The 115343-nt window shown below is 39.3% G+C and carries 103 protein-coding genes, 1 tRNA gene, 1 pseudogene and 3 other annotated features (1 of these 108 running past the window's edge); of the genes and pseudogenes, 86 read left to right on the forward strand and 19 right to left on the reverse strand.

Going from position 1 to position 115343, the window contains the following annotated elements:
* Positions 1–343 precede the first annotated feature (343 nt).
* The 4 genes from FFM62_RS02860 to FFM62_RS02875 all read left to right on the forward strand — a co-directional run bounded on the left by FFM62_RS02860 (position 344) and on the right by FFM62_RS02875 (position 4818).
* Complete coding sequence (locus FFM62_RS02860; RefSeq protein WP_115470159.1) at positions 344–1078, forward strand: metal ABC transporter ATP-binding protein; 735 nt, start codon at positions 344–346, stop codon at positions 1076–1078.
* 1 nt (position 1079) lies between these two features.
* A complete protein-coding gene (locus FFM62_RS02865) occupies positions 1080–1940 on the forward strand; it encodes a metal ABC transporter permease (RefSeq protein ID WP_115470160.1) in 861 nt (286 codons plus the stop codon).
* A complete protein-coding gene (locus tag FFM62_RS02870; protein WP_115470161.1) occupies positions 1924–2868 on the forward strand; it encodes a metal ABC transporter solute-binding protein, Zn/Mn family in 945 nt (314 codons plus the stop codon). The genes FFM62_RS02865 and FFM62_RS02870 overlap by 17 nt, the downstream gene beginning before the upstream one ends.
* 270 nt (positions 2869–3138) lie before the next feature.
* Positions 3139–4818: an NAD(P)/FAD-dependent oxidoreductase gene (locus tag FFM62_RS02875; protein WP_115470162.1), complete on the forward strand. Its 1680-nt coding sequence runs from the start codon at positions 3139–3141 to the stop codon at positions 4816–4818.
* Between the two features lie 222 nt (positions 4819–5040).
* Here FFM62_RS02875 and FFM62_RS02880 read toward each other — a convergent pair whose 3' ends face one another.
* The gene (locus FFM62_RS02880) at positions 5041–5640 is read right to left on the reverse strand and encodes a TrmH family RNA methyltransferase (RefSeq protein ID WP_115470163.1); all 600 of its coding nucleotides are present in this window, start codon (positions 5638–5640) and stop codon (positions 5041–5043) included.
* A 387-nt stretch (positions 5641–6027) separates the two neighbouring features.
* On the opposite strand from FFM62_RS02880, the gene FFM62_RS02885 reads away from it, so the two are divergent.
* The 17 genes and pseudogenes from FFM62_RS02885 (at position 6028) to fic (ending at position 25244) form a co-directional block, all read left to right on the forward strand.
* The gene (locus FFM62_RS02885) at positions 6028–6870 is read left to right on the forward strand and encodes an energy-coupling factor ABC transporter ATP-binding protein (RefSeq protein WP_115470164.1); all 843 of its coding nucleotides are present in this window, start codon (positions 6028–6030) and stop codon (positions 6868–6870) included.
* Entirely contained in the window at positions 6846–7712 is an 867-nt protein-coding gene (locus FFM62_RS02890; protein ID WP_115470328.1) for an energy-coupling factor transporter ATPase, read from the forward strand. The genes FFM62_RS02885 and FFM62_RS02890 overlap by 25 nt, the downstream gene beginning before the upstream one ends.
* The gene (locus FFM62_RS02895) at positions 7705–8508 is read left to right on the forward strand and encodes an energy-coupling factor transporter transmembrane component T family protein (protein WP_115470165.1); all 804 of its coding nucleotides are present in this window, start codon (positions 7705–7707) and stop codon (positions 8506–8508) included. The genes FFM62_RS02890 and FFM62_RS02895 overlap by 8 nt, the downstream gene beginning before the upstream one ends.
* A 14-nt stretch (positions 8509–8522) precedes the next feature.
* Entirely contained in the window at positions 8523–9272 is a 750-nt protein-coding gene (gene truA, locus FFM62_RS02900; RefSeq protein ID WP_075270261.1) for a tRNA pseudouridine(38-40) synthase TruA, read from the forward strand.
* A gap of 157 nt (positions 9273–9429) precedes the next feature.
* Positions 9430–9873: a 50S ribosomal protein L13 gene (gene rplM, locus FFM62_RS02905; protein WP_075270260.1), complete on the forward strand. Its 444-nt coding sequence runs from the start codon at positions 9430–9432 to the stop codon at positions 9871–9873.
* Positions 9874–9899: 26 nt separating this feature from the next.
* Positions 9900–10292 carry a 30S ribosomal protein S9 gene (gene rpsI, locus FFM62_RS02910; RefSeq protein WP_115470166.1) on the forward strand — a complete coding sequence of 131 codons (393 nt, stop codon included), beginning with the start codon at positions 9900–9902 and terminating at the stop codon, positions 10290–10292.
* Positions 10293–10459: 167 nt separating this feature from the next.
* On the forward strand, positions 10460–12400 hold the full coding sequence (locus tag FFM62_RS02915) for a DNA/RNA helicase domain-containing protein (RefSeq protein ID WP_115470167.1): 1941 nt from the start codon (positions 10460–10462) through the stop codon (positions 12398–12400).
* Between the two features lie 92 nt (positions 12401–12492).
* Positions 12493–13494 carry an HNH endonuclease gene (locus FFM62_RS02920; protein ID WP_115470168.1) on the forward strand — a complete coding sequence of 334 codons (1002 nt, stop codon included), beginning with the start codon at positions 12493–12495 and terminating at the stop codon, positions 13492–13494.
* 193 nt (positions 13495–13687) lie between these two features.
* Positions 13688–16036: a hypothetical protein gene (locus tag FFM62_RS02925; protein WP_115470169.1), complete on the forward strand. Its 2349-nt coding sequence runs from the start codon at positions 13688–13690 to the stop codon at positions 16034–16036.
* 40 nt (positions 16037–16076) lie between these two features.
* Positions 16077–16940 carry a helix-turn-helix domain-containing protein gene (locus tag FFM62_RS02930; RefSeq protein ID WP_115470170.1) on the forward strand — a complete coding sequence of 288 codons (864 nt, stop codon included), beginning with the start codon at positions 16077–16079 and terminating at the stop codon, positions 16938–16940.
* Between the two features lie 16 nt (positions 16941–16956).
* Positions 16957–18279 (forward strand): glycoside-pentoside-hexuronide (GPH):cation symporter, encoded by a 1323-nt coding sequence (locus FFM62_RS02935; RefSeq protein WP_115470171.1) that lies wholly within the window; start codon positions 16957–16959, stop codon positions 18277–18279.
* 190 nt (positions 18280–18469) lie between these two features.
* Positions 18470–19225 carry a hypothetical protein gene (locus FFM62_RS02940; RefSeq protein ID WP_115470172.1) on the forward strand — a complete coding sequence of 252 codons (756 nt, stop codon included), beginning with the start codon at positions 18470–18472 and terminating at the stop codon, positions 19223–19225.
* Positions 19226–19321: 96 nt separating this feature from the next.
* Positions 19322–19553: a binding site (T-box leader), on the forward strand.
* A gap of 71 nt (positions 19554–19624) precedes the next feature.
* Positions 19625–20776, forward strand: a complete 1152-nt coding sequence (locus tag FFM62_RS02945; RefSeq protein WP_115470173.1) for an ArgE/DapE family deacylase — start codon at positions 19625–19627, stop codon at positions 20774–20776.
* A gap of 176 nt (positions 20777–20952) precedes the next feature.
* Positions 20953–22236, forward strand: coding sequence for an MFS transporter (locus FFM62_RS02950; RefSeq protein WP_115470174.1), 1284 nt, complete (start codon positions 20953–20955; stop codon positions 22234–22236).
* A gap of 207 nt (positions 22237–22443) precedes the next feature.
* Positions 22444–23668: pseudogene (locus FFM62_RS02955) on the forward strand (NupC/NupG family nucleoside CNT transporter).
* 40 nt (positions 23669–23708) lie between these two features.
* Entirely contained in the window at positions 23709–24623 is a 915-nt protein-coding gene (gene rihC, locus FFM62_RS02960) for a ribonucleoside hydrolase RihC (protein WP_115470175.1), read from the forward strand.
* A 12-nt stretch (positions 24624–24635) separates the two neighbouring features.
* Positions 24636–25244: a protein adenylyltransferase Fic gene (gene fic, locus FFM62_RS02965; protein ID WP_115470176.1), complete on the forward strand. Its 609-nt coding sequence runs from the start codon at positions 24636–24638 to the stop codon at positions 25242–25244.
* A gap of 80 nt (positions 25245–25324) precedes the next feature.
* On the opposite strand, the gene FFM62_RS02970 is transcribed toward fic, so the two are convergent.
* Complete coding sequence (locus tag FFM62_RS02970) at positions 25325–26278, reverse strand: sugar-binding transcriptional regulator (protein WP_115470177.1); 954 nt, start codon at positions 26276–26278, stop codon at positions 25325–25327.
* Positions 26279–26600: 322 nt separating this feature from the next.
* On the opposite strand from FFM62_RS02970, the gene ppsA reads away from it, so the two are divergent.
* A complete protein-coding gene (ppsA, locus tag FFM62_RS02975) occupies positions 26601–29042 on the forward strand; it encodes a phosphoenolpyruvate synthase (protein WP_115470178.1) in 2442 nt (813 codons plus the stop codon).
* A gap of 191 nt (positions 29043–29233) precedes the next feature.
* Here ppsA and FFM62_RS02980 read toward each other — a convergent pair whose 3' ends face one another.
* On the reverse strand, positions 29234–29776 hold the full coding sequence (locus tag FFM62_RS02980; RefSeq protein ID WP_075270243.1) for a nucleoside 2-deoxyribosyltransferase: 543 nt from the start codon (positions 29774–29776) through the stop codon (positions 29234–29236).
* 315 nt (positions 29777–30091) lie between these two features.
* On the opposite strand from FFM62_RS02980, the gene FFM62_RS02985 reads away from it, so the two are divergent.
* From FFM62_RS02985 to FFM62_RS03015, 7 genes are all read left to right on the forward strand, one after another.
* Positions 30092–30964, forward strand: a complete 873-nt coding sequence (locus FFM62_RS02985; protein ID WP_115470179.1) for a phosphate ABC transporter substrate-binding protein PstS family protein — start codon at positions 30092–30094, stop codon at positions 30962–30964.
* Positions 30965–31092: 128 nt separating this feature from the next.
* The gene (locus FFM62_RS02990; RefSeq protein WP_075270241.1) at positions 31093–31521 is read left to right on the forward strand and encodes an OsmC family protein; all 429 of its coding nucleotides are present in this window, start codon (positions 31093–31095) and stop codon (positions 31519–31521) included.
* A 255-nt stretch (positions 31522–31776) separates the two neighbouring features.
* Entirely contained in the window at positions 31777–32235 is a 459-nt protein-coding gene (locus tag FFM62_RS02995; RefSeq protein WP_115470180.1) for a hypothetical protein, read from the forward strand.
* Between the two features lie 70 nt (positions 32236–32305).
* A complete protein-coding gene (locus FFM62_RS03000) occupies positions 32306–33034 on the forward strand; it encodes a competence protein ComK (protein ID WP_115470181.1) in 729 nt (242 codons plus the stop codon).
* A 20-nt stretch (positions 33035–33054) separates the two neighbouring features.
* Entirely contained in the window at positions 33055–33558 is a 504-nt protein-coding gene (locus FFM62_RS03005) for a methylated-DNA--[protein]-cysteine S-methyltransferase (RefSeq protein ID WP_115470182.1), read from the forward strand.
* A gap of 521 nt (positions 33559–34079) precedes the next feature.
* Entirely contained in the window at positions 34080–34970 is an 891-nt protein-coding gene (locus tag FFM62_RS03010) for an aldo/keto reductase (protein WP_115470183.1), read from the forward strand.
* A 230-nt stretch (positions 34971–35200) separates the two neighbouring features.
* The gene (locus FFM62_RS03015; RefSeq protein ID WP_261789491.1) at positions 35201–35500 is read left to right on the forward strand and encodes a DMT family transporter; all 300 of its coding nucleotides are present in this window, start codon (positions 35201–35203) and stop codon (positions 35498–35500) included.
* 119 nt (positions 35501–35619) lie between these two features.
* On the opposite strand, the gene FFM62_RS03020 is transcribed toward FFM62_RS03015, so the two are convergent.
* Both FFM62_RS03020 and FFM62_RS03025 read right to left on the reverse strand, forming a co-directional pair.
* The gene (locus FFM62_RS03020) at positions 35620–36330 is read right to left on the reverse strand and encodes a GntR family transcriptional regulator (RefSeq protein ID WP_115470184.1); all 711 of its coding nucleotides are present in this window, start codon (positions 36328–36330) and stop codon (positions 35620–35622) included.
* 248 nt (positions 36331–36578) lie between these two features.
* Complete coding sequence (locus FFM62_RS03025; RefSeq protein WP_115470185.1) at positions 36579–37070, reverse strand: PASTA domain-containing protein; 492 nt, start codon at positions 37068–37070, stop codon at positions 36579–36581.
* A 232-nt stretch (positions 37071–37302) separates the two neighbouring features.
* On the opposite strand from FFM62_RS03025, the gene FFM62_RS03030 reads away from it, so the two are divergent.
* The 5 genes from FFM62_RS03030 to xylB all read left to right on the forward strand — a co-directional run bounded on the left by FFM62_RS03030 (position 37303) and on the right by xylB (position 44574).
* Complete coding sequence (locus tag FFM62_RS03030; RefSeq protein ID WP_115470186.1) at positions 37303–38490, forward strand: iron-containing alcohol dehydrogenase; 1188 nt, start codon at positions 37303–37305, stop codon at positions 38488–38490.
* Between the two features lie 251 nt (positions 38491–38741).
* Entirely contained in the window at positions 38742–40121 is a 1380-nt protein-coding gene (locus FFM62_RS03035) for a sugar porter family MFS transporter (RefSeq protein ID WP_115470187.1), read from the forward strand.
* 110 nt (positions 40122–40231) lie between these two features.
* Complete coding sequence (locus FFM62_RS03040; protein WP_115470188.1) at positions 40232–41410, forward strand: ROK family protein; 1179 nt, start codon at positions 40232–40234, stop codon at positions 41408–41410.
* A gap of 200 nt (positions 41411–41610) precedes the next feature.
* Positions 41611–42993, forward strand: coding sequence for a xylose isomerase (xylA, locus tag FFM62_RS03045; RefSeq protein ID WP_115470189.1), 1383 nt, complete (start codon positions 41611–41613; stop codon positions 42991–42993).
* An 84-nt stretch (positions 42994–43077) separates the two neighbouring features.
* Positions 43078–44574 carry a xylulokinase gene (xylB, locus tag FFM62_RS03050; RefSeq protein ID WP_115470190.1) on the forward strand — a complete coding sequence of 499 codons (1497 nt, stop codon included), beginning with the start codon at positions 43078–43080 and terminating at the stop codon, positions 44572–44574.
* Positions 44575–44623: 49 nt separating this feature from the next.
* On the opposite strand, the gene trpA is transcribed toward xylB, so the two are convergent.
* The 5 genes from trpA to trpD are packed head-to-tail and all read right to left on the reverse strand — an operon-like array spanning position 44624 to position 49021.
* Positions 44624–45418 carry a tryptophan synthase subunit alpha gene (gene trpA / locus FFM62_RS03055; RefSeq protein WP_115470191.1) on the reverse strand — a complete coding sequence of 265 codons (795 nt, stop codon included), beginning with the start codon at positions 45416–45418 and terminating at the stop codon, positions 44624–44626.
* Complete coding sequence (gene trpB / locus FFM62_RS03060; RefSeq protein ID WP_115470192.1) at positions 45411–46634, reverse strand: tryptophan synthase subunit beta; 1224 nt, start codon at positions 46632–46634, stop codon at positions 45411–45413. The genes trpA and trpB overlap by 8 nt, the downstream gene beginning before the upstream one ends.
* The gene (locus FFM62_RS03065) at positions 46615–47217 is read right to left on the reverse strand and encodes a phosphoribosylanthranilate isomerase (protein ID WP_115470193.1); all 603 of its coding nucleotides are present in this window, start codon (positions 47215–47217) and stop codon (positions 46615–46617) included. Before FFM62_RS03065 ends, trpB begins: the two co-directional genes overlap by 20 nt.
* Positions 47214–47999 (reverse strand): indole-3-glycerol phosphate synthase TrpC, encoded by a 786-nt coding sequence (gene trpC / locus FFM62_RS03070; protein WP_115470194.1) that lies wholly within the window; start codon positions 47997–47999, stop codon positions 47214–47216. Before trpC ends, FFM62_RS03065 begins: the two co-directional genes overlap by 4 nt.
* On the reverse strand, positions 47996–49021 hold the full coding sequence (trpD, locus tag FFM62_RS03075; protein ID WP_115470195.1) for an anthranilate phosphoribosyltransferase: 1026 nt from the start codon (positions 49019–49021) through the stop codon (positions 47996–47998). The genes trpC and trpD overlap by 4 nt, the downstream gene beginning before the upstream one ends.
* 147 nt (positions 49022–49168) lie before the next feature.
* Positions 49169–49444 (reverse strand) — a binding site (T-box leader).
* A gap of 276 nt (positions 49445–49720) precedes the next feature.
* Between trpD and FFM62_RS03080 the strand changes: the two genes are divergently transcribed.
* The 3 genes from FFM62_RS03080 to FFM62_RS03090 are packed head-to-tail and all read left to right on the forward strand — an operon-like array spanning position 49721 to position 51804.
* Positions 49721–50134: a PTS sugar transporter subunit IIA gene (locus tag FFM62_RS03080; RefSeq protein WP_240005908.1), complete on the forward strand. Its 414-nt coding sequence runs from the start codon at positions 49721–49723 to the stop codon at positions 50132–50134.
* Between the two features lie 12 nt (positions 50135–50146).
* Positions 50147–51484, forward strand: coding sequence for a PTS galactitol transporter subunit IIC (locus tag FFM62_RS03085; RefSeq protein ID WP_115470197.1), 1338 nt, complete (start codon positions 50147–50149; stop codon positions 51482–51484).
* 32 nt (positions 51485–51516) lie between these two features.
* Entirely contained in the window at positions 51517–51804 is a 288-nt protein-coding gene (locus FFM62_RS03090; protein ID WP_115470198.1) for a PTS sugar transporter subunit IIB, read from the forward strand.
* Positions 51805–51856: 52 nt separating this feature from the next.
* Here the strand turns inward: FFM62_RS03090 and FFM62_RS03095 are convergent, their stop codons facing one another.
* Positions 51857–52354 (reverse strand): cupin domain-containing protein, encoded by a 498-nt coding sequence (locus tag FFM62_RS03095; protein WP_115470199.1) that lies wholly within the window; start codon positions 52352–52354, stop codon positions 51857–51859.
* A 229-nt stretch (positions 52355–52583) separates the two neighbouring features.
* Here FFM62_RS03095 and FFM62_RS03100 point away from each other — a divergent pair, with 229 nt between their 5' ends.
* A complete protein-coding gene (locus FFM62_RS03100) occupies positions 52584–54275 on the forward strand; it encodes an alpha-glucosidase (protein WP_115470200.1) in 1692 nt (563 codons plus the stop codon).
* Between the two features lie 4 nt (positions 54276–54279).
* A complete protein-coding gene (locus FFM62_RS03105) occupies positions 54280–54867 on the forward strand; it encodes a uracil-DNA glycosylase family protein (RefSeq protein ID WP_115470201.1) in 588 nt (195 codons plus the stop codon).
* A gap of 475 nt (positions 54868–55342) precedes the next feature.
* Here FFM62_RS03105 and FFM62_RS03110 read toward each other — a convergent pair whose 3' ends face one another.
* On the reverse strand, positions 55343–56182 hold the full coding sequence (locus FFM62_RS03110; RefSeq protein ID WP_115470202.1) for an aldo/keto reductase: 840 nt from the start codon (positions 56180–56182) through the stop codon (positions 55343–55345).
* Positions 56183–56309: 127 nt separating this feature from the next.
* On the opposite strand from FFM62_RS03110, the gene FFM62_RS03115 reads away from it, so the two are divergent.
* Together FFM62_RS03115 and FFM62_RS03120 are read left to right on the forward strand one after the other, a co-directional pair.
* A complete protein-coding gene (locus FFM62_RS03115) occupies positions 56310–56552 on the forward strand; it encodes a hypothetical protein (protein WP_115470203.1) in 243 nt (80 codons plus the stop codon).
* A 23-nt stretch (positions 56553–56575) separates the two neighbouring features.
* Entirely contained in the window at positions 56576–57754 is a 1179-nt protein-coding gene (locus FFM62_RS03120) for an ATP-binding protein (protein WP_115470204.1), read from the forward strand.
* A 56-nt stretch (positions 57755–57810) separates the two neighbouring features.
* Here FFM62_RS03120 and FFM62_RS03125 read toward each other — a convergent pair whose 3' ends face one another.
* The gene (locus tag FFM62_RS03125; protein ID WP_115470205.1) at positions 57811–58101 is read right to left on the reverse strand and encodes a hypothetical protein; all 291 of its coding nucleotides are present in this window, start codon (positions 58099–58101) and stop codon (positions 57811–57813) included.
* 208 nt (positions 58102–58309) lie between these two features.
* Here FFM62_RS03125 and uvrA point away from each other — a divergent pair, with 208 nt between their 5' ends.
* The 9 genes from uvrA to FFM62_RS03165 all read left to right on the forward strand — a co-directional run bounded on the left by uvrA (position 58310) and on the right by FFM62_RS03165 (position 69244).
* On the forward strand, positions 58310–61189 hold the full coding sequence (gene uvrA, locus FFM62_RS03130; RefSeq protein WP_115470206.1) for an excinuclease ABC subunit UvrA: 2880 nt from the start codon (positions 58310–58312) through the stop codon (positions 61187–61189).
* A gap of 55 nt (positions 61190–61244) precedes the next feature.
* Positions 61245–61364: a putative metal homeostasis protein gene (locus FFM62_RS10095; RefSeq protein ID WP_165845845.1), complete on the forward strand. Its 120-nt coding sequence runs from the start codon at positions 61245–61247 to the stop codon at positions 61362–61364.
* 168 nt (positions 61365–61532) lie between these two features.
* Positions 61533–62426, forward strand: coding sequence for an RNase adapter RapZ (gene rapZ / locus FFM62_RS03135; RefSeq protein WP_115470207.1), 894 nt, complete (start codon positions 61533–61535; stop codon positions 62424–62426).
* Positions 62423–63418, forward strand: a complete 996-nt coding sequence (locus tag FFM62_RS03140; protein ID WP_115470208.1) for a gluconeogenesis factor YvcK family protein — start codon at positions 62423–62425, stop codon at positions 63416–63418. The genes rapZ and FFM62_RS03140 overlap by 4 nt, the downstream gene beginning before the upstream one ends.
* A gap of 30 nt (positions 63419–63448) precedes the next feature.
* Positions 63449–64420, forward strand: coding sequence for a DNA-binding protein WhiA (gene whiA, locus FFM62_RS03145; RefSeq protein ID WP_115470209.1), 972 nt, complete (start codon positions 63449–63451; stop codon positions 64418–64420).
* Positions 64421–64501: 81 nt separating this feature from the next.
* Positions 64502–65095, forward strand: a complete 594-nt coding sequence (locus FFM62_RS03150; RefSeq protein WP_075270208.1) for an ATP-dependent Clp protease proteolytic subunit — start codon at positions 64502–64504, stop codon at positions 65093–65095.
* Positions 65096–65349: 254 nt separating this feature from the next.
* Entirely contained in the window at positions 65350–66594 is a 1245-nt protein-coding gene (locus tag FFM62_RS03155) for an MFS transporter (protein WP_115470210.1), read from the forward strand.
* Between the two features lie 412 nt (positions 66595–67006).
* Complete coding sequence (locus FFM62_RS03160) at positions 67007–68002, forward strand: D-2-hydroxyacid dehydrogenase (protein WP_115470211.1); 996 nt, start codon at positions 67007–67009, stop codon at positions 68000–68002.
* A 93-nt stretch (positions 68003–68095) separates the two neighbouring features.
* Positions 68096–69244: a PTS sugar transporter subunit IIC gene (locus FFM62_RS03165; protein WP_115470212.1), complete on the forward strand. Its 1149-nt coding sequence runs from the start codon at positions 68096–68098 to the stop codon at positions 69242–69244.
* A 305-nt stretch (positions 69245–69549) separates the two neighbouring features.
* On the opposite strand, the gene rpmF is transcribed toward FFM62_RS03165, so the two are convergent.
* Complete coding sequence (gene rpmF, locus FFM62_RS03170; RefSeq protein WP_002827844.1) at positions 69550–69723, reverse strand: 50S ribosomal protein L32; 174 nt, start codon at positions 69721–69723, stop codon at positions 69550–69552.
* Between the two features lie 397 nt (positions 69724–70120).
* Here rpmF and FFM62_RS03175 point away from each other — a divergent pair, with 397 nt between their 5' ends.
* The 16 genes from FFM62_RS03175 to prfB all read left to right on the forward strand — a co-directional run bounded on the left by FFM62_RS03175 (position 70121) and on the right by prfB (position 88756).
* Positions 70121–70558, forward strand: coding sequence for a universal stress protein (locus FFM62_RS03175; RefSeq protein WP_075270204.1), 438 nt, complete (start codon positions 70121–70123; stop codon positions 70556–70558).
* A 129-nt stretch (positions 70559–70687) separates the two neighbouring features.
* Positions 70688–71116 carry a MarR family winged helix-turn-helix transcriptional regulator gene (locus tag FFM62_RS03180; protein WP_115470213.1) on the forward strand — a complete coding sequence of 143 codons (429 nt, stop codon included), beginning with the start codon at positions 70688–70690 and terminating at the stop codon, positions 71114–71116.
* A gap of 133 nt (positions 71117–71249) precedes the next feature.
* Positions 71250–71321, forward strand: a tRNA-Gln gene (locus FFM62_RS03185).
* 252 nt (positions 71322–71573) lie between these two features.
* A complete protein-coding gene (gene alsS, locus FFM62_RS03190; RefSeq protein ID WP_115470214.1) occupies positions 71574–73262 on the forward strand; it encodes an acetolactate synthase AlsS in 1689 nt (562 codons plus the stop codon).
* Positions 73263–73399: 137 nt separating this feature from the next.
* On the forward strand, positions 73400–74116 hold the full coding sequence (gene budA / locus FFM62_RS03195) for an acetolactate decarboxylase (protein WP_115470215.1): 717 nt from the start codon (positions 73400–73402) through the stop codon (positions 74114–74116).
* 111 nt (positions 74117–74227) lie between these two features.
* Positions 74228–75235, forward strand: a complete 1008-nt coding sequence (locus FFM62_RS03200) for a zinc-binding alcohol dehydrogenase family protein (protein WP_115470216.1) — start codon at positions 74228–74230, stop codon at positions 75233–75235.
* A gap of 212 nt (positions 75236–75447) precedes the next feature.
* Positions 75448–77526, forward strand: a complete 2079-nt coding sequence (locus FFM62_RS03205) for an ATP-dependent Clp protease ATP-binding subunit (RefSeq protein ID WP_115470217.1) — start codon at positions 75448–75450, stop codon at positions 77524–77526.
* A 285-nt stretch (positions 77527–77811) separates the two neighbouring features.
* Positions 77812–79215, forward strand: a complete 1404-nt coding sequence (locus tag FFM62_RS03210; RefSeq protein ID WP_165845846.1) for a LysM peptidoglycan-binding domain-containing protein — start codon at positions 77812–77814, stop codon at positions 79213–79215.
* Between the two features lie 65 nt (positions 79216–79280).
* The gene (locus FFM62_RS03215) at positions 79281–79823 is read left to right on the forward strand and encodes a C40 family peptidase (RefSeq protein WP_115470219.1); all 543 of its coding nucleotides are present in this window, start codon (positions 79281–79283) and stop codon (positions 79821–79823) included.
* A 54-nt stretch (positions 79824–79877) separates the two neighbouring features.
* Positions 79878–80156 carry a GNAT family N-acetyltransferase gene (locus FFM62_RS03220; RefSeq protein ID WP_115470220.1) on the forward strand — a complete coding sequence of 93 codons (279 nt, stop codon included), beginning with the start codon at positions 79878–79880 and terminating at the stop codon, positions 80154–80156.
* A gap of 98 nt (positions 80157–80254) precedes the next feature.
* Entirely contained in the window at positions 80255–80797 is a 543-nt protein-coding gene (locus FFM62_RS03225; protein WP_115470221.1) for a dCTP deaminase/dUTPase family protein, read from the forward strand.
* A 12-nt stretch (positions 80798–80809) separates the two neighbouring features.
* Entirely contained in the window at positions 80810–82183 is a 1374-nt protein-coding gene (gene radA, locus FFM62_RS03230; protein ID WP_115470222.1) for a DNA repair protein RadA, read from the forward strand.
* An 18-nt stretch (positions 82184–82201) separates the two neighbouring features.
* The gene (locus FFM62_RS03235; protein WP_115470223.1) at positions 82202–83308 is read left to right on the forward strand and encodes a PIN/TRAM domain-containing protein; all 1107 of its coding nucleotides are present in this window, start codon (positions 82202–82204) and stop codon (positions 83306–83308) included.
* Between the two features lie 122 nt (positions 83309–83430).
* Positions 83431–84927, forward strand: coding sequence for a glutamate--tRNA ligase (gltX, locus tag FFM62_RS03240; RefSeq protein ID WP_115470224.1), 1497 nt, complete (start codon positions 83431–83433; stop codon positions 84925–84927).
* 165 nt (positions 84928–85092) lie between these two features.
* Positions 85093–87459, forward strand: coding sequence for a preprotein translocase subunit SecA (secA, locus tag FFM62_RS03245; protein ID WP_115470225.1), 2367 nt, complete (start codon positions 85093–85095; stop codon positions 87457–87459).
* A gap of 181 nt (positions 87460–87640) precedes the next feature.
* A complete protein-coding gene (gene prfB, locus FFM62_RS03250) occupies positions 87641–88756 on the forward strand; it encodes a peptide chain release factor 2 (protein ID WP_115470226.1) in 1116 nt (371 codons plus the stop codon).
* A gap of 88 nt (positions 88757–88844) precedes the next feature.
* On the opposite strand, the gene femX is transcribed toward prfB, so the two are convergent.
* Positions 88845–89861, reverse strand: coding sequence for a UDP-N-acetylmuramoylpentapeptide-lysine N(6)-alanyltransferase (femX, locus tag FFM62_RS03255; RefSeq protein WP_115470227.1), 1017 nt, complete (start codon positions 89859–89861; stop codon positions 88845–88847).
* 93 nt (positions 89862–89954) lie between these two features.
* Here femX and FFM62_RS03260 point away from each other — a divergent pair, with 93 nt between their 5' ends.
* Together FFM62_RS03260 and FFM62_RS03265 are read left to right on the forward strand one after the other, a co-directional pair.
* Positions 89955–90725, forward strand: coding sequence for a TrmH family RNA methyltransferase (locus FFM62_RS03260; RefSeq protein WP_115470228.1), 771 nt, complete (start codon positions 89955–89957; stop codon positions 90723–90725).
* Between the two features lie 42 nt (positions 90726–90767).
* A complete protein-coding gene (locus tag FFM62_RS03265; RefSeq protein WP_075270189.1) occupies positions 90768–91247 on the forward strand; it encodes an HD domain-containing protein in 480 nt (159 codons plus the stop codon).
* 147 nt (positions 91248–91394) lie between these two features.
* On the opposite strand, the gene FFM62_RS03270 is transcribed toward FFM62_RS03265, so the two are convergent.
* Positions 91395–92576, reverse strand: a complete 1182-nt coding sequence (locus tag FFM62_RS03270) for an MFS transporter (RefSeq protein WP_307722224.1) — start codon at positions 92574–92576, stop codon at positions 91395–91397.
* Positions 92577–92766: 190 nt separating this feature from the next.
* Between FFM62_RS03270 and FFM62_RS03275 the strand changes: the two genes are divergently transcribed.
* The 5 genes from FFM62_RS03275 (at position 92767) to recQ (ending at position 100108) form a co-directional block, all read left to right on the forward strand.
* Complete coding sequence (locus FFM62_RS03275) at positions 92767–93126, forward strand: winged helix-turn-helix transcriptional regulator (RefSeq protein WP_075270187.1); 360 nt, start codon at positions 92767–92769, stop codon at positions 93124–93126.
* A 36-nt stretch (positions 93127–93162) separates the two neighbouring features.
* Positions 93163–93371, forward strand: a binding site (T-box leader).
* Between the two features lie 62 nt (positions 93372–93433).
* A complete protein-coding gene (gene pheS / locus FFM62_RS03280; protein WP_115470230.1) occupies positions 93434–94474 on the forward strand; it encodes a phenylalanine--tRNA ligase subunit alpha in 1041 nt (346 codons plus the stop codon).
* 6 nt (positions 94475–94480) lie between these two features.
* Positions 94481–96904 carry a phenylalanine--tRNA ligase subunit beta gene (gene pheT / locus FFM62_RS03285; RefSeq protein WP_115470231.1) on the forward strand — a complete coding sequence of 808 codons (2424 nt, stop codon included), beginning with the start codon at positions 94481–94483 and terminating at the stop codon, positions 96902–96904.
* Positions 96905–97005: 101 nt separating this feature from the next.
* The gene (gene mltG / locus FFM62_RS03290; protein ID WP_115470232.1) at positions 97006–98157 is read left to right on the forward strand and encodes an endolytic transglycosylase MltG; all 1152 of its coding nucleotides are present in this window, start codon (positions 97006–97008) and stop codon (positions 98155–98157) included.
* 121 nt (positions 98158–98278) lie between these two features.
* Entirely contained in the window at positions 98279–100108 is a 1830-nt protein-coding gene (recQ, locus tag FFM62_RS03295; RefSeq protein ID WP_115470233.1) for a DNA helicase RecQ, read from the forward strand.
* A gap of 62 nt (positions 100109–100170) precedes the next feature.
* On the opposite strand, the gene greA is transcribed toward recQ, so the two are convergent.
* Positions 100171–100656 carry a transcription elongation factor GreA gene (gene greA, locus FFM62_RS03300; RefSeq protein WP_115470234.1) on the reverse strand — a complete coding sequence of 162 codons (486 nt, stop codon included), beginning with the start codon at positions 100654–100656 and terminating at the stop codon, positions 100171–100173.
* A 109-nt stretch (positions 100657–100765) separates the two neighbouring features.
* Positions 100766–103408 (reverse strand): YfhO family protein, encoded by a 2643-nt coding sequence (locus tag FFM62_RS03305; protein WP_115470235.1) that lies wholly within the window; start codon positions 103406–103408, stop codon positions 100766–100768.
* 180 nt (positions 103409–103588) lie between these two features.
* On the opposite strand from FFM62_RS03305, the gene FFM62_RS03310 reads away from it, so the two are divergent.
* The 7 genes from FFM62_RS03310 to FFM62_RS03340 all read left to right on the forward strand — a co-directional run bounded on the left by FFM62_RS03310 (position 103589) and on the right by FFM62_RS03340 (position 109953).
* Positions 103589–105643: a peptidoglycan D,D-transpeptidase FtsI family protein gene (locus FFM62_RS03310; protein ID WP_115470236.1), complete on the forward strand. Its 2055-nt coding sequence runs from the start codon at positions 103589–103591 to the stop codon at positions 105641–105643.
* 77 nt (positions 105644–105720) lie between these two features.
* Entirely contained in the window at positions 105721–106278 is a 558-nt protein-coding gene (locus FFM62_RS03315) for a 5-formyltetrahydrofolate cyclo-ligase (protein ID WP_115470237.1), read from the forward strand.
* Positions 106275–106952 (forward strand): rhomboid family intramembrane serine protease, encoded by a 678-nt coding sequence (locus FFM62_RS03320; RefSeq protein WP_115470238.1) that lies wholly within the window; start codon positions 106275–106277, stop codon positions 106950–106952. Before FFM62_RS03315 ends, FFM62_RS03320 begins: the two co-directional genes overlap by 4 nt.
* Positions 106953–106969: 17 nt before the next feature.
* Positions 106970–107188 (forward strand): YqgQ family protein, encoded by a 219-nt coding sequence (locus FFM62_RS03325; protein ID WP_075270177.1) that lies wholly within the window; start codon positions 106970–106972, stop codon positions 107186–107188.
* Between the two features lie 109 nt (positions 107189–107297).
* The gene (locus tag FFM62_RS03330; protein WP_115470239.1) at positions 107298–108272 is read left to right on the forward strand and encodes an ROK family glucokinase; all 975 of its coding nucleotides are present in this window, start codon (positions 107298–107300) and stop codon (positions 108270–108272) included.
* Between the two features lie 265 nt (positions 108273–108537).
* Positions 108538–109389 (forward strand): CHAP domain-containing protein, encoded by an 852-nt coding sequence (locus tag FFM62_RS03335; protein ID WP_240005909.1) that lies wholly within the window; start codon positions 108538–108540, stop codon positions 109387–109389.
* A gap of 174 nt (positions 109390–109563) precedes the next feature.
* Positions 109564–109953 (forward strand): rhodanese-like domain-containing protein, encoded by a 390-nt coding sequence (locus FFM62_RS03340; RefSeq protein ID WP_115470241.1) that lies wholly within the window; start codon positions 109564–109566, stop codon positions 109951–109953.
* 85 nt (positions 109954–110038) lie between these two features.
* Here FFM62_RS03340 and FFM62_RS03345 read toward each other — a convergent pair whose 3' ends face one another.
* Positions 110039–110221, reverse strand: a complete 183-nt coding sequence (locus FFM62_RS03345) for a DUF3042 family protein (protein ID WP_115470242.1) — start codon at positions 110219–110221, stop codon at positions 110039–110041.
* A 73-nt stretch (positions 110222–110294) separates the two neighbouring features.
* Between FFM62_RS03345 and FFM62_RS03350 the strand changes: the two genes are divergently transcribed.
* From FFM62_RS03350 to FFM62_RS03375, 6 genes are all read left to right on the forward strand, one after another.
* Positions 110295–110924, forward strand: a complete 630-nt coding sequence (locus FFM62_RS03350) for a glycerophosphodiester phosphodiesterase (protein WP_115470243.1) — start codon at positions 110295–110297, stop codon at positions 110922–110924.
* A gap of 8 nt (positions 110925–110932) precedes the next feature.
* Positions 110933–111856, forward strand: coding sequence for a tRNA (adenosine(37)-N6)-dimethylallyltransferase MiaA (miaA, locus tag FFM62_RS03355; RefSeq protein ID WP_115470244.1), 924 nt, complete (start codon positions 110933–110935; stop codon positions 111854–111856).
* A gap of 65 nt (positions 111857–111921) precedes the next feature.
* On the forward strand, positions 111922–112266 hold the full coding sequence (locus tag FFM62_RS03360; RefSeq protein ID WP_075270170.1) for a MerR family transcriptional regulator: 345 nt from the start codon (positions 111922–111924) through the stop codon (positions 112264–112266).
* A 33-nt stretch (positions 112267–112299) separates the two neighbouring features.
* On the forward strand, positions 112300–113646 hold the full coding sequence (glnA, locus tag FFM62_RS03365) for a type I glutamate--ammonia ligase (RefSeq protein WP_075270169.1): 1347 nt from the start codon (positions 112300–112302) through the stop codon (positions 113644–113646).
* 147 nt (positions 113647–113793) lie between these two features.
* On the forward strand, positions 113794–114672 hold the full coding sequence (locus FFM62_RS03370) for a hypothetical protein (RefSeq protein ID WP_115470245.1): 879 nt from the start codon (positions 113794–113796) through the stop codon (positions 114670–114672).
* A gap of 1 nt (position 114673) precedes the next feature.
* Positions 114674–115343, forward strand: partial view of a hypothetical protein gene (locus tag FFM62_RS03375; RefSeq protein ID WP_115470246.1) — the 5' portion only. Its footprint extends 353 nt past the window's final position; 670 of the gene's 1023 nt are visible here — the first part of the coding sequence; its start codon is at positions 114674–114676; the stop codon falls past the right edge of the window.

Genomic DNA, 115343 nt, shown 5'->3' on the forward strand with positions numbered 1-115343 from the left:
TGTAGGTACATCGTGACTGCTTCAATTTGTACTTCTTTTGAAAACATAGTAAAACCCCGTAAGTTTTGGAAATTACTCCAACTTACGGGGTTCAGTTCAGGACGACAAAGGTTCCAACCGTTTTTTGTCTCGTTCGACGTAAACGCGTTACACACCAGCTTCAAAACGACTTTTGTCGCGCTCTTTTTTAAACCTTTACACAATTGAGATGTCATTACAGTTATTTTTCATTTAAGAAAATATATTGATTAGTTTTATGAAATTTATTATGATGAATAAGTTGTTTTAAGAAAAGATATTTTTTGAAATAACAAAAACATTTTATGATACAGGAGATATATTTATGTTGCAAATCAACGACTTAACTGTCGCTTACAGCAATGTACCAGTTTTCACGGACTTGTCTGTCAACTTTTCCCCGGGAAAGATTACAGGGATCATCGGACCCAATGGTGCTGGTAAGGCAACGTTAATCAAGGGAACACTTGGATTGGTGCGCCGATCGGGTAATGCGACTTTAAATGGAACAGCCATTAATCGTGTTCGTCAAAAGATTGCGTATGTCGAACAACGTGCGGCCCTTGATTTAACATTTCCCATCAGTGTTTTTGAGGTGGTTTTAACGGGTACGTATGGCAAGTTAGGATTATTCAAAAGCCCTGGTCGAAAAGAAAAGGAACTTGCAACTGATGCTTTAAAGCAAGTGAACTTATCTGAGTTTAAGAATCGTCAAATTGGCGAACTATCTGGTGGACAATTGCAACGTGTCTTTGTCGCACGCGCAATCGTTCAACAAGCGGATGTAGTGATTTTGGATGAGCCATTTGTGGGAATTGACATGAAATCTGAAGAAGAAATCATGAATGTTCTACGTGGCTGGCGTGATGCAGGGAAGACAATTATTGTTGTGCACCACGACTTAAATAAAGTCGCTGCCTATTTTGATGAGTTACTAATCATGAACCATGGCGTCATCGATCATGGTCCTGTTGCAACGGTATATACGCAGGAAAACATGGCGCGCGCCTTTTCAGCTGACTTAAGTGCCGTGCTGTTCAATAAGGGAGCAGGTGCTTAATATGACAAGTATTGTAGAATTTTTGCACGCTTTAGGACATTATAATTTCTTACAAAGTGCACTGATGGCCGCCATTATGGTGGGGATTATGTCAGGAATTATTGGTAGTTTTATTATTTTACGTGGGATGTCACTAATGGGTGACGCCATTTCACATTCTGTTTTACCCGGAGTTGCTGTCGCCTATATGTTGGGTGTTAATCTAATGATTGGTGCAACGACCTTTGGGGTTATTGCTGCGTTATTGATTGGTTTTGTCGCTTCTAACAGTAAGTTGAAAAATGATACGGCAATTGGTATTGTCTTTTCAGCATTTTTTGCATTAGGATTTATTTTAATTTCAATGGCCGAATCATCAACGAATTTGCATCATATCTTGTTTGGAAATGTTTTAGCTGTTTCTGATTCTGACCTGCTTTCAACATTCATCGTGTTGACTATTGTAATCGTTTTTGTTTTTGCACTCTTTAAAGAACTTCAAATCACTTCCTTTGATGAAGTATTTGCTAAGTCATACGGTTTAAACACAAGTATCATTCATTATGGTTTGATGATTATTTTGACGTTGGTAACAGTATCAGCTTTGCAAACTGTTGGTATCATTCTGATTGTTGCCATGTTGATTACGCCAGCAGCCACAGCATTCTTATGGACGAACCGCTTGGTATACATGTTGTTTGTGTCATCAGGTGTTGGTGCAATTGCCTCAATCGTTGGTTTATATCTCTCATACACGATGAATTGGGCATCTGGTCCAGCAATCGTATTGGTTGCAGCTATTATATTCTTGGTTTCATTTGTTATTGCCCCAAAGCAAGGCATCCTTGCTAAATTAGGAGTTAAAAATGTTAAAAAAGCTTAGTATTGTTATTATTGCATTGTTGGTCGTTGGTGGTGGTATCTTCTGGTTTGTTAATGGTCGTGGTGAGCAAAAAGCAACAGGAAGCCAGAAGCTACGTGTTGTGACAACAAACTCTATTTTGGAAGATATGGTTGAACAAGTTGGTGGTAAAGATGTTCGTGTATACAGTATTGTTAAACGTGGAACGGATCCGCACGAATACGATCCCACCACAAATGATATTGCGGCAGCAACCGAAGCTGATGTCCTTTTCCATAATGGATTGAACTTGGAAACTGGTGGTAGCGGTTGGTTTAATAAGTTGACGAAGACGGCTAATAAGCGTGATGGAAAAGAAGTTTTTGCCGCTTCAAAGCATGTTAAAGCAATGTATCTGACAGAGTCTGGTAAAGAAAACGAAACTGATCCTCATGCCTGGCTTGATTTGAGCAATGGTGTGAAATACGTCAAGATGATTAGTAGTGTCCTGCAAGATAAGGATCCTAAGCATGCGAAAGCTTACCAAAAGCGCACTGATGCCTATGTAGAGAAATTAGAAAAAATGCATAAGGAAGCGCAAAGTAAGTTTGCTGATATTCCAGAAAAGCAACGCTTGCTGGTGACATCAGAAGGAGCCTTTAAGTACTTCTCAAAAGCATATGATATCAAGCCAGCCTTTATCTGGGAAATTAATACTGAAGCGCAAGGTACACCAGAACAGATGAAACAAGTATTGGCTAAGATTGATCAATCAGAAGTGAAGTCATTATTTGTTGAAAGTTCTGTTTCACCTAAGTCAATGAAACAAGTATCGAAGGAAACAAAGCTACCGATTTATGCAAAAATCTATACGGATTCACTGGCTAAAAAAGGGACGACAGGCGATACTTACTATGACATGGTTAAGTGGAATATCGACAAAATTCATGATGGTATGTTAGCAAAATAAATATATAATCCTGTAACACATTATTTAGGTTTTTAATATAATTAATGTGTTTTTTGCTGAAATAAATAAGTGTACGATATTTGTGACTTATTTGTGATTGTTTTCCTTAAAAGTTGGTATAATGAAATTGTGAGGAACTTAGTTATTTAGTTCAATGTAGTTAACAAACTAGGTAACTAGGTTTACAAAGATAATATTCAAGGATACAATGTATCTTTGGACTTATAATTTTATTAGTTTTGTAGGATTTTTTTATTGAGGAGATTTAATATGGCTAGCAAAAACATCGTTGTAGTAGGGGCAGGCTTTTCCGGCGTATTCACTGCACGTAAATTAGCAAAAAAGCTAAAAAACACTGACTATCAAATCGTGTTGATTGATCGTCACTCATTTATGACTTACATGACGGAGCTACATGAAGTTGCAACGAAGCGTGTTGAACCAAAGCACGTGCAATTTGATTTGGGAACGCTATTTAAGCACCAATCAAATGTGAAAATCGTTACAGCTAATGTCGAGGATATCGATAAAGAAGCTAAAGTAATCAAGACTTCAGAAGGTGAATTCACGTTCGAAAAGTTGGTTCTTGCAACTGGTGGAACAACCAACACGTTCGGTACACCAGGTGTTGAGGAATATGGTTACACGTTATGGTCATTTGAGGAAGCTGTTAAATTACGGGCACACATCGAAGAAGTTATCCGCGAAGGTGCAATGGAATCAGATCCAGCACTTCGTCAAGCTAAATTGACGATTGCCGTTGTTGGATCAGGATTTACAGGTGTTGAATTAGCTGGTGAATTGATCGAACAACGTCGCGAATTGGCTCGTGCCAACAACTTGGATGAATCAGAAATCCATCTAGAAGTTATCGAAGCTGTGCCAACGATTTTGAACATGTTGTCAGATCGTAAGCTAGCTGATAAGGGTGAGCAATACATGATCAACCACGGCATCAAGCTACGTAAGTCAGCTGGTGTGGTTGAAGTTAAGGAACATGCTGCCCTATTGAAAGATGGTACAGAAGTACCAACTGAAACTTTGGTTTGGACAGCCGGTGTTAAGGCTAAGCCACAAGGTGCTAAGTGGGGATTGCAACAAGGACCTGGTGGCCGTTTCTTAGCCGATGAGTACTCACGTGCCCAAGGTGAAAAAGATATTTATGTTGCTGGTGATGTGGCTGCTTATCAAGAACCTGCACTTGCAGATCCTGATAACCCACGTGCTGGTTGGACACCACAAACTGTTGAAGGTGGAGAATCAGCTGCCAACACGGTTGTACCTAATATTGTTTATGATGTCACTGGTCAAACTGGTGAACGTCACGAATTCAAGGGACACTACCAAGGTTATGCTGTGTCAATTGGTTCACACTACACAGTTGGTGTTGTGCAACAAATTGGTAACATGAAGTTAGGTAAGAACGGTTGGTCAATCACTGGCTTTACTGCAAATATGTTTAAGCACATTATTAACTTCTACTTCTTTATGCAAATTACTAGTGGTTACCACATGTTCCAATACACATTGGATGAATTCTTCCGGACACCAAATGGTCGTAACCCATTCTTCGGTTGGACATCACGTGTTGGTAATGTTTTGTGGTCAGTTCCTTTGCGTATCGTTATGGGAATCACTTGGATTTCACTAGGGGCAACCCTTGGTGGTGGTGCTGGTATGATTGCAACGATTGTTGGTTGGTTACTTGTCTTTGGACTACTAACATCAATTGCTGCCTTCGTCGGATTCATCTTTGGTTTGGTAATGGTCTTTGCCGGTACTGGTGTGACCGTGGCTGCCTTGTTGATTCCATTTGCTTCATTGGCATTAATGAACGGTGCCGGACGTACAATCGGGTTGGACTACTGGGTAACCCCATTCCTAGAGCGCTCACTAGGGGCATCATGGTATGGTAAGGCTAGCTCACATTACAATGATTTACGTAAATAATTAATACATGTTAAACATAAAAAGGTTGGGAAATTTATTTTTCCCAACCTTTTTTGTGTTTAAAATATAAATATCCTTCAAAGCGACTTATGTCACACTCTATAAATGCGTTCCAAAAATCTGAAGCCTTAATGTAACGCCATTCCCGTCCTGCGCTTTGCTACGGCCAAAAATGACGCAAATCACGTTACACACCAGCTTCAAAGCAATTTTTGTCACGCTCTAATTTGGTTGATGTTGTGATGCGTAGAAGGCAGCGATGACACCGTGGGCAACGCCAACGTTAATTGAACGGACACTACCGTATTGTGGAATATAAACCATGGCATCGGCAGCGGCGATTAAATCATCAGCCAAGCCGAGTTTTTCTTCGCCAAATAGGAAAGCTGATTTGGCTGGGAATTGCATATCATATAATGACTTTGGGTCATAACCAGGGGTGTTATCTACAGCATAGATCGTGTAACCCGCTTCATGTAGTTGAGCAAAAATCGTTGGATAATCAGTAATACGATGATGCTCAATGTGTTCATAGTTTTGTGTACCTAATGAACCACGACGGTCCCATTTTTTGATGCCTTCAGTTGCATCAGGAATTGCAGGGTTTTCGGGATTCAAAAAAATTAATTTGCGCATCCCAAAGGCATTACTATTACGAACGGCCGATGCCTTGTTAAAGTCATGGCTGAGGTTTTGCATAATGGAAATCATTTCGCCACGATGCATATCTAATGATGCGCGAATTTCATCATCCGTTTTACCTTTATAGAAGTCGGTGACGTTTCGATAATCAGCCGAACGCGTTAAATCAATATCTGACATAGTAGTCTCCTTATTAGAAGTTGAAACAAAAGAAAATGGTCCAACCTTTTCTGTGCTAAAAATATATTAATTATAAGTCTGTAATTTTAATAGCATAAACGCGTTCCAAAAGTCTGAAGCCTCAATGTAACATCATTTACACCATTCCTGTCCTGCGCTTCGCTACGGCCAAAAATAGCGCAAATAACGTTACACACTGGCTTCAAAACAACTTTTGTCTCGCTCTCATTAAACGATAAAATAATAGTTTAATTCTATCCGGGGGCGTGCGACGTGTCAAACAAGCTAGTGACTGATAAAATATGATGAAATTGAACAATTCAAAGCATATTGACTATTAATTTGGTATGATTAAAGGTATTGAGAAAATAAGAAGGAGGCGCGGACATGACGCCAATTATATCGTTGTCGCATGTGACTTACGCATATCCAAATAGTGACGCCCCTGCCTTGCGTGATTTATCATTAACAATCAACAAAGGTGAATGGGTCGCAATTATCGGACATAACGGATCCGGTAAATCAACTTTTGCAAAATTATTAAACTATCTATTAGCACCTGATGAGGGTGAAATCACAGTCAATGATGTCATTGCCACTGAAGAAAATATGTGGACAATTCGTGACATGGTTGGGATGGTTTTTCAAAACCCTGATAATCAGTTTGTCGGCGCCACCGTCGCTGATGATGTGGCTTTTGGTATGGAAAATCGTGGTGTCCCACGCGATGAGATGATTTCGCGTGTGGACGCAGCGCTAGAAGAAGTACAAATGATGCCGTTTGCTGATCGTGAGCCAGCGCGTCTATCAGGTGGCCAAAAGCAACGCGTGGCTATCGCATCTGTATTGGCCTTGCAACCTAAGATTTTGATTCTAGACGAAGCAACGGCTATGCTAGATCCAACTGGTCGTCGTGAAATGATTGCCTTAGTGCATGAATTGAAAGCTCGTATGGGGAATGACTTAACTGTTATTTCGATTACCCATGATATTGATGAAGCTGCCAGTGCTGATCGTGTCATGGTGATCAACGATGGTGAACTGGTTGAAACCGGATTACCAGCGGAAATCTTTGCGAATGCGGATCAATTACGTCGCTTTGGGTTAGCAGTGCCATTTGCTGAGCAATTGAAGGAACAATTACGACTACGGGGCATTGACGTCCCTAATGAATATTTGACAACGGAAGGGCTGGTGACATGGTTATGGCAATCAATTTCGACCAAGTAGGGTTTACGTATCAGCCCAATACGCCGTTTGCTACACCAGGTTTACATGATGTGTCATTTGAAATTCCTGAGGGTAAATTCACCGCTGTGATTGGGCATACAGGTTCTGGTAAATCAACGATGGTCCAACATCTTGATGGTTTGGTTTTGCCAACGACTGGTAAAGTGACGATGGGTGATCAAGTGGTGACCGCTGAAACGAAGTTAAAAGAACTTAACGAGATGCGTGCGCACATTGGCCTGGTTTTTCAGTTCCCTGAGGCGCAACTCTTTGAACAAACCGTTCTAAAAGATGTCATGTTTGGTCCTAAAAACTTCGGCGCTTCAGAAGAGGATGCGCAAGCGGCGGCTGAAGCGGCTTTGAAAAAGGTAGCTATTTCACCTGATTTGTATGAGCGTTCACCATTCGAACTGTCTGGTGGCCAGATGCGACGTGTCGCCATTGCGGGTGTCATTGCCATGGAACCAGATTTGTTGATTTTGGATGAACCAACAGCTGGTCTTGACCCACAAGGTCAGCGTGAATTAATGACCTTGTTCACTGATTTGCAGAAAGAACGACACATCACGGTGGTGTTGATTACGCACCAAATGGAATACGTCGCCCAATATGCAGATCATGTCGTGGTGTTTGAACACGGGACAGTGGTTAAGTCAGGTTCACCAACGACTATTTTTGCAGATGAGGAATGGTTGCATGAGAAGCAACTAGACGTGCCAGCAGCTAAACAATTTGCAGACGCTTTAGCTGAAAAGGGGATTCAATTACATAATGTGTTAGATATTGATCAATTGGCTGATCAATTAGCTGCCCGTTTAAATGGGGAGGTGGACCATGTTTAGTAATATGATTATTGGGCGGTATATGCCTGGTGATTCCTGGATTCATCGGCTAGATGCCCGCACAAAGCTCGTCCTAAGTACTGCCTTCATTTTTGTAGTTTTCTTTGCGAATAACGTGATCGGTTACGCATTAGCGGGTGCCTTTACGTTGCTGGCAATTACGATGACCGGTCTTGGTGTTGGGGTGTTTCTACGTGGCTTACGTCCGCTGGTATTATTGATGTTTATCACAACCCTATTGCAGTTGTTCTTTGTGCAAACTGGGGATGTCCTGGTTCATTGGGCCTTTATCAAAATTACCACGGATGGGGTTATTAACAGTGTGATCGTGTTTGTTCGTTTTATGTTGATCATCATGTTTTCAACAATTTTAACGTTGACCACACAGCCCTTAGCTGTTGCCGATGGGATGGAAAGTTTACTAAAGCCATTTAAGAAATTCGGTTTGCCTGTTTCTGAGTTGGCCTTGATGTTGTCGATTGCTTTGCGCTTTGTGCCAACATTAATGGATGAAGCCCAGAGTATTATGAATGCCCAACGAGCACGTGGTGTGCGCTTTAATGAGGGTAGTTTAATGGCGCGTATCAAGTCATTCGTGCCATTATTGATTCCATTATTTGTGAATGCCATTAAGCGAGCTATTGAGTTGGGGGATGCGATGGAGGCACGTGGTTACCGTGGTGGTGATCAACGCACAAAATATCGTGTCTTGACTTGGCATACGCGAGACACTATCGCAATTATTGCATTTGTTATCTTCACGGTTGCTTTGATTGCAACGCGTTGGATGATGTAGAAAGGATTTAAAACATGCCACGTTATAAAGCAACCATTGCTTATGATGGGACTGATTTTTTTGGCTGGCAAGTACAACCAAATAAACGGACGGTGCAAGCCGAAATGGAATTAGTGGTCAATAAAATGGCGAAGAACCCAGCGGAGCATATTCGCGTACAAGGTTCTGGCCGTACCGACGCCCGTGTTCACGCTAAGGGACAAGTCGCCCATTTTGATTTGCCATTTGATATTCCAGCTGATGCAGTTCGTAAGGGTTTATCAACGATGCTGCCCTATGATATTGGGATTAAGAAGGTAGAGAAGGTCAGTGATGACTTTCATGCCCAATTTAATGCCCACGATAAAACCTATTTTTATCGCTTTTCAACTAGTGAATATATTGACCCCTTTAAGCGTAATTATACGGGGCATTGGCACCGTCGCTTAAATCCAGAATTAATGCAACAAGCAATTGGTGATTATGTTGGTGAACATGATTGGTTGAGTTTTGTAGCTTCTGGTTATCAACAAAAAACAACCGTGCGGACAGTCTATTCTGCAAAAATGTGGTATAAGCCAGAAGAAGAAGAGATTTGGTTTGAATTCTCAGGTAATGGCTTTTTGTATAACCAAATTCGCATCATGGTCGGGGTCTTATTAGAAATCGGTAATGGTGTGCGACCTGTCGATGATATCAAGCGTTTATTTGAAGTCAAAGACCGCCAACAAGCGCAATTTACGGCACCGGCACAAGGATTATATTTAATGGATGTTAAATATTAAAAAATTAGGCAGTTACCAAGGACATTTCATTGACTATTCCTGCAAAACAGGATAATATAGAACTCGGTATTGTTTACCAACCACAAATGGGAATGTCCTGGTACGACTTTTTAATTATTGGTAAAGTAAACAAACAGAAAACTGGAGGAAATTTTCCATGCGTACAACTTATATGGCAAAGCCAGGTGAGATCGATCGCAAGTGGTACGTCGTTGATGCAACTGATATTGCATTGGGACGTTTGTCAACTGTCGTAGCATCTATCTTACGTGGTAAAAACAAGCCAACTTACACACCAAACATTGATACTGGTGATAACGTTATCGTTATCAATGCTGGTAAGGTCGCTTTGACTGGTAAGAAGGCTTCTAACAAGATTTATTACCACCACTCAAATCACCCAGGTGGTTTGAAGATGCGTCAAGCAGGTGACTTGCGCGAGAAGAACCCACAACGTTTGATCGAACTTTCAGTTCAAGGTATGTTGCCAAAGGGTACTCTTGGTCACCAACAAGCTTTGAAGCTACACGTGTTTGCTGGTTCAGAGCACACACACGCAGCTCAAAACCCTGAAGTGTTGGATATCACCAATCTTATTTAATTTAACGAAAGGAGAATAGTTTAATCATGGCTCAAGTACAATACTCTGGAACTGGCCGTCGTAAGAACTCTGTTGCCCGCGTACGTTTGGTACCTGGTAACGGTGCAATCACGATCAATGGTCTTTCATCAGAACAATACATTCCTTTCGCTAACTTGCGTGAGGTTATGGTGCAACCCTTCAACGTTACAGAAACTCTAGGAAACTACGATGTTTTGATCAACGTTGCTGGTGGTGGTTTCTCAGGTCAAGCTGGTGCAATTCGTCACGGTATCGCCCGTGCCCTATTGACTGTTGATCCTGACTTCCGCGCTTCATTGAAGAAGGCCGGTCTACTTACTCGTGACCCTCGTAAGAAGGAACGTAAGAAGCCAGGTCTTAAGAAAGCTCGTAAGGCTTCACAATTCTCAAAGCGTTAATATTTGCTATTACACTTTGTGGGATTGCCAAAGATCCGAATACAAAGATGACTCTCAAGTTGGTTTATCCAACTTGAGAGTTTTTTTGTGTCTAAATTTAGCAGTCAATATATACAAAGCAACATATTGTTGCTTTGTAATTTTTTTCGTTTTGCGATAATTAAATTATGGAACTACATAAATTAATAAAAGAAAAAAGAGAAAAAATTGGGCTAACACAAGAAGATGTTGCCTATAGACTAAATGTGACACGACAGGCTGTTCAGAATTGGGAAAATGATAAAAGAAGTATTCCAAATAGTTTATTGTCACAGTATTTTAAACTACTGAGATTTGATGCAAAGGAAATTTTATCAGTATTTGGTTTTATAGGTAGTAATGAATTAAAAGTAAAAGCAATTGATTATTCCAAACAGGGACTAGAAATATTTAAACGCACTGAAGGGGAGACAGTGTTAACGAAATTTCCAACACTTTACTTAGGTGTGGGGAAGAAACGGGATAAATATACGCAAAAGAATCATCAGTTAGCATATGTTGGTGAAGCTAGTTCAATTATCAGAAGGACCAATGAGTATCTGAACACGGGCAATGATAAATTAAATGCAATAAAAAGTGATTCGGATAATAAACAGGAACAATTGTACATTATTGGTCATTCAAAATTTAATAAATCAGCGACTTTAGAATTAGAACAAATGTTTATGGACTCATTGTTAGGGGATAACAAATTCATAAAAATCTATAACGGTCGTAATAATGGCCTTTCAACAGATTTTTATGAACGGAATGCTTATAGAGAAGGTATTTTTCCTGAAATCTGGGAACAATTGAGGCAACAGAATGTTGTTTCTAGTTTAGAAGAAGTCCATAATTCTGCTTTATTTGCTAATAGCCCTTTCAAGGCGTTAAGTCCGAAGCAACAAGAAGCTAAAGAACTAATTGCTGATAAGATTGCTGAAACTCTATTAGTAGGTAACCAAAACGAAGTCATTAAAATTCAAGGTCTTGCTGGATCGGGTAAAACAGTTTTAATGTCACAATTATTTTATGACATATGGAAAGAGCCGTATGAAGTCATAGAAGTTGACGGTAAAACTATGCATGAATCCTCAGTTGTTTTACTTGTAAGACATGAACAGCAACGACGTACATATGAACAAATTGCAAAAAAGTTAAATATGGGAAAAGATACAGTTATGGACGTATCTACTTTTATTACAAAAGGTGTAAAGGCTGATGTGGTATTAGTCGATGAAGCTCATTTGTTGTGGAGCGGAAACTATGGTCGTATTAATAAAAATAAATGGCAACCTGATTTGATTGCATTGCATAAATTGGCAAAAACATTGGTCTTAATTTATGATCCACAACAGCTAGTTTCAGCACGCGCGAAGATTGATGATAATCCTGCATTGTTAGAGATTGTGAATGGTCAGAATACATTAACTGTAAATTTGGATGAGCAATGGCGAATTGATGCTAATGCAGAAACTCTTGAGTGGATTGAAAGCCTTGCCCATTTTAATGAAAATTCGTTAGTTACACCACCTAGAGATGATTCATATGACATTAAATTTTTTGATGATGCTAGTGAATTTAAAAATGCGATTGAAAATAAAAATCAACAAGTTGGATTGAGCCGTTTGGTAGCGACATATGATTGGTCATATTCACAAGGTTCCAAACCAAAAAATGGTGATGATTATTGGAATGTGGATTTTGGCAGTGAAGTATTACCTTGGAATTTAGAATTACCAGCAGTACAAAAATTACAGGATAAACAAATACCATGGCAAGAGATTGAACAAAGTATCAATGAAGTAGGTAGTGATTTTACTGTCCAAGGTATCGATTTAAACTATGTGGGTGTTATTTTAGGACCATCAATTTTTTGGAATAAACAGACGAATTCATTAGATATAGATCCAGATAAGTCTCTGGATCACCAGAAAATACGGAGGTCTAAAGACGGTTATAATACTGAAGAAAACAAAAAATATTTAAGAAATGTTGTTAATGTTTTGCTGACTCGTGGTGTACATGGACTATACGTTTATGCTGTAGATGATGAGTTGAGAAATAAACTGACCGTATTGAACTTATAAATGATTTTAATAGTTGGACAGTGTGCTATTACTACTATATTTATTATATGATTGAATTATTAATTATATTTTTATAGTTAAATGGGGGGAATATGATGAACAATAACATGACATCTATACGGGAATATTATAGAGACTTAGATGACAATCAAAAAGATATATTAGACTGGTTTTATGATATGTCTCATACAGTTAATATGTTGCCCAAAGGAATGAAAACAGATAGAGGTAATCTTTTGGTTAGTCCAGCCATGGGTATATGGAAATCCAAAAATTTAGAATTTGCTACTTCAGTTAAGCAAACAATAAAAGGGCCATATCGAGATTCGGAACCTATAATGGATGTAGACGGAGATGGGACTCAGTTGATGCTTTATCGTCAACGAGAATCCGATAGTGGTCATATAAATTCTGACAAAAATAATCTATCAAGTAATGTTGCCTTAACAGTCAATTTAGATTTAAAAATACCTATTGGAATTGTAATTGAACAAAAAAAGAAGATTGATAATCGAAAGACATATAAATTTTTCATTGGAATGGTTTTGGGTTGGGAAGATGGATTCTTTTTAATTCAAATAGCTAATAAGGATGGATTAGTTAATGCAAAAAAGCCTTTAAAACAATTAGAAAAATCATTTGAAAAAATTGATACAGATAATAATGATTTTAATGAGGATGAAAAATTTGATGTTCACAATATTATTGATGCCAGAAGAAAACAAGAACGTGCGATAGTAATAAGACAAGGGCAAACTGAATTTAGGAAAAAAGTATTAGATGCGTACGACTATAAATGTGCAATTAGTGAAAATAATGTCGAAGAGGTTTTGGAAGCTGCTCATATATTTCCGTACAAAGGGAAGGAAACTAATACTATAAATAACGGAATTTTATTAAGAAGTGATTTACATTTACTATTTGATAAAAAAATGATCAGAATCAATCAGGATTACATAGTCCAAATTTCTCCGTTATTAGTTAACACCGTTTACAAAAAATATGATGGACTAAAATTAAGTCTACCAAAGGACATACAAAGTTATCCAGACAAGAAAGCATTAATCGATCATTATGATTGTTGTGACTTTTAACATCAAATTTATATTAAAGTTTTCTCTTTATAAACATGCCGTAAAAGATTGTAACAACTAACTACAATTTTCCACGGCACGTTTTTTTGTGTGAAATTATATAACTTTTAGTTGTATACAGGGAATGTAAGCGGTCTCATTTACATGGTAAACTACAGAGGTAGCTTAGTAAAAAAGCTAAAGGAGCTAAAAAATGGAGAATAATAAACTGCAATTGCAGGTACATCCCCGTGGTTACGTCGAGTCATTGATCATGAAAGATGATCCTTATCAAATGAACTGGGTAATTGATAATCAATACCTACAACAAACCGATTTTGATGAATCTGATAAGTTATTTGGCGAATTTACAATTACTGTAGATGGCCAAAAAATTGATAGTCATGACTTACAACCAACAGTAACTAATGATGCAAGTCGCACAACAGTTACCTATAATTTACAACAAAAATTACAAGTCGTTTTCGTGTATGATTTAACCACAGATAACCAATTGAACTGGGAAATCAGTGTGAAAAATCTAATATCTGATGACATCACCATTGAGAATTTTGGTGTTTGGTTGTCACTCGCTTATGTGATGTTCCGTGATAAGAATGTTGCGAAGAACATTCACGAGTCGGCGGCGGTTTATCCATCAATTTCACGTGATTTTACAAAAATTAATGCGGTTCGTCGAGATAATCAATCCGGTAATCTTGGTATTTATCAAACAGCGGGTCAAACATTATCAGTTGGTACCTATGCGGCATATAACAATTTGTTCTTTGAAAATGTTTCACCATCTTTGGACGGTATGTTATTCCATCAGTTGATTCTAGCTGGTGGTTATGATAAAGGTTTTGAAAATAATGACTGGATTTACGATAAAAGTTCAATCACGGTTAAAGCAAATGACACAACAATGTGGCATTATGTGATGCAGTCGAATGAATCGAAACAAGACTTTTACCAAAAGGCGCATGAAGTTGGTCAACCAACGGTCGCTTATCAACCGTTGAATATTGTGCAACAACTAAGTTATTTAACAATTAATGGTAATGGTCATGAGTTGATTGCGGTGACTGCGATTGCGGGTGAAAATGGTCAACGACAGACCAAACTGAATTTTCAACAACAATCATCAGATCACTATCAGGTGACTTTCAAACCAACTATTTTGGGTGAACACCAGCTGGTATTTGATTTTGCCGATGGTACCCAAGATGAAGTGGTACTAAACGTGATGACACCGTTGAATGAAGTTATTGATCAACGAGTGAAGTATATATCGGAGCAACTATACCAAGGGGCAGATGGCGAAGTCCCATATGCCTTTACACCAATTTCTAATCAAGGTGAGTCATTGGGAAAGTTAAGCTTGGTATTGAAGAAAAACTTGATGGGTGATTTAGATCTACAACAAGTCCAACAAGTTGAAGCCAGTGCCGTTAATTATGTACGACCAAAGTGGTTTAACAATGGTGATTTTAGAATACCAAACAATTTGTATGGTGATTTCTATCGTTGCATGGATTTTGAGTACATCGCACATCTCTTCTTACTATTATCAGAGTTTGACGATGACACGCTAGTCCTTCATTCATCAGAAGAATATCTCCAATGGGCGGCCGATGTCTTTATGTTACGTGTTAACCCAGACATGCACGAAACGGCACGTGGTAAAGAAGAAGCTCAGATGTTGGGTGTTTACTTCTTGTATATTCAGGATTTACTAAAGAAGCTAAAGAATCATGGACTGACTGACTATTATGAAAGAATTAATGAGCTTTGGCAGCAAGTAACGCAAAAGTTAGATGATAATCGTGCTGGGTATCAAGCAGCCATTACTGAGCACTACTTTGATAATGCTGGCTTTGGTCCAACTGCTGGTGCGTTGAGTGAGGCAGGATTTGTGAATGGTGCTGAGACGTATGGCCAATTGTTATTAGCAAACATTGGTTATTCAAATGATTTTAGAGCCCAGAATCCGGATCGCTGGTGGGAAGCTTTGGCATATATGATTCACTCATTATGGGGTGGTGTCACTGCGGCGGCGACCTTCAAAGTTTATGAGGCGTTACAAGATACGGCCTACTTAGATGCTAGTTATCGCGCCACAGCTGCGATTATGTATTGTTATGATACGAATTCAGTGACGACAACCAAGTTAAGTGAGGGGATGGCAGCATCAACTTATGCAGTTGCTGGACCACATCTTAACCGACCCGATTTGTCACGTAATCGTTTTGGTCAATCGACATTTTATTCAGGTGGTGGTATCTTCGCTAAATTATTTAACAGTGCGAATGAAACACCTGATTGGGATATGGGTGAGGAACTTGTTGCTTACCTAGATGGTATTGGTCGAAAGACATACTTGGTTCATCAAGCTGATGGCTGGTCAGTCATTAATGGTACGTATGAACAAGTTGGTAGTCAAATTAACATTATTAGTTTTGCGCCATATCAAAAAGAGTTCTGGTTGCTTGATGAGTCTGGTTCACATCAGTTGTCAGAATTGACATCGGCTAATAGCTATCTTTTCGATATGAATAACTAAGCAAATAGTAACTAATTTTGGTGATGGATTGGAGGAAAAGATGGATCAACAAACTATTTCGATTTCAATGCCACCGTTTCCTAGCTTTATCGAAGGGAATTATATTACGTTTAAAGCGGGGCAGAATCATGAGCATCGCTATCATCTAGGTTTCTTTGACTTAATATTTGTCAAAAAAGGAACGCTATTTTTACGTGAAGATGGTAAGAAGTACACGATTCATGAAAATGAGATGTTTATCCTCTTACCAAATGGGGAACATGATTCTTGGCAACCTTGTGAAGAAGAAACGAGTTTTTTCTGGATGCACATCTATACAACTTCAAGATGGCAACAAAGTGATTTTCCCATCCGTTTTGTGTCGGAACTGCCGATTCCGGAATTACATTTCCATCAAAAATCCTATACCTTACAATTACCAAAATTAGGTAAAATCGCTGAGCCAGATTTAATCTTTGATTTATTAAACGAAATCCAAAGAAGTACCGAAAGTACGCGCATAGATAGTATTTGGTATACCGAAGAATTGTTTTTAAAATTTCTGAAGTACATTGATACGCGGGGTATTTCAAAAGACCGTGTGACCACGTTGGCTGAAAAAGTTCATCTCTTCTTAGCTGAACATTTAGCCGAACATATTGATAACAATCGCTTGTCTGAAGAATTTCATTTGCATGTTAACTATATTGCACGGGTGATGACCAAAGTCTATGGCAAGACGGCTATTGAACTCTTGGAGGAACTTCGTATTGAAACAGCCAAACAATATTTGATTCATTCTAATAAGTTGATTAAGAATATTACGGAACTAGTCGGATTTGAGACCTATATCTCTTTTACAAACCAGTTTAAAAAGATGACGGGGATGTCGCCGAAGGCATATCGCGCCACCTACAAAAAATAATTTTGGGGAAAAAGTAATGCAAAAAAAATTAAGCTTAACAAATATCCTAGCTTATGCCAGTACTGACACGGCAGGAAATTTGCTTTATTGTACACTAACAAGTTTTATTCTATATTTCTATACCGATGTGTTTGGAATTTCTGTCGGTGCAGCCGGAACGATTTTACTAGTTGCTCGTGTCATTGATTCATTAGATGCACCAATTTGGGGATTGATCATTGATCACACACATTCAAAGTATGGGCAAAGTCGACCATGGTTCTTGTGGTTAGCGGCACCCTTCGCTATCTTCTTGACGTTATCATTCTTGTCACCAGACTTATCATCAACTCAAAAAGGGATTTATGCCTTAGTGACTTACTTGGTTACAGGAATTTCAACACCCATTACATCAATTTTGCCTAACTTAAGTAACGATTCTGATGAGCGTGTGAAGTTGAACTCTTACCGTATGGTTGGTGGAAACATTGGTTACTTCGTGACCGCATCATTTACCTTGCCATTAGTTGCTTTCTTTGGTGGTGGTAATGATCAAAGAGGTTTCGCTATTACAGCGGCTGTTTATTCGATTATTGGTTTCTTGATGTTCATCTTCGCTTTCGCAAAGACGCAAGAAATTAATAACACACCACAAGAAGTGCAAAGTATTCCAATTAAAGATAGTTTCAAAGCAATGGCTGGTAACTGGCCATGGGTTATCATTGTTTTGGCCAACGTCATGTACTGGTTAGGAAATACGGTGCGTACATCAACAGTTATCTATTATGCACAATATAACTTAGGTCACTTAAACTATGCGTCATTACTAAATGGATTGGTGTTATTCCAAGTTGTTGGAAATATCCTAATTCCATTTATGGTTAGAAAATTCTCAAAGGGTCAAACTTTGATTATTGGTTTCTCAATTGCCTCACTTGGTCAAATTCTTATCGGTTTTGTCGGCAGTAACTTTGCGTTGATTGCCGCAGCTTGGATTTTTACATCAATCGGAACTGGAATTGCCGTATCAATGCCATTTGCCATGTTGTCAGATACAGTGGATTATGGTGAGTGGAAGACAGGTATTCGTTCAGCAGGTTTCTTAACAGCGATTGGTAGTGCCTTCTGTATTAAGATGGGTTCAGGATTAGGTGGTTTCATCCCTTCTAAGATTATGGCTGCTGCTGGTTATGTGGCCCATAAGCAACAAACTGCATCTGCCTTAGCAAGTACCAAGTTTTCATTTGTTTGGTTACCAGCAATCTGCTTTATGATTGGTGCCGCTATTATGTTAGCTTATGCTAAGTATGAGAAGAAAGAAGATCAAATTAAGAAAGATTTGTTAGAACGCGTAAACTAAAAAATAAAGCTGAAGCTACTGAATTTTTCAATGAATTCGGTAGCTTTTTCATTGCTAAGAAAACAGAGTAACGACTGTAAGTGGTACAAACGAAAGGCTAGCATAAATAATGCTATAATTTTTACATACTAATTTTGACATCAAGGGGGGATTTCAAATGAGTAAGGGAGCATGAATCAGCACCATTGTTGTGTTATTAGTCGTTGGTTTGGGAGCAGGTGGCGTAGTATACGTCAACCATCAATCACAAGATAGAGCATTAAAAGAAGAACAAGCCAAAAATAGTTCATTATCTGAAAAAATTGATAGTTCAGACAAAAAGAAAGAAACCAGCGAAGAAAATTCGAGTTCGCAACAATCATCATCAAGTGTGAGTGAATCTTCGTCATCAAGTTCGGAGGAAACAAATACCAACGAACCAGTTAATTTAACGACATCACAAAAACAAGCCGTTAATAAAGCTTTTCTGAGTTGGGCATCAGACCGAGCTGAGGTTGGTAACATGGCAGTAACCGATTGGTATTTTGATCATGGTGCAGCTGGTCGTGGAGATTGGTATGCAAATACAGCTGATGGTGAAGTCCAAGTTCAGGACCAGAATAACCCGGGACCATCCGCATTTCTGGTACATGCAATCGGTGGGTGTGTCTTCTTAACAATGAAAGATGGTTCTACCGGACAACAAGATGATGTTGTGGAGTCCATTGCTGGTGGATATGGGGATAAAGCCGATATGGATAAACCCATTACAAAATATATGCTTGGTGATAATGGAAAAGTTTATGAATTGAGACTAGATAAAGGTGATACCAGTTTAACCTCTGGATTCGGTGAATATACAGATGAAGGACAACGAGGTGACTACACCCCATCATATAGTTTTAAGGTGTCAGAAGATCAAGCTGCCCAAGCTGAGTTGCAAAAAATTCTAGCTGATTATCGTTAGTGATTGTGTAGCAGACTAGTTCGGGAAATATTTTCCCAAAAACCACTTGCAAACAATCATCAAATCAAGTAACTTATTTATTAGATAATTATTAGAGAAAATGTGATGAAGAGAAGAGTAATTTCTAATTAGTTTGTCCAGAGAAGGTCGTAAGCTGAGAAGACCACAAGCGAACAGAAACGAAGATGAACTCGGAGCAATAATAATTGTGCAAGCACTTATTACGGTTAGACCCGTTAACGTCTCACTTACAAATTAGTAAGTGAATGAGGTACTTTTTGAAAAAAGGTACAAATTAAGGTGGTAACGCGAAGCTTTCGTCCTTGTATAAGGGGCGAAGGCTTTTTATTTGCAAAAGTTTTAGTCATTAAAATAGTTAAACCAATTGGGGGAAGTATCATGGAAAAAGCAGAGAAAATTCAAATTTTACAAGATTTAATTGCCATTAATACTGTTAATGGTAACGAGTTGCCAATTGCAACGTACATACAACAAGTATTGGCCGAACATAACATTACTGCGACGATTGATGAATTTGGGGATGGTCGTGCTAATTTACAAGCGACTATTGGCCATGACAATGCTGATCACAAAGTGTTAGTCTTCTCAGGTCATAAAGACACGGTGTCAATTGATGATGAATCAGCTTGGCAACAACCACCATTTGGTGCGCAGATTGTTGGTGATAAACTTTATGGTCGTGGCGCAGCAGATATGAAGAGTGGGTTAGCCGCTGAAATCATTGCACTGATTGAGTTATCTGAAAATCCTGAGGTAACGTTAAATGGAACGTTACGCTTTATTGCTACGGCGGGCGAAGAATTAGGTGCTCAAGGTGCTTATCGGTTAAACGAGCAACATGCTATTGATGATGCAGATGCCTTGGCGATTGGTGAGCCGACTGATGGTAAAATTATTTATGCCCACTCTGGTAGCTTTAATTATCGTATTACCAGTCAAGGACAAGCCGCTCATAGTTCACGACCAGCCCAAGGAATTAACGCCATTCAAGGATTAGTTAATTACATTAACTTGGAAAAGGATTTGTTTGCAGATGCGCCTGAAGATCCTTACTTAGGCAATGTTCAACATAGTGTGACTGTGATTCGCGGTGGTGAGCAGGTAAATACTATTCCAGCAACAGCAGAATTACTTGGGAATATTCGACCAACGGAAGTATTTGATAACCAACATGTGATTGCGCGGATTGAAGAGACCTTGGCTAAGCTGAACCAACAATATGATGCTAAGTTAACATTAGAAATCATCCATAATTTTGAGCCAGTTGAGACACCAAGTGACCATGAGTTTATTCAGATCGTTAAACAGGCTGCTCAGGATACATTTACTGATCGTGATGCTGTCTTATCAACAATGAATGGTGCAACAGATGCCAGCGTCTTTGTTAAGAATAATCCCGGACTACCAACAGTTATTCTAGGCGCAGATGGGGATAACACATCGCACCAATTGAATGAATACACGACGATTAGTAGTTACTTGTCATTGATTGAAACGTATCAACAAATTGCACGCGAGTTCTTAAAATAGAATAAATCGACACGCCATATAATAATAGGCTTTAAAAAGCGTATATTATATGGCTTTTTTTGTGCCCAACTAAATGAATGCAATGTTATCAATGCTTACAAAGTAATTGACTCAACAGTTATATGTGACTATTATTAAAAATAAGATAATTAAATGAGAAACGGAGGCGCCCTGATATGCAAAGCTTTAGTCAACGGCAAATCACTGCCAACATTGTCAAAGGTTCTTTGGGGAATATGATTGAATGGTTTGATTGGTACATCTATGCGTCATTTACAATTTATTTCGCACCCTCTTTTTTTCCAAGCACAGATCAGACCACGAAGCTACTGAGTGCGGCAGGTGTATTTGCGGTTGGCTTTTTGATGCGACCTTTGGGTAGCCTGATTATGGGGAAATTTGCTGACATACATGGTCGACGGGCTGCTTTGACATTATCAGTGACGATTATGGCAACTTGTTCAATGATTATTGCGTTGGTACCAAATTATCAAACGATTGGTATTTTTGCCCCAATTATCTTAGTCCTCGTGCGAATGATTCAAGGACTATCACTAGGTGGTGAATATGGTATCTCAGCGACCTATCTATCAGAAATGGCTTCACCTAATCGCCGGGGTTATTATGCATCCTTCCAATATGTAACGTTGATTAGTGGGCAACTTGCTGCCTTAGCAATTCAGGGAATTTTGCAATTCTTCTTAAGTGAACCAGAACTACGCGCATGGGGATGGCGAATTCCATTTGTCGTCGGGGCGTTAGGAGCTGTTTTAGTTCTCTATCTGCGTTTATCAATGGACGAGACGCAACAGTTTGAATCGACTGCCAATCAAAAAGATAAAGGTTCTCGTGGTTCATTGCGAGCACTGATGCAATATCCGGGTCAAGTACTGACAGTGATTGGCTTGACCTTTGGAGGAACGATTGCCTTTTATACGTATACGACATACATGCAAAAATACATGATCAATACGCTTGGGCTACCTAATCGCACAGTCACAGCGATTAATTTCTTGGCGCTATTTATTTTTATGGTCCTCCAACCATTGTTTGGTGCGATTTCCGATAGAATTGGACGTAAACCGTTGTTGTATTGGTTTGGTATTATGGGGACGCTGCTAACGGTGCCAATATTTATCGGCTTGAAGTACTTCTCAAGTCCCATGATGGCTTTTCTATTAATGTTGGCTGGATTATTGATTGTCAGTGGTTACACATCTATTAATGCCATTGTGAAGGCAGAAATGTTTCCAACTGAAATTAGAGCTTTAGGAGTTGGCTTACCATATGGCTTAACAGTCGCACTCTTTGGTGGAACGGTTGAATATGTCGCCCTTTGGACTAAGAGTATTGGTCATGAAAATATTTTCTTCTTCTATGTTTCCTTTGCGATTTTAGTCAGTTTGTTAGTTTATGTCCGAATGCTTGAAACTTCAAAGAGTTCGCATTTAGAAAAATAAAAATGTTTTGAAAATAGCACAGTAAGACCATTATTTTTTGGCCTGACTGTGCTATTTTTGGATACATATGTAACCAGTTGCAAAGGTGCAAATGTTATAATTTGCACAGGTGAGAAAAAAGAAAAAGCGCTTGTTGTGAATATTCGAACCGTGCGACAATAGTAGCAGTATTTGTATAAAAAAAGGTATTTCGTGAGAGGGGACAAGATGTTAATTGCTATTAATGTAATAAGCATCCTGGTATTTATCGGGGTGGCTTATCTATTTTCGAATGATAAAAAGAACGTGCAGTGGAAATCTGTTGGTATCGTTCTGGTACTAGAGGTATTTTTGGCTTGGTTTTTTACACAGTTCAAAGCCGGTCAAATTGCTGTGCAAGGAGCCGCTGACGGCTTTAATTGGCTTATTGATGTGGCATCAGAAGGTATCGCATTTGCCCTACCAGATTGGTTAACGGCCAACAATGGTGGACCTAATTTCGTAACTTCGGCTTTGCTACCAATTTTGCTAGTTGTGCCATTATTCGATATTTTAACTTATTTTGGTATTCTACCATGGATTATTAAGTGGATTGGAAAAGCATTGACTTTCATTACCGGACAACCTAAGTTTGAGGCATTTTTTTTCAATTGAAATGATGTTCTTGGGTAACACAGAGGTATTGGCGGTTTCTAAGAATCAGTTAGAGCGGATGTCAGCGAGACGTAATTTTACCCTAGCAATGATGTCGATGAGTTGTGTGACGTCAGCTATTATCGGTTCATATACCCAAATGGTGCCAGGAGAATACGTTTTGACCGCCGTACCGCTGAACATCTTGGGAGCTATCGTCATTACGGCAATTTTGAATCCAACCAAGGTTGAGCCTGAAGACGATGTGATTGTTAAGGTTGATTCACAAAATGGTAAGAAAGAACCATTTTTCTCATTCTTGGGGGATTCAATTCTTGGTGCGGGTAAGTTGATTTTAATTATTACCGCAACGCTTATTTCTTTCGTCGCTTTGGCTGCATTAATTGATCGTCTATTTAGTTTGACTGGTTTCAACTGGTTGACGCTTGAAAATATCTTTGGTGTTATTATGTTCCCATTTGCCTGGTTGTTAGGTTTCAATGTGCAAGATGCCTTCCAAATGGCCCAATATATGGGAACTAAGTTAGTGACGAACGAGTTCGTGGTGATGGGAGATATCTCAAAATCAATTATGGCAAGTAAGGGACTATTTTCTAGTGAACATGCTCGAATTGTCATGACTGTATTCCTAACGAGTTTCGCTAACTTTGGAACGATTGGTATGATTCTTGGTGCCTTTAAAGGTTTGGTCAACAAGGAAAAGAATGAATATATCAGTTCACGTGTCGGTTACATGCTATTATCTGGTGTCCTTGTTTCATTGCTTTCAGCTGCAACAGCTGGACTGTTCGTTTGGTAAACATTAGTTAGGGTCGTTAACGATTTAAAGGAGGAATGTTATGCCATCTGTAATATTAGATATGGATCCTGGTATTGATGATGCAGCCGCTATTGCGGTGGCGGTTAATCATCCGGATTTAGATGTTAAGTTAATTACGACGGTTGCTGGCAATGTTTCGGTAGATAAGACAACTAAAAATACGTTGAAGTTATTGTCATTTTTTAATAAGAATATTCCGGTAGCGATGGGCGCTAAGGCACCCTTGAAAAAGGAATTTGTGGATGCATCTGCCATCCATGGTAGTTCTGGTATGCCGGGTTATGATTTTCCTGAACCCCAAAAGGAACCCATTGATTTATCGGCGGTTGAAGCTATTCACCAAGTGGTTGCACAAACGGATGAAAAAATAACACTGATTGCAACCGGGTCATATACCAATATTGCTGAGTTTATCCAACAATATCCCAATGATTTAGATCAGGTGGAACAGTTGATTTTAATGGGTGGCAGTATTTCCGGTGGTAATTGTAGTTCGGTTGCTGAGTTTAACGTCTTTACAGATCCTGATGCAGCGAAGATCGTGTTCGAAGCACCAATCGAAAAGACGATGATTGGTTTGGATGTAACGCTGAAAGCATTGATCACGCCTGCGACCCTTAATACAATCAAGGACATGGGAAAGTCAGGCGATATGCTGTATAAAATTATTGCGGCATATGAAGATGTTCATGCGGGTGGTAAACCCATGCATGATGTAAATACGATTCTGTACGCACTTGAGCCAGATTTAATTGTTACCAAGGAAATGAATATTGATGTGGCGACTGATGGTCCAGCAATTGGTGCGACCGTGGCTGATATCCAAAATAGATGGCATCAACCGGGTACGCATAATGCGAAGGTAGGTGTTGACATCGATGCCGAAAAGTTTAATCAATGGTTTATTGAACAGGTAGAGCGCATGCAAAAATAACAGGGAAATTTTATGGTAATGAAAAATAAGTTAGGTATCACGACTTCTGCTGAATTGGCCAGAGTTGAGGAAAAGCTGACTAAAAAGGCAGCTAAGCAACTTTATGACACTGGCGATATCGATAAGATTGAGATTGGAACTTTCGCAGGATTGGCGGCTATTCATAAATACTTATTCCAAGATGTTTATGAATTTGCTGGTGAAGTCCGTCAAGTAAATTTGGCCAAAGGTAGTTTTACATTTGCACCAGTCATGTATTTACAGCCATCATTAGCATATATTGATCAATTACCACAAAGCACATTTAATGAGATTATTGAAAAATATGTTGAAATGAATGTCGCGCATCCATTTAGAGAAGGGAATGGGCGTAGCATGCGGATATGGTTAGATATGATATTACGGCATACGTTGGCAAAAGTTATTGATTGGTCAAAAATTGAAAAAGAAGATTATTTACTCGCCATGTCACGGAGCCCAATTAAAGATACAGAATTGAAACACCTAATTAGACATGCATTAACAGATGACATTAATGCCCGTGAAGTCTTCTTGAAGGGAATCGATCAGTCGTATTATTATGAAGGATACGTAACCTATAACGTGGCAGATTTGGATTAGATACTTAATATATTTTTTTATAAAAAGCGGTTGAGACAAAACAAGGTCTCAACCGCTTTTTGTTAACTATCATAATGTATTTAATATTTTTCCAACAAATCAATCGCTGTTTGTTTGTCCGTAATCAGAACATTCGCATAGCCACCAGTTAAAGCACCATGAATCGAAATCAATTTCTTTTTGGCACCAGCAACTAAAATGGAATAATCCTTTTGACGAAGGTTGTCCAGGTCAATACCGATAGTGCGGTTGTCCAAATCTTGATTAACGATGTGTCCATTTTCATCAATAAAACGTGACACAATATCACCAACGGCACGTTCATGAATGGCATCAATTTCGTCGGGGTTTAGATAGCCAAGACCAAATAGCTGTTCGTGGTCTTGAATCGTTCCCGTTGTATAAATGGCGATGTTACTTTGCTTCCCAGTTTCATAAATTTCATGAATAAACTTGTCTTTAATGACGATGTCCTTGGTAATGGCATTATCGAGGAAAGTTGGTAATGGTAGGTTGATCGTGTTTGTATGAAAGGCTTGGGCAAATTTACGGTTAATATCATTGGCATAATCACTCAAATCGGACTCTGACATCCCACCTTTTAGTTGCACAACTTTAACGTGGTTATGTTCGTTTGGAATGAGATGGGCGGCAACGGCGTTTAAAGTACGTCCCCAACTGATACCGATAATATGATTATCTTCTACGATGTGATTGAGATATTCGGCAGTTAGTTTTCCTAACTTGTCATTGATGATTTGGGTATCATCGATGAAGTTTTCGGCTACCAAGACGTCTTTTAGCTGATATTTTTTTTTAAGTTGTATTTGTAACAAACTCAAATCTTGTTTGGGGTCCATGACCTTTATTTGGACCAGTCCATTTTCCTTTGCAAAGGTTAATAGGCGGGAAATTGTTGGACGAGAAATTTTTAATTTTTCAGCAATTTCATTTTGGCTTAGGCCATCCTCATAGTACAAATGGCAAATTTCTAATGCTGTCTGAGTTTTGTTGGTAGTTGCTATATTGACCATATTGATTAGGCGCTCCCTGTAGAATTTATGTAAATTATATCACAATTTGACGGGTTTTCTTAGTCAAATGAACAAAAGTTCAAAATGGGTGTTTACATTCGTGCAAAGCTTAGCTACAATAAATTTGTTCATGAGTGATAGCGACTTTGAAAACGCTTATCAGTCACGTACCTAAACGGGTGCCTTGATTAACTACTGCAATCAGGTACATACATGCGGTCGGTAAAACGGCCTTTTAATTTACAACTTCGAGTAAGCGCTTGCAGATTTAATGTAGAAAATAAACCTGCCGTTTAGCCATCATTCATGGTGGTGCTTGTAAATTTCTCAAACAACTCAGCACGATTTATTAAAGAGATATTTTCATGGAAAACAGAAAAATGCTAATATTTTATGGTTTGATCAGCTACATCGTTCTGATGTTGATTTAGTTGGTGGCAAGTCTTCTTCACTAGGTGAGTTGACTTCTGCAACAGATATTCCGGTACCTTATGGTTTTGCAACAACGACCCATGCGTACCGTGACTTTATGACTAGAACTGGAGCAAACAATAAAATTAAGGTCCTCCTTGATAGTATTGATGATTATGAAAATTCTAAAGAATTACATGAAGCCTGTGTCAAGATTCGCAAGGTGATTACGGATAGCGAAATGCCAGCGGACTTAGTTGCTGAAATTAAGCAATCTTATACTGAATTGGCTGAAAAAGTTGGTGAAGAATTGCCATTCGTGGCGATTCGTTCAAGTGCAACCGCCGAAGACTTACCGGATGCTTCTTTTGCAGGTCAGCAAGAGTCATACCTTAACATTCAAGGTGGTGATGACGTTGTCCAAAAAATTAAAGAATGTTATGCCTCACTATTTACAGAACGAGCAACTTATTACCGTCATAAGCAAAACTTCCCACATGATCAAGTGGCATTGTCAGCAACGATTCAAATGATGGTCTTTTCTAAGGCAGCTGGCGTGATGTTCTCAGTGAATGTTGGTACTGGTGATGATACGAAGATTATTGTCGATAGTGTTTGGGGACTAGGTGAGTATCTTGTCCAAGGAACGGTCACACCAGATGACTTCATTGTTGATAAAGAGACCCTAAAAATTGTTTCTAAGGATGTAACAACGAAGAACATTGCCTTGAAACGATTACCCGGTGGTGGTGTTGAAGAGCAAAAATTATCTGCAGAACAAGCAAATAAACCTTCATTGACGGACGAACAAGTACAAGAATTGGCCGGTTATGCGAAAGCCATTGAAAAACACTACGGTTGCTACATGGATATGGAATTTGCCTTGGATGAAAAGACAAACAAGTTGTGGTTAGTGCAGGCACGACCAGAAACAGTTTGGTCACAAAAAAATAAAAAACAATCAACAGAGAAAGAGGAGCAGCCAATGACTTCGAATGAAAATCAAACAGTGCTTGTTAAAGGTTTACCAGCCAGTCCTGGTGTTGCTGCTGGTAAAGTTCATGTGATTGAAAATCCAGAAGATATCGACCAATTCGAAGCTGGTGAAATCTTAGTTACGGCGATGACCTCCCCTGACTGGGTTCCGGTGATGAAGAAGGCCAAGGCTATTATTACAAATAATGGTGGTCGGACTTGTCACGCAGCAATTGTGTCACGTGAGATGCAAATTCCTTGTTTGGTAGGTACAATCAGTCGTGGTGTTGCCGCTATGGACGTACTCAAAACTGGTGATGTCATCACGGTTGATGCTAAAAATGGGGTTGTATATGATGGCGAGGTGCAATCAATCTTAGCACCAGCTAAACAGGCTCCTGCTGCTGGTGATATGGTTCAACAAGCTGAATACTTTGCACCAACAGCAACCCAAGTCATGATGAATTTAGGTGATCCTGAATTGGCAGAAAAGTACGCCAACTTGCCTGCTGACGGGGTTGGTTTGATGCGTGAAGAATTCATTTGGACAAGTTACATTCATGAGCATCCTTTATATTTGATTAAGCAAGGTAAGTCTGAAAAGGTTATTGAGATGTTAGCTGAAGGTATCAGCAAAGTTGCGCGTGCGATGAGCCCACGCCCGGTTGTCCTCCGCTTATCAGATTTCAAGTCTAGTGAGTACCGTAATCTAAAGGGTGGCGAAGAGTTTGAGCCACACGAACCAGCTGATCTATTAGGTTGGCGTGGTGCATCACGTTATTATGACCCTAATTTTATTGAAGCGTTCAAACTTGAATTAGCTGCAGTGAAAAAGGTCCGTGAAGAATTTGGCTTAACTAACTTGAACGTGATGTTGCCATTTGTGAGAACGGTGACGGAAGCGCAAAAAGTAACCGATATTATGGCCGCAGCTGGTCTGGTACGTTCAGCAGACTTTAAGGTCTATATGATGGCTGAAATTTCAGCTAATATTATTTTGGCGGATCAATTTAATCAATTTGTTGATGGTTATTCAATTGGATCAAATGATCTAACAATGTTGTTACTTGGATTAGACCGTAACAATGACACGGTTTCATCATTATTTGACGAGCGCAATCTAACCGTTAAACGTGCCATTGCACATTTGATTGCAGCCGCACATAAAGATGGTAAAACTGTTTCAATTTGTGGCCAAGCACCATCGCAATATCCAGAGTTCACTGAATTCTTAATTCAACAAGGGATTGATTATGTATCTGTTAACCCAGATATGGTCAAAACAACGAAACGTAATGTGGCTCATTTTGAACAACGAGTACTACTGGATAAAGCAACTGGTAAAGGTCGGCAAGACCAAACAAATTATCAATGGTAAACAATAGTTCACTAATAAGAAGGTGATTGATCGCATAGTAATGTAAAACAGACATAAAACATACTTCTCCTAAAAACAGCCCCACGTCATTCTATCTGCGTGGGGCTGTTTTAATTTGTCTGGATACGATATCTTAGTATAAAAAATGGCTGGCACATTGTTTTGTCCCAACCATTTTATTTGGTATTTAATTAAATAATCTTACCTTCATAAATACGAGTTGCGATACTCATAAAGTTAAAGGTTGCTAGTTCATCAGTTGAACGAACGTATGAAGCTGGTCCGATTGCAGGCATTAAATTGATTGGCTTAGCTTCCCAATCACCGTCAAAGAAAGCAACTGATGGGCGACCTAATGCAGCAGCGTAGCCAAGTTCAAATGCAGTACCACTATCTTCGTTACCAGCGGTAATAACGCCTAATGTGACGTCTGTATTTTGAATAGCAGTAATATCAGCATTATAAGTGGCTACTGCCCAAGTGTAATCAGGATTGAAGTCACCATTTTCATCGAATGCTTGGCCACCAAATTGGTTCAACAATGGCACATGGACATAACTAATGGTTGGATTATTGTTCAATGCTTTGTATGCTGCAAGCAATGTTTCTATTTGACGATCTGAAAACCAGCCGGCTCCCAAATAGATGGTACGTGCACCAGGTACTTTTTTAACGTCTGAGGCGGCATCGCGGATGTCTTCTAATTGTTGAATCAATTCGTCCATACTTAACATATTTAATACTCCCAAAATTTTATTTATTCGTTAACTATTCTATTATGCCATGTGTGCTTGAGAAATGGGTATTGAAAAATTAAATTTAGAGATTTTTAACTACAATATCATTACGTAAAAAAAGGTTTGTAACATTATTATTTACGCAATCCACATGAAATAACTACGAAGTCTCGGTAAAATCGATACATTCACTTTATACAATATAGGTGTCGTAAGGAGCAATATCCCAATGCTATGACCAACAGCCAATTGTGAATGAAATCTGCTCTTTGCGACTATGACAGACATCAACCACAGTAGAAGAAGTTTGTGATGAAAAAAAGACTATTTTTGATGAGTGTAGCAGGACTGGCTTTTGCTGGTGGCTTATCGGGCACTAACATTTATGCGGATTCATCAAAGCAGGTAACTGCTGTTGGGTCAACTGCATTACAACCTTTGGCAGCACAAGCCGCTGATGAATTTGGAAATAATCATCCCGGTGTAACGGTGAACGTACAGGGAGGGGGCTCAGGTGCCGGGTTAAGCCAGGTTGGTAAAGGGAATGTCACTATTGGAAATTCAGATATTTTCGCTGAACAAAAAGATGGTATCGAATCTAACAAACTAAAGGATCACAAAGTTGCAGTGGTTGGTATTACACCAGTGGTTAATGCTGATATTAAAGTATCATCGTTGACCATGGATCAACTACGTGATATTTTTGCTGGTAAAATTACTAATTGGCAAGAAGTTGGTGGCCAGAATAAAAAAATTTCGCTGATTAACCGTGCACAAGGTTCTGGGACACGTTTCACCTTTGAAAAAGAAGTGATGGATGGTCAGGAAACAAAAACATCACAAGAACAAGATGATAATGGTGCGGTACAAAAGATTATCTCTAAGACACCTGGGGCTATTTCATACTTAGCCTTTTCATATACAGCTGGCGATCAGGCAAAAAATCTAAAGCCAATTGCAATTGACAAAGTTAGACCAACTGAAAAGAATGTTAGGAATAATAAGTGGTCAATTTGGGCATACGAGCACATGTATACAACCAAGAAACCTGATAAAAATACAACTAAATTCATCAAATTTGTTAAATCAAAGGACATGAAAAGTACAGTTAAGAAACTGGGTTATATACCAGTGAATGATATGAAAGTAACTAAGAATGCTGATGGTGATGTCACTAAGAAGTAACTCAGTTATAAAATAAAATGATTAGTAGGCAACGCCGTTTTGGGGTTGCTTTTTTATATGATGAAAGATGTTTTCTGAGAACAAAACGCTTACAATAGTAATATACATTGTAAGGGGGGGGATATAAGATGAAAAATGATGTGCGGTGGGATAAGGCGTTATATACAACTGATACATATAATGAAGAAGGCTTGGCTGGCCATGCTTATGCCAAAGAGGGGATTGAGGTACAGACTAGTAGTCCGTTAAATGATAATCCTGGTACGAATCCAGAACAATTGTTGGGGATGTCATTATGTACTTGTTTAGTTGGTACGATGGAAGTTATTCTAAAAGAGCATAAGATTGACGCACAACCAAAAGCGCATGCAAAGATTGCGTATGTTAAAGGAAAGGGACGCAATGAGTTTTTAGTTCATGCGCAAGTTGCCGTACCAGGCCAGACGCTATCGCAAACACGAGTATTGGTATCAGAGGTTGAAAACCGTTGTTGTGTGTCGCAGCTATTGAGTGGTAGTGATAATTACAGCATAGAAGCGGTCTTAGAATTAGTTTAAAGCAAAAATAAAAAATGATATGGCGGATGGCATTTAATGTGTATCCGTCATATTTTTTTAATCAAATTTGACAATTTTTGATTTGTCTACCCCTTTTTGATAGAAAAAGTGGCCAAAAGTATGGTGACTGATCTGTTATAAAGGTTATTAATACAAGTGATAATTCTGAACTATGGCTAATTAAAGGATTCCTCTGGTCATATTACGATAGTTGGGGTGGTATGGTAACAAAAAATACAACCAAGGGAGTTTAATATGTCTGAGGAACTCATCCATCATTGGGAACAATACGAACCAATCATTAGTGGTGTATTAATGACGGGGCACATTGATTGGCGAAATATGTACTTTGATGATTATCGGCAAGAATTACGCCTATTAATTTTGAAACGTTTGTTGGCGGGAGAACAGTTAGCGCCGACAAATAATTGCCAATTGTTTCGTTGGCTATTATGGCGTCTACGTGATATTCAACGCAGTAACCAAAAATATGAAGAGCGCCATGATTTTGTGTTAACAACACCTGAAGTTATCCAGAATGAGGATGCATTTGAACAAGTTGATTTGCTAGTAACTATTGAACGTCTTTTAAATAAACAACCACGTACGCAAATCGTTCAGCAACTATTATATGATTTGTTGAAATATCCGGACGATTTGGTTACAAAAAGGTGTATTCGCTTAGGAATTCAGCGGATGACATATTACCGATAATTAAAATTAGTACAGCAAATGATTGATAAAAATCATATTGCATAAAATACCAATAAAGGAATGAATAATTATGACACATGCAATCATAATTTCAGAAAAGGGTTACTCAAAGGAAAATTTGGGGCAGTTAACGGAAACAAGTGACATTTGTCCTCATGAAACGATGCTAATTGTTGCTGCTCATGATCGTTATCAACGATCGGTATCACGAGTGTATTATGCAGACGGTACGATTGTGGATACATTACAGTCTACTAATCGATTAATGGAACAATTGGAAAATGCGACGGGGTACCAACGGCGTGATCAAGTAGAAGCCTATTATTGTTTATTGCCAACGGAATTACGTGGTCAGATGCGTAGTTGGGTGATGCAAAATCATGCTTTCGTACCAGTTACAAGTTATAAAAGTGGCCCGACAACTTGGATTAATGCGCGCCACATTGTTGATGTGCAGACACGAGGCATGCGGACAAGTGTGCTACTGCGTGATGGGTTAGTGGTCCAAATTGCCAAACACAAGGATAAGTTCATTAAGCAGTTGGTAGCAACCAAGGTAGTTAGTTTGTGGATGACTCAATATACTTTTGGTCATGGTGACCGATTTGATAAAATGCTATTATCATGTGTGATGTGGCCAAAGCAAGTGCCGCAACATGTTGATCGATTACGTTTGATAGGATGGATCGTTATTCTTAAATTGGAAAGTTTATTAAGATGTTCATTGGATGCGATAACTAAAAAGATGATTCGGGGTGTTATCGCCTATTTAATGAAACGGATTGAGGAAAATAAATAGAGGGTAGGGAGGTAACAGTCATGAAGTATTTTCAAGTCATGCAAACGCCTTTAGGCAAGTTGACCTTGTTAAGTGATGGTCAGGCATTGTTAGGGTGCTGGTTTGAAAACCAAAAACATTTCGGTGGTAAGTATGATTTAACTGAAGCGGAAGAGACGAATACGTTGGTGTTACAAAAAGCACAACAATGGTTAACTGATTATTTTGCTGGGAAAGCACCAGACGTTGCGACTATTCCCCTTAAGCTCAAGGTCAGTCCATTTCAGCAACAGGTGTTACAAGCGTTACAGCAATTGCCTTATGGTCAGACGGTCACTTACAAGCAAATCTGTCATTTACTAACGGATGATGAACAGCGAGCAAAAAATTTGTCACGCGCGGTTGGTCACGCTGTTGGTGCCAATCCTTTTATGATTTTTATTCCTTGCCATCGTGTCGTTGGTAGTAATGGTTCATTGACCGGTTATGCAGGGGGACTTGCCCGCAAGAAAGCTTTGTTGAATTTAGAGCAGGCAACATTTTAGTTAGGAATGACAACCGGGCTTAAAGCATTTCTTGTCACACTCTGCATAAACGTGCTCCAAGTAGCTGAATTCTCAATGTAAGGCAATTAATGGTGTTCTTGTTCTTCGCGTTGCTCCGCCCAAAAACACCATTAATAACCTTACAACCGAATTCAAAGCGCTACTTGTCACACTCTGTAAACGCCTTCCACCAAGCAGCATTCCTTATATAAGCCCAATTTCGCCCCAGCCGCTTGCAGCGCCAGGGAACGAAACAGGTCTTATACCGGAATGCAAAGCGCTTGATGTCATGCTCTGCATAAACGTGCTCCAAGAAACTGAGTCCTTAATGTAACGAGATTCCACGATTCCTGATCTTCGCGCTGCTACGATCAAAAAACGTGGTACCGTCGTTACAATCGGACTCAAAGCATTTCTTGTCACACTCTGTTTTTACTAACTTAAGAAAAGTATGTTAACATATAAGTGAAATGAAGCGCTTGCTTCATCACACAATAAAAATAATAGAGGGAGTACAAATAATGACATTAGAATTTGCACACAAGTTAGGCTTGGGGACTAATAAAGTCGGTGGTCACAACTTATTCGATAATTTAGATGAGCAAGATGGTTATGACTTAGTACGTGCTGCACTAGATGCAGGCATTAATGTGTTGGATACAGCTTTTGTTTATGGTTTGGGACGTTCCGAAGAAATTATTGGGGATGTTATCCAAGATTATGATCGTAGCAAGATTATTATTGCAACGAAGGGTGCTCAAAATCCAGATAAGGATTATGAGCCTGATAACAGTCCAGAGTTTTTGGTTAAAACAGTTGAGGACTCTTTGAAGCGTTTGAAGACAGACTACATTGATATCTTCTATATTCATTTCCCAGATGACACATCTGATAAATTAGCAGCGGTCGAAGCCCTTGATAAGTTGAAGCAAGAGGGTAAGATTCGTGCTATTGGGGTATCAAACTTTAGTTTTGATCAATTAAAGGAGGCCAATGCTACTGGTAAGGTTGACTTTGATGAGGACTACTATAGTTTGGCTCACCGTGATCAAGAGCAAGAACGTTTTGATTACTTGCGTGAAAATGGTATTGGCTTTGTCCCTTATTTCCCATTAGAATCAGGATTACTAACAGGTCGTTATGGTGCTGATGATCGTGCAAAGTTTGACCGTTTAGATGATGCAAAGTTTGATCAAATTATTAAAGGACTTGATGTTCTAAAGCAAGTTGCCGATGCACATGATGCAACTTTGACACATACAGTTTTGGCATGGTACATGGCTAATCCAAATATTGGACTAGTGATTCCAGGTGCACGTAATGGTGAACAAGCAACTGATTTAGCAAAGTCAATGGATGTTCACATAACGGAAGACGAATATAACGCTATTGATAAGGCATTTAAAGCTTAATAGAAAAATATTCAGTCCCTTTTCGCTGAATGGCATGTCGTAAGTTACCGTTATTTTCAAAAGTAAAATCTTGCATTTCGTAGTAGGAAATGATTAGATACTAGTAATAGGAACGTAAATTAAATACTGTCGCCGGACATAAAAGCAATTAACAACTCTCTTAGGCCAATGTGAGAGCTGTTAATTGCTTCTTTTTTTTGAAAGGAATTCTTTTAATGAGTTGAACTAATTTGGTTATTGCAGGTTTTTTTGAAGTTTTTTGGGCTGCTACTATGAAAATGAGTAATGGTTTTAGTAAACTTAGTTTTTCTATTTTGACCATTATCGGTATGATATTGAGCTTCTTCTTCTTATCGCAGGCAACCAAACATCTAAATTTAAGTATTGCGTATCCTGTATGGACAGGAATTGGTGCAGTGGGGTCAATTATAATTGGCGTGATAATTTTTAAGGATCAATTATCAATTGCAACATGGTTTTTCGTTTTATTGTTGTTAATTGGTATTATAGGTATCAAGTTCACCAGTTAAAAAATAAATAAAGCCCCGTAAGTTAGAGTAATTTCTAAAACTTACGGGGCTTTATTAAATTTTTAATGAGGTTGCTAAAACTATGCTTTAATTTTTTAGACTTAGTTCAGCATGGCTTTTTATTGGTTAATTTCTATTTTGAAAGAACTAATATCACCACGATATTTAGACAAGGCATATTCCACTGGTACGTCTTGGTTAGTATAGGTGATGGTATGAAAGTAGAATAGGGGATCATTAAGCGAAATGCCTAATAATGCCGCCGTTGTTTCATCCGCTCGTAGTAATTCAAGTTCTCGAGATGCATGTGTCATATAGAGATTATGGTATTCGAATATGTGTAATACAGATTCTTTTTCAAAATCATGTTGATCAAAATCAGGAATATACTTCGTGGGAATATATGAGGTGGTTAATAAAATAGGATTATCATCGGCATATCGTAGCCGAGTTAATGCAAAAACAGTGTCTTTATCAGTTAAGTGCAATTCAGATTGAATTTCTGGTGTGACGGTCATTTTGGTTAAGCTAATGACCTTGGTTTTGGGAATGACACCCTTTTCGTCCATTTCATCAGAATAACTTTTAATCACGTGGGTGAAACCTTGTTCAATTTTGGTTGCTTTAACCCAAGTGCCAAGTTTTTTACGACGTGCCAAATAACCTTCATTAACTAATACTTGAATAGCTTGGCGAATAGTTGGTCGACTAACCTGGAATTGTTCGACTAAATCCATTTCTTTTGGGATAAAACTATGCAAAGGGTAGGTGCCGTCTTGGATACGGACCAAAATTTTATTGGCGATGTTACGATATTTTGCTTGTGTCATGTTGGCCTCGGGGTAATTTTTAGTGGTGTGTATCTTTCTGAATTTAAGGACCATTATAATATAACAATTAATTTATTGCATATGGTTACATCCGAGTTATGAGAGATATTTTAAATATGTCTTTTATAATAGTTGGTAATGAGAAGTACAAAACGGGTTACATAGGAGAAAAATATTATGTCAGAACAGTACTTACTACAAAAGGTTGGCACATTTTCTTTCGTCCCAACCTTATAAATGATATTAAATTATTTATCGGCGTCTTTTTTTCGAAATGGCATTTTATTACCGACACGTGTTACAACTTGCTTAGACTTGTTGGTAACATTTCGCATCGTTTGTTGACGCTTTTCTTGCTTGTTAATTTTTTGATTGGCCATCTCTTTTGATAAGATATTGCTTTTTTCAATTGTGTCAGCATCTGCATAATAAACTTTCACAAAGGTTGTTGGATCCACTGCTGTGCCACCCTTTGGTAGGATATGTAATACAGTATCACTATCATTGTAGGCATATTTAATATCAGCGGGCACTTTTACTAGTGCATAGTTGAATTTATATTGTTCAAGAACTTTGCCAGCCTCATCTAGAGATAGTGATTTCACATCAGGAATTTTGACATAATGCTTTCTTTTATCTAGCTGATTATTGATAATTTTAGTTGCCTCATCTAGTGCGACGGGGGTTACAGCAGTCGCTGCTACTCTTGCTAATCTACCAATAATTTGTAATTTTCCCATGATACACCTTAGGCCTTTCGTAAATTGTTAATAAATATTGTTAGAGACTATTTTACACTATTCATCAGTTATTAATAGATACTCCAAGTTTCTCGATAATGAAATTTGATATATATATATGATACAATTAATATTATTGAAAGCGATATCTTTGCTTTCGTTGCCCTGTTAGGGGTATTAGTTGAATTAACTTTTTTCAAGTCAGGTAAAATTAAAAGGGGGAAATTTTATAATGACTGAGCGTAGTTATGATTTTTTGATGCCGAGTGTTAACTTTTTTGGTCCCAATGTTATTGGTAAAGTTGGGGAACGTGCCAAGATTCTGGGAATGAAGAAGCCAGTGTTAGTCACAGATAAATTTTTGGAAGGATTAGAAGGCGGTGCAGTGCAACAAACCATTGCATCATTGGAAGCAGCCGGAGTGGATTACGTTATTTATAACGGTGTTGAACCTAATCCAAAGATTCGTAACATTCAAGCTGTGAAAGATTTGTACGAGCAGGAGAATGCTAATTCAATTATCACGATTGGTGGTGGTTCAGCTCATGATACTGGTAAGGGTGCAGGAATTATTTTAACTAATGGTTCTGATATTACGAAGTTAGCTGGTATCGAAACACTTGATAATGCCTTGCCACCATTGATTGCGGTTAATACAACTGCCGGAACGGGTTCTGAATTGACTCGTCATGCAGTTATTACAAATGAAGAAACACATTTAAAGTTTGTGGTCGTATCATGGCGTAACATTCCGTTGGTTTCATTTAATGATCCAACGCTAATGTTAGATGTTCCTAAAGGCCTGACAGCAGCTACGGGAATGGATGCGTTTGTGCAAGCAATCGAGCCATATGTTTCAGTTGATCATAATCCAATTACTGACTTACAATGTATTGAAGCCATTGGACTTGTTGAATCATCACTACGAGAAGCGGTCGCAAATGGTCACAATTTGGATGCACGAACAAAGATGGTAGAAGCAGAGATGTTGGCTGGAATGGCATTTAATAATGCGAACTTAGGTTATGTTCATGCCATGGCACATCAGTTGGGTGGTCAGTATGATGCACCTCATGGTGTTTGCTGTGCGTTATTGCTACCTTACGTTGAAAAGTATAATCTTATTGCTGATCCACAACGCTTTGCAGAGTTGGCTGAATTTATGGGAGAAAATACAGAAGGATTATCAACACGTGATGCAGCAGAACTTGCTATCAAGGGGATGAAGCAACTTTCAGATGATGTTGGTATTCCAGAAACCATTCAAGAAATTGGTGCTGATCCAAAGGACTTCGAACTAATGGCTGAAAATGCTTTGAAGGATGGTAATGCTGCTTCAAATCCACGTGTCGGTACAAAAGAGGATATTGTTAAAATATTCCAAGCTGCCTACGATGGTGATTTGGCATTTTCAATTTAAAATATATAGTACGATGACATGAGACTATTTTTAATTAAATAATTGTATTTTAAGCAGCTGAATTCATTATGAATTCAGCTGCTTTTTAGCGTAGTTCTGTGAGAAAAAATTTGTTTTGTAAAGTGGATTACCTTGTTTAATAGATTTTTGCAACAAAATTTTGTTGTGTTATAATAGTTGGTGTACAAAACCAACTTACTTAAAATTAAATAAAACGTTGCTAGTCAGTAGTAAAAAGAGGGGAAAGAAATATGAGACGTATTTCTACAGGTTTTATCTATTTCTTTGGGGCCTTAGGCGGTCTATTGTTTGGATACGACACTGGAGTTATTTCTGGAGCTATTTTATTTATTCAAAAGCAGATGGCACTGAATTCTTGGCAACAAGGTTGGGTTGTTAGTGCTGTATTGATTGGTGCAATTCTCGGTGCAGCCATAATTGGACCATCTTCAGATAAATTTGGTCGAAAAAAATTGTTGATTCTATCATCAATAATTTTCTTTGTTGGAGCACTTGGCTCTGCATTCTCACCAGAATTTTGGACGCTAGTTATTTCCAGAATTATTTTAGGAATGGCTGTTGGTGCGGCATCAGCATTGATTCCAACGTATCTGGCAGAGCTAGCACCCGCTGATAAGCGTGGTACAGTTTCTAGTTTGTTCCAGTTAATGGTTATGACTGGTATTTTCGTGGCATACGTAACCAACTATGGTTTTTCTGGATTCTATACAGGTTGGCGTTGGATGCTTGGATTTGCAGCAATTCCAGCGGTGATTCTTTTCTTTGGTGGACTATTATTGCCTGAAAGTCCTCGTTTTTTGGTTAAGATTAACCAAGCTGATAAGGCTGAAGACGTTCTACTAAATATGAACAAGGGAAATCAAAAAGCTGTCGATAAGGAACTTGCAAACATTCATGAAGCAGCTAATATTAAAAGTGGTGGTTGGTCAGAACTATTTGGTAAGATGACCAGACCAGCCTTGGTTATTGGAATTGGATTGGCTATTTTCCAACAAGTAATGGAATGCAATACTGTGTTATATTATGCACCAACTATTTTCACTGATGTTGGTTTTGGTGTATCGGCAGCTTTAATAGCGCATATTGGTATTGGAATTTTTAATGTTATAGTAACCGCTGTTGCAGTGGCTATCATGGATAAGTTTGATCGTAAGAAAATGTTGAATATAGGTTCCATAGGAATGGGAATTTCATTATTTGTTATGAGTATTGCAATGAAGTTTTCCGGTGAATCACAGACTGCTGCAGTTATTTGTGTTATTGCACTAACGATTTATATTGCATTTTTCTCAGGAACTTGGGGACCTGTTATGTGGGTTATGATTGGTGAAGTTTTCCCATTAAATATTCGTGGGTTAGGAAACTCTTTCGCCAGTGTTATCAATTGGACAGCGAACACATTGGTTTCACTAACATTCCCATCATTATTGGACTTTTTTGGAACCGGAAGTCTATTCTTAATTTATGGCGTTCTTTGCTTCATAGCTATTTGGTTCGTGAAAAGGTATGTATTTGAAACACGTAACCGTAGTCTGGAAGATATTGAAGAGTCAATGCGTGCACATATAAATACTCCTAAGGTTCAACAAGGACATCAATCAGAAATTTAAAAAAACTATGGCCAGTCTGTGACTGGCTTTTTTGATACCTTATCATTTTAGGAAATATGATAAAGTTATATAATAAAGCGAACTAAAATAGTTAGAAACGAGAAAATATAATGAATGAAGGAACAAAAAAAGAGTCTTTCCACCAAGGAAATTTAAGATTGGTGCTCCAACAGGTTATTAATAATGCACCAATTTCACGGATTGAGATTGCTAGAAATTTGGGTATGAATAAATCATCTATTACGACCTTGTATAATGAAGTAGATGAGATGGGCTATTTAAAAGAAATTGGTAGTGGTGAAGCATCTAAAATGGGTGGACGTAAGCCAACTTTGGTAACCATAAATGATAATTTTGGTTATACAGTAAGTGTTGATTTAGGTTACCGTCATTTACATATTATGTCTAATTTGCTTAACGGCAAAAGCGTTGGTTATGAACGAATTGAAATCAATAATCGTGATATTTACAAGATTATTGATATTGTTAATAAACAAATTCAGACAATTGATGCTGAGATGGAGACAGAACAGGGATTGCTAGGTATTGCTTTTTCAATACATGGGGTGGTCTATGATAATGAAATTGTGAAATCACCATTCTTGGATATGAAAGATGTTGATTTGAAACAAGTATTTGAAGACGAGTACCATGTACCAGTTGTATTGGAAAATGAAGCTAATTTGTCTGCCGTATACGAGCGAGATTTTAACGCGGCGCAAAATGATAACAATATTTTAAGTATTAGTATTCATAAAGGAATTGGTGCCGGTATTATCTTAAATCGTAATTTATATCACGGATTTAAAGGAGCGGCTGGTGAGATTGGAAGCTCGTTGATGTTTACCAATATTGACGAACGGGACCAATATAATTTTAAAAAAGTTGAAAATTTCTGTTCTGAAGATGCCATTATTGAAAGTATTCAGAAACAGAAGAAAACTACTGGCCTAGATCGTGAAGGTCTAGAAAAATTGTTACATGAAGGAGATGAAGATGCACAACGGGTTGTTGACTTGTTTATCGCTGCTATTTCGCGAGTTATTTACAACGCATCAGTGTCATTTTCACCAGAAAAAATATTTATTAATTCGAAATTGATGGAAGATATTCCTGGAATTTTTACGGCCATTCAAACGACAACAAAGAGTTTAGACATGGTGCCAGAACTGTATATGACAAAACAGTCGAATTGTGCAACGTTACTGGGTGCTTGTTCAATTATTACCCACCATGTACTGGGGTTGGATGAATATAATTTGGTATTTGCATATCAAGAAAATAAATAAAAAATAACAATTGTTATAGCCTGTGATTATAGCAATTGTTATTTTTTTATGGTCGTTAAATGATAGAAAAGTTTGTTGTTTTGACAGAAAATAGTTGATAAATTGAATATTTCAGTCTAGAATAGTCCTTTTAAGTTGGTTGGTACATAAAACAGACTAACTCAAATAAGAGTTAGATATTCATTATAGGGGTGAAAAAAATGACTGAATTATTTGATTTTCCAAAAGTAGATTATGTTGGGGGAAAGAAAGGATTGGATTTCTTAGATACTAAGGGATATAACTATTACAATCCTGATGAAGAATTTACAATCAACGGTGAAACAAAACCAATGAAGGATTGGTTGAAATTCTCAGTTGCTTATTGGCACACCATGGACCAGCGTTTAGTTGATCCATTTGGGGAAGGTACTGCTGTTCGTCCATGGGATGTTGATGGTGTTGATGACATGGAAGATATGGACCATGCTTTAGCAAAAGTTGATTACTTATTTGAGTTTATGGATAAGTTAGGATTAGAATACTTTGCCTTCCATGACCGTGATTTGGCACCACAAGGAAAGACATTAGCTGAAACAAATGCTAATTTGGATAAAGTGGTTGATAAGATTGAACAAAAAATGAAAGAAACCGGTAAGAAATTACTTTGGAACACATCATCATTATTCACGGATAAGCGTTTCCTAGCTGGTGGTGCAACCACACCATTCGCTGATGTCTTTGCTTATTCAGCTGCTCAAATCAAGCATTCACTAGAAATTGCCAAGCGCTTGGGGTCACAATCATATGTCTTCTGGGGTGGCCGTGAAGGTTATGAGTCACTATTAAATACAGATACAAAACGTGAATTAGATCATATTGCCGCATTCTTTAAGATGGCACGTGATTATGCTAAGGAAATTGGTTATACTGGTCAATTGTTGTTGGAACCAAAGCCTAAGGAACCAACTGATCACCAATATGATACAGATGTTCAAACAACTATTTCATTCCTACAAACATATGGTTTGGAAAAGGACTTCAAGTTAAATATTGAAGGTAACCACGCTTACTTGGCTGGCCATAAGTATGAGCACGAAGCACGTTTTGCTCGTGAAGCAGGACTGTTAGGTTCACTTGATGCAAACATGGGTGATAAGCAAACCGGTTGGGATATCGATGAATTCCCTAACGACATCTATGAATCAACCTTGGTTATGTATGAATTTATTTTGAATGGTGGTCTACCTAAGGGTGGTTTGAACTTTGACGCTAAAGTACGGCGAGCATCATTTAAGCCAGAAGATTTGTTCTATGCACACATGGCAGGAATGGATACGTATGCAGCTGGTTTCCGTGTTGCGATGAAGATGTATGAAGATGGCTTCTTAGAGAAGACTAAGCATGATCGTTACGCATCATTTGACGAAGGTATCTTTGCAGACTTCGAAAATGGTGAAGGTTCTTTGAAGACGTTTGAAGATTATGTTCTTCATAAGACGAATGATGAAATCTTTGATAAAGTTGAATCACAACACCTTGAGGCAATTAAGGCAACGTTAAATAATTATATTTATTCTGTTTTAGGTCCAACTTTTAACTAAATTTGACAGGATACAAGCACAAGACGCCTCAATCTAATTACTGATTGGAGCGTTTTGTTTATATAAAAAAGATAGGAAATAATTATGACAAAAGAAGTTGTATTAGGCGTCGATTTAGGAACATCGGCAGTTAAAGTGTCGGCTGTTGACCGGCAAGGAACAATCGTTGCACAGGAGGCATATGATTATCCCTTGTCACAACCCGCACCGGGATATAGTGAACAAAATCCTGAAGAATGGGTTAGTGGAACAACGGTTGCTATCGTACGATTGATACTAAATGACCATTTAAAGGCAGAACAAATTAAGGGTATTTCATTTTCTGGACAAATGCACGGATTGGTGACATTAGATAAATCGGGTAAGATTGTTCGTCCAGCAATTCTATGGAATGATACGCGTGCATCTAAACAGACACGTAAAATTAATGAGCAAATGGGTGATGAGTTCATTAATATCACACGTAACCGTGCACAAGAAGGTTTCACGCTTCCAGCTATTTTGTGGTTAAAAGAAAATGAGCCAGAGACATTTTCGCGAATTGATAAAATTGTGACACCCAAGGATTATTTACGCTATCGTATGACCGGTAAATTACAAATGGAGATATCTGATGCAGCAGGGACAGTCGCCTTAGACGTTGCAGCAGGGACTTGGTCAAAACGGGTACAAGAAGTATTTGATTTACCCGCAAATATGTTTCCTGAGATTATTCAATCAATCGATAATGTCGGATCAATTTCAAATGCTTATGCCGAATTTTCAGGCTTAAACACTGAGACACAAGTTATTGGTGGAGCAGCTGATAATGCGGCAGGAGCAGTTGGAGCAGCTATTTTGCAGCCAAATATGGTCATGTCATCGATAGGAACCTCAGGAGTTGTCTTGAAGTATGAGGACACAGCCGATGTTAATTATCATGGTAAAGTAACGTTTTTCAATCATGCCATTCCTAATAAGTTTTACTCAATGGGTGTGACGTTGGCAGCTGGCTGTTCATTGTCTTGGTTTAAGAAAAATTTTGCTAGTGAGATATCGTTTGATGAAATGGTTGATTCTGCAAAGTCGTCAACAATTGGCGCTAATGGTCTGCTGTTTACGCCATACATTGTTGGTGAACGTGGAGATGGTGACATTCGCGGAGCATTTATTGGTGTTGATGGCACACAGACCCGTGCAGACTTTGTGCGATCGGTTCTAGAAGGGATTATCTATTCATTTAAAGATTTGTTTGAAATTTATGAAGCGGCTGGTACGAGTTTTGATACAGTTGTCGCCATTGGTGGTGGTGCAAAGTCATCGTTATGGTTACAAATTCAGGCAGATATTTTTAATACAAAAGTGATAGCACTTCAAAATGAACAAGGTCCCGGTATGGGCGCAGCTATCTTAGCAGCTGTTGGTCTTGGCTGGTTTGATAGTGTACAAGAAGCCGCAAATAAATTTACCAGTTTTGGTGAAACTTATGAACCGGTACCAGAAAATGTTGCGCAATATCGTGAATATTACGAATTATACAAGAAAATTTATGGACAAACAGCCGAGCTATCGCATGATTTGTTAGCTTTGCGGAGAAAATAATTAAAAAGATGTCTGACACTTCTAAGTTATGTCAGACATCTTTTTTGATTTATTTAAGAATAACCTGTTGAGCGGCATCAATACTTTGCCGAATACCCTTCGTAAATGATGCAATTGCAGCGGGTGCATCTTGTTTTTCTGTTGCTACAATATTAACAATCGCACTACCGATAATGACACCGTCGGCAATTTCTGCTAATTTTTGTGCTTGTTCAGGCGTGTGAACACCAAAACCAATTGCGGTAGGAACGTGAGTATATTGTCGGATAGTTTTGACTAATTCTGCTAAACCATGGTAGAAATCATCTCGTTCACCGGTAATGCCGACTGAAGAAACGACATAAATAAAACCAGTTGCGTCTCTAGCGATTTTTTCAATCCGACCACCTGATGTAGGAGAAATTAGAGGCACAATGTCAACATCGTATTTCGTTGCAGTTGGCACGATTTCATCACGACTTTCATAAGGTAAATCGGGGATAACCAGACCACCAATATCTAGATCAGCACATTTCTTTAAGAATGCATCATAGCCATACTTGAAGGGGATGTTTAGATAAGTTAACAGAACAATTGGGACATCGGTTTCTTGTCGGGCTGCCGATACAATTTCAAAAATCGTTCTTGTTTGTACATTTGCTTTAAAAGCTCGTAAATCAGCTGCTTGAATAACCGGACCATCAGCAACCGGGTCTGAAAAAGGAACGCCCAGTTCAACGATATCCGCACCGTTTTTGGCCAGAGCAATGATATTTTGTACTGTTGTATCAAAATCGGGATCATTAGCCACGACGAAGGGGACAAAAGCCTTATGATCTTTAAATACGTCACTTAATTTATTCATCAACGTTAACTCCTTTGTACTTTGCAATGCTGGCAACGTCTTTGTCACCACGACCTGAAAGAGTGCAGACAATAATTTGATCTTTAGACATTGTTGGTGCAACTTTTTCAACGTAAGCAATCGCGTGACAACTTTCAATAGCAGCCACGATACCTTCTTGTTTGGCAATGTATTCAAATGCCTGGACCGCTTCATCATCTGTGATACCCACATATTCAGCACGTTTGGCTTCTGCTAAGGCAGCGTGCTCAGGACCAACACCCGGATAGTCTAATCCAGCTGAAATAGAATAGACAGGATCGATTTGACCATCACTATTTTGCATAAATAATGACTTCATACCATGAAAGACACCAACGGAACCACGTTCGATTGTTGCAGCTGTCTGGCCTGTATCGATACCTTTACCAGCCGCTTCAACGCCCACTAGTTTTACGTTAGTATCATCAAGATAATTAGCAAAACTACCGATGGCATTGCTACCGCCACCCACACAGGCTACGACCATATCAGGTAACTGGTTTTCTTCATTTTGTAATTGTTGCTTTGATTCTTGTGAAATAACACTTTGGAAATACTTGACCATTTCTGGAAATGGTGCCGGCCCAACTGCTGAACCTAGCACGTAGAATGTGTCGTCACTACGACTAGCCCACTCTTGTAAGGCGGCATTCACAGCATCCTTTAATACTTTTGAACCACTTGTCACAGCATGGACCTTTGCACCTAATAGTTCCATTCGATAAACATTTAATTTTTGTCGTTCAGTGTCTTCTTTGCCCATGAAAATCTCACAAGACATCCCCAACAAGGCAGCAATCGTCGCGGTAGCAACACCATGCTGACCAGCGCCAGTCTCAGCAATCAGACGTTGTTTGCCCAAGTGTTTTGCAAGTAAGGCTTGGCCAATAACATTGTTAATTTTGTGAGCACCAGTGTGATTTAAATCTTCACGTTTGAGATAAATTTTTGCACCACCAAGATCCGCTGTCATATTTTTTGCGTAGTATAACAAGGAAGGACGGTTCGCATAATTAATCAGTAAATCTTGTAATTCCATTTTGAATGTTGGATCGTCTTTTAACGTTTGAAAAGATTGGTTAACTTTTTCAAGCTCTGACATTAAAATTTCGGGGATATATTGGCCACCAAAATCATTACCATAGCGGCCAGCTTGTTGCGTGTCGATTTGTTCTTCATTTAATAAAGTTTTCATTATAAGTTTCCTCTTTTGCATGTTTAACGAATTGAATTATTTTTTGGATGTCTTTTTTCTGATTAGTCTCGACACCACTAGAAACATCAACAATGGTTGGTTGTACTGTCTGAATTGCCTGTTGCACATTATTAGGATTTAGGCCACCAGCAAGTATGAAAGGCCGCTTGGGATGGGGAACATCGTTTAAACTCAGCAACCGACCACTGCCTTTCCCACTATCCGCCATGAGATAGTCGGCGGGCGACTGACTATCAATTGGTCGTTGTTCAAAAACTTGGATGACTTTGAGTCCGGCTCTTTGAAGTTGTTTGATTTCAGTGCTAGTAATTGGTCGATGCAGTTGGGCGATATCAATACTACCGGTTTTATAAATTTCTAAAATGTCAGTAATTGATTCACCGACAAAAACGCCGACGGTCTTAATAGATGACTGTAACAAGCTTTTTAAATGCCTTGCAGTCTGTGGAGCAATTTGATGACGGCCTGGTGCGAATACAAAGCCTACAAAATCAGGATGTGCCACATTAACTGCGGTGATGTCGTCAGGCGTCATAAAACCGCAAATTTTAACTTGAGTTATAATGCTGCCTCCTTAAATTCTTTTATTAGGGTGGCTTTTTGTTGTGAACGCATCAAAGTTTCACCCATTAAAATAGCATTGAACCCAGCAGATGCTAAAATTGCCACATCTTCTGAGGTTTTGATACCACTTTCAGCAACAACCGGAATCGTTGTCGGTATCATATGACGTAAGCGTAGGCTGTTATTGAAATCAACCTGAAAAGTTTTCAAATTACGGTTATTGATACCGATAATATTGGCACCTGATTTTAGGGCACGCTGAACTTCTTGCGCGGTATGAACCTCGACAATTGCTTGCATCCCTAGTGATTCAGCTAATTCACGATAGGTTATCAACTGCTGATCATCTAAAATAGCAACAATTAACAGAATAATACCAGCGCCATTTGCCTTGGCCTCATAGATCATATAAGGATCGATCGTAAAGTCTTTACGAAGTGTGGGGACTGAAACGTGATCATTTATATGCTTCAAGTAGGGCAAATGACCATTGAAATAATCAGGTTCTGTTAATACTGAAATTGCATCGGCACCAGCCTTTTCATAAGAAGTTGCAATTTCCACATAGGGGAAATCTGTCACGATAGTCCCCTTTGAAGGGGATGCTTGTTTAACTTCGGCAATAATGTGTAAACCAGGTTGTTTTAAAATGGCAAGAAAATTAGGCTGCGTATCTTTGGGGAGCTGTGCAACAGTTTGTTTTAATTCATCCAAAGATAGTACCTGTTGATGTCGTAATAAACGTTTTTTGGTGACGGTTACTAAATCATCTAAAATCATGCGACGACTTCCTGACTCTTTTTTGAGAAGGCAATTAGTTGTTCGAGCTCTTTGTTGGCTTGACCATTGTCAATGGTTTGAGCTGCGAGCGTGATACCTTCTTGAATACTTAGTTCCGGATGGGCTAAATGTAAGGCTGATCCAGCATTTAGAAGCACAATGTCACGCTGTGGGCCCGTTTTTCCTGCCAGAATGTCACGGATAATTGCCGCATTTTCTGCAGGTGTGCCACCAACTAAGTCTTCAGATTGACTACGTGGCAACCCAAATTGTTCAGGTGTTAAAACATACTGGGTTAATTGACCATCTTGGAGTTCAATAACGGCCGTTTCATTGGCAGTTGTCATTTCATCCAGGCCATCTCTGCCGTGAATAACCATGGCATTTTTTACACCAAGTTTTAGAAGGACATTGGCTAATGGTTCCAATAATTTTTCATCATAAACACCTAGTAATTGAAAAGTCGGGTGGGCAGGATTCAACAGTGGGCCGAGAATATTAAAAATTGTGCGGAAACCTAATTGCTTTCGGGCATTAGCAACATATTTCATTGATTGGTGATATTCCTGTGCAAAGAGAAAGGCAAGATTGTGTTCGTTAAGGCTTTCAAAACTTTTGGCGGGACTTTCATTAATGTCCAGACCTAACGCTTCAATAACATCGGCTGCCCCACTCTTTGAAGAGGCGGCACGATTGCCATGTTTAGCGACTTTTGTTCCCGTTGCAGCGACAATAATGGCACTGGTTGTTGAAATGTTAAAGGTATTCGCATGGTCACCACCAGTACCAACGATTTCCAAAACGTTTTGCACCTTTGGAAATTGTCTGGCATGGTGTTGCATAGCGGTCGCGGCGCCGGCAATTTCTTCGATCGTCGATCCTTTCGCAGCCAGCGCGGTTAATAAACTAGTTGTCTCGATTTCTGAAGTTTGGCCACTCATAATTTCATCTAAAACAGTCTGGCTTTCTTTAAAAGACAAATTTTGGTGACTCATAATTTTTTGGACAGCTTCTTTGATCATAATAATTTCCTCCGAGTAATGTGTACTGTACTAAGTATCTTTAATTGCGAAATTAAAATAGCTGTCCTGCCATCATTTGAATTCAAGGGTTCTTAACATAATTAGCCTCCAATAACACATAAAAAAATCCGCCCATAACTACTAAAAGTTAAGGACGGATTTTTCCGCGGTGCCACCTTAATTTAATTAATTGGGTCACCAAAAAAGGTGCATGTCATTGACAATACCCAACTAATTACGCTTAGCGAAGGACCAACATCCTTCCGGCAACTGACGTATGCCAACACGTTTCTCCGTACTTGAAAGATTTTTTCGGGAGAACCCTCAGTGGTCCATTTAATTATCTGCGTTCGATTGCACTCTCACCAACAGCAATTCTCTTTGCGTGCACAATAATCTTGATCTCCACATCATCGGTTTATTTTGGACGAATTATTAATTGTTGTTTTGTATCTTAGAGCTTTTTAATAATCATGTCAATGATTTTAATTTTCGAAAATATTATTAGTAATAATATCTTGTTACAATACTTATAATTGACAGAACAAAGTAAATAAACTGATAAAAATATTAATTGAGTTGTTAAAGTGGCATAATTTAGCTAAACTAAAGTGAGAACGTTTTCAGGAATAGCTATAGAAATTTTTAGTGGGGATGAGAATAATTGCTATCAGATAAAATATTTTACTAGATGAAGCTGTGGCGGATAATCAAGAAGCACTTGGACAAATTGCTGACCAAATGACTAGGAGCGGGGCAGTTAAGGACTCTTATAAATCAGCAGTTTTAAAGCGTGAGGTTGATTTTCCGACTGGTTTAGCAACCGTCAATATTGGGATTGCCATGCCACATACGGATGCAAAACATGTTAATTATGATCAACTTGGTGTATTGCGTTTACGTGAACCTGTTTCGTTTCTGCAAATGGGGGATGGTGAAAAAATTCAAGTGAAATTTGTGTTTATGCTGGCGTTAAAAGAAGCCCATGCACAACTGGCAATGTTACAGAAGTTAATTGCTTTAATTCAAGATGAAGAAAAAATCAAACAATTGCTGTTAGCTGAAAATACAGATGAAATTATTGAGATGTTAAATAATGTGGGAATTGAGTAGAGAGGGAAAACTATGGGGGTAATTAAATGGCTATTAGATGCTGGTCCAACAGTGTTCTTGCCGTTATTACTATTTATTTTTGGGATTGTATTACGAATTAAACCTGGTAAGGCTTTCAAGTCTGCGTTGATGATTGGTATCGGGTTCACAGGGTTGAATTTAATTCTTGGTTTGTTAACTGATAATTTAGGTCCAGCTGCCCAGGCAATGGTTAAAAACTTTGGATTATCGTTGGATGTCATTGATGTTGGTTGGCCAGCCGCATCAGCCATTTCATATGGGACAACGCTAGGCAGTTTAGCCATCCCGATTGGTGTAGCTTTGAACGTTGTGTTGTTAGTGATTGGTTTGACTAAGACGTTGGACGTTGATTTGTGGAACTATTGGCATATTGCGTTTTCAGGATCGTTAGTCTTTGCGGCCACCAATAACTTTGGCTTAGGTCTGTTCACAATGATCGTGCATGCGATGTTGATTTACTTTTTAGCGGATTTGTCTGCACCGACAATTCAGAAACATTATGGTTTAGAAGGTATTTCGTTTCCACATGGCATTTCAGCACCCGGTTTTGTGCTTGCCTTGCCGATTAACTGGTTATTGGATCGTATTCCTGGCATAAGGAATATCCATTGGACACCAGAAATCATTCAAAAGAAGTTAGGAATCTTTGGTGATTCAGCCGTGATGGGATTGATTATCGGAATTGTTATTGGAGGGTTGGCACAATATGATTTGACGAAAATTTTGAACTTAGGAATTACGACAGCGGCAGTTTTGATTTTGATGCCACGGATGGTTGCTATTTTGATGGAAGGCTTGTCACCGATATCTGAAGCGGCTAACGCCCTGGTACAAAAGCACTTTCCAGGACGTAACTTATATATTGGGATGGATTCAGCTTTGGCGGTTGGTCAAGAAGCGGTTCTTTCTGCTTCATTGATTTTAGTACCGTTTTCATTACTAATCGCGGTTATTCTACCAGGAAATCATGTCTTACCATTCGGCGATTTAGCAACGATACCATTTATGATAGCCATGATGGCAGCTGTATTTGGTGGTAATGTGTTCAGAATTGTGATTGGTGGTGTGATTGATATTGCTGTGTCATTGTATATTGCATCATGGATTGCCCCATTACTGACTTCAGCAGCAAAATCAGCTAATTTTGCAATGGACGGTGCAACATCAATTTCAGTTTTGATAGATGGCGGTGCATGGACGACCTTACTGATCGTGGGCTTAGGAAAACTCATGTCGTGGAGCGGCATGGCGATTGTCTTTGTCACTGTTCTTGGCCTAATGATTTGGCTAAATAAGTTTAAGAAAACAGAAAAAGTAGAGCAACAATAAATTAATTGTAATAAAAAAGGGGAGATATAATCATGACAAAGTCATTAATGGTCGTTTGTGGGACTGGCATTGCAACATCAACAATTGCAACCGGTAAAGTGAAGGAGTACTTAGCTTCAGTCGGAAAAACTGATCAAGTGAAGTTCTTACAATCTAAAATTGCTGATGAAGTTAGCGCTATTGAAAATGGTGATTATGATATTATTGTTTCGACAACGATGGTACCAAGTGCAATTAAAGATAAGGTCATTAATGGTGTTCCTTTATTAACTGGTGTGGGAACGCAAAAAGTGTTTGAAGTAATTGAAGCGAAGCTGTGATGCTTTATAACGAAAAAACAATCAGTGGTCTGTCATGACTACTGATTGTTTTTTATTTTTCTGGTAATTCTTTATAAGCTAATTGTTCAATAATAGGTGCGTGTTCGGGATATTGCGCGATTAATGTTGCTTGTGTAAAAAGTTCAAAATCATGATAATCGAAACCAGGCGTTACAACACAACTAACAACACTAAAATCATGGGTGACACTTGAACCAAAGATAGTATTTTTGGGAACCGTGTATGAAAGGCGTTCACCATTTGCAATATTTGGGCCAATTTTAATAGCTTCATAGTGACCATCTGGGAAAATACAATGGACAGTGAGTGTTGAACCAGCGTGGTAAAACCAAGTTTCATCGGAAGATAGTCGATGAAAGTGCGATGGATTATCAGCATTTAATAAGAAAATGATTGACGTAAAAAGAGCACGACGCCCTCTTGGTAAGGATATGGTTTCATCGCTACGAGATGTTTCGACAAAATAGCCACCTTCAGAATGTGGTTCAAGCTGAAGTTTTTCAATCCAAGCATTCATTGTCTCAGTCATAATAGTACCTTTCCTACTTTCGCTTATTTTGTTCTTTATTATAACAAATACGCTGAAATTAGCGTTGTTGTAGCATGTAGTATATTTGGAAATATTTTTTATTAAGTATTCGGTAAAAATGCCGTTTCATAGGAATTGTAAACGTTTACGATAATTGTTATCATGACAGTGTTAGGAAGTTTTTAATTAATGACAAATCACAACAATTATTAACGGGGGAAATTAATTCATGGCAACGAAATGGTGGCAAAATGATGTCGTTTATCAAGTTTATCCAAGGTCTTTTCAGGATAGCAATCATGATGGCGTTGGGGATATTCCTGGAATTATTTCACGGCTAGATTATATTAAAAGTCTCGGTGTCACAATGATTTGGATTTCACCAATCTATAAATCACCAATGGTTGATATGGGATATGACATTGCTGATTATCAAGCAATTGATCCACAATTCGGTACATTGGATGATTTCAAAACATTGTTAGCTGAGGCGAAAAAAAGAGATATTAAAATCATCATGGATTTGGTTGTTAATCACACATCAGGTCAACATGAATGGTTCCAAGATGCGTTAGCTAATCCGGATAGTCCATACCGCGATTTCTATATTTTTAAAAAGACCAATAATGGTGAAGCACCCAACAATTGGCGTGGTATTTTTGGTGGCTCAACATGGGAGCCAGTACCAGGCGAAGATGGTACCTACTATTTCCATACATTCGCTAAGCAACAACCCGATTTAAATTGGGAGAATCCAAAATTACGTCGTGCTATTTATGACATGATTAATTGGTGGTTAGAACTTGGCGTGGCCGGTTTCCGAGTTGATGCAATTACACATATTAAGAAGGACTTGGATTGGGCAAGTATTCCTGCCGATGATGTGGATGGGTTAGCTTCAGTCGTTAAGAAGGGGCGTAATCGTCCAGGTGTCGGAGAATTCTTGACCGAATTAAAACAAGAAACCTTTGATAAATATGATGCAGTTACAGTTGGTGAAGCATACGGTCTAGCAGATTCTGAGTTAGAAAAATTTGTTGGCGAAGACGGTTACTTCTCAATGGTATTTGACTTTTCATATATGAATATTGAAGTGAAAAATGGTGATGAGTGGTATCGTGGTCGTACTAACTGGACACCAGTCGATTTACGGAATGCTTTCTTTCATGCACAGGAAGCAACGGCAGCTGCCCACGGTTCGCTAGCCAATGTCTTGGAAAATCACGACCAACCTAGAGTATTATCAAAGTTAGTGACTGATCCACAGTACCAGACACCACAAGCAGCTAAGGCATTAGGCACGATGTATTATTTCTTGCCAGGGGTACCATTTATTTACCAAGGGCAAGAAATTGGTATGAAGAACTTTGAACGTAAGAGTATCGATGAGTTTAACGATGTGTCATCGATAAATAATTATGAAACAGCCTTGCAAGATGGTTACTCATCTGAAGATGCCTTACTGGCAGTTAATCAGAAATCACGTGATAATGCTCGTACACCAATGCAGTGGGATGATAGTGAGTTTGGTGGCTTTTCAGATGCAACGCCATGGTTAGCTATGGGAACTGATCGCGAAGGTATCAATGTTGCTGCTGAAGAAAATGACTCACAATCAGTTCTAAACTATTACCAAGCATTAGGTGAATTACATCATGATGCCGCTTGGGAGCCTGTTATCGTCAACGGTGATTTCCAACCAATGTGGTCATTACCTGAAACAGTTGTTGGTTACCAACGTCGGTTAGGTCAAAAGGTACTGACTGTTCTAGTTAATTTGAGTCCAAAATCCGCACGCTTTAGTCTTGTTCAGACGGGGGATGTTTTGGAACAAGTAGGTGAAGTGCAACTAACTAAGCAACGTGTTAAAATGAGCGCATATAGTGCAATTGTTTTGGGAAATAAACCAGAAGAAGGTTAAATGAATGAGTGATTTTTTGGATATCAAGCAAGCCATTATGGCCGATGAACAGAATCAGGCATATACTGCGCGTGGTATTGGACCAGTTTATCAAGTTGGTCCTGATGTTCGCATATTGATTATTGGCCAAGCACCTGGTGCAAAAGTAGAGCAGACCGGGATACCCTTTAATGATAAAAGTGGTGATCGTTTGCGAGAATGGATGGGGATTACTGCCGACGAGTTTTACAATAGCGGTAAAGTAGGGAACCTACCATTAGATTTCTATTTTCCAGGTAAAGGAAAGAGTGGTGATATGCCACCACGTAAAGGATTTGCTGAAAAATGGCATCCTAAAATGCTAGCTGATATGCCAAAAGTATCGCTGATTATTTTGGTTGGCGCTTATGCGCAACGTTACTATTTGCCAATCAAAAAATCTGAGACAATGACAGCGGTTATTAAACGCTCACAAGAATTTGAGCCAAAGTTCATGCCCATCGTCCATCCGTCACCAAGAAATAATATTTGGTTGCGGAAGAATCCGTGGTTCGAAGCTGATGTCGTGCCTAGACTACAGGCGCGCGTGCGTGAGTTAATGGACGAGAAGTAAAATTGTAAAGTAAAAGCACAGATGCGCGAAGCATCTGTGCTTTTGTTGATTTTAGAGTTTAAAACGGTAACTAATCAGCTCTTCATAAACGTGTTCCAACAAGCAGCATTCCTTATATAAGTCCAATTTTGACCCAGCCGCTTTGCAGCGTCAGGGCACAAAACAGGCCTTATACCGGAATGCTAAACGCTAGTTATCACACTCTTTCATAAACGCGATTAATTTTCAGTCCGGCCAATATAACGGTATCTGTACCTGCATGCCTACGCAGTCGCTACGGCGAAGCAGATACAGATACCGTTATATTAACCTCCAAAACGAAAATTAATCAGCTCTCTTTTCATAAACGCGATAAGTTACCAGTCCATCAAAAATAAGCGATAAATATGTCACACACCTACGCAGTCGCTACGGCGGTGCGCCAAATTTATCACTTATTTTGGATTCCAAAACGGTAACGTATCAGCTCTCTCTTTTACTCAAATTCTTCGTATTCGTTTGGATCTTGACCATCGATACGACCGTCTTCTTGATTTAGTTCGTTGATTGCTGCGATTTCGTTGTTTTCTAATGCGAAATCGAAGACATCAAGATTTTCACGTTGGTGAGCAGGGTTAGCCGAACGTAGAACTGGCACAATACCACGGTCAATATGCCAACGTGTAATAATTTGACTTGTTGACTTGCCATACTTATCGGCAATCTTTTTGACAACTGGTTCCTTTAGTGCTGAACTACCACGGCCAAGTGGGCTCCAGGCTTCAACCTTGATACCACGGCGCATATTTTCTAAGACATTGTCTTCTTGTACCCAGTAAGGGTGAATTTCAATTTGGTTAACTGCTGGCTTAACACCAGTTTCTTCAATAATACGATCTAGATGTTCAGGCTCGAAGTTAGATACACCAATTGAGCGGATCAAACCTTGCTTTTGTGCATCAACTAAAGCTTGCCAAGCTTCAACATATAAGCCGCGCTTTGGCAATGGCCAGTGAATAATATACAAATCAAAGTAATCAATTCCCATACGGGCTAATGATTCTTGGATAGCATTACGGGCACTTTCATAGTCATGATATTTACCAGGCAATTTTGAGGTAATGTAAAATTCTGAACGTGGAACGCCAGAATAACGGATTGCTTTACCAACAATTCCTTCATTGTCGTAATTAGTAGCTGAATCAATGAGACGATAACCGCTTTTAATTGCTGCCAGAATTTGTTGGAATCCTGCGCCACCTTTCAGTTGATAAGTACCAAGACCTAAATTAGGTAGTTGATGACCATCATTCAATGTAACATTTGGAATTGACATAATAAGCCTCCTTTTAATCTAAGTTTACTTTCGCATTTAAAACAATAATTTGCAAGTAGTGGCTATCGCATTATTTCATAACTAACGGTAACATAGTATTAGTGATTTTATTGGAGGAACAAAGATCGTGAAAAAAGGATTTCACTTTGGTAAGTGGGTATTAATTGTATTTGCCATTATGATGCTATTCTTGGGTATCTATTCATTATTTGATGTGTTTATCGATCAGGTTATTTGGTATCATTTGGCGTTACTTGTTTTATTTCTCATCATTGGATTTATTAGCCGCACAAAGGAAAGATGGCTGTATTTGGCAACAGCAGTCATTTGGCTGATCAATGTTAGTTGGGACTTAATTCGTTTATTTTAAGTTGACAAAGAGGGGTGGAAAATATGATTTCAATACCATTATCAGAAGAACTAACAGTATCCGCAGATAAACTGTTGCAACAACATCTATTGATTGTGGGTGCGACTGGCAGTGGTAAATCGACAAGTGCCATGACGATTTTGCATGGTTTGATGGCTCAAAATCAAACAACCATGATTATTGATCCAACTGGTGAATATACACACCTACCAAATGCCGTTGTTGCCAAGTTAGGCTACAATGCTTACATTGATTATGAGAAGTTAACTGGTCAGGATTTGGACTTACTGTTTGGGGTGGATGATCCTGAAATACAGGAAAAACTATCAGATGCACTCGACAGTTTAAAAATTCAAAAAAATATTGTGAAACAACCAGGGGTCTATACGAAAATTAATCGTACGTGGGATGATTTTGAAAAGGATATGCACCAACTGTATCACTACCCACAACCAGTTGACCTAGGCTTGTTGCCAGAACAACTTCGGCAAGAATATGCTGTGCCAGTTGATAACTTTGACGTCATTGGTCAGAAGATTGATGAGAGTGGCTTTGCAAAATGTCTGCCATTAATTCGACGCATTAAGCGTTTGACTAGCCAGCAGCGTTTTCAGCAGCTCTACCATATGCCTGTACCGGAAGATGAACCAGCGCCAGCCAATATGCAAACGGATGTCATGTATTTATTGCGATTGTTTGCTGGTCATCGCAGTGATCATAAGATTTTGGTGATTGATTGCTCATTATTTGCGGATAATTTGGCGATGGGAAAAGTCATTGTTTCATTACTAACGACGGCCTTGTTACGTGAAAAACAGCAACTAAAACATAGTGTCCCAGTTACTTTGTTGATTGATGAAGCCCATCGTTATGTGATGGCTGAAAATTTGACAACTAATGGTATTTTTAGAATTGCTCGTGAAGGTCGCAAGTCGGGTTTGTTTTTAATGCTAACAACGCAAAGTCCACTTGATTTACCAGCGTCGCTATTAGGTCAGTTCGGTCATTACTTGGTACATCAATTAAATACGAGTAGTGAACTGGCACAGTTGCCGGTATTACAAGATTATAGTCAACAAATTGCCCACCAGAATGTTGGTCAGGCATTGTTGGCAGGAAATAATTTTGTACCACCAAAGGCGATTGATATGCTGTTTATTTCTGAAATGAATCATCAGACAACGACACCACAATTTTTTTAATAACAAAAAGAACGTGCGAGAGAAGACTAAGGCTTTTTTCGCACGTTCCTTTGTTATTATTTTTCTGTCGGTTCTGGAATAAACGTATCAACAGCTGACCAGAAAGTGACCAGTGAAAATACGATAACAAAGTGCCAGGCAATCGTTGTCCAGGCATTGCCATACACATTGGTATAAGTGTTGATGAATCGTTGTGCAAAAACAAGTGCGATAACTTCCTCAACCGCAATAACTAGCACTGTTAAAGCAGCTGCAGCAGCCAATACAGCACCAATCAATAACACGAGTGATGCAAGGTGTTGCGCAATCCAGCGTAAAGACCAAGCTTTGGCAGCTTTGTGATTCATGAGTTGACAACCTCCAATAGTTAAATACTATGCTCCATTATACGTGAAATTAGATTAGGTGACCAAAAAAAGGTAAAAAATAAGCTGAATTATAAGATAAATCTTGTTAAAATTAATGTTCTGTTATTCCGTTAAGTTTTAACTAACGATATGGTTGTCAAAAGGGTTATAATACAATTAGCATAATTGAGATTAAAGGAGACGTTTTATGGTCAATGATTGGATAAAAATTCATGGCGCGCGCGCTCACAATTTAAAGAACGTAGATGTAGACATTCCGAGAGACAAGTTTATTGTCATGACCGGGCTATCAGGTTCTGGGAAGAGCTCACTAGCATTCGATACATTATACGCCGAGGGACAAAGACGGTATGTTGAAAGTTTATCAGCATATGCTCGTCAATTTTTAGGGCAAATGGATAAACCAGATGTTGATGCCATCGATGGTTTGAGTCCTGCCATTTCCATTGATCAAAAGACGACTTCCAAGAATCCGCGGTCAACGGTGGGGACGGTTACAGAAATTAATGATTACTATCGTCTGTTGTTTGCCCGTGTTGGTCAGCCGGATTCTGCTGCAGATGGTACGATTGTTAAAAAGTCTATTGATCAAATGTTGAATGATCTATCAGAACGTTTGCCTGAAGGTAGTCGATTGCAAATTCTGGCACCAATTATTCGCCATAAACGTGGCTCACATGCAACAGCATTTGAGCGAATTCAAAAAGAAGGTTTTGTTCGTTTCATTGTTGATGGTGCGATGCATGAGGTTACTGATGATATTGAACTAAACAAAAATAAATATCATGATATTGCTATTGTTGTTGATCGCATTATCTTACGTGATAGTTCGCGGGCACGTCTCTTTGAGTCTTTTGAATCTGCCATGCGCTTGGCGGAAGGACTGGTGACAGTCGACGTCGTGAGAGGCGAAGAGCAACAATTAACTTATTCAGATCACTATACTGGTCCGCTAAAAAATTTTGCAGTTGGTAAGCTTGAACCCCAACTGTTTTCATTCAATGCGCCACTTGGTGCTTGTCCAGTCTGTGGTGGGTTAGGAATCACATTAGAGGTGGATATTGATCGTGTCGTGCCGGACCAAAGTAAAACATTAGCGGAAGGTGCTATCGACGCTTGGAATCCGATTTCATCGTCATATTATCCAGAGATGTTACGACAGTTCACAGAGTCAGTCGATATTCCGATGGATGTTCCTTTTGAAGAACTAACAGATGAGCAACGTGAAACTATCCTATATGGTTCTGGGGATAAGACCTTCCATTTCCACTATGAAAATGATTTTGGTGGTGTACGTGATGTTGATGTTGTCTTTGAAGGTGTTATGAACAATATCAATCGTCGTTATCAAGAATCAAATTCTGACTTTACTCGTGAACAAATGCGTAGTTATATGGATGAGTTAACTTGCCAAGCTTGTCATGGTTACCGTTTAAATGAAGGGGCCTTGTCCGTTAAAGTTGGTGGCCAAAATATTGGTCAGATTTCTGAACAATCAATTGACCATGAATTGACATTTTTTGAACAACTCTCATTTGGTCAACAAGATCAAGAAGTTGCCGCACCGATAGTTAAAGAGATTAAAGATCGGCTACGTTTCTTGAAAAATGTCGGCTTAGAGTATTTGACTCTATCACGTTCGGCAAGAACGTTATCTGGTGGTGAAGCGCAGCGAATTCGTTTGGCAACTCAGATTGGTTCAAATCTGTCTGGGGTCATGTATGTGTTAGATGAACCATCGATTGGGCTACACCAACGTGATAATGACCGTTTGATTCATTCTTTGCAGCAAATGCGTGATTTAGGGAACACGTTGATTGTTGTCGAACACGATGAAGATACGATGCGGGCAGCTGATTACATTATTGATGTTGGACCAGGCGCTGGTGAACATGGTGGTGAAATCATGGCCACAGGTACCCCAGCTGAAATTGAGGGAAATGCACAATCACTAACCGGACAATATCTTGCGGGTAAAAAATTTATTCCCGTTCCTGATACTCGTCGTAAAGGTAATGGTCAAAAAATAACAGTTTCAGGGGCCGCAGAAAACAATCTAAAGAATATCAAAGTTGATTTTCCCCTCGGTAAATTTACCGTGGTGACTGGTGTTTCAGGATCAGGTAAGTCAACGTTAGTTAATACAATTCTTAAACGTGCTCTGAAAATGGAGCTCAATCACAATTCTGAAAAACCAGGCAAGTATCGCCGTATAACGGGTTATGAAAATATTGATAAGATTGTTGATATTGACCAAAGCCCAATTGGCCGGACACCACGTTCAAACCCAGCCACTTATACGGGTGTCTTTGACGATATTCGGGCGCTGTTTGCTCAGACTAATGAAGCAAAAATGCGTGGTTACAAGAAGGGGCGCTTCTCGTTCAATACTAAGGGTGGCCGTTGTGAAGCATGTAAAGGTGATGGGGTCATTAAGATTGAAATGAACTTTTTGCCTGATGTGTACGTCACTTGTGAAGTGTGTGGTGGTACACGTTATAATTCGGAAACCCTTGAAGTTACTTATCGTGGTTTGACCATTGCCGATGTCTTAAATCTCACTGCTGAACAAGCGGTTGATTTTTTCGCAGCAATTCCAAAGATTCGTCGTAAGTTACAAACGATGGTCGATGTTGGTTTAGGGTATGTGAAGTTAGGACAATCAGCGACGACTTTGTCAGGTGGTGAAGCCCAACGAATGAAGTTAGCTTCTGAATTACAACGTCGTTCAACTGGTAAAACATTTTATATCCTAGATGAGCCAACGACTGGGTTACATGTTGCTGATATTTCAAGACTGTTGGAGGTCTTGCAGCGATTGGTTGATGGTGGTAATTCTGTCTTGATTATTGAACACAATCTGGACGTTATCAAAACTGCTGACTGGTTAATCGATATGGGACCAGAAGGTGGTGAAGGTGGTGGTAACATCCTAGTAACTGGGACGCCCGAACAAATTGCTGCAACGTCGGGTTCATATACGGGTCAATATTTAGGACCAATTATGGCACGAGATCGACAACGCGCCAATGATACAAAGTCGTGTAAGTTTGCAATTTTAAAGTAGGTTGCGTATGCTTATATTTTGTAAGTTAATTTTGGCGTATTGAGAGGTAACGACCATGGCAGAAAAATTAGATGTTGCATCAGCTCGACGTAAAATGAAGAGTCCTAATATTAAGACTCGCAAGCGTGCGTTGAAAGTTTTGCATGAGGCAAGTCACCAAACAACTAAAAAGTAAATATATTAGCAGGCTGGAACAAAAAAATGTTCCAGCCTTTTTGCTAAAAGTGGTATGAGCATGGGGGCATACTGGATTTTATAACATTCGCTTTTTTATTCATGAGATACCCGGGTGTATCTTAAAGATGATACAATGGATAAGACAAATTAAGAGGAGGGCAGCCAGATGAGCAAAAAAGAATTAATTATTGTCACTGGTATGAGTGGCACTGGTAAAACGGTTGCCATTCAGGCATTTGAAGACCTTGGGTATTTCACAGTGCAGAATTTACCACCTGCCATGTTACCTAAGTTTTGGCAAATGATTTCAGATGAAGACACGATTCAACGTGCAGCGGTTATGATTGATCTACGTTCACAAAGCTTTTTTGAGGACTTGGATCATGAAGTGCGCCGATTAAGAAAAAATAGTTATGATAAGTACGATATGAAGATTGTCTACATTGATGCTTCTGATGGTGAACTAGTCGCTCGTTATAAAGAAACACGCCGTTCACATCCTTTAGCTGGTGAAGGTGGTACTTTATATGGTATTCAATTAGAAAGAGAACAACTAGCCGGCATTCGTGACTTAGCAAGTGAAATTATCCATACGGATGATTATGCACCAAGACAATTGCGAAATTATATTCAAGCACATTTTGGTTCGGAAAAAGACCAAGCGGGTACGTTTGCGATTCAAGTAATGAGTTTTGGTTTTAAGTACGGTATTGCGGTGGATGCTGATTTGGTATTCGATGTTCGTTTCTTACCTAACCCATATTACAAGGAAGATTTACGCCAACTAACCGGGCTGGATGAATCTGTGGCTAACTATGTTTGGCAAACAGATGATGCAAATGAGTTCTATCAACGGGTTAGTGAGCAAATTAAATGGTTATTACCAAAGTATAAAGCTGAGGGCAAAAGTACCTTGACGATTGCTTTTGGTTGTACAGGTGGTCAACATCGTTCGGTTGCGTTTGCCCATCGTTTACATAATGACTTATCCGAAGACTGGGTGGTCAATGAGAGTCATCGTGATATTGAACGCCGAAAGGAGAGCACTAATCGGTCATGACAGAAAAATATACAGTTAAGCGTGTACCGAAAATAGTTGTGATTGGTGGTGGCTCTGGTCAACCCGTCGTGTTAAATGGCTTAAAAAAATATGAAAACGATTTAACAGCAATTATTACGGTCGCTGATGATGGGGGTTCTTCGGGAACACTACGCCATTATCTAAAAATGGTACCACCTGGAGATATTCGTAATGTGGTGGCAACATTATCGGAGTTACCAACTAGTTTGTTGGATATTTTCCAGTATCGTTTTAAACCCGAAGATGATATGCTTGCCCATCATTCTTTAGGAAATTTGATTATTGCGGCAATGGCAGAAAAAGAACATGATATTTTTGATGGGATACAACTACTAACAAAAATTATGCAAGTTCGTGGCCATGTGTATCCGGTGGCAAATGAACCACTGGTATTGCATGCAAGTTTCTCGGATGGGACAGAATTAGAGGGCGAAGCTGAGATCACGGCTGCTCATAAAGCTATTGATCATATCTGGGTCACTGCGCAAGAACAACCGGCTACGCATGTTGTGCAGTCACCTAGCCAAGTTATCAACGCCATTTTAGAAGCAGATGTGGTTGTGCTTGGTCCAGGTAGCTTGTTTACGAGTGTTCTACCTAATTTAATGGTGCCCAATGTAGCAGAGGCATTACGTTCAACCCGTGCTAAGGTCGTGTATATTGCTAATATCATGACCCAAAAAGGGGAAACAGACAATTTTACGGATGCAGATCATGTGAATGCAATCAATAAGCATGTTGGTGAGCGAATCGTAGATGCTGTGATTATGAACACTGGTAAGGTGCCTGACGATTATATTGATTGGCAACGTTGGAATGAAATTTCATATCAAGTACATTCAGATCCAGAGTCTGTGCAAGAATTAGGAGCTGAACCGGTTTTGGGCGACCTATTAGCTTTACGAGATGAAGGTGCGTTCCATGATGGGGATGCCGTCGCACAACTAATTATGCAATTGGCGACAAATTAATTGAAATAAATATAGTGGGAGGTGGCACTAATGTCATTTGCGAGTGATGTTAAAAAAGAATTAACCACCTTAGAAATTATTAATCCAGATAATGCGAAGGCTGAATTATCTGCTTTGTTACGAATGAATGGCTCATTGGGATTGAAAAATCAGCATTTCACCCTTAATGTGCAAACCGAAAATGCGGCAACGGCACGACGGATTTTGGGGTTATTGCAAAAATTCTATCGTTTGCCATCAGAAATTTCTGTTCGTCGTCAAATGAAATTGAAGAAAAATAATTTGTATGTCGTTCGTATTACGAAAGGTGTTAACGAATTACTTGATGATTTGCATATCTTTGAAGGATTCGAATTACTACCGACTGTTCCTGATGAGTGGCTAGAGCCAGAAGGCAAAGCACGTTCTTATTTACGTGGGGCTTTTTTGGCTGCTGGTTCGGTGAATAATCCGGAAACTAGTCGTTATCATTTAGAGATATATTCCTTATATGAAGAACAAGCTACGCAATTATCAAATCTAATGAACCGATTTGATTTGAATGCTAAAGTGGTTGAACGCCGTTCAGGATTCATCGTGTACTTGAAGGAAGCTGAAAAAATTGGTGACATGATGAAAGTTATCGGTGCAACAAATGCAATGTTTCGGATGGAAGATGTACGCATTATTCGTGATATGCGTAATTCCGTTAATCGGCTGGTCAATGCTGAAAATGCGAATTTAGATAAGACCGTTAATGCGAGCCAAAAACAAATCGATGATATTTTGTTTTTAGACGAAGAAATTGGTTTGGGACGCTTTCCAGAAAAATTACGTGAAATTGCTGAAGTTCGCTTAGCACATCGTGAAGATCCGTTGTCAGCACTCGGAAAGTATGTGCCATCAGGTGAAATTTCGAAATCCGGTGTTAATCATCGTTTACGAAAATTAACAAAAATGGCTGATGAAATCAGAGACACAGGACAAATCCCAAAAGAGCTGCAACGAGGAAATGATAATTAGTTAAATAGGGTTTGACCATTCTTGACGAAATGATAAAATGATAATATGTTCTTGATTTTGAACACTAGGAGGAAATAAAAAATGACACCAATTCCATATGTTATTGAACAATCATCACATGGTGAGCGTTCATATGATATTTTTTCACGTTTATTAATTGACCGTATAATTATGGTTAACGGTGAAATTGAATCGCAAATGGCAACAGCAATTATTGCACAGTTGCTATTCTTAGATGCCCAAGATCCAGACAAGGACATTTATATGTACATTAACTCTCCAGGTGGAGAGGTTAATGCTGGTATGGCTATTTATGACACGATGAATTTCATTAGTGCTGACGTTCAAACAATTACAATTGGACTGGCAGCATCAATGGCATCTGTCTTAGCATCTTCAGGTGCTAAGGGTAAGCGATTCATTTTGCCTAATTCACAGTTCATGATTCACCAACCATCAGGTGGTGCTCAAGGACAACAAACTGAAATTGCCATTGCTGCCAAAGAAATTTTGAAGACTCGTAAGAAGTTGAACCAAATTTTGGCAGACAATACTGGTCGACCATTTGAAGAAGTTGAAAAGGATACTGAGCGTGATCACTGGCTAGATGCTGAAGAGTCACTTGAGTATGGCTTGATTGATAAGATTATGACTAGCGCTAAGGACAAGTCATAAAAGTGGTTTTGTAATATAAAATTCGTTAATACTTGGTACCAATAGCTAATTTCATAAAATTAGTTATTGGTACTTTTTTTGTGGTTGTTTGTTATAAGTATGATAGCAATCATTGTTAACGTATGATACGCTAGTTAGCGCGTTTCATTTCGCCGAATACATATGAAATAAGGAGCTTATTATGACCAAAATAGCTGTAGTAGATGACCGAAATTGATTTACCCCAAACATTAAAAAAATGAGGTTTATTAATAATGGAAAACAAAAAAATATCACTACCACAGAATTGGCAATTTAATTTTTATCGGCTTTTTGGCGGTCAATTACATTCTGGGATAACGAGTTGGACAGTCCAGTACGCGCTTATTTGGTTCATGACTATGACTTATAAGTCTCCTAGTGTTTTAGCTTTTGCGACAATGCTATCAACAATCCCAGGAATTGTTTTGGCACCAATTGTTGGCCCATTGGTAGATCGATTAAATAAAAAATTGCTACTTATTGGTGGAGACCTGATTGTTGCTGCCGCTGCATTACTAATAATATTTAGTAATAGAGAAAGCACATTGCCGTTGTATATTGTCTATACTGCTGTTTTCATTCGTTCAGTTGCCCAAACACTTCAGCAACCAACGATTCAATCAACTGTACCAACATTAGTGCCAGATGATTTTTTGGTAAAAGCGAATGGGCAAATTGGCAGTTTTAATGCTATTAGCACGGTACTAGCACCCACCCTTGGGTTTTTGACATACAGTAATTTACCGCTCGTGGGTGTGATGTGGATTGATATTGTTGGTGCGGTTATTGGCTCAACAACAGTATTGTTATCTGTGATACCAAGTTTCAATCAACTGGCACAAGGAAAAATTACAGTATCTCGTGATTTAATTGCTGGTTGGCAGGTGATGATTGGGCAGCGTGGTGTACTGCAATTAATCATTATTGTTTCTCTGGTAATGGTGGCTTTTGTGCCAATATCTTCAATGTATCCGCTTTTTACGACCGAATATTTCAAAATGAGTCTATTTCATGCCAATTTAGTGGAAACGATTTTTTCAGTTGGCATGGTGGTCGGTGGATTGATACTTGGATTATTTAGTAAAGTTACACGGCTAATCCATCCTGTGCTTATTGCGATAATTTTTATGGGCGCAATGTTTATGTTTTCTGGTGTATTGCCTGGCAATGAATTAGGCTTTTGGTCATTCTTTGGTTTTAATATTGTTGTTGGGTTATCTATTCCAATTATGAATAGCTTTTTAATGACTATTATCCAAAAATCATATCCGCTAGAATATTTAGGTCGGGTTATGGGAGTTACAATGCCTTTGCAAGCAGCAGCAGGACCTGTGGGCCTTGCTTTTATCGGACCATTAGCAGAGCAGTATGGCATTTTACCATTGTTTATGTGGGGTGGCATTGCTGAAGTAGCACTAGCTATTTTAGCGTATAGCCTCCCAGCTGTTCGAAACATTAGTACAAAGAATGCAGATTAATCAAATAGCAATTACTTAATAAATTTTTTGAAAGCGACTGATGATCCTGACAAACTAATGTCAGTTCATGGTCGTTTTTTATTAATAAGTAAAGATTTTTTTCGTGCAGCACATGGATTGTTCACAAACTTTTCGGTAACCGCTTTCTTTATTGACAGAACAGGTGTTTACATCATATCATTGTATGAAGGAGGTGCTTTAGTGATATAATTTAATACTTCCCTATTGTGAATCTATACACATTGTGTAAGCGCTTTAAAATAAATATATATATTCTATTTTAGCTATAAATAAAGTGATTTGTCCCATATTGAAACGACACGTTTTGTTTATTTCCGGCTATTGTGTTGAATATTTCACAAATGTATTTATAATTAAAAGTGTTAAGACATGCTTTGGAGGAAATAGAACAATGAAAATTTTTGCATATGGTATTCGACAAGATGAGCAAGCCGCACTACGTGAGTGGGAATCAAACCACCCAGAAGTAGAAGTAGACTTTACTGATAAGTTATTGGATCCAGAAACTGCTCAATTAGCTAAAGGCGCAGATGCAGTTGATGTTTACCAACAATTATCATACACACCTGAAACGTTGACCGCTTTGCACGAATTAGGCATTAACAAAATGTCATTACGTAATGTTGGTACAGATAACATTGATTTTGATACAGCTCGTCGTTTCGACTTTTCAATTTCAAATGTTGCAGTTTATTCACCTAATGCAATTGCTGAGCACGCAGCTATTCAAGGGGCACGTGTGCTACGTCAGACAAAACCATTAGACAACAAAATTGCTAACCATGATTTGCGTTGGGCACCAACAATTGGTCGTGAAGTTCGTATGCAAACATTCGGAATTATTGGTACAGGACACATTGGACGTGTGTTGATTGATATTTTGAAGGGCTTCGGTGCTAAGATCGTTGCTTATGATGTTTACCGTAACCCTGAGCTTGAAGCAGAAGGTATTTACGTTGATACATTGGATGAATTGTATGCCCAAGCTGATGTGATTTCACTTCACGTACCAAGTTTGCCAGAAAATTACCACATGATTAATGCAGAATCAATTGCAAAGATGAAGGATGATGTTGTATTGATCAACGTTTCTCGTGGTGACTTGATGGATATTGACGCCATTGTTGATGGTTTAGATTCAGGTAAGATCTTTGGTCTTGCAATGGATGTTTATGAGAAGGAAGTTGGCTTGTTCAACAGTGACTGGTCAGACAAAGAATTCCCAGACGCTAAGATTGCAGACTTGATTGCTCGTGAGAACGTTTTGGTAACACCTCACACAGCTTTCTATACAACTAAGGCTGTTTATGAGATGGTTACGCAATCAATGAATGCCTCATTAGCCTTTATTAAGGGTGAAGAGACACCAAACGAAGTTAAGTATTAAAAGTTAATTTTTTACAGTGATGATTGTGGGATTTTATTACTGTGAGTAGGTATGTGACATTGTCACATTAGATTAGAAAGGTAATTGAATATTATGGCTAGCGCAGTTTTTGACGGTTCTTACGAACTAAAGTTTAAAGATTTTTTCTTTAAAGTATTGTCTGGTTCTGCTCAAGGTATTTTGATTGGTGTTTTGCCATCAGCTGTTTTGAAGTACGTTATTCGTCCGTTTGTACAGAGCGGCATGGGATGGGCGGTTGACCTAAGTGCGATTTTGACGTTATTCTCGTCATTTATCCCAATGTTGATTGGTTTGGCAATTGCCATGCAATTTAACATGAAGTCTCTAGATGTTGGAGTTATGGCCATTGCGGTTGGAGTTGCCTGTGGTTCGATCAATTGGGCTTCAGTGCCAGCGGGATTTAAGAATCCAATTACTGGCGTGACGACAACCTCGCCTAGTACGGTGTACATGGCATCTGGAGCTGGAGATGTTATCAATGCCATGATTGTTGCGGCAATCGGTGTCCTTGTTATTTGGTTGATTGCTAAATATCTATGGGGATTCGGTTCATTAGCAATTATCCTAAGTCCTATCGTTGTAGGTGGGGGTGTTGGCTTAATTGGTAAAGAAATCGCACCTTATGTTGGTGAAGTAACAACTTGGATTGGAAAGATGGTGCAATTAGCAACTGATTTGCAACCATTGCCAATGACAATTATTATTGCCATGGTATTCGCCGTTATTATCGTCACACCTGTTTCAACTGTTGGTATTGCTTTGGCAATTACATTGTCTGGACTGGGATCAGCGGCTGCTGGTGTTGGTATCGTTGCAACGACAGTTGTTCTATTGATTAACTCAATTAGAGTTAACAAGGTTGGAACAACAGTTGCTATCTTCTTAGGAGCTATGAAGGGAATGATGCCTTCAGTGTTTAAGAAGCCAATAATGTTATTCTCATTTATGGTTGCTGCTGGACTTTCAGCATTGCCAATTAGTTTCTTGAACGTTCAAGGAACACCAACTTCAGCCGGATTTGGTTGGATCGGATTCGTTTCACCAATTCAGTCAGTTGTACGTGATGCTGCTGACAAGGTATTCCAAACGAATGTAATTGGTGTTATGCCAGCTATCTTGGTTTGGGCAATTATTCCAATCATTGCTGGAATTGTTGTTGACCTATTATTTACAAAGGTATTCAAGCTTTACAAGCCAGAAGACTTTAAGCAAGAAATTTAATATGATAAAAGACCGGAACATAATAATTGTTCCGGTCTTTTTATTTTAAAATATTGCAAATATATGTGACGTACTAGTTTCGAAATGATATTTAATTTGCTTGGATCTATCTATTATGAATATCATTGACAGGTGGCTTGTAGTCACGTTCTAAGCGCTTTTAGAATCAGACTGGTATGATTTTACAGTTAGATATGAAAAGGGCTAAAAACGCGGTAAAATAAAAAACAGGGAATGGACAAATCCACTCCCTGTCTTAATAATCGTTTATTTTTATCTATCCAAAAATAGATTAATAAATGAGCTTACTTAGGTGAAACAACTTGCTTACCGTTGTAAGTGCCATCAGCAGCAACGTGGTGGTTACGTACGTACACACCATTTTCGTTCATGTGAATAGCTGGCGTCTTCAATCCGCCTTGACCGCCGCGACGAGTGCGCTTTGCGTGCTTTGAAACTTTACGTGCAGGAACTGCCATAGTAATATCCTCCCTTACACCGCCGTGTTAGAAAGAAGGCAGTGTTTAATAATCTTATTTTTTCAACTGTTCTAAATTACATTATTTTTTGCTTTTTGTCAAGTTATCGCCTTTTTATAAAGGATTATCGTGACAATAAAAGCCTGGTAATAACTTTACTTTTTATGCGGCTAGATAGATAATTAGGTATACCAAAAAACAAGGAGGCATATTTACTGAGGTTATTTTTTCAGTAGAGGATCCGTTACAGCAAAGTGATGGTCCAAGTTTGGCGGTTTGATCAGCTAGTAATTTGGGTGGATTGAACAAGTTGATAATCGGGGAATTTATCGGTAAATGTAATAATAGTCAATATGCTTGATTGTTATGACGATTATATACGTAGAGGAGAGTAAAAATGGCAATAGGAAAACAATTCAAACATATTCTTGTAGCAGTTGATGATTCAAACCTTGGGCAAATGGCATTAGTTAATGGGATTCATCAGGCGAAAGAGGACAATGCTAAGTTAACAATTATTTCTATTTTTGAAAAAGAACAGTTAAACGTTTTTGACTTCTTTTCAAAAGAGCGTAGCAGTGCTGCTGAAGAGGATGTGCAACGTGCGTTAGAACGTTATCGTGAAATGGCTATTGAAAATGGTGTATCTGATGTTGATACGCGTATTGCTGAAGGTGAGCCAGGAGAAGTTATTGTAAAGGATGTTATTCCAGCCGTTAAGCCAGATATGGTCGTTATTGGATCACATTCACAACAAGGGACGGAAAAGTACTTTGGTTCGCAATCAAGTTATGTCGCAAACAATGCGCCAGTAACAGTTATGATTGTTCGTTAATGATAAATACTATGAGAGATTAGCAATTAGCGTGCTAATCTCTTTTTTTAAAAAAATTAGTCTGAAAGAATATTGCTTATTTTATAAAATAGTCTTTATAGTAGGAAAATATTCTTTTGGAGAAGAAAAATGAATTTAGTTGCGAAATATATCAACGCTTACCTATCGACGATAAAGTATTTGAATGAGATGGTTGATGAACCAGCGTCATTGTATGATTTATCATTTGAACAATATTTGATCATGCAAGGCGTGGCCCAACATGATGGCCTAACATTGACAGATATTGTGGCTAAACGTCAAGTGACCCGGGCAGCCGTATCACGGCAAATTCGCATGCTATTGCGAAAAAAATATATCTGGCAGGAAGCAGATGTGACTGACCGTCGCCGTATGTTGCTACACTTGACAAAGCGTGGTCAAGAAGTAGAACGAGAGCTGACCCAACATATTGAATTACGCTTTGATGGTTGGTTAGTTGCTTTGGGTGAAGAACGGGCAACTGAAATTCTCAAGTACATGCTTAAATTTGATGATAAGGTGCTGACGGATCGCTAAATTCGTGGTATCCTTGGCAAGGTGTTACAAATGACACGACTAACGATCAGATGATTTATATTTAAAAATATTTTTTAATATTATTGGACTTGTATTTGTCCAAGGTATGTTGTATGATTGAATAGTTGTTTTTTGGGCATTAGCCAAGCGGTAAGGCAATGGTTTCTGGTGCCATCATGCACTGGTTCGAATCCAGTATGCCCAGTTTTACAGATGCGGAAAGCGTTAGTTATTTTGATGAGAAATAGCTAACGCTTTTTTGCATGTTATAAAAAAATCAAATAAAATTTCACAAATTGTGTAAGCGTTATAGTGTTGAATATTATAAGCTTTGTGAAAAAATGTTTTATATTTTAAGTCAGAAAGCCGGTTGCTTTTTACTACAAAATACGGTGTGAACGCGCTACAATGTAAGCATTGATGCTTATTTGCAATATATTTTAAAGAGGTAGAGTACATGTCTGAAGAGAAGAAGACCGGTGCCGACTTAGTTGTCGACAGCCTAAACAACCATGGTGTTGATTTGGTGTTTGGAATTCCTGGTGCTAAGATTGATCGCTTATTTGAAAAGCTTGAACATCCAGCAGAAGGAACAAAAGCACCTAAGTTAATTGTTACTCGTCATGAACAGAACGCTGTGTTTATGGCTCAAGCATTTGCACGTATCACTGGTAAAACCGGTGTTGTTGCTGTTACTTCAGGCCCAGGTGTGGGCAACTTGGCCTCAGGATTGATGACAGCAACTGCTGAAAATGATCCTGTTTTGGCCATTGGTGGTCAGGTACAACGTAAGGACTTGTATCGCTTAACACATCAAAGTACGCCATCAGCCACTTTGTTTGCGCCAATTACAAACTATTCAGTTGAAATTCAAGATCCAAATAATATTTCAGAAATTATTTCTAATGCTGTCGCAGCTGCAAATGGTCCTAAGCCAGGAGCTGCCTTCGTTTCATTGCCACAAGATGTTGATGAAGCCGAAGTTGATATGGAAGCATTACCAGTTGTTAAACCAGCTACGTATGGTGCAGCTGCCGCTGACGATATTGCTTGGTTAGCTGAGCAAGTTAAGTCTGCTAAATTACCAGTTTTGTTAGTTGGTGCTCGTGGCTCAGATGATGCAACAACAGATGCATTGCATGCATTACTAGAGCAAACTACTTTGCCAGTTGTGGAAACTTATCAAGGTGCGGGAGTGATTTCGCGTGAGCTAGAGGAGCAAACTTTCTTTGGCCGGATTGGTTTCTTCCGTAACCAAGTAGGTGACCGTTTATTGGCACAATCTGACTTAGTGATTACAGTCGGCTATGATGCCATTGAATATGAACCACGTAACTGGAACAAGAGTGCGGACTTGCGGATTGCTGCTGTGGATACACAGGCTGTTCAAATTGACAATCACTTTACGCCAGAACGTCAATTGGTTGGTACATTGGCAGATACGTTAAATGCTCTTAAGGAACAAATCAAGGGTTATGAGTTACCTGCTGAATCACAAGCTAAATTAGCTGAATTAAAGGCCGATTTGCATGCAGCGGCAGAACCAACGTATACGCCTGCTCAACCAAACTTGAATCATCCATTGAGTATTATCAAGGCATTGCAAGCACATATGACGGATGAAATGACGTTAACATCTGATATTGGTTCTCACTACTTGTGGTTAGGTCGTCACTTTAAATCATATGTTCCTCGTCATTTCTTGATTTCAAATGGTATGCAGACATTAGGAGTTGGCTTGCCATGGGCAATGGCAGCTGCAATGGTACGTCCAAACGCTAAAGCAGTTTCTGTTTCAGGTGATGGTGGTTTCTTCTTCTCAGGAATGGAATTGGCAACGGCAGTGCAATTGCATTTGAACACTGTTCACATTGTTTGGCAAGATAATTACCACTATGATATGGTTAAATTCCAAGAAGAGGTTAAGTACAACGGCGAATCAGCTGGTGTAAAGTTCTCTGATATTGATATTGTGAAGTTTGCTGAGTCAGCTGGTGCTAAAGGACTACGTGTCGATAAACCTGAGCAATTGAATGCTGTATTGGATGAAGCCTTCGCAACTGAAGGTCCAGTTGTTGTTGAGATTCCAGTAGACTATTCACATAATTATGAATTAATGTCACAATTAATTAATGATGTAGAATAAAAATGGTGAGACAAAAGACGTTTTGAATCACGTTTATGCATAAAAATAACCAATCATATTGGGTATTTTTACGCACAAGGAGGCTGAGACATTTTCTTTTGTCTCGGCCTTTTGTTTTAAGGAAAGGGAGAGTAAGTATGTCAACAGTATATCAACATAGTACGTTAGCAGCTTTGATGGGCAAAGTGCTTGGAGGTTCAGCTACTTTGGCTGAGTTAAAAGAACATGGTGATACAGGAATTGGTACATTTGATGGCCTTGATGGTGAGATGATCATGGTTGATGGCGAAGTTTATTATATGGATGGTGAGGGGATTATTCATCATGTAACTGATATGGATAAGACCGTGCCGTTTGCAACAGTACATCATGCTGGTGATCCTTCAGAAACAGTAAAATTTAGTGCTGGAAATATGCAGGAAATGGTGTCACTGATTGATGACCGTGAATTAGAGAATACATTTTCTGGTGTCATCTTACGGGGCAGTTTTTCATATATGAAGGTTAGGTCTGCACCAAAGTCTGAACGACCATATCCGTCATTGTCTGAAATTACGAAAACACAACGTGAGTTTGAACAAACTGATGTTACTGGAACATTAGTTGGTTATTATTCACCAGAGTTGTATCAAGGGACTGTCGCTGCTGGTTGGCATGTCCATTTCTTGAGTGATGATCGGACGTTTGGCGGTCATGTTCTTGGCTTTGATGCTGACCAGCTTGAAGGAGATTTGACCATTTTCGATAATTATGAATTGCATTTGCCAATTGATAATAAAGAATTCCGTGAGCACCATGTTGATATGGACGGCCTAAAGGAAGGCGTTGCTGCGGCAGAAGGTTCACAAAATTAATCGTTAGTTAGCGATGATAACACTTAAGTGTGTTGTTATCGCTATTTTTTTACCACCATAGTATCATGTATGTAAGGAAATCTTGGTATCTATTATTTGAGGGAGTGAATTATGACAAAATTAATGAAAGCGGTCGTTACGACACTTGATGAAGACAACCCGTTGTTAGAAAAAGAAATTCCGTTGCCAAATGTTGATAGTCATGATGTGCTTGTAAAAATTACTGCATCTGGTATGAATCCGGTGGATGTTAAGCAGCTTGAATTAGCTGTGGCGGCAAAGGAAGAACGTGTTCTTGGTTTTGATGGTGTCGGTGAAGTGGTGTCGATTGGTACTGATGTGAAAAAGTATCAGGTCGGTGACCGAGTATTCTTCGCTGGAGAATTAGGGCGTACTGGTTCTAATGCTGAGTATGAAGCAATTGATGAAAGATTGGTTGCTAAAGCGCCTGACAATTTGTCAGATGTTGAAACGGCGGCATTGCCATTAACATTTTTAACAGCATATGAGATGCTTGCGGACAAATTTGGTATTTCGATGGTTCCTGGTGCAGCGTCAGGAGAAACTTTGTTGATTGTTAATGGTGCTGGGGGCGTTGGGTCGATTATGATTCAATTAGCAAAATGGCTTGGTATGACAGTGATTGCGACTGCTTCACGTGATGAAACAATTGAATGGGTCAAACAATTAGGTGCTGATTTTGTTGTTAATCATCGAGAAGATTATGTGTCTGAAGTCAAGCGCCTTGGCTTCCCTGCAATTCCTTACATTGCGGTCTTACATTCATTAGACCAGCATTTTGAAGCGGCGGCAGAATTAGTAGGTAGTTATGGACGTATCGGGGCAATCGTGCAATCGACACAGCCTTTGCCTGTTGGCCTCATTAAAAACAAAGCAGCCTCATTAGACTGGGAATTTATGTTTGCGAAGACCAACGCTGGGCAAAATGTTGCTAGTCAAGGAGAGGCGTTGGCATTACTTGCAGAATTAGTGAGTGCGGGGGATGTGCAATCAACCATTACACAAACTGTTGATGGTTTCTCAGCGGCTGCGGTATTGGAAGCGCAACAAAAAGTTTCTGCTGGTGATATGTTGGGAAAGCTAGTGATTAAATATTAATTAATAAATAAAAGAATGATATAGAATGGATTTTTATGTAAACTAAAATTCATTCTTTTTTTGTTTAAAAAAACGTGGAACAAAGTTTGCACTCTATGTGGTAGAGTGCTAATATAGATAATGTAAGCAAGGTCAACAAAGGTCAAAGAGAGGCCTGATGTTGAAACTACTGGGAATAATGAATATAAAAAAGATTGTAAGGAGGCCGTATTATGGCACAAGATCCATTTGGTTTTTCAAGTTTTGATGATATTTTTCGTATGATGAATAATGAAGCTGCAAGGACACAACAAGCACAACGTTCACAACAAGGACCACGTACACAAATGGGACAAGGCGGTGGAAATGATAATAATGGTCAAGGAAATGGTTTGCTTGATCAGTACGGTATTAACCTGACGGAAATGGCACGTAAGGGCAAGTTTGATCCGGTTATTGGGCGAGACGATGAAATCGCACGAGTTATTGAAGTGCTTAACCGTCGTACGAAGAATAATCCAGTGTTGATTGGTGAGGCCGGTGTTGGAAAAACAGCCGTTGTCGAAGGATTAGCACAAGCAATTGTCAACGCGAAGGTACCTGGAAAGTTACAAGGTAAGGAAGTTATTCGTCTAGATGTTATTTCTCTTGTCCAAGGGACAGGTGTCCGTGGTCAATTTGAAGAGCGTATGCAAAAATTGATGGACGAAGTTTCAAAGCGGGACGACGTTATCCTATTTATTGATGAAATTCATGAAATTATGGGTGCTGGAACTGCTGGCGAAGGTTCAATGGATGCAGGAAATATTTTGAAGCCTGCCTTAGCACGTGGGGAATTCCAGTTAATTGGTGCAACAACGCTTAATGAATATCGTAAGATTGAAAAGGATGCAGCGATTGCCCGTCGTTTCCAAACAGTGCAGGTTAACGAACCATCAACTGAAGAAGCGCTACAAATTATTCAGGGAATTCGTTCACGATATGAAGATTATCATAAGGTCAAGTACGCCGATGAGGCCTTGGAAGCTGCAGTAAATCTTTCAAATCGATACATTTCAGATCGATTCCTACCTGATAAGGCAATTGATTTGATTGATGAAGCTGGTTCAAAAAAGAATTTGTCAGTGAAAATTGCGGATCCAAAGGAATTGGAAAATAAGATTCATTCAACGGAAGCACAAAAGCAGTCGGCCATCGAGCAAGAAGATTATGAAAAGGCAAGTAAATTACGTGACCAGGTTAATAATCTAGAACTACAATTACAGGCTGTTAAACAGCAAGCACCGCAAAATGAAGCAGCACAAACTGTCACAGTTGAAGATATTCAAAAGATTGTTGAAGAAAAGACTGGTATTCCAGTTGGCGAATTAGCTGAGTCAGAGCAAACGCAATTACGTAATTTGGGTGACAATTTAGCTGAACACGTTATTGGTCAAGATGAAGCTACGGAAAAAATTGCACGAGCAATTCGCCGTAATCGAGTCGGCTTTAATAAAACTGGACGTCCAATTGGAAGTTTCTTATTTGTTGGTCCAACTGGTGTTGGTAAGACCGAGACGGCTAAGCAATTAGCCAAGGAATTATTTGGTACAACTGATAGTATGGTCCGTTTTGATATGTCGGAATACATGGAGAAACATTCGGTTTCAAAGTTAATTGGTGCTCCAGCGGGTTATGTTGGTTATGAAGAAGCTGGTCAATTGACTGAGGCAGTTCGTCGTCGCCCATATTCACTGATTTTGTTAGATGAGGTTGAAAAAGCCCATCCAGATGTTATGAATATGTTCCTCCAAATTCTTGATGATGGTCGTCTAACAGATGCACAGGGTCACATTGTTTCATTTAAGGATACAATTATTATTATGACCTCAAATGCTGGTACTGGTGTCAAGGATACGAAGGTTGGTTTTGACCCAGAGCATGAACGTGGTACCTCACGATTACTAGAGCGTTTGGCACCATATTTCAAACCTGAATTTTTGAATCGTTTTGATGGCATCGTTGAATTTAATGCATTATCTAAGGATAACCTGTTAAAGATCGTTGACTTAATGATTGCTGATATGAATGTCGCCATTGCAGAAAAAGATCTACATCTTACTGTTACTGATGATGTTAAGCAGAAGATTGTTGACCTAGGTTATAATCCAGAAATGGGGGCACGACCATTGCGTCGCGTTATCCAAGAGCGACTCGAGGATCGAATTGCAGACTTTTATCTTGATAATCCTGAGGTCAAGCAGTTGACCACTAAGTTAGTAGATGACAATATTGTGATCGAAGAAATGAAGAGTACTGTACAAAATTCATAATAAGTTTAAAAAAATATAAATATCATCGAGACAGCAACTACAATTGCTGTCTTTTTTTGTACAATAATCGAGTCGTTGAATTTTTCAATTAAGCAAAATGTGGACAAAATAAAGCGAAAATTAAGTTTTTTGTGCTGTGTAACATAAATGAAACATTAAATGAAACTCTTTGAAAAGTCTCTAACGTACAATAGTGCTTGTAGTAAAAATAAAGAAAATCTTAAGAAATGTTCTGGTGGGCAATTTCTAATTTATATAAACAATAAGTTTGAAGGGGTACTTAATATGCACGCATCTGTAAAAAATACGCTATTAGCAACTGCCGGAGCAGCAGCTGCCTTGGCTGGAAGCTCAGTCGTAGCTTCTGCCGATTCTGTTACTGTTAAATCTGGAGATACATTGTATGCTATCGCAGCAGCTCATCATGTATCTGTTGACGAATTAGTTTCAGCAAACAAAATTGCTGACGCTAACATGATTATTACTGGTGACAAGGTTGAATTACCAGGTTCATCATCAACATCAGCAGAATCAACAGCATCTTCAGCAGCACCAAAAAAGCAAGCTGCAAAGGGATCATCATACACTGTAAAGTCTGGTGATACTTTATGGGCAATCGCTAATGCTAATGGTATGACTTTGTCAGAATTGTTGTCAGCTAACGAAGGTTTGCAAGCTTCATCAACTATCTTTGTTGGTGATTCACTTAACCTTACAGCTTCAGCAACTAAGGCAACTGTTAGTGCCCCAGCTGCAAGTTCAGCTGCAGCAAAGCCAGCCGCAACGTCAACTGCTAACGCTTCACAAGCAACAGCAAGTTCAGCAGCTGCACAATCAGTTGCAACATCAACTGCTAACGCCTCAGAAGCTACAGCAAAGTCAGCAGCCGCACAATCAGCTGCAACATCAACTGCTAACGCCTCAGAAGCTGCAGCAAAGTCAGCAGCCGCACAATCAGCTGCAACATCAGCTGCTAATGCCTCAGAAGCCGCAGCAAAGTCAGCAGCCGCACAATCAGCTGCAACATCAGCTGCTAATGCCTCAGAAGCCGCAGCAAAGTCAGCAGCCGCACAATCAGCTGCAACATCAGCTGCTAACGCTTCAGAAGCTGCAGCAAAGTCAGCGGCCGCACAATCAGCTGCAACATCAGCTGCTAATGCCTCAGAAGCCGCAGCAAACTCAGCCGCACAAGCATCACAAGCTGCTGCAAGTTCAGCAGCCGCAAGTTCAGCTGCACAAGCATCACAAGCCGCAGCAAGTTCAGCAGCCGCACAATCAGCTGCGCAAGCATCACAAGCAACTGCTCAGCCACAAAAGCTTGCCGCAACGGCTTCTACAGCAAACAAGTCAGTTGTTTCAGCAGATACTGCTGGCAACACATATCCTTCAGGACAATGCACATGGTTTGTTAAGGGTGATTTGAGCTGGGTTGGTAATCACTGGGGTAACGCTTCAGCATGGGGTGCATCAGCCACAGCTGCAGGCCACACTGTAAATTCTTCAGCATCTGTTGGAGCTGTTGCATTGTTTGCACCAGGTGTTGGTGGAGCTAGCTCATACGGTCACGTTGCTGTTGTTGATTCTGTAAACCCTGATGGTACAATTACTATCTCAGAAGCAAACTATGCAGGAAAAGCATTCAACGAACGTACTATTTCAACTTCTGGTGTACAATTTATTCACCAATAAAACGCAATTATTTGAAGGACTCGTTAGCGAGTCTTTTTTTGTATAATAAAAGGAGTGATTGACGGATGCCATTTAAGATTGAACCGGGCCGTGTTGTGCATTTCAATGATTTCGATCAAGCAGATGCAGAAATTTTATTTGAACCGCCACTTGCGGAAAAACCAGTACAAATTACCGCTTCAAATTTTGCCCGTAAAACAACTGGGGCACGTATTCAAAGAACTATGTTACAAATGCTTATGGAAGATATTTGTGAACGTTTAACAGTAGTTTTAGATGATGTCGTGGGGGTACCTTATTTAAAGGATGGTCAAAGCATAGAAACCGGTTTTGATACGGGTGGCTTGATTCAGTATATATTCAACAAAATTGCTGGTGTTGGTTTTCCACATGAAATTAGTGAGCAAATGAAAACTGTCACGCAATTCAATGTTTCAGAAGCCATTCCAGGTGATTTATTGGTCTGGGGAAGTTCACTATTACCAACGACCGCTGGTATTTATATTGGTGGCGGCAGATATGTCACGGTTGATGTATTTACGGAAAAAGTGACCGTTAAGACTATTTCACAAAAATGGTTGCCAGACTTTGTAGGTGCCATCAGATAGTTTAAACAACAATGGTGTTGTAATTTAGTTATAATAGAGTCAGGAGGTTTCAATATGGAATTTACTTATGAACCCGGACGCTTATTTCACGAAACAGATGGTATTGTAGATGCAGAAATATTGTTCCCCGAAATTCTAGGAGGTGCGGTCTGGTCAATTGATCATACGTATGTCGATCCAGAGTTACGTGGACAAGGTATTGCTGGACAACTGTTAGCAGAGGTCGTTGCGCGTGCTGAGAAAGCAGGTGTACAACTAAAGCCAGTATGTACTTATGCGCGACAAGCATTTTTCAGAAACCCAGAATATCAAAAAATAGCTTATAAAGATTAAATTTGTTTTGAAAGCACCCGTTATTTTGACGAGTGCTTTTTAATTTCCTTAAAATTAAGTTATACTTAGTTTTGAGAATTTATTTGAGAGGGATTGAAATGAAACGAGGATTTGCTGTTGTTAAGAAGTATGCAAACGCCAATTTAAGTTTGCCAAGTCGAAGTACAGAACACGCTGCTGGCTATGATTTCCAGGCAGCTGAGGATTTTACGTTGCCATCTATTTGGCGCTTACCATTTTTGAAAGTTTTATGGCAAATCAGACATAATGATGTCATAACAACTACCGATGATGAACAAGCATCAAAAATAATCAAGCCATTGTTGATACCAACCGGTATTAAAGCCTATATGGGTGATGACGAATATTTGATGATTGCTAATCGTTCGTCAAATCCATTAAAGCGCCATTTGATTTTGCCAAATGGTGTAGGGATTATTGATGCTGATTACGTTGATAATCCTAAAACTGAAGGTGAAATTTTTATTCAAATGATTAACTTGGGCCTTCATGATGTGACGATTAAAAAAGGTGAACGGATTGGACAGGGTATTTTTATGCCTTTCCTAGTCACTGATGATGATCAAAAACAAATCAAAAAAACACGTCAGGGTGGTTTCGGTAGCTCTGGGATTAAATAGAGGAGGTGAATCATGGCAAAAACGAAAACCCAATTCGTTTGCTCAAATTGTGGTTTTGTCTCACAACGTTATATGGGACGATGTGCCAATTGTGGTGCCTGGGGAACATTTGTTGAAGAGGTCATGCAGCCAGAAAAAGTTGACCGCAAGTCACGTGTTAATTTAGCTGGTCAAGTGGCGAAGGTTGAACGCTTAGATGAAGTCAACATTGAAGAGACGCCACGCATTAAAACAGACAATGAGGAGTTTAATCGTGTCCTTGGTGGTGGAATCGTACCGGGTTCCATGGTATTGATAGGTGGTGACCCAGGAATTGGTAAATCCACTTTATTGCTACAAATTTCGGGACAGTTAGCCAATCTAGGTAAGAAAATTTTGTATATTGCTGGTGAGGAAAGCGCATCGCAAATAAAATTACGTGCCGAAAGATTAGGGGTACGTGGTGATTCAGACTTTTTGCTATTTCCAGAAACGGATATGAAGCAAATTAGACAAGCCATTGATGAGGCGCAACCAGAATTTGTTGTGATCGATTCCATCCAAACAATGCAGGAACCTGACATTAGTTCATCAGTTGGTTCGGTTTCACAAATTCGTGAAACTACCGCAGAGTTATTACAGATTGCTAAAACCAATAATATTACAATTTTCATTGTTGGGCATGTTACTAAAGAGGGGGCCATTGCTGGTCCAAAAATTCTTGAACACATGGTCGATACCGTTTTATATTTTGAAGGAGATAACCAGCGCAGCTTCAGATTACTCCGCGCTGTAAAGAATCGTTTTGGTTCAACAAATGAATTGGGCGTTTTTGATATGCAACATGGTGGGTTAGTTGAAGTTGCGAACCCTTCAGATTTATTTTTAGAAGAGCGATTAGCTGATGCGAGTGGTTCAGCTGTCGTTGTTGCCATGGAAGGAACACGACCTATTTTAGTTGAGGTGCAGGCGTTAGTGACGCCAACTGTATTTGGTAATGCGCAACGGACGGCTTCCGGTATTGACCGAAATCGGGTGTCGTTGTTAATGGCAGTGCTAGAAAAACGAGCTAATTTGCTCCTACAAAATCAAGATGCGTACGTGCGTGCTGCTGGGGGTGTCCGACTTGATGAGCCAGCAATTGACTTAGCAGTCGCGATTGCGATTGCATCAAGCTATAATGATATACAAACACGATCAACAGATGCTTTTATTGGTGAAATTGGGTTGACGGGTGAAATCAGACGCGTCCCTAACGTTGTTGAACGAGTTAACGAAGCTAAAAAACTTGGTTTCAAACGCGTCTTTGTCCCTAAACATGTTGCAGAACAATTAGCGGACATTGAGGGAATTCAAATTATCACCACTAAGACTTTGTCGGAGGCGTTAAAAACCGCATTAGAATAATGCAGAAAGGAGAACTAAATGTTACGAAAGCGAATTATTCAAGGTGTTTTCTTACTTGCTGGTGGGGCAATCGCAATCACATTATTGCCAGTAATCTGGGATATTTTTAATTTAGCGGAACAAGTATGGGTTAATAATGTTATTGTCAATTTTATTCTAGGTGCTATTATTTTTTATTTATTAAGTTTGCCACTATGGCGACCAATTGATCAGATGATTCACCGCATTGAAAATTATTTAAACAAGCAATCACCATTGCTATTATTAATTGGCTCATTGACAACTTTGATTGGGTTAGTCATTGCAGTCGTGATTACAGTTCCTCTACAACATATGGATAATTTTTTCCTAAGTGGTGTGGTTCCAGTTATTGTTATGGCATTGTTAGGCTATTTCGGATTCCGATTGGGAACGACAAGAATCGATGAGTGGCGTAAGCTATTACCAACACTGACAGGACGTACGAAAAAGGTTCGTCCAGATGAGCCTAATCGTGGCGATGTTTTAACCGACGATGAGACCAACTACCACCATTATAAGATTTTAGATACGAATATTTTGATTGATGGTCGTATTCTTGATCTTGTTAAAACCGGATTTGTTGAGGGGACTTTGTTAGTGCCTAATTTCGTGCTTTACGAATTACAATATATTGCCGATGCCGGAGAATCGTTGAAACGTGTCCGTGGTCGGCGTGGACTCGATGTCTTAAATGAACTTCGTGAAAGCAATTATGTACCGGTTGAAATGTGGGAAGGTGATTACGAGGATATTTCTGAGGTCGACGAAAAGCTGATTCGATTGGCAGAAGATATCAATGGTATTTTGGTAACAAACGATTATAACTTGAATAAGGTCACTAAGTTTCAAAATGTGCAAGTTTTGAATATTAATGAGCTAGCGGGTGCATTACGACCACGCGTTGCAGTTGGTGATCACTTATCTGTCTTATTGGTCAAGAAAGGTACCGAACGTCAACAAGCTGTTGGTTACTTGGATGATGGTACAATGGTCGTAGCCGAAGAGGGACGTAAGTATCTACAACAAACAGTCACTATTGAAGTAACATCGGCTTTGCAGACTGATGCTGGTCGGATGATTTTTGGAACGGTTATCGAAAAATAACCGACAATTTTCAAAAATTAGTCATTTATTACGTAGAACACGTTGAATCGCACGGGAAAGCGCGGTATATTAGTAGTCGGTATATATTTAGAAATACAAGATAAAGAGGAGTGTCGATTAGCATGGCTGAGACTACCGAGAAAAAAATTCGAGTGCGTTACGCACCGTCACCAACTGGACATTTACATATTGGAAATGCCCGTACTGCATTATTTAACTGGCTATTTGCCCGTCACCACAATGGTGAATTTATTATCCGTATTGAGGATACAGATCAGACTCGTAATATTGCAGATGGTGAAAAGTCACAGTTGGATAATTTGACTTGGCTTGGTTTGGACTGGGATGAGTCTCCAGCCAATCCAGGAAAGTATGGTCCTTATCGTCAATCTGAACGTCTATCAATTTACAAGCCACTTATTCAAGATTTGTTGGATCGTGGTTTAGCATACCGTTCATTTAAAACCTCAGAAGAATTAGCTGCTGAACGTGAAGCACAAGTTGCTGCCAAAGAAGCACCACACTATGTATATGAGTACGAAGGCATGACTGATGAAGAAGTTGCTGCTTTCCAAGCTGATGCCGAAGCTAAGGGACTACCATATGTTGTTCGCTTCCGTGTTCCTGAGAATAAAGATTATGCTTGGGATGACATTGTTAAGGGACCTATTTCGATTAATTCATCGACTGTTGGTGGTGACTGGGTCATTCAAAAGGCTGATGGTATGCCAACATACAACTTTGCCGTTGTTGTTGATGACCATATGATGGAAATTTCTCACGTATTACGTGGGGATGATCATGTTTCAAACACACCTAAGCAATTGATGATTTATGATGCCTTTGATTGGGAAGCACCAATCTTTGGTCACATGACTTTGATCATCAATGCAGATACTGGTAAGAAGTTGTCAAAGCGTGATGAAACTGTTTTGCAATTTATCGAACAATATCGTGCATTAGGTTATCTACCAGAAGCTTTGTTGAACTTTATCGTTCTACTTGGTTGGTCACCAGTTGGTGAAAAGGAAATCTTTAACAGAAAGCAATTGGTTAAGATTTTCGATGAAAACCGTCTATCAAAGTCACCAGCTAAATTTGATAATAAAAAGTTGGAGTGGGTCAACAATCAATGGATTAAGACTGCCGATCAAAACATGGTCTTTGATAAGCTAATTGAACAATTGGTTTACTCAAAGCTTGTTGATCCAGCAGAGTTGACGGCTGAGAGACTACAATGGTTACGTTCAGTTATGAACATCTATATGGATGGTGTTTCTTATACTGCTCAAATCGTGCCATTGATCAAGCCAGTATTCTTTGAGATGCCAGCAGCTACTGATATTCCTGATTCAGCAAAGGAATGGATGAAGGCAGATAATGTTAATGATATGTTGAAACTATTCATTGATAAGATTGAAAAGATGCCAGTATTTACAGCAACTGCTATCTTGCATGCAGTTCGTGAAATTCAACATGAAATGGATGTTAAGGGTCGCGCATTATGGAATCCATTGCGTATTGCGACAACTCGTGAAGAGCAAGGCCCTAATCTAGGAGAATTGCTTGAGTTGTTAGGTCGTGAACAAACCTTAGCAAATATTCGTGAGTTCTTATAATAAAAATTTTGAAAGGGGTTGGGACAAAATGATTGTTCCAACCCTTTTTGGCTCACTTTCTTTTTGCTTAAAAGTCATGTAACTATGTTCGTCAGTATGTTAGAATGTTACTTAGTATAATTAGCGATAAATAGCTAATAATGACCGATGAGAGGGAAGATAAAAATGGCTAATCCATTACGTACAATTATTGAAAGTGATAAAGGAAAATTACGTCGCTTGGGTCGCTTGGCTGATAAAGTGGAAGCCCATGCTGACGAAATGGAAGCCTTACCAGATGAAGAATTACAAGCAAAAACGCCATATTTTCGTGACCTGTTAAAGCAGGGTCAAACGTTGGACGATATTTTACCGGAAGCCTTTGCGGTTGTACGTGAAGGTGCAAAACGTGTTTTGGGGTTATACCCATTCCGTGTCCAAATTATGGGCTCTGCAGTCCTACACGGTGGTAATATCGCCGAAATGAAGACCGGTGAAGGAAAAACATTGACTGCGACCATGGCTGTGTATTTGAATGCCTTACCAGAAAAAGGTGTTCATGTTGTGACGGTTAACGAATACCTAACACAACGAGATGGTGAAGAAATGGGCCAACTATACAAGTGGCTTGGACTTACGGTTGGTATTAACTTAACTGAGTTATCACCAGACGAAAAACGAGCAGCCTATCTTTGTGATATCACGTATACAACAAACTCAGAGATTGGTTTCGATTATCTGCGTGACAACATGGTTGCACGTAAAGAAGATCGTGTGCAGCGTGGTTTGAACTTCGCCTTAGTCGATGAGACTGATTCAATTTTAATTGATGAGGCGCGTACACCATTGATTATTTCTGGGGCACCAGCCCAAACGAGTACCCAATTGTATATTCGTGCTGACCGTTTTGCAAAGTCATTAACTGAAGATGAAGATTTTAAAGTTGATCACGAATCAAAGTCAGTTTTGTTGAATGATTCAGGAATTGCTAAGGGTGAAAAGTACTTCAATCTAGAAAACCTTTACGGCACAGGAAATGTGGCCTTGACTCATCATATTGATCAAGCTTTGCGTGCTAATTACACCATGTTTAATAACAAGGACTACGTTGTCCGTGATGGTGAAGTTGTCTTAGTTGATGCGTTCTCTGGTCGTATTCAAGAAGGTCGTCGTTTTTCTGATGGTTTGCACCAAGCTTTGGAGGCTAAAGAGCAAGTACAAATTCAAGAAGATAATCGTGCCATGGCATCAATTACTTATCAAAACTTGTTCCGTCAATATAGTAAGTTATCTGGTATGACTGGTACCGCTAAGACTGAGGCGGACGAATTCCGTGAGATTTACAATATGGAAATCACAACGATTCCAACCAACAAGCCAATTCAACGTGTTGACGAACCAGATTTGTTGTACCCTAACTTACGTTCAAAGTTTAATGCGGTACTAGATTTGGTGATTAAATTACATGAAAAAGGCCAGCCAATTTTGATTGGTACGGTGGCTGTTGAAACATCAGAATTGTTATCACAGTTATTGGATAAAGCAGGTATCCCACATAATGTGTTGAATGCCAAGAACCATGCTCGTGAAGCTGAAATTATTGCAAATGCCGGCCAACGTGGCGCCGTGACAATTGCTACCAACATGGCTGGTCGTGGTACCGATATTAAATTAGGCCCGGGTGTTGCTGATATGGGTGGACTAGCCGTTATTGGTACTGAACGACATGAATCTCGTCGAATTGATAACCAATTGCGTGGTCGTTCTGGACGTCAAGGAGACAAGGGATACTCACAATTCTTCTTGTCACTAGAAGATGATTTGATGATTCGTTTCGGTGGTGAGCGTATTAAGAATTTGATGGAAAGTATGAATATGGGTGATGAGGATGCAGTTATCCGTAACGGTCTAATTACTCGTTCTGTTGAATCTGCTCAAAAGCGTGTTGAGGGAAATAACTATGACTCTCGTAAGCACGTGTTGCAGTACGATGATGTCATGTCACAACAACGTAACGCTTTTTATTCAAACCGAAACCAGGTTATCGACGAAGAAAAATCATTACGTGATGTCCTATTACCAATGGTTGAACGTACGATACATCGGGTAGTTAAGAATCAAACAAATGGTAAGCCAAAAGACTGGCACCTTGATGCAATTGTTGAATTTGCTCAGTCAACGATTGTCCCTGTTGATTCAATCACAGTTGCTGATTTACAAGGTAAGTCAGCACAGGAAATTGAGAATGAAATCTATCGTCGTGCCAAGGAAATGTATGATGAAAAGCGTCACGCCCTTGGGGATGATGAGGAACGGCTATTGCAATTTACCCGTGTCGTTATTTTGCGTGTGGTTGATTCGCAATGGACGGATCATATGGAAGCAATGAATCAATTACGTGATTCTATTCAGCTACGTGGTTATGGACAGTTGAATCCATTGATCGAGTACCAAAACGAAGGTTTCCGTATGTTCGATGAGATGATTGCGGGCGTTGAATATGATGTTACGCGACTATTTATGAAGTCAGAAATCCGGCAAAATGTGCGGTAAGCAGACATTTATTGAAACAAAATCTTACAATCAAGATTGATGAATAATGTTTTGGTTGGGCGAGCCCGGAATCTGACGGTGGTAATTGTTGGATTGCGGGCTTTTGATGTGTTGGCAGACGTTAAATTCTGCGCACAAATAGGCCTGACATTCATTTGTGAACTCTTGCAAGGAGGAAATAATGGAAATATCTGAAGCACGTCGCCGATTAGCTGACATGTCAGCAGAGATAGATAAGTTCGGTGACTCGCTAGACCTAGAGGCATTGAATGATGAAATTGCGGCTAATGAAGCGAAAATGGTTGAACCTGACTTTTGGCAAGATAATGTCGCTGCACAAAAAGTTATTGACGAGAATAACGTGTTAAAAGGGCGTCGTGACAATTATTTAAAGCTTGCAAACAGTGCTGAAAATGTCGAGGCGGCGATAGACTTATTAAGCGAAAGCTATGATGAGGATATGGCAACAGAAATGTCAGATGATTTGGAAAAATTAAGTGACGATTTGTCTGCCTATCGTTTAACGCAATTACTCAATGAGCCTTATGATAAAAATAATGCGATTTTGGAGATTCATCCCGGTTCAGGTGGTACAGAGTCAGCGGATTGGGGAGCTAATCTACAACGTATGTATACACGTTGGGCTGAGCAGCATGGTTTTAAAGTTGATATTATGGACTATCATCCGGGGGATGTCGCTGGTGTTGATTCGGTAACCTTAATGATTACTGGTCATAATGCCTATGGATATCTTCGTTCTGAACGTGGTGTTCATCGTTTTGTACGTATTTCACCATTTGATTCAGCTGGTCGTCGTCACACATCATTCGTTTCAATCGATGTGATGCCAGAATTAGATGATTCAGTCGAAGTAGATATAAATCCGGCGGACGTAAAAATGGATGTTTATCGAGCATCGGGTGCAGGTGGGCAGCACATTAACAAGACGTCTTCAGCTGTTCGTTTGACTCATATACCAACGGGAATCGTGGTTGCCTCGCAGCAACAGCGTTCGCAATTCCAAAACAAAGATACAGCGTATGCCATGTTGCGGGCAAAATTGTATCAGTTAGAAATGGATAAAAAGGAACAAGAACGTGCCGCAATTGCGGGTGACCATTTAGAAAATGGATGGGGATCACAGATTCGGTCGTATGTTTTCCAGCCATATCGAATGGTTAAAGATCATCGCGATGGTTTTGAGTCGGGGAACCCGCAAGGAGTCATGGATGGTGATTTAGACCCATTTATTAATGCTTATTTACGGTGGCGTTTAGCAGAACAAAATCCAGAATAATATAATAAAACATAAATAGACCGGGACACTTCATTGTCCCGGTCTATTTATGTTTAAATGTACGTCAAAGCTTTTTGACGCACTATCTCTATTTACGTACTAGTTCAGTATAGGCATCTTCATCAAGCACCAAGTCGATTTCACCAATGTATTCTAGTGGATCCGCTTTAATGAAGGTGTGCTTAAAGACATAAAGGCCATCATCGGTTGATTGTGATTCAATACCACCCATATCATATAATTCAACGCCCTCATCAAGCGCCCATTGAATCATGGCAGTTTGTACAGCGTAAGGTGCGTAGTAAGTAGGACCATCATTTGATCCTGCATACATATACCAGATTTTACGGCCGTATTTAAAGCCGATACCAGTTGACAATAATTCACCTTCACGTTCAGCAATATAAACACGCATGATATCGCTATCGCCAAAAGCATCACGCATTCGTTCAAAGTAATCTTTTGGACGATATGTAATGCCGTGACGGTTGGCCATATTGACGTAAGTTTCATAAAAAGCATCCATTGCAGCGGTATCACTACCATAACGAACGGTTACGCCATCACGCATTGGTCGCTTTAACTTTGATTTTGTTTTTGAGGGATACAAATCAAAAGTTTCTTTGGCATCTGGCTTTGTCTTTAAGTCCAAGACCATGTTTAGTCGTGGTTGAATTGTTGCGTGCATCCCTTCATCAGCAACATTACGATTACGAGTTTCAAATCCGCGGGCTTGTAGTTGTTCGTTTAATTCATCCGAATAGACAACCTCTGGATCCATTCGGATCACATAGGCATTATCATCGGCGATGGCCTTTTTTGCTTCAACCATTAATTTTTCTAATAAATCAAGGTCAGTAATATCCATCACAGGACCTTTTGAAGCATAAGCAAATTTTTTACCTAATTTTGTTTGGGTCAATAACATTGAAATTGCGGCAATGATATTACCAGATTCATCGGTCACATATGCATAGCGGGGTTCCCAATTATTTTTAATTTTTGCCCAACCTAAATCTTGTCCGACTTGACCATAGGGTGAATGTTGCACAAATTCTTCATATTTTTTGACAGCTGCCGTGTCATTTAAATCTAAAACGGGCATGTTATCCTTCTTTCTTCAGTAAATAGCTAATTTAGATCTCCTTATGAATTATAACATAGGCAATAAAATAGTTTTTAGCGTATAATGAGATATATGGAAACTATTAAATCAACAAAGAATAGCCGTGTCAAAACATGGCAGAAGTTACAGACTAAAAAAGGTCGCCTAGCAAGTGGTACGTATTTACTTGATGGTTGGCATTTAGTACAAGAAGCAATTACACATGATGGTAAGTTACACGCAGTTATGGGAACGGCAGAACAACTAGCAGAACACCAGGAGGAATTACCACTAGGTGTACCCGTTTTTGAAATTACAGAAGAAATTGCGAAAAAACTATCTGATTTGGTGACGCCCCAAGGTATTTTTGCCGAGGTTTCATTACCTAATGCAACGCGTGAACCACAGTTTATTCATGATGGTGCTTGGTTGTTTTTGGATGCAATTCAAGATCCAGGTAATGTTGGTACGATGGTTAGAACAGCAGATGCTGCTGGTTTTGCCGGGGTCGTCTTTGGATATGGGTCGGTTGATCCATATTCACCTAAAGCACTACGCGCTATGCAAGGATCACAATTTCACTTAACAACAACAACTGGTGATTTAACAGACTGGACTGCTTCATTTACACAGAATGGTATGAACGTCTATGGTACCCAGTTAGATCCGGAAGCTGCCGATGTCTTTACAGTACCGGCACAAACACAATTTGCTTTGATTATGGGGAATGAAGGGCAAGGTATGCAACCGGAATTGGCCCAAATGACCACTAAGAATCTATATATTCCAATATCTGGTCAGGCAGAATCATTAAATGTGGCAGTTGCAGCAGGGGTTGCGATGTTTGCATTAAAGGCTCGTTAAAGTTTTTTAAAGTAATCTAAGTTTGTGCGAGGGGGAAGAGCAATGTTAGATTGGCAAAAAGATAAAGTATATAGTGATATTGTAAAAGATTTATTGTCACATCCACAAGTACAGGAAATGGCAAATTATACACAACATCACCACTCAGATCGATTAACACACTGTATTACGGTTTCTTATGTTAGTTATCGTTTAGCTTTACGCTTTGGCTTAAATGCTACCGCAGTTGCGCGTGCAGGAATCTTACATGATTTGTTTTTCTATGATTGGCGTGAAACAAAGTTTGAACTAGGATCACATGCGTTTATTCATCCACGAGTTGCCTTGCGTAATGCCGAGAAAATAACAAATCTTTCTCCAATGGAAAAAGATATTATTTTGAAGCATATGTGGGGAGCTACAAGTGAGTTACCACATTATCGTGAAAGTCTATTAGTTGACTTGGTTGATGATTATTTGGCAATTGCTGAATTCTTCTCGCCAGCTTCTGCTAGAATGAAGCGTTTATTTCACACAAACTAATAAAAAAGAGCGCGAAACAAAAGGACTCAGACTTTTGGAACGCGTTTATGCTATAAAACTTACAAGCTTCTAATGAATACATGCTAAGCAAAAAAGGAGATTGAGACTCAAATAAGTCTCAATCTCCTTTTTGTATTTAAATGTAAATTATCGCGCGCTCACTTTCCGACCATGAATAAAGCAATATAAGACAATACCAATTAGGGCAATCACTGCCATTACGATAAATAAGTTTTGGTAACCAAGGAATGGTTGGACAAAGCCAATCATAGAAGGACCAAATCCTAATGCAAATTCATAGCAGATGAAGTAAGTAGCGGTTGTTTGAGTCAATCGTTCGGCAGGGACCATTTGGGTGGTCGTTGTTTGAATGGCAGATTGGAAATTTCCAAATCCAAATCCAATTAGGATAGCCGCTAATAGCATCAGCCAACCATTTGACATTTTGCCAAGGATGAATAAGCCGATAGCTAAGATCACTAATGCGGGATAGACAACGTAATTTTCGTTTTTCTTATCCATTAGACGGCCCACGACTGGACGTGACACTAGAATTGCCAAGGAATAGACTAAGAAAAAGTACGATGCAAAGGTGACTAGGTTTAAGTCACTGGCATAAAAGTCTAGTTCAGATTGTAGCGCTGCATAACCAAATGTTACAAAACCAAGGGTCAGTGAGATACCGAGAACTTTTGGTTCAATCAAGGTACGTAAGCTAAATTTTTTACTAGTTGGTGTTGCTTGAATCGTTACTTTGTTGGCATCAATTAGAAATGAAGCAATCAGTGCGATAATTCCTGTAAAAAATTCTAACCAAAATAAGACGGTGTAAGAATAATGTTGTTCGATTAGTAAGGCAAAGAAGGGACCAAAGGCAGTTCCTAAAATCGTCGCTAATGAGAAATAAGCAATTCCTTCAGCGCGTCGTGCAGCTGGAATTACGTTGATGACTGCGGTATTGGTAACTGTTCCAGTTAAACCAACTGCTAATCCTTGAATAAAGCGGATAATCAACAGATAGATGATACCACCTTCATATTGATAAGCGAGAAGGATTGGCACGAGAATCACCATGCTTAAAATAGTTAAATTTTTAGCACGAAACTTTGCTGTCATAATACCAGCACTAAAACGAGCAACCATGGTACCAATAATCGTCATACCAGTAATCAAGCCAGCCATTGTTGTACTAACATGATAGGTATTAACCGAATAGGGACCAATGATGACAAACAGACTATAAAACGTCATCATACTGAGAATTTGAATAATAAATAATTGAATAAAAGTTGCATTAAAAATGCTAGGGGAGTCAATGCTTGACGTAATACTATACCTATCTTTCTAAAATTTTTTCTAAATAAGTATACACCATCTGTCAAATCAACTCTTTTCGTGCTTAACAAATGACGATATAATACAACATGTGGGAGTTAGAAGTTATTCCGTGCATTTTTTGTAAGTAAAGCATAGAATGAATATACGAGAAGAGAAATTAAGCTAGTTAAGGAGAAAAAATATGGTAGTTGTAACCGATAAGACGACCGATGCAACACAATTATGTGAAAACAAGCTTTGTGATAAGTTTGTCGCAACTTTTGAAATTTTAGGTCGTAAATGGAATGGTATGATTATTGAAACATTGTTAGTCAATGGTCCACGCCGTTTTAAGGACTTAGCGCAATCAGTATCAAAGTGTTCTGATCGTGTCTTAGTGGAGCGTCTGAAGGAATTGGAAACTGCAGATATTGTTGAACGTCGTACGTATGATGATTCAGCTTTGATTGAATATGCGTTGACACCACGTGGTGAATCAATGCGTGATATGATGACGGCTATTCATGAGTGGTCAGATCAGTGGCAATGCTCTGAAAAATAGGAACTTGAAAAGTTAAAATAAAGTTGTACAATGAAGCAAGAAACAATGAATGACCTAGTAGGTGTCTTCTTAAGTATCAGCGAGCAGGAAGTGGTGAGAGCCTGTCTTTTGGAACATTGAATTTCAGTCAGGAGTTCATCAGTGAAAAGTTGGTGCGGTTTATCACCGTTAACAGATAACCGAGGGTAGTCTTTATGAGACTACTGAATTTTTTGGGTGGTACCACGTTAATTAGCGTCCCTTCGATAAGTAATTATCGAAGGGATTTTTTATTTGTAAAAATTTATGAATATTAAGGAGAAGAGATATGAGTTTACAAGATGAGCTCACGACATTACGCGATGAAGCATTGGTTCAAATTAATGACGCAGCGGATGTTAAGGCATTAAATCAGGTACGCGTACATTGGCTAGGAAAGAAAGGTCCTTTGACTGAAGTATTACGGGGCATGAAAAACTTGTCACCAGAGGAACGACCAGTCGTTGGTGCATTGGCAAATGAAGTGCGCGATGCGTTGACAACAGCCATTTCTGAGCGTCAAACACACTTAGAATCAATTGCTTTGGATGCACAATTAGCATCTGAAACCATCGATGTGACTTTACCAGGTCGTTCTGTTAAACAAGGACAGCCACATGTGTTACAACAAATTATTGAGAACTTGGAAGATCAATTTATTGGTATGGGCTACCAAGTTATTGAAGGACCAGAAGTTGAAGAAGATCAGTATAATTTCGAACGCATGAATTTGCCTAAGGATCATCCAGCACGTGATATGCAAGATACCTTCTATATTACACCGGAAATTTTGATGCGTACGCAAACGTCACCAGTGCAAGCACGAACAATGGAAGCTCACGATTTTAACCAGGGACCTTTGAAGATGGTTTCTCCAGGTCGAGTTTACCGCCGTGATACTGATGATGCTACTCACTCGCATCAATTCCATCAAATGGAAGGGCTTGTGATCGACAAGCACATTACGATGGGTGATTTAAAGGGAACCTTACTCGCTGTTGCGCACAATTTGTTTGGTGAAGCCCATGATATCCGGTTGCGACCATCATACTTCCCATTTACTGAACCATCAGTAGAGGTTGATATTTCTTGGAATGCAGTTACGCCAGACATGAATCCGGAAGATATTGAATGGATTGAAGTTCTTGGTGCTGGTATGGTACATCCAAACGTTTTGCGTAAGTCTGGTATTGATCCAGAAGTTTATGGTGGCTTTGCCTTTGGTCTTGGCCCTGATCGTTTCGCAATGCTTAAGTATGGGGTAGAAGATATCCGTAACTTCTATTTGAATGATGTTCGTTTCTTAACGCAATTTGATCAGAAAGGATAAGACAAAATGAAAGTTTCAGTAAATTGGTTGCGCGATTATTTACCAATTGCATTACCGGCCTCAGAGTTAGCAGAAAAAATTTCTCGTACTGCGGTTGAAGTAGAAGGGCAATATCAACCTAAGGGAAACATGAAAAAGGTTGTTATTGCTAAAGTATTATCAGTTGTGCCACACCCTGATTCAGATCACCTAGTGATTACGCAATTAGATGCCGGCGAAGATGAGCCAATTCAGGTCGTTACTGGGGCTCCAAATGTGGCTGAGGGACAGACCGTTGTTTTAGCTAAGCATGGTTCAGTTATTGGTGATAACAAGAAGATTCGTAAGGGTAAGTTACGTGGCGAATTATCAAATGGTATGATAGCTGCCTTACAAGAACTTGGCTTTGAAGATAAAGTTGCGCCAAAGGACTTTGAAGACGGTATCTGGGTATTCAACGATATTGATGCAGCAGATCTACAACCTGGTGAAGACGCTTTAACTGTACTTGGATTGGATGATGATGTGTTGGAAACAGGCATTACACCCAATCGTGCAGACCTATTTTCAATGAATGGGACAGCGTGGGAAGTTGCAGCAATTCTTTCAGAAGAGCCAACTTTACCTACATTTGAATTAAACGAGACAGAAGAGCCAACTAGTGATGTCATTGAAGCAACTGCACCTGCTGAATTGGCATCTAAGTATGCCGTTCGTGTTGTTAAAAATGTGACAGTTAAAGATTCACCACTTTGGTTACAACGTCGTTTGTGGACAATGGGTATACGTCCTATTTCAAATATTGTGGATATCACTAATTACATGTTGTTGATGTACGGTCAACCAATGCATGCATTTGATTTGAATGCTTTGCCTGAAGCAGAAGTGCATGTTCGTCGCGCTCATGATAAGGAAGCGATTAAGACATTAGATGGGGTGGCACGTGAAGCCTCAGCTGATGATATTGTCATTGCTTCAGGGGATGAAGCTTTGATGTTTGCCGGTGTCATGGGTGGTGAATCAACTGAAGTGACACATGCAACAACGGATATTGTTCTAGAAGGTGCCATTTTTGAACCAAAGTCAATTCGCCATACTGCTCGTGACCAAAGCTTACATTCAGAAGCATCAATGCGCTTTGAGCGTGGGGTCAATGTAGAGGATACTTTTACTGCCTTAGATCATGCCGCTGCGTTGGTTGCTGAATTAGCCGATGGTCAAGTAACTGCGGGTCGTGTTGTTGCGCAAGATTATGCCTATGAAGCACCAGTTGTTGACGTTAGTGTTGATCGGGTAAACCATGTTCTTGGAACAACAATTACGGCCGCTGAAATTGCTGCGGTCTTTGATCGTTTGTTCTTTGATTATGAAGAAAATGACAATGTCTTTTCCGTAACTATTCCATCTCGTCGTTGGGATATTACGATTGCTGCCGATTTGATTGAAGAAATTGCCCGTTTGTACGGCTTTGATAATTTGCCAGCAACATTGCCAACTGGAGAAACGACGCCAGGAAAGTTAACACCTAAGCAACAATTAGTTCGTGCTAGTCGTCATGCCTTAGAAGGACTAGGCTTAAACCAAGCCATTTCTTATGTGTTGACAACACCAGAAAAGGCTGACCGGTTTAAGCTACATGAGGGTGAACCAATTCAATTGGATTACCCAATGTCACAAGATCGTCAACAGACTCGTAGTAGTTTGTTAACTGGACTTTTGGATGATGTCGCTTATAATGTTGCCCGTAAGCAAACTGATGTGGCTTTGTACGAACAAGGACGTGTCTTTGTTTCTGATGGTGATTTGACAAAGCGCCCACAAGAAATTGAACATCTTGCAGGTGTTTTGAGTGGTAATATCACGGAACGTACCTGGGTACAAAAAGCACAAGCTGCTGATTTTTATGTGCTAAAGGGTATTGTTGAGCAATTACTAAAGAATTATGACTTTGTTGAACCAGTTCACTTTGTGGCCAACACAGTGCGTGCGGACATGCATCCAGGACGGACGGCTGATATTTACGTTGGTAATACGTTGATTGGTTTTGTGGGTCAAATCCATCCAATGACGGCCAAAGAATACCGTATCAATGAAACGTTTGCCTTTGAGTTGAACCTAGATGAAATTATTGCATTACCAAAGCACCAAGGTCGCTATGAAGCAATTTCACGCTATCCAGCAGTGTCACGTGACTTAGCCATCTTAGTTGACCGTGATGTACCTGCTTCACGGATTGAAGAAGCTATTCAACAGGCAGGTGGTAAACATCTACATGATATTGTTATCTTTGATGTTTATACTGGTGGTAATGTCCCAAGTGACATGAAGTCAGTTGCCTTTGGTCTAACATTTATTAATGCTGAACAAACCATGCTTGATGAAGAAACAAACCAAACAGTTGATCACATTGCCGGTGCTTTAGCTGAACAATTTGGTGCTGAAATTCGTTAAAGTTTAATTAAAGAATATATAAATAGCCGCTATTACTGATATACTTGGGTAATGGCGACTATTTTCGTTATTTATTAAAGATGATTTTAGGAGAACTTATTATGAACAACGGTAAACGTAGGCAAGGTAGGAAACGTAGCCGACAAGGGAAATGGCGGTTGATTATTCTCTTCTTGGTATTGGTAGCACTTATTGCTGGTGGTATTGCCTTTGTATTGAATTATCAAGACGAACGTGATTATTCTGCTTTAAATAGCCAGGATAAGAAAAATAAGCAAGTTAAAGTTAAAGATGGCGACGATGCAGAAGACGTTGCTAACAAGTTGGACAAAGCAAAGCTGATTCGTTCAAAAAAAGCTTTCGTCCACTATGTATCGTCTCATGATATTTCTAATTTGAAGTCAGGGTATTATTTATTTGCACCATCGGATTCAATAAACGAAATGGTTAAAACTTTGCGTCACGGTGGCGCTTCATCACCATTAAATAATCAAGAAACGATTACGGTACGTGAGGGTGAAACCATTGAAGATATTGCCGCTGAAGTTGGTCAAAAAACAAAGTTTACCAAAGCAGAGTTTTTAAAGGCTGTGAACAATAAGGCATTCTTTAATCGGTTGAAAGAAGCATACCCAGGTTTGCTTGACTCAGAAGCATCAAGTAAAAATGCAAAGGATATCCGTTATCGATTAGAAGGTTACTTGTACCCAGCTACTTATAATTGGAAGGATTCTAATAACGCCCGTGAATTGGTCAATCAGATGGTTGCACAATCGTACACGCAGTTAAAGAATCAGTTTGATACAATCAAAGACGCTGGTTTGACGGTCCATGAAACATTGACGTTAGCATCATTGGTTGAGCGTGAAGGAATTGACCAGGATAGTCGTCAGACAATTGCGGGTGTTTTCTTGAACCGTATTGATAAAGATATGCCATTGCAGTCTGATATTGCCACAAAATATGCCCTTAAGACGAAGAAAACTAACTTATCTAATAAGGATGTGCAAAGTTCAAATCCTTATAATTTGTACAAGTATTCTGGTTATGGTCCGGGACCATTTAACAACCCCTCAGCATCATCGATTGAAGCGGTGTTAAACCCTAAGGATCGTGATAAAAACTACCTATACTTCGTTGCTAATTTGAAGAATGGTAAGGTATACTATTCTGCAAATTACGATGATCACTTAGGTAAATCTGGTGACTTAGAAGAAGGTAATACTGCTGTAGGAGACGCAGCAGATAATTAGAATGACAGACTTAATATCAGCATTGGGTCTTTAAGAATAAGGATAAAGCCACATGTTTCGTCGACAAGCCTAACATGTGGCTTTTCCATTGTCGTTTTATTAATCAACAAAGGAGCGGATTATGCAATCAGCATTAGAGACATTACAACAATCATTTGGCTATGATGATTTTCGTGAAGGACAGGCTGAAATTATTGATGCGGTCCTAGCTGGTAAACGGACACTAGGAATTATGCCAACTGGTGGTGGAAAATCAATTACTTATCAAGTGCCAGCATTAATGCTGCCAGGGATTACAGTGGTTATTTCACCGTTGATTTCATTGATGAAAAATCAGGTTGACGAACTAATTGCGAATGGCATTGATGCAGTGACTTTAAACTCAACACAAGATGAAGAAACCTATCATCATGCGATGAACCATCTGTTAAATGGCCAAGCAAAATTATTGTATTTGGCACCTGAAAGGTTAAAAAGTGAAGGGACTTACGCCTTATTGAATCGTTTAGACATTTCATTGGTGGTGATCGATGAGGTCCATGTGCTATCACAATGGGGGCATGATTTTCGACCAAATTATCTTGAAGCTGTTCATCTAATCAATAATTTGATGTCAGCTCCTCGGGTTATGGCATTAACGGCAACGGCCACGCAACGCGTTCAAAAGGATTTAGAAGAACGCTTGGCTATTGACCATACAGTGCGTACCAGTGTGGTCCGTGATAATTTAACGATTCGGATGGAAACGGGTTTAAAAAAGAAAGATAAGGATGATTATGTCCAACGTTATGTGCAAAAACATGCCGACGAGGCGGGGATTATTTATGTGCCAACGCGCAAACTAGTAACGAGTTTGACGGCATTTTTAACTAGCCGACACTTATCGGTCGTTGGCTATCATGCGGGGATGACTGATGAGGAACGTAATCAGGCACAAGATGATTTTTTGTTTGATCGCGCTAATGTTGTTGTAGCGACTAATGCTTTTGGTATGGGAATCAACAAGTCTAATGTCCGTTTTGTTATTCATTACAGTATGCCCGGATCAATCGAGGCATATTATCAAGAAATCGGTCGTGCCGGCCGTGATCATTTACCAGCAGAGGCTATCTTGCTTTATGCAGCAGCTGATTTACAAACGCAACGATTCTTTATTGAAAATAGTGATAATCAAACGCCGGAGTATCAACGTTTACAAAAGAATAAATTGCAAGAAATGGCCAACTATGGAGCCACAACGGTTTGTTTGCAACAGTACATTACACGTTATTTTGGGGAAGAAACCTTACCTTGCGGGCATTGTACAAATTGTTTAGATACACGAACAACGATTGATGTGACCACTGATGCACAAAAAGTTTTAAGCCATATTGTGCGTATGCGAAATGCTCGGCACAATAAGGATGCTTTTGGGAAAATTGTGACCGCAGATACTTTGCGTGGTCATGTACCAGAAAAATTTAAATGGGCACATTTTGATCAATTACCGACCTTTGGCTTAATGAAAGGGATACCAAGAGTTAAGATAGCTTCATTGATTGACTTTTTGTTGGCCTCTGGTTATTTGCAAATAACTGGTGAATATAGTGGCTTAATGGTTTCGAAAACTGGGTTACAAGTTTTGCAAGGTGAACTTCAAGTGATGCGACGTCAGTCAAAACAAATGATTGATGATCGGGTTACGACTGGTTCACCATTGACACAAGATGATTTAGACGAAGCTGAAAAAGCAGTATTTACTGAACTACGCAAGTGGCGTTTAGAATTATCCAAGAAAACATCAGTACCTTCATTTATCATTTTTAATGATCGAACTTTAGTTGAATTAGCGCGCCAACAACCTAAATCATTGACTGAACTACTTAATATTTCGGGAATTGGTCAAGCAAAAGCAGATAAGTATGGTCAAGAAGTTTTGCAAGCTATCGCACAAGTAGCAACAAATGAATAGATTTTAAGCAATAAAAAAAGACGAACATGAATTTTTTCAATTCATGTTCGTCTTTTTTAAAACTATGCAATTTCAACAGATAGGATTTCAACATCCATATCAAAGCCGTTAGGCAATATAACTGCAACCTTATCACCAACTTTATGACCAATTAAGGCAGCTGCAATTGGTGATTCATTTGAAATCTTACCCTCTGATGGGTTAGCTTCAACCGCACCAACGATGCTATATGATTCTGGTTCTTCGTCAGGTAACTCTTTAAAAGTTACTTTCTTACCAACGGCAACTTCATCGTCAGCAATTTCTGATGAATCAATGATTTCAGCATTATCAAGCATGTTTTGCAATGTTTTAATACGGCCCTCAACAAAGGCTTGTTCATCCTTTGCTGATGCGTATTCTGAATTTTCCGATAAGTCACCAAAACTACGTGCTAATTGAATACGTCCAGTAATCTCAGAACGTGTTTCTGTAATTAGTGTGTTTAATTCCTCTTCGATTTTGGCTTTTCCTTCGATAGTCATCGGAAATGTTTTTTCTTCAGCCATGACTGTGTTCTCCTGTGTAATAAATTATTTATTTAGACTAATGGTATCCCCAAAGTTTCAAGATTTACATTACCACGTAGATATGCGTGTGTAAAGAGCTTTGAGGGTTTTAAAGCAGTGTGTGTTGCCTTTTCTGGCTTTCAGACCATTTAAAACCAAGGACAACTAGTAGAAAACCAAGTGAGACAATAGCGCCAATTTTGAACAACGGTGTTTTGAATTTAAAAGTTACTTGGTGTTTACCAGATTCAAGGGGAACACCGATAAAGAATTTTCCGACCGTGACGGTACTTGTTTTCTTACCATCAACATAAACTTGCCAACCAGACGACTTAGGAATGGTTGTCATCATCATGCTATCTTTTTTGGGCATCGTAATTTCACCGCTAATTTTAATTGGTGATTGTTTTTTGATCTTATACGGATGCTGTTGCAACGCTTTGGCCTGTTTATTTATTTGTTGTTGATTACCTTGATATAGCGAAACATTTTGTAACCAAACGTCTTTCTTCTTCAGTGAAAAAGTTACTTCTTGCGACTGTCCCTTGGCATGCGCCGGTAGAGGCACAATAATCGTATGACGGTGGCTTGGAATAGCTGGCAATGTTTGTCCATTCAATTGGATTTCTAAGTTGTCATTCGTCACAGCATTACCAAGGGTTAGATAGTATGGGTTATTTGATGTGGGCACGTAAGTTAACGTTAATGAGGCACCTTCGTTATTGTTTTGCTTAGTTAAGTAAGCACCAGTAATGGTTGCAGGTGCATTCAAATTACTTGCACTTGATTTAGAAAAATTAGCACTCGTAAAAATATCTTGTTGATTATAGCCGTTCAAGCTTCCCCATAAAGTATTTTGATTTCGCAAAGGATCATTTTCTTTGAACTTAACATTGCGGACATTATCACTGGCAGCAAACCCTAGTGGTAATGCATTGGGGTTTTGAGACAAAATTGCTTGCTTTGTTTGATTGACCAGTTGATAAGTACCGTTTGTATCAGAGCGTGAATAGGTTTGCATATTTGTTGGTGTACCACTAACGGTTGGCTGATTACCAGTGGGTTGTAGTAGATAACGCATCCCCAATAATGAGTCGGTCATTAACGTACCGCTTGAATAGGCAATGTAATTGTCACCCTCAGGTTGTCCGAAGGCCGCCATGATATCACTTTGTTGGTGCTCTAACGCAGAACTGAAAGTTGAGGCACCATGATAGTTACCTTGCAATGGATCACCCTTTGTTTGTTGGAAAGATTGGGCAACTCGATAAAAGTCAGTACTACTCTTGGGTAAATTCTTTGTTATGTTATTAAGGCTACGAATATAGGTTTGATATTCTGTATTTGTGAGGTAGCTGAAGTTATTGAGTGTCCAGACTGTACTAGTCGACATTTCCCCAATAACAATTAAGGTTACAGCTGGTAGCCAAAACTTAATTTTCGCAGGTAAAATATGCAGTAGTAGTAGGACAATAAAGAAGCCACCACCAATGTATAATTGTGCAGCCGTAATAAAGTTCAAATCGCCAATACGAGAGAACAGATAGATAAAGACACCGCTAGCAAGAATTAGTAAGGTTAAAAATTGGTACCAAGAAAGTCGTAAATAAGGTGACCAGATTGAAGCGACCAACCATAAAATCCAAAAACTAAATAGATAAGAAAAACGATAAGGATACCAAACTGGGAATTGGAAACCATGCCATAAGAGATTTAATGGCGCATACATCATTGAAATAACTAGGACGGCAGTAACAACAAATGCGACAACACGCGTTTGCCAGCGAATGTTCCTGAGTGTAAAGAAGAACCAAAGAATGATGATTGGCAGACTACCAATGAAAATATTTGGTAAGCCGCTGGGCATCTGTTCAAAATTAAATGTTCCTAGGAAAAGTTTGCCTAAGATATCGGCTGGTTGGTACTCAAATTTCCAACTTAGGTTGGCCAACATGTGTTGCCCTTTACTGTTCATTAGAGTGTAGGCAGTCGGTAACCAAACGATGGTTGCTAAGCCAATACTGATAATACCGCCAAGAATGAAGCGACGTAACATTGCTAACCGTTGTTTGAAACGGTAGGGTTGCCAAGTCAATCGCCAAATAAAGTACAGAATAAGGAAAACACCGATCATGTAGGCCATATAGTAATTAACAATGATGACGGCTGTTAAGGCTACCACAAAAGGCCAGCCTTTTTCATGCGTGAGATAGTTTTCTAAACCAGTGATAATCAACGGCAGTAGAATGGCTGCATCTAACCAGAGTAAGTTCAAATCATTGGCAACAAACCAGCCCATAAAAGCGTAAGAAACGGCAAATAATGGTAGGCGCCAGCCAATTTGCCAATGCATTTTACGAATAGCAAAGGCGAAACTCCAGCCGGCTAGACCATATTTTAATACAGTCAGCAGTAGGATAGCAGCTGGTAAGTGGACATTTGAAAAGGGCAATAATAAAAAATTAGTTGGGCTTAATAAATAGTAGGCCCAATCACCGTATGTCTCACCACCTAATCCTTTGGAAAAATCATAAAAGATACGTAAAGGATCGTGTAAAATTGTTTGGCGAAAGCCAGCATAAAAGTCAATATATTGTTGGCCAAGATCGACGGTCAGGATGGAACTTGATCCGAATGGTGCCATATGGCGGCTAGCAAAATAAGTTAGCATAATCACCATCGGCAACAGAAAACTCATCCATAGAGCTTTAGTTGATGTCCGCCATTTGAGGGGATTAATATTTTTAAACATAGTAGTTCTCCAAGTTAATTTCAATTACTACTATTAAAACATAAAAATGACAGGCACTCGACTATGATTTATAATCAATTGTTAGAGGGTTTTTGAAAATCCGGTTACTCGATTAAGGCTTGATCGTCGTGATTTATGCTACAATGGGTAGACTAGAGAATGAAGGAAAGGGTTTAGATTATGCGATCTCCTAAGCGCCGTGGTGGCCGTCGTAAAACTAGAAAAGGTTCAATGTCGCGGATACCAGTTCGGCTAAATGTTTTAATGGGTATTGTGATTTTAATGCTAGTAGCATTAGGATGGCGATTGGTTGATTTACAAATCACGGATAGTGCCAAATATAAAACAGAGGTAACTAGCGCTGAATCCAGCATTGAAAAAACCAATGTGCAACGTGGGCTAATCTACGATAGTACTGGTAAAGTATTGGTGACGAACAAAGGTTCACAGGCCATTACGTATACAAAGCCACGTACAGTTACTGATAAGCAGATGTATAAAGTTGCCAATCAAGTTGGTAAATATGTCACGATTGATACAAGTTCTGAAGAATTATCGGCTGCTAATTTTGCTAAATATTATATTCAGTCGCCAAAGCATGCGAAAGCAGTTGTGAAGGCTTCTGGTACGAATGCAGCTCCAGGAACTGATGCTTATGTGGATGCATTAACAAATTATATTGAAAAGCATCAGGATAAGTTCACATTAACAGATGATCAAAAGAATCGGGCATTGATTTTCCAAAAGATGTCTAATGCCTATTCATTATCAACGGTTTATCTTAAGGAAGATGATGTGAAGCAGTCGGAGATTGCTAACATTGGTGAACGACAATCTAAGATGCCAGGAGTACGTGTTGGTATTTACTACACGCGTGATTATCCGGAGGGCGAGGGTATTAAGTCATTGGTTGGTGGTACGTCAACCTCAAAGAGTGGCTTGCCATCTGACTCGGTTAATGAACTATTAACGAAGGGCTATTCACGAGATGATATTGTTGGAACATCATATCTAGAGAAGCAATACGAAGATACGCTGAAAGGGTCTAAGGGACGCGTCAAGGTAACATCAGGTAATAACGATAAGACCAATGAAGAAACAATTTACTCGGGTCAAGCTGGTGGTAACTTGAATTTGACGATCAATAATAAATTCCAAAATGATGTTGAGCAAGTGTTGAAGGATAAGATTCCTGGTGGTAATACGACGGGTGCTTATGCAGTCGTGTTGAATCCGAAAACGGGTGGTGTTTACGCCAGTGCTGGGGTAAACCGTGATTCGTCAACGGGTTCAGTGACATCAGATGCTTTATCAACGGTTAATCAAGCTAATGTTGTCGGTTCGGTCGTTAAGCCTGCTACAATAACAACTGGCTTTATGAATAATGTTATTACACCACAAAATAGTACATTGACTGACCAGCCAATTAAGGTTGCAGGGACATCTCCTAAAACTTCGTGGTGGAACCAAAATGGTAGTGGTAATATGCCGCTAACAGCGGATCAAGCCTTGATGATGTCATCCAATACGTATGTAATGCAAGTGATGCTGAAATTAGGTGGCTTAAACTATTATGACGGTATGTCATTGTCATCATTACCAACCAATGTCTTCCAGACAATGCGTGATGGTTTCTCACGCTTTGGTCTTGGTGTAAAAACGGGGGTTGATTTGCCCGGTGAAATTACTGGAATTCGTGGTGAGACCTCTCGTTCGGATATTGGTAAAGCGTTAGATGAGTCATTCGGACAATATGACACGTATACCACGATGCAACTTGCCCAGTATGTTGCAACGATTGCTAATGGTGGGTACCGTATTCGTCCACATATCGTTCAGTCGATTACAACGCGTGACCGTGATAAGAATAAAATCACGACAACTGTTCCATCGGAAGTGATGGGAACAGTTAACTGGACGTCTGCACAGCGTCAAATGATTTGGGATGGTATGAATGATGTTGTTCATAGTAGTTCAAAGTATGCCACTGGAACTGGTCTAAAGGATATCAAGCCAGCAGTTTCTGCTAAAACTGGTACGGCTGAAACCTTTACAAATGGCCAATCAACATTAACTAGTTCACTAATTTCATTTGTTCCTAATTCTGATGTTGCTCTGGCGATTGTTGTGCCAGGTGTTAATCAGGCAGATGAAAATGTTAACCAAAAGATTGCGAAAGATATTTATAAGGCATATTGGAAAGATGTGCAAGATTCAGGATCAGCTAAAAAATAGTTTATAATGGAAGCACCAAATGACACCAATCATTAAGAGCGGGATAACATTTGGTGCTTTTATTGTATGGAGGGAATATGACTACAAAACTAGTAATTCGTGAACAGGCCTTAGCTAACTTGGCGGGGATGACTGAAATGATGCAAACGTACCTGATGCAAAATATGGTCAAAAAAGTGACTGCTTTGCCAACTTGGGAACAAGCACAAGTGGTGGCGCTAACGATGTCACAGGACGACGAACTATCTACTGAATTATTAATTCAAATTGCGCTACTACAAAACAAAACAGTCGTGCTACCGCGGGTGCTACCAAAACGACAGATGGAATTTACAACAATTGACCAAGATACAGTCTATGATCGACATAAATTTGGTATGCTGGAACCGGTTGGTGGTCGAATAGTTTCACCAGATGAAATTGATTTTGTTTTGGTACCTGGACTTGCATTCACTCCAAATGGTGATCGGATTGGATTTGGAGGGGGCTATTATGACCGTTGGTTACCAAATACGACCGCAACAAAGGTTGCCACAACCATTACAAAAAATTTATATGAACAACCAACTTGGTCAATTGAAGCAACTGATCAGCGTGTTGATCAGGTAATTGTATTAGATAAGGAATCCAAATGAGAAATTTTAAAATAAGTTGGCAACAAGCGCCAATAACTGTGTCACTAATTATATTAATGGTCGTCATTTTTATTGGCGAAGTAATCATCAGTGGTCAAATGACAGTATCGACCCCAGCACTCTATCAACTAGGAGCAATGTTTAAACCGGCAGTTGTGTACATGGGCCAATGGTGGCGGGTGATCACCGCAGGCTTTCTTCATGTGACCCTAATGCATTTGGTACTTAATATGATTACACTGCATTATGTTGGTCGGTTGTTAGAACAATATTTCGGCAGTGTTAGATATTTTATTGGCTACATTGCTGCTGTTGGTCTTGGTAGTTTGAATTCACTAGCTTTTGGATCTGCTAATGCCATCTCTGCAGGTGCTTCTGGTGGTATTTTTGGTTTGTTTGGGATGATTTTTCTAATGGGATTATTGGACAAACAAGGTTTTTGGTTAGCGCAAGCGAAGACGTTAGGCTTGTTTGTTATACTGTCCTTAATACCTGTTATTGGGGGATCAAACATTGCAATTAGTGCTCATATTGGTGGTTTAGCTGGTGGCTTTTTACTTGCACCACTTTTATTGAAAAAAGGTCAGGCATCAAGCAAACAAGTGATAGTAGCTGCGTTGGCGCTGGTCGTTTATATTGGCGTTCTACTAACAGTCGGTTTAAGCATTCGCTAAATTGAGGAGTAAGAAACATGAAAACTTTTTTAGATGTTTTACAATTATTGAAAAAATACGATATTTACATTCACTTGGGGAATCGTTTGTGGGACATTGAATTGGCCGCCATTGAAGTTGATAATTTATATAAGGCGGGCTTACTGGAAAATAAAAGATATGCGCAAGTGAAATTAGTATTAACCCATGAGCATGAGATGGAAGAACGACGCCAAGGGATTGAATCAACAAAATAATTTGTAAACGGTTTCACAAATCTATTGTATAATGTCTGCGTTACCGGTATAATGGTCTTGAAAGCGTTGGAGATTTTATAATATTTTTTTGAAAAAGAGGTTTTAAGTCATGGCGAAAGATAAATTAATCGGGATTGATTTAGGTGGTACCACAATTAAGTTTGCAATTATGACTGCAACTGGTGATATTCAACAAAAATGGTCTATTCAAACCAATATCCTTGATGAGGGTAGTCACATTGTTCCTGATATTATTGATTCAATTAACTATCATCTTGATCTGTATCAATTAGATAAAGAGCGTATTATTGGTGTTGGTATGGGAACGCCGGGAACTGTTAATGAAAAAGACGGTACCGTCCAAGGTGCCTTTAATCTAAACTGGAAAGAATCACAAAATGTTAAGGCCGATTTAGAGGCTGGCTTAGGTTTCCCGGTCGCAGTTGATAATGATGCCAATGCAGCCGCATTAGGTGAGCAATGGCGTGGTGCTGGTAACAATCAACCGGAAGTTGTCTTTGTGACGCTTGGTACAGGCGTTGGTGGTGGTTTAGTCAATGAAGGAAAAATGATTCATGGGGCTAAGGGAGCTGCTGGTGAAGTTGGCCATATGATCGTTGAGCCTGGTGGTTATCAGTGTACTTGTGGTAACTATGGTTGTTTAGAACAATATGCATCTGCCACTGGGGTCGTCCACTTAGCACATGATTATGCTGATGCTTATGTTGGTGATTCAAAGTTAAAAGCAATGGTGTCAAATGGTGAAGAAATAACATCAAAAATCGTGTTCGACCTAGCTAAGGAAGGTGATTACCTAGCTAATGAAGTCGTTGATAAGGTAGCATTTTACCTTGGCTTGGCAACGGCAAATATTGCTAATTTGTTGAACCCATCAGCAATCGTTATTGGCGGTGGTGTGTCAGCAGCAGGTGATTTCCTACTTACTCGAGTACAAAAGAATTTCAATGACTTTGCTTTCAAGATGACACGTCATGTGACTGAATTGAAACTAGCTGAATTGGGTAATGATGCTGGTGCTTATGGCGCTGCTTCTTTGGCATTGCAAGCACAAGCTGAAAATTAAAATAAAGACTTTGGATAATTTGTAACATTTTGTTACAAATTATTTTTTTGTAAAGGAGACATGTTTTTCTTAATAAAGTCTTTAAATTTTGTTTGGAAACGTTGGTATATCAACTTTTTTTGTGAATAAGTAAATTTGTGACTAACAGGAAAACCCTAAATTTTTATTAAAATACTGTTATATCAATGTAACTCGGATGTTAAATCAATTTGCTAATATGAAAACATCGCTGAGAGAGCAATCACAAATCAAGGGGAATAAACAAATGACTTCAAATGTACAACGTTCAAACAAGGGTTGGCTTATTGCCGCTGCAACTGCTGCTGCCGCTGCAATTTTGCCTATGACACAAACAACAACTGTTTCTGCTGATGAAACAAGTGATAGTAATGATACGCATGCTTCATGGCGTGCAAAGACGGTTGATGATGTTAAGTCTGTTTTGCTAACAGCTGGTAAGGAATACACTGTTCAATCAGGTGATACACTATCAACGATTGCTTCTGCAACAGATCTATCAGTTGATGAAATTGCATCTGCTAATGGTGTGTCAGACGTTAACACAATCCATGTTGGCGAAACTTTGAAGTTAGACGCTTCAGCAGCCACAGCAACTAACACAAATGTTGCACCTAAGGCTGATGACACTAAGGCCAATACCGAGGCCCCTACTGAGAGCGCGGACACACAAGCTCAACAAGCAGATACACAAACTCAAAAAGTAGAGAAGACTGCTACGACATCAACAGCACAACCAACTACTATGTCAACAGCAACACACGCTGCACCAACTTACAGTACAGCAGGTAATTCATACCCAGCCGGACAATGCACATGGTTTGTTAAGAACGCCTTGTCATGGGTTGGTAACAACTGGGGAAATGCTTCTGGATGGGGCGCATCTGCTGCCGCTGCCGGACGTACAGTTGATGGTCAACCATCAACTGGTTCAGTAGTTGTCTTTGCTGCTGGTTCTCAAGGTGCTGGTGCTTTGGGACACGTTGCTGTGGTTGACTCAGTTAATGGTGATTCAATCACGATTTCTGAAGGTAATTTTGCAGGTATGGCTTACCATACACGTACAATTTCTGCTTCAGGTTTGACATTTATCCATTAATTATTACCCTTAAATAATAAATGAGCAGTAATTTAAAGCAGAAAGGCCTGGGACAAAAGTAAATGTCTCAGGCTTTTTGTGTAAAAATGTATTAATTATATTTTTAGAAAAGATTTCTGATGGAATTTTTGATATGATATTATAAGTATGAGTTAAGAAATGGGGAATTATAGCATGTGGATAACGCTATTTACGATTATTTTACTTTGGTTCTTGTGGTATGTTGGTAACAAGTTGTGGACGAACAGTTTGTTAAAGAAATCTGCAACTGTACTGACATCTGAGGACTTCGAGCCTCAAAGCCACGGCCATGACATCGTTGATATCCGTGAACCAGCCAAATTTAAGTCAAAGCATGTTTTTGGCGCACGTAATATTCAATATATGATGTTGAAGGAAAATCATGCAGCTCTTCGCAAAGACAAGCCTGTCTTTTTGTATGATGAAAATATGCAATTTGCTGCTCGTATGGCAAATATCTTGAAAAAAGATGGCTACGATCAAGTGTATGTCTTGAAAAATGGTTTTGCTGATTACAAGGGTAAAGTAAAGTCTAATCAATAAAAATAAAACCAGCTCGATGATGTATTAATCTTATCAATCAAAGGTTAATACACCATTTAGCTGGTTTTTTGTTATCATGTAGTTATTAGAAACGGCTACCGTGTGATTGGGCAGCTTTGCGAGCAGACTTACGCTCAGTTTCTTCGAACTTTGCTTCTTCATCGGCAATCGGTTTAACAGCAACCTTATGGAAAGTGACAGCAGCTGTTGCTGCGGCTGCAACGGTACTTGCAACGCCGGTAAGAACGCCAACCCCAAATTTTTTCATACGATGATCCTCCAAATCTTTACTAAGATTATTTTAACATATTTAACAGCATTTAATAAATAGAGGTGTTAAAATGCATTTACCAAAAAGAACTATCATTGCCCATCGTGGTGTCCATGATCGTGGTACAAAAGAAAACTCTTTGGCCGCTTTTCAACGAGCAATTGACATGGAGGCCGAGGGATTAGAACTTGATGTCCAACTGGCTAACGACCGGTTAGTTTTAAAACACGATATAAACGCCGAAGAAACCAAGGATTTACCAACCTTTAAGGATTTTCTGGCCTTAATCAAAGCATCACATTACAATGGTTTTTTGTTGATTGAATTAAAGGGTCGTGACGGTGCAAAGGAGCTATATAAGCAATTGCAAGCTGCTGGATTATCGAATCAGCTGATGCTCCAATCATTTTGGGAGCAACCCTTGCGTGAATGGCGGACGTTAGATAAGCGTGTACCAATTGGCTATTTGCGACATTATCCCAACCGACTTTGCTGGCGACTGGCAAAAGATAAAATTATTCAGCAAGTCAACTTAGATTATCGTTATGCTCCTTTACGGATATTATCACCATGGTGGTTGCCAACCTATTGGTGGACGATTAATCGGCCAAGTGTGACGGGGCTCTTAATGCACCTCAATGTTGCAGCCGTTATTACTGATGATATCAAACAAGCTCTGAAGTATCGAAAAAGGAAATAAAATTAATTATGCAAAAAATTGTTGTTATTGTCGGTCCGACTGCTGTTGGTAAGACGGCATTGTCCATCAAATTAGCCCAAAAGTTTGATGGCGAAATTGTATCGGGTGATTCAATGCAAATTTATCGTGATTTAAATATTGGAACAGCTAAGGCAACGCCTGTCGAGCAAGCAGCAGCCCCACATCACTTAATTGACATTGCCGATTCCGATGAAAACTACTCAGCAGCAAAGTTTGTGACTGCTGCGCAAGATGCAATTGCGGATATTAGCGGTCGTGGAAAACTACCAATATTAGTTGGGGGAACCGGCTTTTACGTACAAGCTTTACTGGGAGATCGGTCTTTAGCACAGACACCAGATATTGATGATCCAGATTTTGTGCAACATTGGACAACGATTGCTCATACGGAGGGAGAACAGGTTCTCCGAGATGCTCTAAAAAAAGTTGATTCAGTCAGTGAAGCACGCATTTTACCAGGACAAATTCGGCGTTTAGTACGAGCCTTATTAGTTAGTACTCATACTGGACAACCTTTTTCATCGTTACAACCAGAACCCAAACGTCAATATGATGCATTGATTATCGGTTTAACAACAGATCGTTCATTGTTGTATGAACGCATTAATCAACGGGTTGATGACATGATGGTGTCAGGTATTTTGGATGAAGCGAAATTAGTTTACCAACTTCCGGATGAGAGTACGGCTAAACGTGCCATTGGTTATAAAGAATTATTTGGATATCTTAATGGGACTGCCACTTATGACGAGGCAGTGGTAAAATTGAAACGGGCTTCACGTCGTTATGCGAAACGCCAAATGACTTGGTTTAATAATCAGTTTCATGATATTCACTGGTATGACTTAGTACAACAACCAGTGCAGTTAGACCAAATCATAGACCAATTAACTGACTTCATGTTAGAATAGGTGACATTGATGATCACCAACGCGCACGAGCGTGGTAATATGCTAGTCATAGGGAGGTCAGTGATATGAGTGAACGAGAATTACGACGTGATTTAGCTGTCTTACCAATGAGCGTTGTGCGAGAATTAACAGGTTTGTCAGATCGTCAAGTACGTTATTATGACCAGCAAGGGTTGATTGAGCCTCAAAGAGGTGCAGGTAAACAGCGTCGTTTTTCATTGGACGATGTCGATCGTTTGCTCCAAATTGCTGAGTATTTGGATGCTGGGTATACCGTTGCTGAGATTCATGAAGTTGACCAAAAGCAACAAAGAAAGCATACGAAAGAACCTTCGGAGGAAAGTTTACGTCATATGTTAGCTGATGAGTTGTTAAATATCGGACGGCTTAACGGAAAACAAAAATTTTAAGAGTGTTTTTATAGTATAAAGGAGAATTGAACGATGGTACGTAGAGCATACACAAAAGATGATATTCGACAGAAAATTGCTGATGAAAAAGTTGAGTTTTTACGTTTACAATTTTCAGACGTGTTTGGCAACATCAAGAACGTTGAGGTGCCAGTGTCTCAATTGGAGAAGGTTTTAGCTAACAAACTAATGTTTGATGGCTCATCCATTGAAGGATTTGTGCGTATTGAAGAATCAGATATGTACCTTTATCCTGATTTAGACACATTTATGATTTTCCCATGGGCAACTGACGAACATGGTGGTAAAGTTGCTCGTCTAATTGCCGATATTTATACAGCAGACCGTGAGCCATTTGCAGGAGATCCACGTAATAACTTAAAGCGTGTTTTGAAGCAAATGGAAGCTGATGGTTATACAAAGTTTAACCTGGGTACTGAGCCGGAGTTTTTCTTGTTGAAGATGGATCAAAACGGTAAGCCAACGATGAACCTAAATGATAAGGGTGGCTATTTTGATTTGGCACCATTAGACATGGGAGAAAACACTCGCCGTGAAATCGTGCTTGAGATGGAAAAGATGGGCTTTGAAGTAGAAGCTGCGCACCACGAAGTTGCACCAGGTCAGCATGAAGTTGATTTTAAATATGCCGATGCATTAGATGCTGCTGATAATATTCAAACATTTAAGATGATCGTTAAGACTATTGCACGTAAGCATGGGTTATATGCAACCTTCTTGCCAAAGCCAATTTCAGGTATCAATGGTAATGGTATGCACGTTAACATGTCTTTGTTTACTGATGATGGTAATGTTTTCTATGATGAAAACGGTGAGTTGCAATTATCTGATACGGCATACCACTTCTTGGGTGGTATCTTGGCACATGCGGCTAACTATACGGCTATCACTAATCCAACGGTTAATTCATATAAGCGTCTAACGCCTGGTTATGAAGCACCTGTTTATATTGCTTGGTCAGGTTCAAATCGTTCGCCTATGGTTCGCGTGCCATCATCACGTGGTAATTCTACCCGTCTAGAATTACGTTCTGTTGATCCGACAGCAAATCCATATTTAACCTTCGCTGCTATCTTGGGAGCCGGGTTAGATGGTATTGAGCATAAGTTAGAACCAAAACATGCAGTGGACCGTAACATCTATTTGATGGATGAAGCGGAACGCCGTCGTGCTGGTATTACCGACCTACCTGATACGCTATTTGAAGCAGTTAATAAGCTAGAAGAAGATGAAGTTGTTATGGCAGCTCTTGGTAAGCATATGGGACGTACATTTATTGATGCTAAACGTCTTGAGTATCAAGCCTACCGTCGTGAAGTTTCACAGTGGGAGATTGATACTTATCTAGAACAGTACTAAAATTGTTAAAAACTTATAAAAACAGCGCTAACTTCTACACAAGTTACGCTGTTTTTTAAGTTTAGGTTGTATGATAGTAGTAGGTTATTATTTTAATAGCTAAATTTAATCAATTTATCAATTATTACAAAAATAGGAGGGGTTGAGATGGAAAGTACGCCATACATTCAGACAGATTTACCGTCGAATCAATCCGTGTTACAACAAAAGTTGCAGACGAAACTGGATTATTTAACTAGTATTCAATCGGCGGTTGTTGCGGGGGACGACCGACAGATATATGAGTTATTAGATAGCCAAAAGTATGATTTAAAAGTACGTCAAAAGTCTGAAACAGAAACAAATCGCCCATTGGCAGTTTTGGTGGACGATATGAAAGATGAATTAAGTCATCATCTAGGACAAAAGTTAATCAACTATTTGTCTGAAACATTTCCTTTCTTTTATTATGAAGAAACACAATTAGGTGTTTTTCAGCTGTACTTTGGAAACTGGTGGGATCGCCGCCATTTTGGTATTCTAGATCCCTTGGCGGTTAAATTTATTTTTAATGATGATGAGTATGAAAAGTTAGAAAAAGCAGTTGAACTATCAGCACATGGTCAACGGTACAATTCACAAGTAATTGAGGATACGACACGTGCAAATGAAACCTTGCAAAAAGTCGTTGATGAACAAAATCAACGTGATGCTGAACGTACGCAACTTTTGGCGCAATTGTCGTCGTCTGAAGAACGTGGTGGGTTATTTGGCAATCGTGGTCAATCTGAACAACGTGAAGTCTTGAAGGAACGTTTAAAGCAGCTCGATTCAGCTGATGCTAAGGCGCAGACAGTGCCAGCCTTGATTGCTGAAAATAATACGCAAATTTTGAATTATTCTAAAGAAGATACGATTTTAATTTATGAACAACGGGCAATTACCGATACATTTGGTACATTTGATGAATTCCAACAAGCGGTTGGTAGTTTATACGAAAATTATGTTGGTAGTTTAGCTGCAGCAGCTGAAGAAGGAGGTGTTTAAGATGACTGAGCACCTACAAAAGCGTGTTGATTCCTATGTCAAAATTTTGGCAGATGATATCGGACGCATTCAACAATTGCTGGCGCAAGTTAATGAACTAGCTAATGCGACGGATCCAAAAAAAGTTCACTTGTTAGCGCAACAACTAACTACAGCAACCTTAGATACAGAATGGGTCGTTGTGCCACGCCAATACTCACAGGCAGATTGGTATATGCTAGCTCTTGAGCGTTTCTTGAGTTTTGCTGCCGTTACTGACTATGATATTTTGACGCCAGCGGAACGTGAAGAATTAACATTGGTATTTCCAGAGTTAGATATACCAGCAACTTTCCAATTTGAGGTAAACCATGATCAAAATGGTGGTGCCTACTTTAAAGAGTTAGGAACTAATAAGCGCTTATTCTATTGGTCACTAACTCGTAAGCAAATCTTTTTTAATGCTGAATCAATTACAGATTTGTTAGTTGAGAATTTTCGAAAAAAGACTACCGTTGCCCGTATTCGACCATTAGTTACGTTGTTAACTAATTTTGGTCGTTATATGGAAACCACGTTTGGTTATCGAGTTGACTACAATATTTTGGAAACAACAGATGACTTCCTATATCCGCTACGCCAAAAGGAAATGCCCGCAGGTATATTGGATCGGTTATTCGTCTTATCCGCCG

The organism is Weissella thailandensis, from assembly GCF_005405465.1.
Classification (GTDB): Bacteria; Bacillota; Bacilli; order Lactobacillales; family Lactobacillaceae; genus Weissella; species Weissella thailandensis.

Bases quoted from the DNA above. Each gene is read 5' to 3' on its own strand.
- FFM62_RS02860 (WP_115470159.1), top strand. From the start codon at position 344: ATGTTGCAAATCAACGACTTAACTGTCGCTTACAGCAATGTACCAGTT.
- FFM62_RS02865 (WP_115470160.1), top strand. From the start codon at position 1,080: ATGACAAGTATTGTAGAATTTTTGCACGCTTTAGGACATTATAATTTC.
- FFM62_RS02870 (WP_115470161.1), top strand. From the start codon at position 1,924: ATGTTAAAAAAGCTTAGTATTGTTATTATTGCATTGTTGGTCGTTGGT.
- FFM62_RS02875 (WP_115470162.1), top strand. From the start codon at position 3,139: ATGGCTAGCAAAAACATCGTTGTAGTAGGGGCAGGCTTTTCCGGCGTA.
- FFM62_RS02880 (WP_115470163.1), bottom strand. From the start codon at position 5,640: ATGTCAGATATTGATTTAACGCGTTCGGCTGATTATCGAAACGTCACC.
- FFM62_RS02885 (WP_115470164.1), top strand. From the start codon at position 6,028: ATGACGCCAATTATATCGTTGTCGCATGTGACTTACGCATATCCAAAT.
- FFM62_RS02890 (WP_115470328.1), top strand. From the start codon at position 6,846: ATGGCAATCAATTTCGACCAAGTAGGGTTTACGTATCAGCCCAATACG.
- FFM62_RS02895 (WP_115470165.1), top strand. From the start codon at position 7,705: ATGTTTAGTAATATGATTATTGGGCGGTATATGCCTGGTGATTCCTGG.
- truA (WP_075270261.1), top strand. From the start codon at position 8,523: ATGCCACGTTATAAAGCAACCATTGCTTATGATGGGACTGATTTTTTT.
- rplM (WP_075270260.1), top strand. From the start codon at position 9,430: ATGCGTACAACTTATATGGCAAAGCCAGGTGAGATCGATCGCAAGTGG.
- rpsI (WP_115470166.1), top strand. From the start codon at position 9,900: ATGGCTCAAGTACAATACTCTGGAACTGGCCGTCGTAAGAACTCTGTT.
- FFM62_RS02915 (WP_115470167.1), top strand. From the start codon at position 10,460: ATGGAACTACATAAATTAATAAAAGAAAAAAGAGAAAAAATTGGGCTA.
- FFM62_RS02920 (WP_115470168.1), top strand. From the start codon at position 12,493: ATGATGAACAATAACATGACATCTATACGGGAATATTATAGAGACTTA.
- FFM62_RS02925 (WP_115470169.1), top strand. From the start codon at position 13,688: ATGGAGAATAATAAACTGCAATTGCAGGTACATCCCCGTGGTTACGTC.
- FFM62_RS02930 (WP_115470170.1), top strand. From the start codon at position 16,077: ATGGATCAACAAACTATTTCGATTTCAATGCCACCGTTTCCTAGCTTT.
- FFM62_RS02935 (WP_115470171.1), top strand. From the start codon at position 16,957: ATGCAAAAAAAATTAAGCTTAACAAATATCCTAGCTTATGCCAGTACT.
- FFM62_RS02945 (WP_115470173.1), top strand. From the start codon at position 19,625: ATGGAAAAAGCAGAGAAAATTCAAATTTTACAAGATTTAATTGCCATT.
- FFM62_RS02950 (WP_115470174.1), top strand. From the start codon at position 20,953: ATGCAAAGCTTTAGTCAACGGCAAATCACTGCCAACATTGTCAAAGGT.
- rihC (WP_115470175.1), top strand. From the start codon at position 23,709: ATGCCATCTGTAATATTAGATATGGATCCTGGTATTGATGATGCAGCC.
- fic (WP_115470176.1), top strand. From the start codon at position 24,636: ATGGTAATGAAAAATAAGTTAGGTATCACGACTTCTGCTGAATTGGCC.
- FFM62_RS02970 (WP_115470177.1), bottom strand. From the start codon at position 26,278: ATGGTCAATATAGCAACTACCAACAAAACTCAGACAGCATTAGAAATT.
- FFM62_RS02980 (WP_075270243.1), bottom strand. From the start codon at position 29,776: ATGTTAAGTATGGACGAATTGATTCAACAATTAGAAGACATCCGCGAT.
- FFM62_RS02985 (WP_115470179.1), top strand. From the start codon at position 30,092: ATGAAAAAAAGACTATTTTTGATGAGTGTAGCAGGACTGGCTTTTGCT.
- FFM62_RS02990 (WP_075270241.1), top strand. From the start codon at position 31,093: ATGAAAAATGATGTGCGGTGGGATAAGGCGTTATATACAACTGATACA.
- FFM62_RS02995 (WP_115470180.1), top strand. From the start codon at position 31,777: ATGTCTGAGGAACTCATCCATCATTGGGAACAATACGAACCAATCATT.
- FFM62_RS03000 (WP_115470181.1), top strand. From the start codon at position 32,306: ATGACACATGCAATCATAATTTCAGAAAAGGGTTACTCAAAGGAAAAT.
- FFM62_RS03005 (WP_115470182.1), top strand. From the start codon at position 33,055: ATGAAGTATTTTCAAGTCATGCAAACGCCTTTAGGCAAGTTGACCTTG.
- FFM62_RS03010 (WP_115470183.1), top strand. From the start codon at position 34,080: ATGACATTAGAATTTGCACACAAGTTAGGCTTGGGGACTAATAAAGTC.
- FFM62_RS03020 (WP_115470184.1), bottom strand. From the start codon at position 36,330: ATGACACAAGCAAAATATCGTAACATCGCCAATAAAATTTTGGTCCGT.
- FFM62_RS03025 (WP_115470185.1), bottom strand. From the start codon at position 37,070: ATGGGAAAATTACAAATTATTGGTAGATTAGCAAGAGTAGCAGCGACT.
- FFM62_RS03030 (WP_115470186.1), top strand. From the start codon at position 37,303: ATGACTGAGCGTAGTTATGATTTTTTGATGCCGAGTGTTAACTTTTTT.
- FFM62_RS03035 (WP_115470187.1), top strand. From the start codon at position 38,742: ATGAGACGTATTTCTACAGGTTTTATCTATTTCTTTGGGGCCTTAGGC.
- FFM62_RS03040 (WP_115470188.1), top strand. From the start codon at position 40,232: ATGAATGAAGGAACAAAAAAAGAGTCTTTCCACCAAGGAAATTTAAGA.
- xylA (WP_115470189.1), top strand. From the start codon at position 41,611: ATGACTGAATTATTTGATTTTCCAAAAGTAGATTATGTTGGGGGAAAG.
- xylB (WP_115470190.1), top strand. From the start codon at position 43,078: ATGACAAAAGAAGTTGTATTAGGCGTCGATTTAGGAACATCGGCAGTT.
- trpA (WP_115470191.1), bottom strand. From the start codon at position 45,418: ATGAATAAATTAAGTGACGTATTTAAAGATCATAAGGCTTTTGTCCCC.
- trpB (WP_115470192.1), bottom strand. From the start codon at position 46,634: ATGAAAACTTTATTAAATGAAGAACAAATCGACACGCAACAAGCTGGC.
- trpC (WP_115470194.1), bottom strand. From the start codon at position 47,999: ATGATTTTAGATGATTTAGTAACCGTCACCAAAAAACGTTTATTACGA.
- trpD (WP_115470195.1), bottom strand. From the start codon at position 49,021: ATGATCAAAGAAGCTGTCCAAAAAATTATGAGTCACCAAAATTTGTCT.
- FFM62_RS03085 (WP_115470197.1), top strand. From the start codon at position 50,147: ATGGGGGTAATTAAATGGCTATTAGATGCTGGTCCAACAGTGTTCTTG.
- FFM62_RS03090 (WP_115470198.1), top strand. From the start codon at position 51,517: ATGACAAAGTCATTAATGGTCGTTTGTGGGACTGGCATTGCAACATCA.
- FFM62_RS03095 (WP_115470199.1), bottom strand. From the start codon at position 52,354: ATGACTGAGACAATGAATGCTTGGATTGAAAAACTTCAGCTTGAACCA.
- FFM62_RS03100 (WP_115470200.1), top strand. From the start codon at position 52,584: ATGGCAACGAAATGGTGGCAAAATGATGTCGTTTATCAAGTTTATCCA.
- FFM62_RS03105 (WP_115470201.1), top strand. From the start codon at position 54,280: ATGAGTGATTTTTTGGATATCAAGCAAGCCATTATGGCCGATGAACAG.
- FFM62_RS03110 (WP_115470202.1), bottom strand. From the start codon at position 56,182: ATGTCAATTCCAAATGTTACATTGAATGATGGTCATCAACTACCTAAT.
- FFM62_RS03120 (WP_115470204.1), top strand. From the start codon at position 56,576: ATGATTTCAATACCATTATCAGAAGAACTAACAGTATCCGCAGATAAA.
- FFM62_RS03125 (WP_115470205.1), bottom strand. From the start codon at position 58,101: ATGAATCACAAAGCTGCCAAAGCTTGGTCTTTACGCTGGATTGCGCAA.
- uvrA (WP_115470206.1), top strand. From the start codon at position 58,310: ATGGTCAATGATTGGATAAAAATTCATGGCGCGCGCGCTCACAATTTA.
- FFM62_RS10095 (WP_165845845.1), top strand. From the start codon at position 61,245: ATGGCAGAAAAATTAGATGTTGCATCAGCTCGACGTAAAATGAAGAGT.
- rapZ (WP_115470207.1), top strand. From the start codon at position 61,533: ATGAGCAAAAAAGAATTAATTATTGTCACTGGTATGAGTGGCACTGGT.
- FFM62_RS03140 (WP_115470208.1), top strand. From the start codon at position 62,423: ATGACAGAAAAATATACAGTTAAGCGTGTACCGAAAATAGTTGTGATT.
- whiA (WP_115470209.1), top strand. From the start codon at position 63,449: ATGTCATTTGCGAGTGATGTTAAAAAAGAATTAACCACCTTAGAAATT.
- FFM62_RS03150 (WP_075270208.1), top strand. From the start codon at position 64,502: ATGACACCAATTCCATATGTTATTGAACAATCATCACATGGTGAGCGT.
- FFM62_RS03155 (WP_115470210.1), top strand. From the start codon at position 65,350: ATGGAAAACAAAAAAATATCACTACCACAGAATTGGCAATTTAATTTT.
- FFM62_RS03160 (WP_115470211.1), top strand. From the start codon at position 67,007: ATGAAAATTTTTGCATATGGTATTCGACAAGATGAGCAAGCCGCACTA.
- FFM62_RS03165 (WP_115470212.1), top strand. From the start codon at position 68,096: ATGGCTAGCGCAGTTTTTGACGGTTCTTACGAACTAAAGTTTAAAGAT.
- rpmF (WP_002827844.1), bottom strand. From the start codon at position 69,723: ATGGCAGTTCCTGCACGTAAAGTTTCAAAGCACGCAAAGCGCACTCGT.
- FFM62_RS03175 (WP_075270204.1), top strand. From the start codon at position 70,121: ATGGCAATAGGAAAACAATTCAAACATATTCTTGTAGCAGTTGATGAT.
- FFM62_RS03180 (WP_115470213.1), top strand. From the start codon at position 70,688: ATGAATTTAGTTGCGAAATATATCAACGCTTACCTATCGACGATAAAG.
- alsS (WP_115470214.1), top strand. From the start codon at position 71,574: ATGTCTGAAGAGAAGAAGACCGGTGCCGACTTAGTTGTCGACAGCCTA.
- budA (WP_115470215.1), top strand. From the start codon at position 73,400: ATGTCAACAGTATATCAACATAGTACGTTAGCAGCTTTGATGGGCAAA.
- FFM62_RS03200 (WP_115470216.1), top strand. From the start codon at position 74,228: ATGACAAAATTAATGAAAGCGGTCGTTACGACACTTGATGAAGACAAC.
- FFM62_RS03205 (WP_115470217.1), top strand. From the start codon at position 75,448: ATGGCACAAGATCCATTTGGTTTTTCAAGTTTTGATGATATTTTTCGT.
- FFM62_RS03210 (WP_165845846.1), top strand. From the start codon at position 77,812: ATGCACGCATCTGTAAAAAATACGCTATTAGCAACTGCCGGAGCAGCA.
- FFM62_RS03215 (WP_115470219.1), top strand. From the start codon at position 79,281: ATGCCATTTAAGATTGAACCGGGCCGTGTTGTGCATTTCAATGATTTC.
- FFM62_RS03220 (WP_115470220.1), top strand. From the start codon at position 79,878: ATGGAATTTACTTATGAACCCGGACGCTTATTTCACGAAACAGATGGT.
- FFM62_RS03225 (WP_115470221.1), top strand. From the start codon at position 80,255: ATGAAACGAGGATTTGCTGTTGTTAAGAAGTATGCAAACGCCAATTTA.
- radA (WP_115470222.1), top strand. From the start codon at position 80,810: ATGGCAAAAACGAAAACCCAATTCGTTTGCTCAAATTGTGGTTTTGTC.
- FFM62_RS03235 (WP_115470223.1), top strand. From the start codon at position 82,202: ATGTTACGAAAGCGAATTATTCAAGGTGTTTTCTTACTTGCTGGTGGG.
- gltX (WP_115470224.1), top strand. From the start codon at position 83,431: ATGGCTGAGACTACCGAGAAAAAAATTCGAGTGCGTTACGCACCGTCA.
- secA (WP_115470225.1), top strand. From the start codon at position 85,093: ATGGCTAATCCATTACGTACAATTATTGAAAGTGATAAAGGAAAATTA.
- prfB (WP_115470226.1), top strand. From the start codon at position 87,641: ATGGAAATATCTGAAGCACGTCGCCGATTAGCTGACATGTCAGCAGAG.
- femX (WP_115470227.1), bottom strand. From the start codon at position 89,861: ATGCCCGTTTTAGATTTAAATGACACGGCAGCTGTCAAAAAATATGAA.
- FFM62_RS03260 (WP_115470228.1), top strand. From the start codon at position 89,955: ATGGAAACTATTAAATCAACAAAGAATAGCCGTGTCAAAACATGGCAG.
- FFM62_RS03265 (WP_075270189.1), top strand. From the start codon at position 90,768: ATGTTAGATTGGCAAAAAGATAAAGTATATAGTGATATTGTAAAAGAT.
- FFM62_RS03275 (WP_075270187.1), top strand. From the start codon at position 92,767: ATGGTAGTTGTAACCGATAAGACGACCGATGCAACACAATTATGTGAA.
- pheS (WP_115470230.1), top strand. From the start codon at position 93,434: ATGAGTTTACAAGATGAGCTCACGACATTACGCGATGAAGCATTGGTT.
- pheT (WP_115470231.1), top strand. From the start codon at position 94,481: ATGAAAGTTTCAGTAAATTGGTTGCGCGATTATTTACCAATTGCATTA.
- mltG (WP_115470232.1), top strand. From the start codon at position 97,006: ATGAACAACGGTAAACGTAGGCAAGGTAGGAAACGTAGCCGACAAGGG.
- recQ (WP_115470233.1), top strand. From the start codon at position 98,279: ATGCAATCAGCATTAGAGACATTACAACAATCATTTGGCTATGATGAT.
- greA (WP_115470234.1), bottom strand. From the start codon at position 100,656: ATGGCTGAAGAAAAAACATTTCCGATGACTATCGAAGGAAAAGCCAAA.
- FFM62_RS03305 (WP_115470235.1), bottom strand. From the start codon at position 103,408: ATGTTTAAAAATATTAATCCCCTCAAATGGCGGACATCAACTAAAGCT.
- FFM62_RS03310 (WP_115470236.1), top strand. From the start codon at position 103,589: ATGCGATCTCCTAAGCGCCGTGGTGGCCGTCGTAAAACTAGAAAAGGT.
- FFM62_RS03315 (WP_115470237.1), top strand. From the start codon at position 105,721: ATGACTACAAAACTAGTAATTCGTGAACAGGCCTTAGCTAACTTGGCG.
- FFM62_RS03320 (WP_115470238.1), top strand. From the start codon at position 106,275: ATGAGAAATTTTAAAATAAGTTGGCAACAAGCGCCAATAACTGTGTCA.
- FFM62_RS03325 (WP_075270177.1), top strand. From the start codon at position 106,970: ATGAAAACTTTTTTAGATGTTTTACAATTATTGAAAAAATACGATATT.
- FFM62_RS03330 (WP_115470239.1), top strand. From the start codon at position 107,298: ATGGCGAAAGATAAATTAATCGGGATTGATTTAGGTGGTACCACAATT.
- FFM62_RS03335 (WP_240005909.1), top strand. From the start codon at position 108,538: ATGACTTCAAATGTACAACGTTCAAACAAGGGTTGGCTTATTGCCGCT.
- FFM62_RS03340 (WP_115470241.1), top strand. From the start codon at position 109,564: ATGTGGATAACGCTATTTACGATTATTTTACTTTGGTTCTTGTGGTAT.
- FFM62_RS03345 (WP_115470242.1), bottom strand. From the start codon at position 110,221: ATGAAAAAATTTGGGGTTGGCGTTCTTACCGGCGTTGCAAGTACCGTT.
- FFM62_RS03350 (WP_115470243.1), top strand. From the start codon at position 110,295: ATGCATTTACCAAAAAGAACTATCATTGCCCATCGTGGTGTCCATGAT.
- miaA (WP_115470244.1), top strand. From the start codon at position 110,933: ATGCAAAAAATTGTTGTTATTGTCGGTCCGACTGCTGTTGGTAAGACG.
- FFM62_RS03360 (WP_075270170.1), top strand. From the start codon at position 111,922: ATGAGTGAACGAGAATTACGACGTGATTTAGCTGTCTTACCAATGAGC.
- glnA (WP_075270169.1), top strand. From the start codon at position 112,300: ATGGTACGTAGAGCATACACAAAAGATGATATTCGACAGAAAATTGCT.
- FFM62_RS03370 (WP_115470245.1), top strand. From the start codon at position 113,794: ATGGAAAGTACGCCATACATTCAGACAGATTTACCGTCGAATCAATCC.